This window comes from Paenibacillus typhae (assembly GCF_900099765.1).
GTDB classification, from domain to species: Bacteria; Bacillota; Bacilli; order Paenibacillales; family Paenibacillaceae; genus Paenibacillus_AQ; species Paenibacillus_AQ typhae.
Window position 1 is genome coordinate 56,652 of record NZ_FNDX01000011.1, and the last position, 115,343, is coordinate 171,994.

Below are 115,343 nucleotides of genomic sequence, written 5' to 3' on the forward strand. Positions count from 1 at the left end.
AGAGTTATTATTGACCGACAAGAAAAATACATATTTGAATCTCGATCTCATTTCGCAACAATATGAACTGATCCTTTCGAAAAATGCACATAATTTGGACTTGTTCCAGCAAAAGCAAACTCATCCCAGTCATCCAATCGAACTGTTAACTATTGCGGCTTTCGTCGATGTGATCAATGAAGAAATCGTCCGAGCGAATGAACAAATTCAGCAGCATAATACTTTTATAGAGAACCGAGTGGATGAAGGGAATAAATTGATAACCCAGATTTGGGATTTTATCTGGAGTGAGAATCAGCAAAATCATGAGAAATATGTTCGTATAGATTATAGAACAGGACGAGCAATCGACAACCTTTCTGTAACATTAGCCCAAAAGAAGAATGAAAGAGTCGCATTGGAATCCGAAATTCACAGGCTGGAGGCTCAGATTACGAGTGTAATCCCCTCTGTAAACGAAATGAATCGGTTACTGAGGGCCTATCATTTTACTAATTTCAAATTCGCTCATACACAAAGTCAAGGGAATTATCGGTTAATCCGCTCAAATGGTGAGGACGTTAATCAAACATTAAGTGAAGGCGAGAAAACGTTTGTTACCTTTCTTTATTTTATGCACTTATTAAACGGTAGCAATAACAGTGATTTAATTACTGAGAATAAAGTTGTTGTGATTGATGACCCAATTTCAAGCTTGGACAGTAACGTATTGTTTATCGTAAGCAATCTGATTTCCAAACTTATAGAAGATGTACGCAACGAAGAAAGTAATATCATTCAGTTGTTTCTTCTAACGCATAATGTCTATTTTCACAAGGAAATTACGTTTTCAAAAAAACGGCCCAAAAATGGCGCTAGGATGGCGGATGAGACATTTTGGATTATCCGAAAATGGAATGATGTAACCGAATCAACCCCGTATAACAGCAACCCGATTAAAAGCTCGTATGAGTTAATGTGGCAGGAATTAAAGTCAGCCAATCACAGCTCTTCCATCACCGTTCAGAATTTGATTCGTAGAATCATTGAAAATTATTTTAAAATCTATGGTAATTACAGCGATCAGGACATTATTGATAAATTCGAGGAGGATGAGAAGGTCATATGTAAATCCTTAATCTCCTGGGCCAATGATGGTTCTCACTTTGCAGGAGATGATTTGTATATCGAGCACCCGATGGATACAGTCAGTAAGTACTTACGGGTATTTGAAAAGATATTCGTGGTTACACATCATCATGCCCATTATAAAATGATGATGGGAATTGAAGAATCTCTGGGATCGGCTTTGGAACAAACACAGGTATCGTAATCGAAAACGTAATATCAATTAAACGACATATACGGGATTAGAAGACGAGGAGGAAGTAACTACTCGTCTTTTTATATACACCAAAGATATTGGAATATATTACAAAAACGTTACTATTGTTTCAGACAAAGAATGATATTGAGTGGTTATTATAAAGCAAAAATATGGAGAAACAATGAAGAAAGTATGTAGAAAATACGTTAATAGTTAAATTTTTAGAAGGATTGACAGGGGGGCCTACTATCTATTAAAGTGTTAATAGTTACAAAATATTAATAAGTTGCCGAATTTCAGCGTTGAAAACGGGGGAACCATTTTTTGGGTGAATTATTCTTGCATAAAAGGGAATATAGGGAACCTTTAACCGAATCCTCAGCTAACTCCGTAGGCATTGAAGGGAGAACAAGTTTCTGAAGAAAGTCATCGTATCCATGTTGGCAGCCTCATTTATATTTGCTTCTGCAGCACCAGGTACATATGCTAGCGAGGTAACCTTGGACAGTGTTGTGAATCGGGTCGTAGGAACCCCTTATCTTTATGGAGGAACCACAACTTCAGGCTTTGATTGTTCCGGATTTATTCTATATGTACTTAAGAAGTTCAATGTAGATGACCTTCCGCGCACTTCTCAATCGCAGGCTAAAACTGGCATTCCTGTAGCCAAAGATGATTTACGTGAGGGTGACCTCGTCTTTTTTAACACATTTGGTTCTGGAATTTCGCATGCGGGCATTTACGTAGGTGATAACAAGTTCGCTCACTCTTCCAGCAGTAAGGGCGTAAGAATCAGCAGCTTGTCAGAGGCGTATTATAAGGAGCGATATGTAACAGCTCGCCGTGTAGTCAGTGAAAACAGCTATTCTGAAATGGTGAGCCGTTAATTGAAAGTTTTCTGCATGTGGAGTAATGAAGATCGCCTCTAACTAGAGAGGCGATCTTTTTATTTGAATAGGCTATTCTTATTCCGTAAGCTTGTTTGAGGATTGTTCTTATTGAGAAGTAGGGTAAGGTACATGCGATGGATTCTCATGATAAGTATAGAAAGGGCTGTCTCAGCGTTGTTAACTAATAAATTTTTATTCCCTGTACTTAGTAGTGTCTTCTTTTACTAACCGTGAAAATGATTAGAATGAGTACGATACTTATTAAAATCAAAGCCACACTGAGATATTCCTTGCTGAGAATCAGCAATTGCTGAATAGAATAAGCCTCTATAATCAGAGCTGGCAGCTTTCCAAGCATAGTTGCTAATCCAAAAGTGACCCAGCTAACACGACTAACGGAACTCGATATATTAACCAATCCTGAAGGGATAAACGGGAGTATTCTTAAAGCAAGAATAAGAAAGAATGCTTCATAACCAGAAGTTTGTTGAAGTCTCTTCAAATATTTATTCTCATTTTTTATACCTCGTATTAAGGACAAGAACCCCCTGCGATAGAGAACAAAGCTAACAATTGCCCCAAGCACTTCTCCGAAAAAGGAAATCATCATTCCGTTGAGAAAACCGAAAAAGGTGATGTTAGCTCCTGTGAGAAATACACTAGGGATGAATGCAAAAATGCTTATTAATATATTTAAAACCAGACTTAAGATAATGGCGAAATAACCACTTTCACCTAACAATTCAACGATGTGCGTAGTCATACAAAATCCATTCCTTTTTTATTTGAGATAACCTGAGCTCATTATAACAGGTAAATAAAAAGCTAAACATAGATCTCTGATTCTACGTTTAGCCCAATATATGTGCTTATGGAATAGTTCGTTTTTTATTTAAGAAAGTTATAGGATCGCATCTATATCATCAGTTGAATTAGGCTTTACTTCAACAATCATTCGCAGAGGTAGGCAAATGATAGATTGTCTTGGTCTTGATATTAAACCAAAGCTAAAACAGATTTTTTGCGGGCAGTCCGATTCAATTACTTCGATCCCTCTATCATGAACTTTGAGTATATCGTATCCTCTTTTTGTTTGAATCTTGATAATTTGGGGCTCATCCGTGAGTTCTACCTCTTTATATAGTTTATTATCTATACGTATACTTGCATAAGTACCGGTATTGGGCTGGTCCTTTCTAAGCAACTCTACTCCTAAAAGAGTCAGGGCTATTAGCAAAATACATGTGATAAGAATTAAATCCGCTTTCTTAATGCCAATTTTCTTCATCATCTTGTTCATCTCCAGCTTAACAGATAGTCTCATAGTATCTGAAAATAGTGTGTAAACTATGTGGAGGTATTTAAAACAAGTAATTTTTCTGGAAATTAGTAAACCGCTTATACTGGAATGAGCTTCTGTCCCTGAATTATCACATTCGGGAAGAAAATAAAAAGAGAGGTAGCTATGAAAAGTACGTAATAATCCTTATCTGCTGAATTTAATTGATTTGCTCCAGGAGAATGAGGTTCGTATCAGTATAGATGAGCAGAATGCAGAGGTATAAAATGAACCCCAATAGAAAATACTGCAAAAAAACACCTGGTTCACTATGAACAACTAAACCATAGAAGTGTTGTTGACTGCATTATAAACAATACAGAAATGGAGGAGGAGAAAACGTATGTTATTTGAGATTACCAAAGAAATGAAGAAAAAGATAAAGGAATGGGATTCATGTAAAGCAATTGATGTGTCGGGAGCAAAGTTTTCCTATACATTTATTCCAACTAGTCTCGGTACGGTTATTCATGTCAATTGCGATATTTGTAAGAGAACTCTGGATCTTACTGATGATTGGGGTTAAACAAAATTATTCATTTCCTTTCAAAATCTATACTTGAATAACGGAAGAAAAATACTTTGTAAAATCCCCGCAACTAGTGTGCGGGGATTTTTGTGAGGTGAAAATTATTCCTAATAAATTGAACCCTAAGAATCCGTTAAATTGAGAAAGTAGTATAAAATATCCGAAAACGGATAAGATTAAACTATCAAGCTCAAAAAGTATGGGGGGATTTTATGAGAATGGATAATTATTTTATTGGCACTGCAAAAGTAACATCAAAGGGTATTTTATTCAGAGGTGAATATTACTCAAATTCACAAGCTATTAGAGAGAATTGGTTTGAAATAGCAAAGTGGTTAGGAAATTGGACAGTAGCAGTGATATTTAATTCGGAAGAAATGAAAAAAATATATCTGGTGAATGAAAAAAATAATAATCTGATTGAATGCAGATCAATCGGTCTGAAAAGTGAATTCGCCGAATATAAGGAGAAGCTAGAAAAGTACGTTCAGACAATTCAAAAACTTCAGAGAGATCGAAACTCAGGTAAAAAGAAGCATATAAATTTATCAAGGCGACAAAGAATAAAGAAATCTTTTGAACGAAGAAATGATGTGCAAATTTAGAATCACTTTAAGTCACTTTAAGTATCTATTGAGTAACCTTAAAGTTACTCAATAATTATTTCGATCTAACTAAGTTAAAATAACTATTTATTTAAAATATTTGCTAAAATTCTATTTAAGTTCGTAGTATTTTGTATTATTATATCTCGTATAAAAAGAAGAACTTGGCGAAATCTGTAAAATTGAGGAGGCGATGCACTAATGGTGAGCTCAACAATTCAAGATCAGATAAAGCGATGGGTGAAACAGGGGAAGGGTCAGGGTGAAGGAGAGAATTACATCCCATGGTTCACAGCTAAACAAGTATCATCTAGAGGTAACACTCACAGACCCAAGGGAATTAAAAATGGACGTGAACATTTGCTTTTATCTGATTGGGAGTACTTCTACTTCTTATTGTTAGACTGGTCCAGCTTGATCTACGATTTCAAGGAACAGTACCCGCTGCTTGATAAACAACTTGATGATATTGAAGAAACGATAGAAATTGCGAAAGAGCTCAATGTTAAGCATCCAATTAACCCTAAGACAAATGAGTTGAAAGTAATGACAACTGACTTTCTGCTCTATTTCCATGATGGATCTATCTTAGCTGTATCTATAAAACCGTTTAAATTAATCACTGCAAGAGAAATAGAGAAAATGGAGATTGAACGGATTTATTGGGAACGTAGAGGAGTTAAATGGGAATTGGTTACTGATAAAGACATTCCTGTACCCTATGTGAAAAACATAGAGTATGTCCATAGCGTATACGATCTTTCTAAATATCAAATCTCTGAGGCTATTGCTTCTAAAGTAAAGAAGCTAATGGAGCCTAATATCCTTAAGAGAACGCATATCTTAACGGATATTACAAATGAGACGGATGATAAACTAGGCCTCTTGCCGGGCAATAGTCTTACTATAGCTCGGCATCTTATTATCACTAAAAAATGGATTGTTGATATGGAGCAACCAATTGACCCTAATAAGCCTTTGTTGATTCTTGACATAGCTCAGCCTAGAAGGGAAGTGGTAAGAAAACATGCAAACTGATATTTACCCAAACAGTATTCTAGAATTTTGGCCCGATATCGAAGAAGAAGAGGTAGGTATTGAGGAAGTAACTTCAACACTGTTAAGAGTACTTTGGGTAAATCAAAAGGTTGTTGTTACGATCGATATCTTTAGTAAGACGGCCCAACCAGAGTTCCATGACCGAGAAATAATTGAAAATGAGATCATAGAAGGCAATATTCAATTTACTGAATATGTCATACCGAGAATGATGCTCCCGGATTCAAAGATTAATGAAAAGGATAGGTCCATACGTGATAAGGTATGGGGATATCTAGAGGAAGCAGTTACCGGAAAACATGCCTTGGATATCCTGAAAAAAAGATTGCGCGGAATTATTATTGAAGAAATTAGTGAGAAATACGGCGTTTCAAAAACATTAGTTAGAATGAATTTAAGAAAGTATTGGCAAAGGGGAATGAGGATCAACTCCCTGCTTCCGGATTTCTATAAATGTGGTGGCAAAGGAGTAGCACGTGATACACCTGGAGCAAAAGTGGGCACAAAAAACAAAGATTCGATATTAAATCCTGAAGTTGTCGGTATTAAAATTACTAAAGAAATTAAGCGAGACCATTTCCAAAAAGCGATAGATCGCTGGTATAAGAAAAGAGATAAGAGAACGTTGTACGAAGTGTATCTTCTAATGCTCGAGGCGTACTATAAAGCAGGTATTGATGCTGATGAAGGAATCATATTAGTTCCAACACATGAAAGGCCTACTTTTCGCCAGTTTTATTACTGGCATCAAAAAGAACGTGATTCTAAAGATGAGTATCAGAAACGATATGGACAAAGAAAATTTAATTTGAAGAATAGGGCCATTGAGGGGACCTTTGATGAAAAATCGTTTGGACCAGGTTCTTTGTATCAGATTGATGCAACAGTAGGAAATGTCTATTTAGTAAATCGAAAAAATAGAAATTGGTTTATTGGTAGACCCATAATTTATTTTGTTGTAGATGTTTTCAGTAGATTAATCGCAGGCCTGTATGTAGGACTGGAGGGGCCTAGTTGGATTGGAGCTGCCCTTGCTTTAGAAAATGCTGCTTCTGACAAAGTTGAATATTGTAAGAGGTTCGGTATTGATCTTTCTCCAGGAGAATGGCCGTCCTTTGGTTTACCTGAGCGGTTAACAACTGATCGTGGAGAGTATGTTGGTAACAAGCCCACTCATCTTATAAAGACATTAAACGTAAAGCCTGAACATCTACCCGCATACCGGCCGGACTGGAAACCCTTTGTTGAAAAAGCATTTGATGTGAGTAATCAACACATTGTGAGATGGATTCCAGGAGGTATTTTAGAGCGGATGCATGAACGTGGTGATCAAAAGCCAGCCATGACAAATTTGTTGGATATTCATGAATTTGAAACGATTCTTATCGAATACGTGAGATATCACAATAAACATTACATGCCTTCGTATAGAAGGAATGAAGCCATGATCGCTAAAGATGTCGTCCCAACACCGATTTCTTTATGGGATTGGGGGCGGAAAAATAGTTTGGGCTCCCTTCATTTTGCAAGCAAAGATGAATTACGTATGAACTTGCTGCCATCTCGGAAAAGCCGATTTACTGCCAGCGGCATAAAGTTCAATAACAATCTTTTTACATGTGAAACTGCGGAAAATGAAAATTGGCGTTTTCATGCAAGAAATAAAGAAAAAATAGTTGTTGAGTTTTCTTTTGATCCACGCGATACATCTAGATTGTTCTTAAGACATGAAGATGGAAAATTTGAAGAGTGTTATAAACTTAATGAGCAGAATGAGAAGTTTGTATCACGTAAACAACAGGTTAGGTGGGAAGAGGAGCTTGACATTATCGCTTATGAAGCAAGAATGGCTCGGAGAGGTAAAGATCAAAATGTCGATGATAGGGTTAACTATAATTATAAAGTTAAGGGCATAGTTAACACTTCCAAGGCTTCCAATAAGCCTTCAGGTAACAAACCGGTTCAAGTGAAAGATGTTAAAGAACATCGACGAGTTGCCAAGCAACAAGAAAGAGACGAAAGAAGTTGGAAGTTGGAAGGTGAAAATAATGAAAAAGTACAATCTGGTAATGTTATTGATTTTCCAATCAAGGAGGAGAATGTAAGTTATGTGCCATCCGAAGATAATACAGATCTGTTATGGCGTGCATTAGAAGAGGAGGAGTAATGTTGAAATATAAAAAGCCAATTCGAGGAAGAATAGAGTTTGCAGAGTATAAGGAAACGGGTGTTCCTTGTTATAATAATTATCCTATGATTGAAGCTCTCCCTGAAATTATGGATGCTTTTGAAGCTGCTAAGAAAATAAAAGTGTTTAAAGAATTCAACCCCGAAGAATTAAAGCTCTCTTCAAGCAAACGAAAACACTGCGTAGAACAACTCCTCACATACCTTATTCCTTTAAATAAGCATCTTGAAGTAGAAGCGAAATTTTCAATTTTCATTAGACGCGGGTATCTTTCGCGAAATATTACAAATAATGACCATACTCGTCGTATGAGGAATGCAATTCTCTCCCTAAAAAGGCCAGAAATTGCTGAATTAGAAAGGCAAGAAAACGATGTTCCTCTGCCAACATCATCTGCGCTAGGGATTATTGGAATATCGGGCGCCGGTAAGAGTACAGGAATAACGAGAATTCTTGATATCTATCCTCAAGTTATCATCCATGAGAAGTATGAAGAAAAACAATTAGTGTGGGTTAAAATAGACTGTCCAGTAACTGGGACAATTAAACAATTATGCCTTAGTTTTATTAAAGAAATAGGAGAGCTAATGGGAGGTATAGATTATAACGAATATAAAGATTACAAAACAGATGAGTTGATTAATGTGATGTCAGCTCTTGCATTGGAGCATCATCTTGGGGTCCTGGTCATAGATGAAATACAATATCTGCATGAGCATGCATCTGGTGGGGCTGCCATCATGCTCAATTTTTTTAACACGCTTATTAATACGATAGGAGTTCCGATAGTGTTGATAGGAACTCCTAAGGCTCGCCGTCTATTCACTAAGGAATTTCGAAACATTAAAAGACTTACAGCACAAGGAAGTGTCGAGTGGGATAGATTAATGGAAACTGATAATGACTGGAAAACATTAATTAGTCATTTGTGGAAACAGCAGTGGACGTTGAAAAAAGCGGAACTAACTCCAGAAATTGAGCATGCGTTATATTACGAATCTCAGGGTATTCCAGATCTTGTGGTAAAAATATTCAAAGAATCGCAAAAAAGAGTCATAGGTACAAGTGAATTACTTACCGCTTCTGTTATTCATTCTGTTGCTCAAGATCAATTTCGGATATTACAACCACCGTTGGACGCTCTTCGTAGTGGTGATAAAAAAGAAATGGAAAAGTATTTGGATATCTTTATGAGCTATGATCCAGCAACATTAATTACACCCGAAGAAAAACGAATGTACGAAGAGACTTATGAAATAAATCTGGAGGAAGCCTTATATGAACAAGAGCAAGATAACCAATTACAAGAAATCATTAATTGGCTAATGGATGCTGGTTTTTCAGCAGAGGTTGCGAGGTCAAGTACTAATAAAACTAAATTGGCCGACCTGAACCAATGGAAGCGAGCCGCATACCAAGCAGCACTTAATTATAAGCCCGAAGAGGAAGAACTGGTTGTTGAAAGAACTACTAAGTCATCAGCCAAAGATTCTAATATAAAAAAGAGCCAACGGAAGTATAAACCTAATAGCTTGTTCCCAGTATTATCAATGAAAGAGAAAGAAAAGAATGCAACACTCTATGAGTTGATTAGACGGGCAGGTTATATTCAAAATGTGAAATCAAGCCTAGGTTTGTGATAAGGGGGGGATTATTATGAGAGCGTACCCAAATGAACTTCTTCTTAGTGTTGTAGCTAGATACCATCATTTAAAGGGGCACAAAGGGATCAAACCTACAAGAAGAAAAATGTATGGACTTGAATATAAGAAAACTTCGGCAGATCTTCCCACAAATATTCTCCCCATTAGGAGCATTATCCAAGGTTCTATGGATGAGATTCTTCACAATAATACTCTTTATCCATTCTATAAACCATTTTTATCTGAGAAACAAGCCCGAAATATTAAGAGTCATATGCTTGATGGCCCTGGAGGTAGCATTCACTTTACCTCTGGAATAATGGCTAGTGTGGTTAAAAGAAATGGGGCACTCCGGTTATGTCCTATATGTCTTAAAGAAGATAATTTAAGTTATGGTGAGCCTTTTTGGCATCGAGAACATCAAATACCGGGTAACTTACTATGTCCTATTCATAGATGTGAATTGCTTACGCATTGTTCGGTTTGTAAGGAATTGTTTTCAGCTAACGATACGAAGAGTTTATCCATATGTCCTTTATTTTGCAGCCAAGGCCATAATCTGTCTTCTCAAGTTGTGATCAATACAGATGAAACCTTGCTCAAAGTGTCAAAAGGAATAACAGCATTGTTTAAGTTAGCACTAGATGAACAGGTCCCTTCAAATCTTCGGGATCTGTACATTAGTAAACTTATTCAGATGAAACTTTGTACGATCGGAGGACGAATTAATCAAAAAGAAGTTTGCAATAAATTCCAATCTGTGGTCCCATCAGAAACTCTTTCAAGGCTTGGTGTCCCTGTGCCTGCCGGGTCATACAATTGGTTGTCTACTCTAATAAGGAAGCCAAGACAATCATTCCATCCATTGTTACATGTATTGGTAATTGAGTTCCTATTAGGGGGACTGCATGAGATTACTTCCAATAAGACTAGTGGTCCATTTGGACTTGGTCCTTGGCCGTGCTTGAACAAAATCAGTAACCACTATAAAGAGCAAAAGATTTTTAATGTAAACATTTCACGTTGTGCAGATACGAAAAATCCAGTTGGTTCATTTAAATGTGAGCTATGTGGATTTCAGTACTCACGGCGAGGACCAGATCTTAAAGATGAGGATTTGTATTCGTATGGGCGTGTTAAAGACTTCGGTCATTATTGGAAGTCATTGGCTGATGATCTCCTTCAAAAAGGTGGTTCAATTCGATCTATCGCAAATATCTTAGCTGTAGACTCTAAGACCGTCACATTATATGTAAAGAAAAAACAAGCGTTATCAAAGCCGGAGTCTAATGGGGAAAGAGATATACGAAGAAATCGTCTTCTGCAGAGTATGGTTCACTGCACGAGTTATACCAGTTTTCGAAAAGAAAATGGAAGAGACTATAGTTGGTTATATAGACATGATAGAGAGTGGCTTCAGGTAAACTTGCCAAGCATGCCTAATAAAGTTCCTAGGAAATCAAGAGTGAATTGGACCCAAAGGGATTTGGCAATGGCTGATGAGATAAATATGGTCATTTTGAATCTTCGGTCAGAAAAAGGTAAGCCTCAACGAATAACCATCTCCAAAATCGGTCGTATAACTGGAAAACTTGCAATCTTAGAACGGAACCTTGAAAAACTGCCTCTGTGTCAGGGAATCTTAAAGATTAATCTAGAAACAGATGAACAGCACCAAATGAGGAAAATAGATTGGGCATTAAGTACAATCAAGCAAAATGGTGAAAGACCTTTAAAATGGCGAGTCCTGAGAGAGGCGGGTATTCGTATCCTAAAAACAGAGAACGTCGAAAAGTACCTTATAGTAAAACTGGCTGAATGTTACCCTGTTCTTCAGGATAAGATTTCAGCATAAAACTCAAGGGGGGGAGCGACATGCGTACAGGGAGCGAGATACTACACAAATTACTGTCTCCAAAATAGGTAGGATCAATGGAAAGAGAGGCATATTAGAAAAACACCAAAAAAGCTCCCTTTAGAAAATGTAGGAGATGTGTCAGATGCATAGAATTGATTGTTCCATAAATTCAGGAAAGTAGTAATCCTGTAATAAATTGGAGAGTATCATAAGAATCTGATATAAGGGGTATTCGTTCAAATGTTGAGAAGAATATTTGAATAAAAGGCTGATTCAAGAAGTTAATATTTAACAAGAGTTGTCTGGACGGAGTACTGGTATAAGGCGGTGTCCAATGAATATCAGCTTGTATTCGGATGAATCAATATATAGTATTTATGCAAGAATTGCTTTCTATAGTGGTAAATTTAAAATAAGAAAAGAAAATTTAAATTCAGTAATAGATTATCCATTTAAGTCTGTTGAAAATCCAGATGGAACTTCTCTTAGTCAAAAAATTGATGGCACATATCTCTTAGAAAGGCATAGTAGTTATCCTTACTACAGTCAATTCATGCTTAATAATGAAGAAAGAGAGCAAATGAAAAAAACTTTTCTAGAGGGGAACTCTTTAAAGATAGATCAATTGACTGGCCACTTTAAATCTAAATCTAACTTGCGACTATGTCCTCTATGTTTAGTGGACGATTCAAATAGGTACGGAGAGCCTTACTGGCATAGGGCTCATCAATTGCCCGGAAGTATCGTGTGCGATATCCACAATATATTGCTGTTGTCTGAATGTCCTAAATGTTCTGAACCTCTCACTCCCAGTTCCAAACATCTTCCCTTAATCACTCCGCAATTTTGTTCGGAAGGTCATTGTTTGAAGCATGTTATCCCTAATGAAGATGAAGACTTATTAACGTTAGCTACTAATAATAGGTCCTTGCTTGAGCCTGAGAAGAAAGTTGATCTTATTAAAATTCGCGAAAAAATGACTACTATATTTTTGGGTGAGGGAATTATCAACGAAAAATCGTACTACAGGTTTAAACTAAACCAAAAAGTTCACGAAAGATTTAATGACTCCTTTTTGAAAAGGTTGGGAATTTCCAAAGATGTTATGAGAATACACCTTTTCTGGAAAACAAGAAAAGAATTAGACCCTTTATTTTATATTCTGCTTATGATTTACTTTTCAGGATCAGTATTTCAATTTTTGGAACAGGAATTCGAATATGCTCCTTTTGGTAATGGCCCTTGGAAATGTTTAAACAGAGTTTGTAAGTACTATGAAAAACATGTAATTAAAAGTGTAGAAATCAGCTTTATAAAGGGAGGGCGCCCTTGGGCCCTATTTTGCTGTAACGAGTGCGGTTGTAAATACGAATGGCTTAATTATGATGATGTAGCGCTCATTATTGAGCCTGGTCCTGTATGGTTATCAGAATGTGAAAAACTCTTTCAGAATTGGGAAGTAACTTTTAATGAAATGTATATCTTATTTACTCGAGACTTTATGGACCAATGGAATAAATATCATCCTATAAGTCCGGAGCATTTTAAAAGTAAATGCTTTAGTAAGAGCATTAAAGAAGAATTCCCTCAATTGTTCAAATAGTAACTACAAATAGATATATTAAAATGCAACAATACAAGGAGGTTTTCGGACCTCTTTTTTGATGTGAAATATATAATTATGTAAGCAGAACTAGTTCAAAAAAACCTTGATGTGCTAACAGGCAAGAGAACAAACGTAAAAACACAGCTAGAAACTTTTTTTAAGATAACGGTTCTTCAATTTCTAAAGGATATTAACCAATGTACATAGTTACATAATTTATTTTTACAGAACACTTAACTTTTAATTTCTTTATTTAGATGCATGAAAAAAACGTTAATTTATCAGGGGGTTAAAGAACAACGGATTAATGTAAGTTGCAGAGAGGGACTTTCTTATAGTTTTTGTTCCAGAACAATACTTAAATGTAATTTTCAATTTGATTGATTTTAAAAAAAGTCTAGTATTATCAGTGGGTATGAGAACAATGATATAATGTAATAAATCAATGAATTCGTTCAATAAGTATGTAACTGAAAAATATAGTATGTAACTTTAGATTTGCTCTTCAGAAACAGTTCCGATGATTTTTCTTCATCGGGACTGTTTTGTTTTTTGTAAGTTAAAGTTTTTATTGCATTATGAGATGCCTAAGTACTGAAGCCGGGGGGCAAAATCGTATAGGTATCCGGGCTTCCCAATGCCAAATTCGCCACAGAAGATTAAATGAAGGCTTCTTTATATTATTCAGTATTTTCAAATGCTACCGTAAGTCGCGGCAAAGGGATGCCTGCCTTTTGTGCCTCTCTCACAACTTCAAGTACCGCAAAACCTGCTTTACTATTGTTGTATTCCACAAAGAGCCGCGGTAAGCTGCCTGTTGCATAAATAACCTTTTTAAAAAGTATACCGAGAAGTACCGGCGGAATTTTAGTCAGCAGGAGAGAAATGGCACCTGGCTTTGCCCCTCTTGCTTTAAGTACAGGGATGATTTCTCTCATGTTCTTACCAACATTTACGAATGAGTCCCTGTCATTCATGAGTGCTGGAAAACTTCCGCATCTCAACACCTCGGTCTCCATAGCTGCATTCATGGCAAAGTGATTCCATAGCCAGTTTTCCATATCCGTTACCCAACTAATTTTAAAATGGGCACTTTCAAAACATTCTTTGACCTTGTTGTTAATATGTTCAGTGCCTGCCCTTGGCTTTTCCAGAAATATCATTTTCAAAAAGCCGCCTCTGAGCCTATTATCCGCGATGCCGCCGCCTCCTGCCGGGAACCCAAAGACAACATTGTTCACAGGCAATGGTGAGATTGATGATTTCAAATCTTGCCAAACGTTATTGAATATTAGAACAGGGGTGGTTCCAGCAACAGTTGATAGTATTTGTGCTGCCCCTGGAAGCTGTTCCGTGTTGACACTCACTATAATAAGGTCGTAATTCGGGCTAAGCTCCTCATGCAGCTTGACGTTCCAGGTTTCCTTAATGAACTTTTTCCCTCTTCGTGCGTCCCACATTTCAAGCTCTATGTTGCTTCCAAAGGTTTCTTTTCTCCCTTTTCTGACGTAAAACTCAACGGTATGCCCTGCCTGTTCAAAGGCCCAAGCATATTGGGTCGATATTACACCTCTGCCGAAAAATAAAATTCTCATATTAGCCTCCCAAAAATAGATGTTCATATTTGTCGATGATCAAACAACGCGTTGTATGATAATATTGTATGTATTCACTATCCGGTCATCAACCATCAGATTTTTAGTATCTGTCGGATAATCGATTGAACAGAAAATGGAGGCCCGTCATGAAAAAGCAACCTGAAATTACGGAAAAAACAAGGCAAACATTTAAAAATGTTTTCTGTGATTTATATAGCCAAAAACCAATTGAAAAAATATCTATTCAAGAGATTGCTAACAAGTCAGGATATAACCGCAGTACATTTTACCAATACTTCACAGATATCTATGAGCTGTTGGACTATGTTGAAGAGGGTGTTATGAAATCCATTTACGAGGAAATGGCAAGCAGGGAACTTTCTACGCATTCGTTCCAAGATGCACTTCAATGCCTGGAAAATGCAGAAGAAATTTCAGTCTTTAAAGCCCTCTTGGGTGACTATGGTGCTATTCATTTTGTTGAACGCCTGAAAAGAGAAATTCCCTTTGAAAAATTGATTGCAGACCTCCCAACAAATGATACCTTAGCGCCGTACCTGATTGAGTTTTACATATCAACATTACTTTCTTTGTTTCGCCTTTGGATACGCAATGACAAAGATTTATCGTCGGAAGAATTGGTCAAGCTGATCGATAGCCTATTTGCAAATGGGATCAAATCGTATTATAGCTTTGGCGCAGTCAAAGAAGGGTAAACACGGATCAAAATGGATTTTTTGAGAGGATCTTATGACAAATAAATTAAATACTTTGCAAAAAGAGCTTGCAGCGCTCGTTGATCGTCATGCTAACAGAGAAGGGACTCTGTATACCGAAATTTCTAATCTTGCATTTTCCAGACATTCGATTCCTTATGGCTTCAACAGAACAGAGCCGCCATACAGGATCGACAAGCCTTCGATTTATATTATCGTTCAAGGAGTAAAGGATGTCCTATTTGGTGGAGAGCGCTTTAGATATGGTCCTCCGAATTACCTTGTTGCCTCAATGGATTTACCGATCATCGCAGAGGTACTTGAAGCTTCCTCTGAAGTCCCCAATTTGTCCTGTAAAATTGAGTTCACACGTAGCGATATTTTAGAGCTGTTAAGCAATGACACGCTAACGGGAAGCCACAGGGGGAAGTCAAGCCGCAGCTTGAACGTGGCGGAATTAGATGTATCTGTGCTGGATGCTGTCGTGAGACTGATTGGTCTGCTGGATAAGCCGATGGACATCCCGGTGCTTGCCCCGTTGTTTACAAAAGAAATTTTATACAGAGTGCTGCACGGCGAGCATGGTAGCTCGCTTAGACAAATTGTGACGGAGGGTACTCCTGCTATTCATATACAAAACGCAATTCAACACCTTCTGAATCATTTTCAAGAGTCTTTTCAAGTTGAAGACCTGGCAGATATCGCTAAGATGAGTGTCCCGTCGTTTCACCGGCATTTTAAGCAAATTACCGCGATGAGTCCGATTCAGTTTCAGAAGCAGCTGAGGCTTCAAGAGGCCAGGCAGCTTATAAAAATGGAGGAGTCAATGAATGTTGCAGATATAGCATTCCGGGTTGGTTACGAAAGTCCGACGCAATTCATCCGTGAATATTCGCGGATGTTTGGTATTTCTCCCAAAAAAGATAGACATCGCCTTAATAAGGCGGATGCGCAAGAAATAGATATATAAATTTCAATAGGTGATAGGATTAGGCAGTTTTTTGATTTGATTGTGTTACCGGCTGCTGCAGCATTGAATTTACAATTGGGATAGTAATTAAAACGATCTCTGGAGGTAAATTATGCGAAATATTAAGCTTGGTAAATCCGGTCTTGAAGTTTCACCCATCTGCATCGGCTGCATGGGCTTCGGAGACCCGGCAATTGGCTACCCTACCTGGTCAATCCGGGAGGAAGAGAGCCGCTCTGTAATTAAATATGCAATCGAGGCCGGAATCAACTTCTTTGATACCGCCAATATGTATTCTCAAGGGACTAGCGAGGAAATCATCGGCAGGGCGCTCAAGGATTTCGCTAAACGCGAAAATATCGTCATAGCTACAAAACTCGGCGCTCCAATGCGCTCTGGACCTAACTCGTTCGGTCTTTCGCGGAAGTCGATTATGACTGAAATTGATTATAGCTTGCGTCGCCTGGGAACGGATTACATTGATCTTTACCAAATTCATCGCGCTGATCCCTTTACTCCATGGGAAGAGACACTGGAAGCCCTTCATGATCTAGTGAAAATGGGCAAAGTGCGCTATTTAGGGGCTTCAACTATGAGGACTTGGCAGTTCGCTAAAGCTCTTCACATTCAGAAAGCGAATGGTTGGACACGCTTTATATCTATGCAACACAATTATAATTTGGTTGCCCGTGAGGAAGAAAACGAAATGCTTCCACTCTGCGCCGACGAGGGGATTCAGACCATTGTCTACAGCCCACTTGCGCGCGGGCTCCTGGCTCGCCCTTGGGGGGCAAACACGGTGCGAACGGAGGCCGAATCCGGAGCTGCCAAATTTTTTGAGGCAACTGCGGCAGCGATCAGAATATTGTGGAAGCGGTTGGTAAAGTTGCAGAGGACCATGGGGTCAGCCGTGCGGAAATCTCTCTTGCCTGGTTGTATCGTAATCCGGTTGTGGCTGCACCCATTGTGGGAGCGACCAAAACCAGCCACATTGATGCTGCAATTAAAGCGCTTGAGATCAAGCTAACAGACATAGAAGTTGACCGGTTGGAGGAAGCCTACACCCCTCGTTTTGATGTGAATGTTAAAAACTCCGATCCGGAAGCGATTGTCAAAATGGCAGCAACCGTTGGAAACAACATTGCTGTCCCAATTGCTTCTAAGTGATTTGAAAGGACTATGGGTTATCTACAGGTAGCTCAACAGTGAACACAATTTCGTTATCGTCAATGATCTGAGCGTAAATTCGCCCCTTATAGCGCTGCACTATGGAATGGGCAATGGATAGGCCCAGGCCACTGCCGTCACTTGCCGTATTCACCTGATAGAATCGTTCGAAGAGAAAAGGCAGATGAGCTTCAGTTATGCCTTCTGTGGTGTTCGAGATGCTTAAGGTATTGGAATAGTGACCGGCTTTAAGCATAACGGTGATTTCACCGTTGTGCGGAGTATACTTGGCGGCATTATCCAGCAAAAGATCGATTAGCTGGGAGATGTCGCTTTTATCAGCGGTCACATAGATGTGCTGATCAATATCCGGAGTTACCGTAATGTTACTGCTGAAGAACCGTTCTTCCATATACAGCAGTGAAGCTTCAAGCAGCTTGCTTAGCTGTACTTCCTGTAAGTTCAATTGAACGTCTAGCGACTCCATTCTCGCGATGGTCAACAGATCATTCACTATCGACGACATTTTATTCAGCTGTGAATGGATATAACCGATCCACTTGGACTGGTTCTTTATAGTCTCCTGTTCATGCATGGAGATGACAGCCAGATTCGTCGATATAACGGCAATGGGCGTCTTCAGATTATGGGAAATATCTGAGATGAATTTTTGCTCTCGTTCGAACATCTCCTCAATCGGACGGATCGACCTTTGCGAGATATAAAAGCTCACACCTAACAGAATGATAGAACTGAGGCCGCTAATAGTGATCAGGATGAGCAGGAGCGAATGCAGGCTTTTTTCGGCATAGGTAATGTCAGTGAAGAGTATTCTGAGCTTATGTTCCTCCGGCGGCATCCGGTGTTTAACAAACATGAAGGAATGAGAGTCTACAGTTATTGCTGCGGACTCTCTCTGCAATTTGACCGCTTTTGCCAATACTCTGTCGATCATCTGTTGCCCCAAGGCGCTGTCGACGATCAGCCAGTCCACTGCACTTGGATTGGTTTCATCAACAATTGCGGCAATCGCGACAGGGTGTTGCGGGTCCTTCTTCAGAAACTCAATCTCAGCCGACATGGAGATCGTCAGCTTGAAGTTAGCAGTCTTGTAGGCCTGCATCCGCGCACTGATATAAATCAGAAAGATAATGCAGATAAATACAAAGAACATCAGCAGGAAGTTAATCAGGATATACTTGTTTCTTAATTGTCTAATCATGACTCTGCTCCAGTTTATACCCTCTGCCCCTAAGGGTAGTAATCACCACATCCGGCGACAGATAGGCCAGCTTCTTCCGCAGAAACGATATATAAACCTCGATATTGTTGTACTCCGTATTGGACTCCAGACTCCACACCCTGCTGACTAACCGCTCCTTCCCAATTAGCCGCTCCGGGTTCAGCATGAAGTAATACATGATTTCGAATTCTTTTCGGGACAATTTTACACTTTCATGGCGGCATTCCATCCGGTAATTCGTAAGATCCAGGCTAATATCAGAGTAGTAGAGCTTCTTCTCAATCAATGTGTGTGATTTCCGGCGGATCAGCGCCCTGACTCTGGCCAGAAGCTCTCCGGGATCGAAGGGCTTTGCAAGATAATCATCTGCACCATGGTCGAGTCCGGCGATTATGTCTCTGGGCTCCTCTTTTGCTGTAAGCAGCAGGATTGGTGTGCTAATGTTTCTTTGCCTTGCTCTGGTCATCACGTCTAATCCGTTCATGAATGGAAGCGATATGTCCAGAATAATAACGTCGTATATGTTCGTTAGTACAAGGTGCAGACCATTTACACCATCATGGGCAGCGTCTACGTTGTATTTTGAGTGCATTAGAAGCTGCACCAGTGATTCGCATAATTGAATCTCGTCTTCAATCAGCAAGATTTTCATAGATGACTCTCCTTGGATGATGTCTTGAAAGCGCTTTGTCGAAATTTTATCATCCAACTCCTGAAAAGACTATAGAATATCCTGCGGTATAGCTGTAATTTCAAATCTATATAGTTAATTATTAATATTTAAAGGTTTTTTCAAGGTTAGATCCCTATAATTTAAAATGTAAGCGGATTCAAGATGGCTATGGAGGGACTGCTATGTACAATTTGTTACTGGTTGATGATGAACCGGATGTGCGGCAGAGATTGATGAACGGCATGAATTGGAGTGATCAAGGATTCAATGTTGTCGATACTGCCGAGAATGGACTGGAGGCCATAGAACGGATTGAGCGGTACCGGCCGGAACTGGTAATTACAGACATCAGCATGCCTTTTATGAACGGGCTTGAGCTGTCCGACTGGATAAGGGTTGAGTATCCAGCAACTCGAATTGTGCTCCTGACGGGCTATGATGAATTTGAATTTGCGAAGCGGGCCATCAAGCTAGACGTAGATGAGTTTATTTTAAAGCCATTCAGTATGGAGGAAATCGTACAGGCTCTTGTCAGAGTGAAACAGCGGATTGAGGCCGAGGAAAGACGGTTTGAAGATGTTAAGATGCTGCGTGAGCATTACCGCACCAGTCTGCCTGTCCTCCGCGAGACCTTCCTGGCTTCACTGCTTTCCCGGAAGATGTCCCATAGTCAAATAGTCGAGCAAGCGAGAACCTATGAAGTTGCTCTAGATGGGACAGGTTATGCCGTGTCGGTAATTAATCTCCAGCACTATGATGAGCAGCTTAAAGAAGGTAATAACCACGGTTTAAACAGTCAGAGCAGCTCTTTGCAGATATCCGGTGATTTGAATCTCCAGTTATTTGCAATCTTGAATATTGCGGGCGAACTATGGAGTAAACGGAAAATGGGTCGTGTGTTTCTGCACCAGGATCATATCGTGTTACTCTCAATATCACGGACTTCGGATCAGAGCAACAGTATCCTAAGGCATACCATTACACTTCTTCAGGAACTTCTGCTGCAGATAGATCGGCTACTGAAACTGAAGGTCACCATAGGCCTCGGCGATCCGATCTCCAGGCTTGATGAATTAAGAGAGGCCTATGACGGGGCGATGCAGGCCATCGAGTACAGGCTGCTAGAGGAGAGCAACCGGATTATTTATATCGGAGATGTAGAGATGCGGGCGTATAACCGCCTCCGATTCAATAAAATGAAAGAACAGGAGCTTGTGAGGTGCTTGAAACTGGGAGCAGTTGCTAAAGTGAAAGAGGTTGTCTATGAGCTGTTTAATGAACTGATTGAAGCGGAGGTCCCGTACAGAGACTATAAGATGTACATTGTTGAGATTCTGACCTCAGTATTAAAGGCTGCCAGAGAAACGGATGCCTATCTAGAGGATATACACGGAGCACTGGGCAACGTATTTCTGGAGATCGAGGCACAGGAGACCTTATCCGCTGCAAGGGACTGGTTGACTGCCATTTGTACGAATTTAACCGAGACCGTTATGTTAAACCGCAAGCAGTCGTTTGGCCAGTTTGTTCAGCAGGCGATGGAGTATGTCCATACCCATTTTGCCGACCGTGAGCTTTCGATCAATCAGGTGTGCAATTATCTCCATATCAGCGTAGGGTATTTCAGCAGCATCTTCAAGAAAGAAACCACGGTCACGTTTGTCACCTATCTAATTAATATACGTATGGAGGCTGCTAAGGAGCTGCTAAGCACGACTGATTTAAAGGCTTTTGAAATTGCCGAACGCGTCGCCTTTGCCGATCCCAACTATTTCAGCTTCACCTTCAAAAAACATATAGGCATCTCCCCAAAGGAGTACCGTAACCGCATCGCCAAAGAGTGGTCTACTGGTACATAGCAGCATCTGCAGCCATTGTTAATGGGTTGGGAGTTCAAGTTAATCGGGATTAACTCCCGATTTTTTTTATATCAAAAAGTATAAACTTCAAAGCCCGCTAAAGAAGGATTCAGCGGGATCTCCGATAGGAGTTTTATTAGGCATGCCAATACATGAGAATATCGAAGGTAACACCTTATGATTTTGTATTCTGCTCAGATGAGGATTGATTGATAATTGCTAATGACAACGCATTCATAGTTATAAGGAGGTTCAAGATGAAGAGAAAAAGAATAAAGAAAGCTCTGGCAGGAACGATGGTTATGGCGATGGTTGTCTCCGGTTCTGTAACAGGGTCGGGGGCGGCGCTTGCGGCGGAAACATCGCCGGTCTTCCCGCAAGTGTATACATCGAATTATATCGATGCAGGGCTGCAGGAGACAGAGGCATCGATTCAAGCGAAGGTCGAAGCTCTCATTAAGACGATGACTCAGGAGGAGAAATTTTCTTTTCTGGGCGGTAACGGAACAGGGACAGAAGGGAATGCCGGTTATCTGAAGGGTGTCCCAAGACTCGGCGTTCCTGAATCCAAAATGTATGATGGCCCGGCAGGCGTTCTGTATACGCAGGATACGACCAACCCGCCGATTGAGCAAATGGTTGCAGCGACCTGGGACAAAGAAAGTGCGTACGACTACGGTAAAATTCACGGATCGGAAAATAGGGCGCTCGGCGGAAATATACAGTTAGGCTCCCAGTTCGATATTACGCGTGCCCCTCAGTTCGGTCGCGCGAAGGATCAGTTCGGCGAAGACCCATACCTTTTATCAGATATGGCGGCAGAGGATACCAAGGGGATTCAGGATCAGGGCGTTATAGCCGTAGGCAAACATTTCGCCGCTTTTTCCCAGGCAGCCACACCAGCAACATCGACGAATATCGAAGTCTCTGAGCAGGCGCTGCATGAGATTCATCTGCCGGGCTTTGAAGCGGCTGTGACCAAGGGGGGGCTCCTGGGAATGATGTCCTCGTACAATCTGGTCAACGGTACCTTCGCCTCATCGAATACTTATCTGCAGCTTGATGTCCTGCGGGACATGTGGCAATACAAAGGGTTCACTGTCACCGACTGGGGAGGCAACGACGGCTTTACGCTGAATAAAGGCACGGATATTGAAATGCCATCATTATCCGCCAATAAGCAGAGCAAAGCAGAGGCCTTGATAGCAGACGGAACACTGACACAGAACGATATAGATGATGCGGTAAGACATGTTCTGACGGCTCTGGGCCAGGCTGGTTACCTGAACCTTGTAGAAATCGATGGTCAGGGATATGCCAAGGAGCAAACCGGACGTACCGAAGCGATTGATCTGGCAGCAGATTTGAATAAACTCGCCACCGCGCGTCAGACGAATTCAGAGATTTCACAGCAAATTGCTGAAAAAGGAGCAGTTCTCCTGAAAAATGAGGACGGGGCGCTCCCGCTGAAGAAAGAGAATACCACCGCCGTAATCGGGCTTAACGGGATGCACTTAATCTCCGGTGTTGATGGGGAACGGTCGTACGGCACTATAAGCGAGATGGTGAGCCCGTATGAAGCACTGACCGAAATATTGGGTGAGGAGCAGGTTGAAGGGCAGGTGGCCCTTGACCTTGTAGGGGAAGCCATTCCCGCAGAGAATCTGTATACCAATCCACATGAGGGTAGTAATGGGGTAACACGTTCCTACGGAACCGGTGCCAGTGAAGGAACCAGCGAGGATCAGCAGGGGCAGATTAAAACAGCAGGGTCCATTGCCGAGAAAAAAATGGGCGACCATCCCATTGGAACCTTCGCAACGGTTGACAACGATATTAACTTTACTACGGGTACTATCAACGGCAAGCCTAATAAAACGTATAAAAATTCCGCTGATGGTACCGCCTTCACTAAAGAGAGCGGTGCGGCATATACCTGGACTACTTATATCAAAGCTCCGGAGACCGGGCAATATTCGATCAAGCTTGAAGGAATCGGCGGACAAATCGCCGCTACTGTCCAAACTTCGACTTATGATCCGAATGCCAGTGACGCAGATGTGAAATCGGTAAGCCTGGGCATTGCCTCCATTAATCAGGGGACACAGTGGCCAAGCGACAGTATCATTCCCACAGAGACTGGAAAAAGCATTAGTTCTGCATCGGTTACCTTTGAAGCGGGCAAGTACTACAAGGTCATCGTTGCCGGAATTGCCTCGCTTGCAGAAAAGGACCTGCAGGTCCGTCTAGCCTGGATTACACCGAGTCAGGCACAAGCCAACTATGACAATGCTATAGAAGCGGCGAGAAACAACGATACTTCTGTAGTGTTTGCCTACCGTAAAACCACAGATACCGCAAGTACCCTTGCTGCGACTACAAACCGGCTGCCGGATGAGCAGGAGAAGTTAATTCTCGATGTAGCTGAAGCTGCCCACGAAGCCGGCCACAAAGTTGTAGTTGTTCTGAATAACTCCACAGCCGTCACCATGGAGAAATGGATCGATAAAGTTGACGGTCTGCTGGAAATGTATTTCCCGGGTCAGCGCGGCGGTGTTGCGACAGCAAGACTGCTGACAGGAGAAGTGAATCCAAGCGGCAAACTGGCATTTACTATACCTAAAAAGGATACAGACACGCTGATCACGTACTCTCAGGAATATTTCGACATGCAAAAAATCGAAGAGGATTCCGGAAAAGAAATTGACTACACCCAGTGGATTCCTATGCTTGGAAATACAGTGGAGGAAGTTAAGGCAAGGCAACAGGCGATGGGCATGAAGCCTGGAATAATAAATACTTCAATCTATTATGAAGGAATCATGACGGGTTACCGCTGGTATGATGCTTATGATGTTGAACCGCAATATGATTTTGGTTACGGGTTGTCTTATACCAGCTTTGAATATTCTGACTTGAGTGTAACGCCTAGCACTACTAACGGTGAGAAAGCCGGTTACAATGTTACATTTACGGTAACGAATACCGGAGATGTAGCAGGAACGGAAATTGCCCAGTTGTATCTTGGCGCCGCGGATCAAGCGGCTTTGGGCGAAGGCATCCAGACACCGGAATATCAGTTGGCCGGCTATGAGCGAGTGGAGAATCTCGGGGTTAATCAGAGTAAACGGGTAACCCTGCATGTAAATGAACGCTCACTGTCTTACTGGAATTCCAATCAGGAAGAAGTGACTGACAATGCTGACGGTACAAAAGGTAAATGGACAGTGGCAACAGGCCCGCGTACGATTTATGTCGGCCCGGCGTCGGATGAGCTTCTGCTTTCAAAGCAGATTACAGTTAGCGCCGGCGAAAGTTCTGATGTGGTTGCGGAGTTAAACGGGACGTCGAGCGTCTCGCCGGGATCTTCGTTTAGCCTTAACGTTACTCTGAGTAAGCTCAGTAAGGGTATTTACGCTGAGGATCTTGTTGTCAGCTATGATCCGCAACTGGTTGAATTTATCGAGGCGCAGTCACTTCTGTCCGGGGTGAAGGTGGTAGATTATGATTCAGATGAACCCGGACGCGTACGGATTCTAATGGCCAGCGAAGGAGAAAATAAGGCGATAAATGCGGATGGCGATATTCTGAAGCTTAACTGGAAAGCCAAATCCGTTACTGCCGCAAGTACCGCTGTGTTTAAAATCGTAAGCGCAGTCTTGTCCGACGGCGAAACCGAATTCACTGCTGATTCCACCAGTTCCCATAGTATCCAAATCACTGCCCGTTTGGAGGGCGACGTAAACGGCGACGGGAAAATCAGCGTTCTCGATCTGGCAAAGGTTGCGAAAAACTATGGTAAGACCTCTGCCAGCACCGACTGGGAGACTGTTAAGGCGATGGATATGAATAACGACAATGTGATTGATGTCGAGGATTTAGTGCAGATTGCCAAGAAAATTCTCGAGTAGCTGCCTGTTGCAAGAGGCTGTTGTGTAAAAGCAACAGCCTCTGTTGTTACGGTAAGGCGTACTTTTTCCATGCATGTACGAAAGGATGTATAACTGATGAGACAACGTTTCTTGATTCCGCTGCAACTGCTGGCAGTGATGGCTATACTTATTTTTCCTGGTACCGTGCTGGGTGCCGGAAGCCCCGCGTTCTCGTTATCGCTCAATAATGCGGGTCCGGCTGTAGACGGTACGGTTCAGGTAACTGTCAGCGGGTCCAATCTGAGCGATGTGTATGGTTATGAACTGAATCTGGAGTTCGATCCGGCCAAAATGGAGTACGTAACCTATAAGGATGACTCAAGCGGCTGGACATCAGTCCCTATGGCAGACGACGGAAAAGTGACACTGGTTCACACACTGACCGGTGAAAACCCGGGAAAAAACGGTGATTTGACACTTGCCGTGATAACCTTTAAAGCCAAAGCAAGCGGCGAGGCTGTCTTTACGCTCGGCAAGGTCAAACTGGTTGACTCTACATTGAAGAGTTCAGTAGTTACACCGGCAAAAACCGCTACAGCTTTCGTAGCCAGTGGATCAAGCGGTAATAATGACGGCGGGGGCGGAAGTACAGGCACATCTTCTACGGCTAATCCTGAAGAAACCCTTACAGCAACGATTGATAAAGTAACCAAGGATTCGGCTGGTAACTGGTCCATTATAGTGTCCAATAAGGTAACTGCCATAATACTGCCCACACAATTGGAGGGCTTGTTGCAGACCCCTTCTATAACAATTGGCAATGAGCAAGTTACACTAGTTATTCCTGCAGAAGTTCTGAAGCAAATCCGCAATCAGGCATCCGCAGAACAGTGGACTAAAGGACAGATCATCATCCATATGAATCCTGTATCGGCGGTACAGGCCGCTCAGCTTATAGAACAAGGGAAAGACGTGCTCGGCGCAAGTGTTTCGCAGGCCAGCGAAATGTATGACTTTGCCCTCTCATTCTCCGCTGGTACGGAAACGATGATAATTGATCATTTTGCGGAGCCGGTTACTGTCATGTTTTCAGTTCCCGATGCTGCAGATCCAGAACTGATATCCGTATTTCATATGACCGGGAACGGAATGTTTGAGCTAATCCGGGGTACCTACAGTAACAAGAAAATATCTGGTTCTCTACAGCATTTCAGCCTCTATGGCGTACTGGAAGTCCGGAAGCAGTTTACAGATGTACCTGCTACGCACTGGGCGTATGAGACCATTACCAAGCTGGCGGCGAAACAAATCGTGAATGGAACCAGTCCAACTGCCTTTGCACCGGCCCAGAGTGTCACCCGTGCCGAATTTACCGCTCTGCTGGTGCGAGCACTGGGATTAACAGCCGGGGGAACAGCATCATTTCAGGATGTGGCAGCTGAGGATTGGTTCTATCCGGAAGTTGCCGCTGCAGCTGAGGCAGGAATTGTGCAAGGAAAAAATAATAATGTGTTCGAGCCTGACTCCCTGATTACTCGGGAAGAGATGGTTGTAATGATGATGCGTGCTTACAGCCTGAAGTCAGGTGGTGTTTCAACAGTCCTGTCAGGCTCCTTCTCCGATGAATCGGAGATTGCCCTATGGGCGTTGGAATATGTTACAAAAGCAAAGGGACTGAACCTCGTGCAAGGCCGTTCTGCCGGCATGTTTGAACCTAAAGGGATTGCCAGCCGTGCAGAGGCGGCTCAATTAATCTATAATTTATTGAAGCAATTATAATGTCCTTTTTTAATTAAGAAGGATAAAGGAACAAGCCCCTTGAAGGCAGCCTGAAAGAATCATTCAGGCTGCCTTTTTTTGTTGTAAAATAGTGGTAAGCTGAACTAAGGGGGAGTGTAGATGAATAAACGAACCAATCATAATTGTAATCTGAATATCTGGCGGCACTTACCTGATGAGGTATGGGATAAAGTCTCTGAGTTATACAAAAGTATGCCTGGCTGGATAGGATACAAAGACGGGATTCCTTATTGGTTCGGGCAAGAGGAGGATGATGTTTATATTGCGGCCTCGGTTGAGCCGAGCGGATTATCATTTTTTGCACAGATGAACCAAAGGGATTGGGAAGTATGGATAACTACGTTTAAGTCACAAGCAACAAGAGTATTAGGATTTGAAGTAGGAGAACCCGAGGATGGATTTATCTGATCAAGAGAGGGAGAAGAGAATGAAGCCAATCATTGACCATATCCAAATTACTGTAAAAGATATTCGGGCCGCAGAAGCATTTTATGATACATTTCTGCCTCTGCTGGGTTACGATATCCGGAACAAAGCGAGTATAGCAATTCCGGAACACGACTTCATCGTCGTCGAATATCTGCATCCTTCACTGGCGTTTGCGATCACATCGCCCAGAGCTGCTTTTCAAAATGAGGATATACATCGCCGTAAGCCCGGATCATTACATCATCTCGCATTCAGAGCCGAATCAAGAAAAGAAGTGGACGATATACATTTGAGCTTAGTGGAGATAGGAGCAACCATAGTAGAACAGCCCAGGCTGTATCCGGAGTATGGCCCTGATTACTATGCAGTTTTCTTTAAGGATTTCGAAGGCATTAAATATGAAATCGTTTCCAGACAAATGATCTGATCAGGAAGATTGGAGATAACCAGCAATAATAAGGCCAGCAAGCCTCAGCAAAATTAATCAGATCAGAATAGCGGTAGCCCTGGATTTAGCTAAAAGGGATCTGGAACGATGAACAAAAAGAGTGGCACCTATGCGATACACAGAATACGTCTGTTTGAGAATAGACCAATACCAGTCTGCAGGCAATGCCTGGTTAGTGAAAAGTTGCACCGGGTAATATTGGAAATAGTACATAACTGCTGAATACAGGAGGGAGTCAAATGAGCGAGGAGGAAGTCCAAGCATCCGGCTGGGACGCCATTGATGAGCAGATGAACAGATTGTACGGGGAACAGGAGCCGAAGCATTACGGTACCCTTATTCCTTATGGTCTGGGAGGCAAGGACCCGCTGCGGGGGATTAGCGCTTATAAGGCGAAGGAGCCTTATCCGCATTGGCATTTTGTAACGTATGGGTTCTCGGAGCTATATGAAAAAGAGTCGAATGACCCTGATTATAGCGGCTACGGTTTTGAACTGACTTTCCGGCTAATCCGTAACGCTGATGAGGAAGAGCCTCCGGCCTGGGCACTGAATTTGCTGCAAAATATGGCGAGATATGTATTCTCCAGTGGTAACATTTTTGCGTCCGGTCATTATCTGGATGCGAACGGCCCGATCTGTCTGGAGGCTGACTCTAAGCTGACTGCGCTTGCTTTTACGGATGATCCGGAACTTCCGGCGATAGATACGCCTAATGGGCGGGTCGAGTTTCTGCAAATGGTAGGGATCACGGCTGATGAACTGGAGGCTATGACTACCTGGAATACGAATGCCTTTCTGCATGCGGCGCAGGAAGAGCTCCCGTACTATATCACCGATCTCTTGCGTGATTCGCTGCTGGAGGTTCCCGGTATACAAAATGCAGTACGTGAAGGGATAGAGCGCGACGGGTCGAGCACAGGCTTTTTTTATGTAGATCAGCTGGAATGGGAGCCGGGTAAAAGCCGCCTGTTCGGCAAAGCGCCGGCCATTCTGACGATGGGCGCCAAGCAGGCCGAGATGGTAGCCAGACTCCTTAGTGCCCGCCTGTTGAAGAGGAAGGAACTGGCTTTAATCAGTCAGAAGCTGCAGGTCATTCTGGAGCTGGCAGAGGAGACCGGCTTGAGCGAAGGCGATAAATTCGTCCGGATAAGCCTGAGCGAAGCTGCTGTAAGGGAACTCTCAGCGACCCTCCAGCCTATGGAGGGGGAATATAAGCTGTCCTCGGCCAAAGGGCTGATCGTGCGGGTAAACAAGACATATATTAAGGATCAGGATGGCCAGGTAGTGGATACTGTTGGTTGAGTTGTAGTCAAAAAGAGCTAAACTGGTATACCATCTAGCAGCATTGAATTCGGCCAAGGAACCAGGAGGACCTACCCTTGAACACCATTGTTTATCTTATCCGTCATGCAGAATCGCCTTATATAGCGGGAATGGAGCTGGAAAGAGGCCTATCGCTTAAAGGTCAGCAGGATGCGGAACGGGTAAGGCTAATGCTGCACAATAAGAAAATTGACCACTTCTACTCCAGTCCTTATGCACGGGCAATTCTGACGATTAAGCCGCTGGCAGAGGAGTGTGGCCAGGATATTCTGCCTTTGGATGACCTGAGGGAGAGGATAATTGGAGATATAGCCGGTACCGGTTTTTACGAAGCAAAACGTTTGGTCTATCAGGATTTCACGTTTTCTTTTCCCGAAGGAGAGTCTTCTGAAACCGCACAGAAGCGTGGTATCCGGATAGTAGAGGGGTTACTCAAACGGCATGCGGGACAATGCATTGCAATTGGAACGCATGGCGACATAATGACACTCCTTCTGAACAGGTATGATCGGCAATATGGTTTTGAATTCTGGCAGTCTACATCGATGCCGGATATTTATAAGGCTGAGTTCAACGGCCTGCTGTTAAAAAGGGTAACGAGGGAGTGGAGCGAACACAGTTAATAGAGTTAACAGTATGACTACGCCCAAAACCCGGCATATGTCCGATTTAAGCCTGATTAGAGTCCATTATGACTCAGTCAGGCTTTTTTGTTGCCGGCGTTCCCGTCAGCTCCCCGCCGCAATCCCTCCCTAAACTGACTGGGCGACTCCCCCGTCCACAGCTTAAACTGCTTGGAGAAGTACAAAGGATCAGTGAATCCGCAGGAGTTCCCCACCTGTTCCACACTTAAATTGGTGCGTAGCAGCTCCTTGGCCCGCTCGAGGCGGACCTGATTGATGTACTGCTTGGGGGACTGGCTGGTCAGCTGTTTGAACACTTTGGTGAAATGGGTCCGGTGATAGCCCAGAGAGGCGGCAAGCTTGTCAATGGACACCGGCAGCATGTATTGGGTCTGGAACCAGCGGATGGCCTGCTCCACTGCACGCTCGGAATCGGTTAAAGCCCCGGCTGAGGAGTAACGCAGCTTATGGACGTTGAGGCGTGCAAATTCGGCAAGAAGAATCCGGAACCAGCCGTCCGTAGCCAAGGTTGTTACAGTTTCGCCGGACTGTTGTTCCAGCACCCGCTCGATACTTTCAAATAGGCCTGCCAGATGTTCCGGATCCGCACCTCTTACGATGGGATCGGTAGTGGTGATGCCGGTCTTTTTCAGCATTTCGAGGGCATTCGGGCCTTGGATAGCAACCCAGCGGTAGCTCCAGGGCTCGGTGTGGTCAGCTTCGTAGCTGAACAATACGCCGGGAAAAATAACAAAGGTATCTCCCTGGCCAAGCCGGTAGCTTTTCCCCTGCCAGACAAAGGTGCCGCACCCGCTTTCTACGGTATGTATCAAAATGTATGGATGAACGGCGGGGCCGATTTTGTGAAGAGGCTCGGGCCTGGCAGCACCGGCAAAGATTATATTCAGATCGGCATTTAATAAGTAGGGGTTAATCTGTATCCTGTACTCATAATGCTCCGGGTTATCCATAGTGGCAGCTCCTGGTCTTTAGAATGAATGAAAATAAATGATACTACAAATCTCCATGCAGAGGTGGCAATGTTCCATGCCTATTCAGCTGCTGTGAATTTATAGTAAGGGATATAAACAACATTATCAACAGAGTGGTAATGAACAAAAGGAGCGTACTCATAATGAGCAAAATTGTATTTTTGGGAGCAGGAAGCACTGTTTTCGCTAAAAATGTTCTTGGTGACTGTCTGCTAACCCCAGCCCTGCAGGATTTTGAGATTGCCCTGTTTGATATTAATCCTGAGCGTTTGCGTGACTCTGAAATTATGCTTAACAATATCCGCAAGACCTCTGGAAGCAGATGCAACATAAAGGCATATACAGACCGTAAAGAGGCACTGCGCGGAGCGAAGTATGCGATCAATGCGATTCAGGTCGGCGGGTACGATCCTTGTACCATTACTGACTTTGAAATTCCCAAGAAATACGGCCTCCGCCAGACCATTGCCGACACGATCGGGATCGGCGGGATTTTCCGGAATCTGCGGACCATTCCTGTGCTGGACGAGTTCGCAGCGGATATCCGCGAGGTCTGCCCGGATGTGCTGTTCCTCAATTACACGAACCCGATGGCGGTGCTGACCAATTATATGAGCCGTTATGCCGGAGTGCAGACGGTGGGCTTGTGCCATAGTGTGCAGGTGTGTGTGCCGGAGCTTTTCAAATCGCTGGGGATGGATGCTCAGGGGGTTAAATCGCGGATTGCCGGCATTAATCACATGGCTTGGCTGCTGGAGGTTTCGCGTGACGGGGTCGATCTGTATCCTGAGATTAAGAGACGAGCCAAGGAGAAGCAGCAGGCAGGCAAACATTCCGACATGGTCCGGTTCGAGCTGATGAATAAATTCGGCTACTATGTAACAGAATCTTCTGAGCACAGTGCGGAGTATCATCCTTATTTTATCAAAAAAAATTATCCCGAGCTGATTGACCAGTTGAACATTCCGCTGGATGAATATCCGCGCCGCTGCCGCGAGCAGATCAGTAACTGGACGAAGATGAGAGATGAGCTGGTAGGGGATGTTAATCTGGAGCATCAGCGGTCACACGAATACGCATCCTATATCCTTGAAGCCATTGAAACGGATATCCCTTACACGATCGGCGGAAATGTGCTGAATACCGGATTAATCACGAATCTTCCGGATCAGGCCTGTGTCGAGGTTCCTTGTCTGGTGAACAGAAACGGGATCAGCCCCACCTATGTCGGAGACCTTCCGCCGCAGCTGGCGGCATTGAACAGAACGAATATCAACACCCAGCTGTTGACGATCGAAGCCGCCAGAACCGGTAAAAAAGAGCACATTTACCATGCAGCGATGCTTGATCCTCACACCGCAGCTGAGCTATCGCTGGATGATATTGTGGCGCTATGCGATGATCTGATCGAAGCCCACGGCAGCTGGCTGCCTGAATTTCGTTAAGGAGATTAAGATATGGGTATGAAAGACAAGCTTCACGACGTAAGTTTATATCTGCCCGGAGATGAAGAGCTGATGAAAGCACAGACGCTTTGTCTAGAGCAGCTCTATGACTTCAATCAGACCCGGCCAAGTGAATATGATAAAAGAAGGGCTATGCTGGGGGAGATGTTTGCGGAGATCGGTGAGAACTGCTACATTGAGCCGCCGTTTCATGCGAATTGGGGCGGTAAGCATGTCCATTTTGGCAAAAATATATATGCGAACTTCAATCTGACGATGGTGGATGACACCCATATTTACGTCGGGGATTACACGATGTTCGGCCCGAACGTGACTGTAGCCACAGCCGGACACCCTGTTCTCCCTGAGCTGCGGGAACAGGCGTATCAATATAACGCACCTGTTACGATCGGCAAAAACTGCTGGATCGGCGCAGGGGCCGTTATTCTCCCGGGCATAACAATTGGCGATAATACGGTAATTGGTGCAGGCAGCATCGTTACCAAGGACATTCCTGCTAATGTCGTGGCTGTCGGCAATCCGTGCAAGGTGCTGCGTGAGATTAACGAGCAGGATGAGCAGTTTTATTTTCAAGGCCGGCGGATTGTGAGGGAGGATTTGGTGTAGGATTTTGTTCATTTTGTTAAGCCTTAGCGGCCCCCTTTCTGTAATTATAGAGACCGGGGCCGTTACATGCTTATGCGGTCATAGTTCTCTGGCATAACTCGTAAATGTATTTAATGGATTTTAGTTTAAGTCATGCAAGAGGTGAAGTTTAATACAGAAAGGGATAATTTGGATGGTATAATTAATTAAATATATAATGAATATGATACAGGGTGCAGGAGTGAGGCAGGCTGACTGGATGCATCCCCAAACAGAAGAGCGAAGAGATTTAATCAGAAAACGTACACGGGAAGCGAAGGCACGCTTCTCACAAAGAAAGCGAAATCCTTTTTTGAGAAAAGCTATTGCGCAGGCGGTCCGGGAAAGAATTAATCCGAATGTGGAAATTATCGTGGGCCCCAGCCATATTGTTACCATACGAAATGGAGTTCAAATTCCATCCAATAAGATAGTGGTGCATCCAAAAATGTTAAAGAAATCCTGGCGGGTGCCTCTTATTGCGCAACATAAAACAAATTGAGCTGCCCGTTAATGACGTGTAGTAATCATGTGCATCATATAGAGCACATGGTTACTACACGTCTTTTCGTTACTTACAGAGAAGTATTTTACGAATAGATAATCTGCGTTATCCCTCAATTGACAGCCTCCCATCACATACCTATAATTTAAATCATTAATGAAAGCTGTTTCACATACCGATAGCCAACTTGCTATGTAAGATGGAACCCCTTAATTTAAGCGGGTTTCATTTTGTTTTTAAAAGATAAGAAAGTATATCCTTCACGCTATACTTTATCCTTATCTTTCTCGCAGAAACGGATGCCGTCCTTTTTAGGACGGCGTAGCCGTTTCAACTTGTCTTACTTTTGTCCGGAAAAGGAGAAGCCATGGATATAACGTTGTGCAAAATAGTAGTGGTGGATGATGAGATGCTGGTGCGGCAGGGGATTATCCATCTGCTGGACTGGGAAGGGGAAGGGTTTCAGATCGTCGGGGAGGCGTCCAACGGCCGTGAAGCGTTTGAGCTGATCGAGTCACAGCGGCCGCATATTATCCTGACGGATATTGTTATGCCGGTAATGGACGGGGAGGAGCTGATCCGGCTCGTCAAGGGCATGTATCCGGAGATTGAAGTGATTGTGCTGAGCAGCTTCAGCGAATTTGAATATGTGCGCTCGACATTCCAGAGCGGGGTGGCTGACTATATCCTGAAGCCAAGGCTGGAAGCTGCATCACTGCTGGCCGTGCTGAAGAAGACGGCGCAGCGTATTCCGGTGCTCCAGCAGGTGGACTGGAGAAACGACAAGCGGCAGTCGGCCGACTATATTCTGGATAAGCTCGTCTCCGGCTATCCGGTGGAGTATGAGGCTGAGGCGCTGCAGGATATTTTCCCGTTTCCGGGTTATGCGGTCATCGTAGCGGATATAGGCGATGAAGCGGCGGCCATCAGCCGTAAGGAGGAATGGCTGGAGAACAGTATCCGATCGTTGCTGCAGGCTGGGGGTAATCCGCAGTCTTTCCGGCTGCTGTCCACGCAGGACGGGCATGTCAGACTGCTGTTTAACCTGCCTGAAGACGGCAGGGAGGCGCTGATCAGGATGGCCGAGCAGGTATTTACCACCGGAATCCGGGCCAATATGTTTCTGAGCCTGGCCGTCAGCCGGACCTTTACGGAGCTGCAGGAGCTGCACACCGTCTACTCGCAGGAGCTGATGAAGCTGCTGGACCACCGGTTTTTCCTGCCGGAACGCTGTCTGCTGGTGGATCATGGCGGAGAGGTACAGCCGGGGCCAGTCTTTGACCAGGAGGCCTTCGCTGCAGAGCTGAACCGGCAGGAGTTCGACCAGGCCTTTGCACGGTTAAGCGCTTATGTAGCCTCGATGTCCGGCCGCCGGGATACGGGAGTGTCCGAGTTCAAGTCGTTCCTGTGCCACAGCATTTTTCAAATCATCGGCATGCTGCTGCAGTTCCATTATGAGGCCCGTGCCCTCGATGACAGCAAATATGAATACTTCCGCTCGATCCATGAAGCCCCGCATGTCGCGGAGACAGAGGCCAGACTGCTGCAGTTTTTGCAGGACGCGACCGAATGCGTTACGAAGAACCGCGGCGGAACACCGGCGATGCAGAAGATACTCCTGTACATCGACGAGCATTATTCACACCAGCTTACGCTGACGGAAGTCGCCAGGGAGTTTCATTTTAATCCGTCCTATTTGTCCAATTATTTTACCCTGCACAATAAGGAAGGCTTCAACGAATATTTAAACCGGGTGCGGATCGGCAAAGCCTGCCTGCTGCTGAAAGAAAACCCCGGCCTGTCGATTTCCGAGATCAGCAGCCTTGTCGGTTATTCAGACCACAGCTACTTTACCAGAGTGTTCCGCAAGCTGATGAACGTATCGCCAAGCCAATACCGTAAAGGATAATGCGGAAGCCAAGAAGGAGCCTGAAATGGGAGTAATCGAAAAGTGGCTCGGAAAGCTCAGAGACCAGAGCCTGTTCAGCAAAATATTCGTCGTTATGGTCATCAGCATTGTGCTCGTTACCGTACTGATTACTACAGTGACAGCACAAATGTCGCAGACGCTGTTTGTACAGACCTTCAGCATTACCAATTCAAAAATCATTGACCAGATTAAAAGCGCACTGGATAACTCGCACTATACTACCGTCAATACAGCGATAAATGTCGGGCAGAGCGGGGTAATCCGCAGCTTCATGACCGAAAAGGACGGCAGCTCGCTGGCCAATTTCCGGCGGTATTACAGCATGCGGGACCAGATGGACCGTATTCAGTCCGGCATCGGGGCCGCCAACATCGGCCTGTCCATTCTGGGAGGGAACGGCAGGAGCTATACCAGTGATGTCACCTACTGGTCGGGCTCTTCCGCGCAGCTGGAGGACAATCCGATTACAGCGGCTGCGCAGGAGCAGGGCGGCAAGCTGTTCTATAGCTTTATGGACGCAAGCCCGCTGAATTCAGCGGGCCGTTATGTGGTTGCAGCAAAGGCACTGACTGCACCCGGACTTACAGAACCATACGGCACGCTGTACATGTTCACACGTGAAAGTGATTTCCGTAAAAACTACGCCAGCTTTACGAGCAAAGGCAACGATGTCATGTTTCTGGATACGGCCGGGCGGATTGTGTCAAGCAACCGGACGGAGCAGATCGGAAGCCTTTCCCCCGACCTCCTGAGCAGCGCGAAGCAGATTGCCGAGGCGGGGCTTGCCAGCCAGGAGCTGACCATCGGCGGAAGGGAAGTCATCGTGCTGGCCGATTATCTGCCGTCCTATAACTTTTATATTGTGAATCTGATTGATAAAAAGGAGACCATCGGCACGCTGTTTGATAAAAAGATGCTCTTTCTGATCGGCGGGGCAATTGCTGCGGTTGCGGTGCTCCTGATTTATTTTCTGACCAAACGCCTGACGCTGTCCCTGCGCACGCTGGTCAAAAAAATGTCCAATGTGACCAAAAAGAATTTCCATAACTATATGTCTGTCACCGGCAGCTATGAAACGAGGCAGCTGAGCACCGCCTTCAACTATATGCTTAAAGAGCTCAATGACTATGTCGCCCAGCTGGTGGAAACACAAAAGGAGCAGCGGAATGCCGAGCTGGCCGCACTCCAGCAGCAGATTAATCCTCATTTCCTGTACAACACACTGGCATCGGTCAATATTCTGGTTCAGCGGGGAAGCAAGGAGCAGGCGACGGAGACGATCCATGCCCTCATCTCGCTGCTGCAGAATACGATCAGCAATGTGAAAGAGACCATTACGGTGGAGGATGAGCTGATTAACCTGAAGCATTATGTCTTTATTAATCAGGTGCGCAACGGCAGCCGGGTCAAGGTAGAGACGTTTGTCTCTCCGGACTGTATGGGGGCTAAGGTGCCGAAGCTAATCCTGCAGCCGTTTATTGAAAATGCCTTTTTCCACGCTTTCAATATCAAGACCTCGGGCTATATTTATGTCACCATCATGAAGGACAGGGATACGCTGCACTGTGAGGTGGTGGATACGGGAGACGGTATGGATCTGGACAACAAGGAGACGATTCCGGCATCCACAAGCAGCCGACAGCTATTCAGCGGCATCGGCATCCGTAATGTCCATGACCGTCTGCTGCTGCTGTATGGTGAGCCGTACGGCGTAACCATCACCAGTACACCTGGTCAGGGGACAAAAGTCTCTATCAGAATTCCTTGCTGAAAAAACGCATTGAACCGCTGCCTTTGCAGCATAATATAACAGCTACGCCGCGAGCCGGCGCCGCATCCCGGCGCCGGCTTCTTGCATCTGTGCGGCCTGTTTCACCTAAAAAAAGTGCGAAAGGAGAAAAATAATCCTAATCCATAGACCGTGGAAGCGGATACAAAAGACAATATTATCACTATTTTAACTAAAATCATTTCTAACGAAATGAGGTTCCAGAATGATATTCTGATTAAAGAAAGCACTTTCAAATACATGTTAGGGGGATATACATCATGAAGAAAAAAGCCACCGCGCTTCTGCTCGCCGGATTTACACTTCTGACCGCCTGCTCCAGCAACGCTAATACTAATAACGAGGCCAATACCGGAGCTGAAGGAAATGCAGCTGGCGGAAACCAGAAAATCACCGTCTGGGCATGGGACAAAAACTTTAATATTGCTGCAATGAACCTGGCTAAGGACGCTTATGTGGCCAAAAATCCGGATGCACAAATTGAAGTTGTTGAGTACGCACAGGATGACATTATCCAGAAGCTGAACACAGGCCTTAACTCAGGCTCCGCTTCCGGTCTGCCGAACATCGTGCTGATTGAAGATTACCGTGCACAAAGCTTCTTGCAAACGTATCCAGATGCCTTTCAGGAACTGGGCGATGCGATCAACACAGCTGATTTTGCAGAATATAAGCTCGGGCCAACCAGCTTTGACGGCAAGCAATACGGCGTACCGTTCGACTCCGGTGTTGTAGGCCTCTATGTCCGTACCGACTATCTGCAGGAAGCTGGTTATACTACTGACGATCTGCAGGATATCGACTGGCAGCAGTACATTGAGATCGGTAAAGCGATTAAAGAAAAGACAGGCAAAGATATGCTGACTCAGGACCCTAACGATCTGGGGCTGATCCGCATGATGATCCAGTCCGCCGGCTCCTGGTACCTGAAAGAAGACGGAACAACACCTAACCTGAAAGACAACGCAGTACTGAAAGAAGCATTTGAAAGCTACAAAGAGCTGATGAATGCCAATATCGTAAAAGTTAACTCCGACTGGAGCTCGTTCCTGGCCGGCTTCAACAGCGGTGACGTTGCTTCTATTCCTACCGGTAACTGGATTACCCCTTCTGTAAAAGCATCGGCTGACCAGTCCGGCAAATGGGCGGTAGTACCGTTCCCTAAACTTAAGAATGCCGCAAACTCCGTACACGCATCTAACCTCGGCGGCAGCTCCTGGTATGTGCTGAACAATGACGGTAAAGAAGCAGCAGTTAAATTCCTGGGTGAAACCCTCGGATCTGATGTTGATCTGTACCAGAAGCTTGTAACAGACGTAGGCGTTGTAGGTACTTACAAACCGGCTGCTGAAGGCGAAGCTTACGGTGCGGCTGATGAATTCTTCGGCGGACAAAAGGTTATCGCTGACTTTGCAAAATGGACGGCTGAAATCCCTAACGTAAACTACGGTCTGCACACTTATGCTATTGAGGACATCCTCAAGGTTGAAATGCAGAACTTCCTGAACGGAACTGCGGTTGATAAGGCGCTTAGTGATGCCCAGTCCCAGGCTGAATCCCAAATCCAGTAAAATTGCTGTTACACCTGATGGATCCGTTGTCCTCCTTACCTGCCGTCTAGAGCCAGGACGGAGGACAGCGGCTTCTCCTTTTAAAGATTTACGTCTGCATAGAGAAAGGAATGAGAGCTGTGAACCATACCATGCGCAACCGCGCTAAGCTTACCGGCTGGCTGTTTATCGCCGCAGCCGTCCTCATGATCTGTCTGTTTTACTTCTATCCGATGATTCAGGCGTTGCTGCTCTCGTTCAAGACGGGCGCAGGAGCTAACCTTCATTTTGACGGATTAACCAATTACAAGCGTCTGCTCAGCGACAAAACCTTTTTTACAGCGGTCAAGAACACCTTCCTGTTCCTGATTGTCCAGGTACCGATTATGATCGTGTTTGCGATGATGATCTCGGTGCTGCTGAATGACAGCAAGCTGCGCTTCAAAGGCTTTTTCCGTACTGCGATTTTCCTGCCTTGCGTAACCTCGCTTGTAGCTTACTCCGTTGTGTTCAAATATCTATTTGGCAATGACGGTCTGATCAACCTGGCTTTAATGAATATGCACATCCTGTCTGAACCGATCCAGTGGATCTCCGATCCCTTCTGGGCAAAAGTTACGATTATCATTGCTATTACCTGGCGCTGGACAGGATACAATATGATTTTCTTCCTCTCCTCGCTGCAAAACATCGACAGTTCCATTTATGAAGCTGCAAAAATTGACGGTGCTTCGGGGCCGAGACAATTTTTCTCGATTACCGTTCCGCTGCTCAAGCCGATCATTCTCTTTACGTCGATCACCTCGACGATTGGTACCCTGCAGCTGTTCGATGAAATTATGAATATAACCAAGGGAGGTCCCGGCAACGCGACGCTCTCCATTTCCCAATATATTTACAATCTGTCGTTCAAGTACACGCCTGACTTCGGATATGCCGCAACTGTGTCGTATTCCATTGTAGTCATGATTATTATTCTGTCCTTCCTTCAAATCAAACTGGCAGGTGATGATAAATAATGAGAAGCTTACGCCGTGCCCCCATTTATATTTTTCTGTCGATTGTAGCGTTTGTCTCGATTTTCCCGTTCCTGTGGATGATTATCAGCGCCACTAATCTTTCCGTGGACGTTACCCAGGGCAGAATGCTGCCCGGTACAGCTCTGTTCGACAATATCAGAAAGCTCACAGAGTCAATCAACCTGGTACCTGCGCTCTGGAATACGCTCAAAATCGCTCTGACCACAACCGTTCTGGCCCTGCTGGTTGCTTCCCTGGCTGGATACGGATTTGAAATTTACCGCAGCAAAGCGAAGGACATGGTCTTCAATCTGTTATTATTATCCATGATGATCCCTTTTGCCGCGCTGATGGTGCCGCTGTATCAGATGTTCTCCAAGCTGTCGGCTGCTGCTCCGCTTATCGGGGTTAATACAGTCGCTGCCGTGGTTCTTCCGACCTTTACGACGGCATTTCTGATCTTCTTCTTCCGCCAGAGCTCCAAGATGTTCCCGCGGGAGCTGCTTGAGGCCGGACGGATTGACGGATTATCGGAGCTGGGCCTGTTCTTCAAAATCTATATGCCGACGATGAAGACGACCTATTCCGCCGCCGCCATCATCACGTTCATGTCCAGCTGGAACAATTACCTCTGGCCGCTGATCGTGCTGCAGACTCCGGAAAAACGGACGATTCCGCTGCTGATCTCGAACCTGGGCTCCAGCTACTCCCCGGATTTCGGCGTTATTATGGCCGCAGTCGTTATCTCTACGCTTCCGACAGCACTTGTCTTCTTCCTGATGCAGAAGCAGTTCGTTGCCGGTATGGTGGGATCCGTGAAATAATGATTGAACGTTCACTTTCTATCTAAGGAGGAAATGAAATTGGCAGTTACCCCAAGCCTGAGCTGGCTGGAAGACCCGGGCACCTTTAAGGTGAACCGGGTGGAAGCTCATTCGGACCACCGGTATTATACAAACATGGCTGAGGCAGAGGCAGGAGCGCCGATGGATATGCGCTTCAGTCTGAACGGAAGCTGGAAATTCAGCTATGCGCCGAATCCGGCAAGCCGTGTAGAAGCTTTTTATAAGGAAGATTATAATTGCACCGGCTGGGACAGCATTCAGGTTCCCGGACATATTCAGCTGCAGGGCTACGGCCGTCCGCAATATGTCAACACGATGTACCCTTGGGATGGGCTAATTGATCTCCGTCCTCCGCATATTTCTCCGGACCATAATTCGGTCGGCAGCTATGTTAAGGAGTTCCGCCTGCCGGAAAATATGGAGAACGGGCCGCTGTTTATTTCGTTTCAGGGTGTAGAATCGGCGTTCTATGTGTGGCTGAACGGTGAGTTTGTCGGCTATGCCGAGGACAGCTTCACTCCTTCGGAATTTGACCTGACTCCGTTTATGCGGGCAGGCAAAAACAAGCTGGCTGTTGAGGTGTACCAGCGCAGCACCGGCGGCTGGCTGGAGGATCAGGATTTCTGGCGTTTCTCCGGCATTTTCCGTGAAGTGTACTTATATACGGTTCCTAAAGTTCATATCCGTGATCTCGAAGTACGGGCTGAGCTGGACGATACTTATACGCAAGGCAGCCTGAACGTAACGATGCGGCTGCTGGACGCACCCTGGGAAACAGTCAGCGCCAAGCTTGAGCTGAAGGACCGGGACGGGGAGGTCCGGCTTAGCAGCGATGGCGTGTTTGACGGCCAGGAGCTGACCCTGTCGGGAGAAGTTGCGGATGTTCTGACCTGGAGTGCAGAGAACCCTTATCTCTACACTGTTTGTATCTCGCTAACCGGAGCAGACGGAACGGTCGTGGAAGCCGTTGTGCAAAAAGCAGGCTTCCGCCGGTTTGAGATGAAGAACAAGCTGATGTGCATCAACGGCAAGCGGATTGTATTCAAAGGTGTTAACCGGCATGAATTCAACTGCCGCACAGGCCGCAACATTACCCGCGAGGATATGCTGTGGGATATTCAGACGCTGAAGAGAGCCAACATTAACGCTGTGCGTACCTCGCATTACCCGAACCAGACGTTGTGGTATGAGCTGTGCGATGAATACGGGGTTTATGTGATCGACGAGATGAATCTGGAAACTCACGGCTCCTGGCAGAAGATGGGTGCGGTTGAGCCGTCCTGGAATATTCCGCACAATGACCCGCAATGGCATGACATCGTGCTGGACCGTGCGATTAACATGGTGGAGCGGGACAAGAACCATCCGTCTATCCTGATCTGGTCCTGCGGGAACGAATCGTATGCAGGCCAAGTCATTCTGGACGTGGCGAACTGGTTCCGCAGCCGGGACAACAGCCGTCTTGTTCACTATGAAGGTGTGTTCTATGACCGCAATTATAATGATACAAGCGATATGGAGAGCCGGATGTACGCGAAGCCGGCCGACATCGAGGAATATCTGAACGCTAATCCGGACAAGCCGTATCTCAGCTGCGAATACATGCATGCGATGGGCAACTCCGTCGGCGGCATGCATAAATACACCGAGCTTGAGAACAAATACCCGATGTATCAGGGCGGCTTCATCTGGGATTATATCGACCAGTCGATCCTGAAGAAGGACCGCTATGGTAATGAATTCTTCGCTTACGGCGGTGATTTCGGCGACCGTCCGACGGATTACAGCTTCTGCGGGAACGGTATTGTCTTCGCTGACCGGAAATGGACACCGAAGATGCAGGAGGTTAAATTCCTGTATCAGAACTACAAGCTTGCGCCGGAGCAGACTGGCATCCGCGTAACTAATGAAAGCCTGTTCGCAGGAACCGATCATCTGGCACTGGAATACAGCCTGTACTGTGACGGCGAGCTGCTCGGCAAGTGGACAACAGCTGTTGATGCTGCTCCGCAAAGTGAAGTGCTGGTGCCGATTGACCTTCCGCAGACAGCAGGAACACCGGGCGAATACAGCATCCAGGCTTCCCTGGTACTGAAGGAAGCTGAGCTTTGGGCCGAAGCGGGATATGAAATTGCCTTTGGCGAGCATATTTTTAACGTGGAAGCCGGGCAGGCTGAACTGCCGGCGGGTGCACTGAATGTAGTAGAAGGGGATGTGCAGATCGGAGTAATCGGCGAAGGCTTCACTGTAATCTTCTCCAAGCAGGTCGGATCACTGGTGTCGCTGAACTATAACGGACATGAGATGATTGAGGCTCCGCCAGCTCCGCTGTTCTGGCGTGCGACTACCGACAACGACAAGGGAACCCAGCTCGGATACCATGGCGGAGCCTGGTACGCTGCCAGTCTGGCCCGCAAATGTGTAGAGGTAAGCCTTGAAAAGCAAGAGGGTGCAGTAACGGTAAGCTTTGATTACCGGTTCAGCATTCATGAAAAGCTTGAGTTTAAAACGGCTTATACCGTCTATGGTGACGGAACAGTAAGAGTTCGTACACGTTATACCGGCGCTGCCGGACTTCCGGATGTGCCGATCGTGGCCTTGTCCTTCAAGATGTCGGCTGACTATGAACAGTCAGAATGGTATGCGATGGGACCTGAGGAGAACTACATTGACCGTGCTTTCGGCGCCAGACTCGGCGTTTTCAGCCGGAAGGTGCAGGAACTGCCGTCTCGCTACCTTGTACCGCAGGAATCGGGCAACCGAACCGGCGTCCGCCGCGTGAGCATTACTGATAACGCAGGCATCGGGCTGCAGATTTCAGCTCCGGCAAGCGCACCTGTAGAGTGCACTTTGTCGCCTTACACTGCATTCGAGCTGGAGCATGCCGCTCATCCGTTTGAGCTTCCGCAGGTATACTACACTGTAGTGACTGTAGCCGGAAGACAAATGGGTGTCGGCGGTGACGACAGCTGGGGCGCACCGGTCCATCCGGAATACAGAATTCCTGCGGACCAGACGCTGGAATATGAATTCTTCCTGTCCGGAGCGGGCTTGGGAGAGCGGTAATTTAATATTGCAGAAGTGAAACCGGCCCCGGTCTGATGGGAATCAGACCGGGGCCGGTTTTTGTTTGTCTTATAGAGCCCCAGAACCGTTTACAGGTAGTTAATCCCATGATAAATTATTGGTGGGACAAGCGTCCTTCAGTACTACACTAAAAATCGGATAGCCGTACAGGCAGCCATGGGAGAGGCTTGTTCTGGCCGGTGTTACCATCCGAGAAGGGGAATTCGGGATGAGAAAAGTACTAAAAGCAATTGGCACAAGTCTGGTAGCGGGGGCCCTGCTGCTGTCGGGAGCGGCTGGAGGGGTGGCCGGTCCTGAGACGGTGTCGGCTGCAGCATCAAAGGTGCCTGCTGCTAAAGCGCCTACCGCAGATCAGGTAATCAGCAAAGTGACGGCAGCGTCGAAGACACTTAAGAATTTTCACATTGATGTGACCAAAAAACAGGATGTGCAGAGCGGCGGCGTGAAGATCAGCAATACCAATACGCTGAATCTGGATATCAACCGCCTGCCGGTTTTTGCTGCAGCAGGGAGTGTAAAGGTCAGTCTGCTGGAGACTTCTTATGAGCTGTACGCTAATGACAAGGAGTTCTACTATCTGGTGGACGGCAGTGAGCTTATCGCTGATTCCGAAGAAACTTACGAAGATAGTGAAGACGGCAGCAGCACTGATGCAGTAACGGACGGCGACGGAGAGCCGATTGATCCGGATGCGCAGTATTGGATTGACCTGGAGAAGGAGGAATGGGAAACCTTTTACTCCAAAGGCCAATATGATCCTGCAGCTATGCTCGATTCCGTCAAAGCCTACAAAAAAACGATGAAAGTAAGCACTGCAGGTGCACAGACTGTTATGCAGTTTACACTGACCGACCCGGCTGCAGCCAAGGCAATCATTACCTTATATGACCAGGAGAATCTCTGGGATGGTGAAACCCTGCAGCCCAAGAGTGTAACATGGAAGGTATTCGTCAACTCCAAGACATGGCAGACAGAGAAGCTGACTGTTGATCTGAATTATGTACTGGCTGCTGACGGGGCGAAGGATACATACACCACCAAGATTGAAGCCAAATACTCCAAGAACAATAAGACTGCACCGATTGTAAAGCCGGCTGAGCTGGAATAGGTCTTATCTGTATTGAACAGTCCCAGTGAGCACGTGCTCACCGGGACTGTGTTATTGCAGGGCAGTTTGACTCTGCAATAACAGTCTACTGCACAGCTGCATTAGCTGGAATGGTACCCGCGCTTTTCTTCACAGGTCTGCTCCAGTACTGCTCGTTTCCAGGCAGATCATCGAACCATTCGGCATCCTCGGGACAGTCCAGGATCATGAATTTTCCGTACTCCTGCTCCCGGGACTGATGGTATTTGAGATAGGCTTTGCCTTGCTCAATGGCCAGAATTTCAATTTTGCCGGAGGAGTGGCTCATGGAGAGCCGGACTCTTTTGCCGAGACCGGAGGTTCTGGCTTTGGCTTCCTCGACGATCCGGTACACCTGCTCAAGCGGCAGGACGAACTCGCGGTTACCGGCGATCGGCCGGTTAATAAAGAAATAGTAGGGTGTAATGCCTGCCCAGGACAGGCGATCCAGCAATTCGGCCAGCACAGCGGGGTCATCGTTGATTCCCTTGAGCACCGGAGTCTGGTTGACGATGATTGCACCGGCATCATGCAGGGCTCTGACAGCACGCTTGGCTTCAGGTGTAATCTCCCGCGGATGATTGATATGCGCCATGATGTAGATCCGTTTGTCTACAGTAGAGTGGGTGCGGATCAGCTCCAGCAGCTCGGGGTCCTGGGAGATACGCATCGGGTTAAATACCGGCAGCTTGGAGCCGAGGCGGATGATTTTAACATGCGGGATGGCCCTGAGGCTCTCAATAATGAAGCGCAGCTTGGTCGTGGAGAGAATCAGGCTGTCGCCTCCGGTCAGCAGAACGTTGTTGATCTCCGGATGGGCGGCGATGTATTCGATCCCTGCAGAGACATCGGAGGAGGCCTCCTTGACATCGTTGCGGAACAGCCGTTTGCGGAAGCAGTAGCGGCAGTAAGCCCCGCAGACTTCGGAAACAATCAGCAGGGCGGTAGTCCGGTACTTGTGCTGGCAGCCCGGCACCACATAGTTGGCCTCCTCATCAGAGGCATCCCACTGCCCATACTCCATAAGCTCACCCTCACCAGGAACAACCAGCCTGCGGATCGGATCATCCGGGTCCTCCCAGTCTATCAAAGACAGATAATAGTCGTTGGCCCGGAACACAAATTTATCCGTAACCTCCTTCAGCCGGGATTTCTCTGCTTCGGGCAGCATTTCCATTTTGCCTATGTCGGTTATGTATCGTACCTTTTGCACATGAACCTCTCCTTTGTTCTCATAATAGTGAGACAATAGGGAGCCTTGATGTCAAAAAGCCAAACTGGCAGCCAGCAGGGCCTCTAAAAAACACAAAAAGAGACCCTTAGCACAAGGGTCTCATGTTATAAACATAAAAAAGCAGACCCATCCACTACTGACGAGGTTAGCTGACGGACTCGGGTAAGATGGTACCCTACATTGTATAGCTCAATGATTCGCCCCAATTGACTGGTTCCCCCGCTTTCCAGCTGGAAATGCTGGAAATTAAGCGTAAATAAAGTATAACCTGCACCGTTTGCAGAAGTCAAAGCAATTGCCGGTCCGCGCAAGGTAATATGGTTACGGTAATTATAATTAAACTTTATTTGGCTTCCCGCCGGATACTGTTATACGATATCGGCATATCTTTTTACAACAAGGAGGGCCTTGATGAAGCTGGGCTATTTGATCATTGATATGCAGGAAATACATGTGCGGGATTCTGTCGATCAGAAGACGCTGGACCGCGGCTGCGAATATATTAATTATGTCGCGGACATGCTCCGGGAGCAGGGTCAGCTGGTCATTCATATTCAGGATATTGAAGGATTAGAGGAAGCTAACAAGGAGCGCTACAGTATCATTCCTGAAATTCAGGTGGCGGACGGTGATCTGAAGGTATCCAAGGAGTATTCGAACGCATTCTGGAAAACAGAGCTGGAGCAGCTTCTGAAAGATCAGGGGGTGGAGCTGCTGATTATTGCCGGTTTCTCGGTAGAGCACTGCGTGCAGTTCACCTACAACGGCGCGAGCGAGCGGGGCTTCCGTCCGGTTCTGCTGCAAAATGGTGTTTTGAGCGCACACAGCGACGTAATCACTGCAGCATACAGAGACCGTAATCTGATTTCTTATCCGGTGATTCCATATTTGATTAGCCAATAATATTAAGGATGAATGCACTCGCCTGTCTGCGATTTTTTACTGCGGAACAGACGGGTGTTTTTTTATCCTGGAGCAGCTATTATATAGAAACTTTTTCCAAATAGTCTCGTCCAATAATACAGAAGCTATTCTATTGTAGGGGAGAGTTACATAATGAAAAATGGGAAGCTGGCAGCCGGTATTCTGGCCGCGGCCATCGCTCTAAGTCCTGGAGCGGCATCTGCGGCTGCGGGCAGCGTGATTCAGCTGAATTACAAAGAGACTTCACTGGGAAGCAGCCAGGTAGTTACGGCAGGTACTACGCTTGTTCCGCTGCAGCAGCTGGCACAGACGATGGGTTACGCCCTCACCTGGAACCAAAGCACGAAGTCGGCTAAGCTGATCCGCCCCGGCCTTGAAGTTACTATGACTGCCGGAACTGTCAGTGCAGCTGTAAATGGCACCGCATCAATGCTGACCAAAGTGCCCCGTATCCTCAAAGGGAAAGTCTATGTACCGCTGGTATCTGCAGTCAGTCTGCTGGGCGGCAAAACGGTATATGACAAAGGCACGGGCAGCTTGAACATTGTGGATGAGCTGCGCTACTCCGTTGCTTCGGCTCAAGGCAGAACGTACTGGGTTTCACAAAAGAACGGCGATGTCTTCTACAGTGCTTCAGCCGCCGCCAAGCCGGTGCTGATCGGGGAGCTGCCGTTTGCTGATCTGGCCTATACCCACAACCTTGAGGTTAAGAATGTGGGTAAGGGTACAGAGCTTTTGCTGCTTACGGATAACCATTATGCCATGTTCAATGATTTCAGCAATAGCTATCAGGTACTGGTCAAAGACGGCAAAGTCATGAGGCAGATGGACTATCACTACACGATCAAGTCATATATAAAAGCACCGTTGCTGAAGACTAGCCAGCTCTATATGACCGATGGCGGGAGCGTACAATATATTAATGCGGACGGCAGCCTGGGCAAGCTTTTTGATCTGGAAGCCATCACAGGCACAGAAGGAAATTACACCATCGAATATGCGGCGGAAGATATTATTCTGGCTCGCTTAATGTCGAACACACAGCTGTATGCCATTCACACGGCAAGTGGAGCAGGCATCAATCTTAGTGAGCAGCTGATCAGTGCCGGGGACCGCAAAGAATGGGACCGGGCGGACGGATCGGATGAGTTTTATCTGACAAAAATGCTGGTGCTGAAGAAGCGGGAGGGCAACGTGATGACCTTCACCTATGCCACGCTGCCTGACGGTAAAGTGAAGACTGTGACGTACACAGTGGATTCGCAATAATCAGGCGGTGGTGAAGACGGTTAGTAATGAATGGTTAATTTGGAATGTTTAATTATAATCATTCCGGGTATTCTGGTGATCCATTAACGGCCCTACAATTAGAAATATCAAGCGTGCGGGGGGTTAGGGATTATGCCGGTAGTATTTAAAAATTATACGAGTACACCCGGGTTTACTCCGGAATATGAGCGGATTCACAGGTTTTTGCTCCGTTTGAATGATCTGGAGGTTGTTAATGAAGGTTTTCTTTGGGGGCGCTGGGAGTGGATGTTCTCCTTGCCGTATCTGGATACATCCTGCCTGCACACCATCGGAATCTGGGAGGATGCCGGAAAAATTGTGGCTGTGGCTACCTTTGAACAAAAGCCTGGAGATGTCTGGCTCTGCGTGGAACCGGAGTACGCTCATCTGAAACAGGAGATGCTGCAGTATGCGATGCAGTACCTGAGTGAAGAAGGCAAAGTACGCGTGCTGATTGCGGACAATGACCGCCAGCTTCAGCAGCTTGCTGCAGGGTTTGGTTTCCGGCCGACGCAGGAGCGTGAGTACAATGCGGTCATTCCAATCGGGGACTCTCTGCCCGAGTACACGCTGCCCGAAGGCTACCGAATTGTCAGTCTGGCAGAGGAGCTCGATTTAAGGCAGTATAACAGGGTACTATGGCGCGGGTTTAACCACGAGGGGGAGGCCCCGGAAGCTGAAGAAAAACTGGAGAGCCGCAGAAACGAGCTCTCGGGTCCGCATGGTGATCTGAATCTGAAGATTGCTGTAGCTGCTCCCAACGGTAATTTTGTGGCTTATTGCGGAATGTGGCATCTTCCGGGGAATGATTACGCGCTGGTTGAGCCTGTCGCAACTGATCCGGACTACAGGATGAAAGGTCTGGGTAAGGCCGCGGTGCTGGAAGGGGTGAGACGGTGCGGGGAGCGCGGGGCGAAGCAGGCTTTTGTCGGATCTTCCCAGCAGTTCTACTACAGCATCGGCTTCAGGCCATATTCGACCTGGACATGGTGGAAGTATTCCGGACATTAAGAGCAAAAATAAAAAAGATGCCCGGGCAGGCCGGGGGACGGCCTGCAGGGCATCTCTTTTTATGGACAAAGAATTAGTTCTTCGCAAGCTCCTGCCGTACAATCGGCGCAACCTTGGTGCCGAGCAGCTCGATTGCGCGCATAACCTCGCGGTGCGGCATCGTGCCGACGTTGACGTGGAGGAAGAAGCGGGTTACCCCGAGATTTTTGTGCAGCAGAATAATCTTCTCTGCCACATACTCGGAGTCTCCGACATACAGAGCCCCGCGCAGGCTGCGGGCATCGTCATAGGTGGCCCGGTTGTAGCTCTGGCCCCAGCCGCGTTCGCGGCCGATGACATTCATCTGCGCCTGAGTGGAAGGATAGAACAAGGCCGCTGCCTGTTCAGTGGTTTCGCCGACAAAGCCGTGGGAATGGGTCGCAATCTGCAGCTTGTCGGGATTATGTCCGGCCCGCGTCGCGGCTTCCTTATACAGCTTCACCAGCGGAGCGAAGCGTTCCGGCATCCCGCCGATGATGGCGAATGCAACCGGAAGGCCAAGCATACCGGCCCGGATGGCCGACTCGGGATTACCGCCTGTAGCGATCCACACCGGCAGCGGGTCCTGCACCGCACGTGGATACACAGGCAGATTGTCAATTGCCGGACGGTGGCCGCCGCGCCAGGTTACCTTCTCGGAGGCGCGGATTTTGAGCAGCAGCTCCAGCTTTTCATCGAATAATTCGTTATAATCGTCCAGACTGTAGCCGAACAGCGGGAAGGATTCGATAAAAGAGCCCCGGCCCGCCATGATCTCCGCCCGTCCGTTCGAAATGCCGTCAATTGTCGCGAATTGCTGATAGACCCGTACCGGGTCATCCGACGATAGTACGGATACGGCGCTGGTAAGCCGGATGTTCTTGGTCATTGCCGCTGCAGCCGCGAGGACAACCGCAGGTGCGCTTCCGGCATAGTCGGCGCGGTGATGCTCTCCGATTCCGTATACATCCAGTCCGACCTGATCGGCAAGGACGATTTCCTCAACAGCCTCACGCAGTCTTTCAGCATGGCTAATTACCTCACCGGTCACCGGATCGGGTGTCGTTTCCAAAAATGTGCTGATTCCTATTTCCATCTAAATCCGCCTCCCTCTTCTCATACAGATATATTACTATACTTTTTAATGTTTCTCAACTTTAGTAAGTGAAAATCAAGGATTTATTCCGCGATTCCATGCCGGGCCGTGTCATGCGCCAATTTAGATAACTTGGACCGTTAAGCCGTTACTGCCCTTCTCTGTGGGACATAGCTTATTGTATTACGGACGAAAGCGGTGATCAGGAGTGGGAGAAGAATTAGGGAATACGGCGAGCGGTTTCGCCGCTCTTGCCGAAGGATTGAACACGACTGCAAGCGGGGCGGCAGCTCATGCGAAGGGCTTTGCTACCCTTGCCAGCGGGGACAGCTCGCATGCAGAGGGCAGTAATACGGTTGCGAGTGCCAGCGCGTCCCATGCGGAGGGACATCTTACTCAGGCAACGAATGATACGGCCCATGCAGAAGGCACCTCCACAACGGCCGACGGCGTGGCTTCCCATGCAGAAGGATATCTGACCCATGCCCTTGGAGATGGCTCGCATGCCGAGGGCTCCATGACAATGGCAGCCGGGGCGGAGGCTCATGCGGAAGGCAATGCCACCCAGGCCTGGGGAGACTATTCGCATACGGAAGGCCTCAGCACATCGACTCAGGCCGGTGCAGCGAGTGCCCATGCCGAAGGGGAAGGGAACTCGGCAGCCGGAAGGGCGTCCCATGCCGAAGGCGGCGGCACTGATCCGCTGGGCAATCCTGCCCCCAACTTTGCCGGCGGGGCCGGTTCCCATGCCGAGGGGGTCGGAACCACTTCGCTGGGTTTTGCCTCGCATGCGGAGGGCGGAACTTTAGATATAACGGCTGCCGCAGGGCCAGTGGCGCTGGGCGATTTCGCGCATGCCGAAGGGCAGAGCACGACCGCCAGCGGGACAGCCAGTCATGCGGAGGGGCTGCAGACTAAGGCCAGCGGGCCGTCTGCCCATGCGGAAGGTGTCAGTACACTGGCCAGCGGCCTCTACGCTCATGCCGAAGGTGCGAATACTACAGCCGACGGGCAGGCCTCGCATGCAGAAGGCTTTATGACGCAGGCCTTCGGGGCGAATTCACATGCCGAAGGCGAGAGCACGACCGTCATGCCGGGTCACCCGGGCTCCCATATTATGGGCCAGAACGGGTCAACCCGGTTTGCCTACTCCTGGCATCTGGCGGGCGGGCTGGCAGTAGGGCCGAGTCTTAATTCGGCGGTAATCGAAGGGGCTACAGGGAATCTTTATCTGGACGGTACTGTTATTTCCCCGGCTGCAGCTGATTATGCGGAGATGTTCGAGACATCTGACGGCCAGGCGCTGGAGCCCGGATATTTTGTCACCTTTGACGGAGCCAGCGAGAAGATACGCAAAGCGAATGCCGAGGATGAATACATTCTGGGGGTAGTAAGCGGAAGACCTGCCATTCTGGCGGATGCCAGCGATTTGCGCTGGCACAAGCTATTCGTGATGGATGAGTGGGACCGGATCCAGTATCAGGAGGTTGAGGTACCGGAGGTCAGGGATACAGAGGGCAACGTGGTCCGCGCTGCCTCGTCCAAAACCGAGCCGGTTCTGAATCCGGACTGGAACGCCGCAGAGGAGTATATTCCGCGGCTGCAGCGTGACGAATGGGTAGCGGTAGGGGTCATCGGCAAGCTGCTTGTCCGCGATGACGGCACCTGCCGGCCGGGAGGCTATTGCATGCCGAATGATGAAGGCATTGCGACGTCAGCTGCCGCTGGATACCGGGTCATGAACCGGACCCGGGATGACCAGGTGCGAATTTTTGTGAGATAAGTTACCTTGAGCGCCCACTGCACACCAAAGCCGGGCAGCTCCCCGATCCTGCATCGGGAGCTGCCCGGCCTGTTGGCGTGAGGCTAGGATTTATCCTTCTTTACGGCAAGCTGTACGATCATAATGACAAGGGCAAGCAGGGCGATAAGCTGATCTGTACTCATGGTCCGATCCTCCAATCCATACTGCAGAATGGCTCTCGGACCGGCATCTCCCCTCCCCGGAAGCTGCTTTTGTTTCCCTAATGAAGCATATGAGATGCTGAATATCATTAGTACTTCATTTGCTAAATAATTAATGCCGCAAGTTAACGGGAGTCCGTAAATCTTTGTGCACCGCAGCGAAGCCTTTTCCAATTGCGGTATTCCGCTGCCGTTGATTCTTGAATTACCCACTTGATTATTCCTTATCCGCAGGATAGCATAGAGGGAAATGTCTATATTTCATAGGATTAATTTCATTTGGGGAGTGTTGAGGAGCATGATCGTCCGAAGCTGGCGGTGGGCTGGATTGTGGTTGTTCTAGCCAGTCTGATTTTTGTGGTTACCCTGTTTTTTGTCATTTGGCAGCCGCGCGGCCTGTCCATTGGCTGGTCGGCCTGCGGGGGCGCGCTGCTGGCGCTGATCGCCGGAGTAGTAAGCTTTACGGATGTGCGGGATGTAACGCTGATTGTCTGGAATGCGACGCTGGCGTTTGTGGCGATCATTCTGATCTCACTTATTCTGGACAGAATCGGCTTTTTTGAGTGGGCGGCACTGCATATGGCGGCGGCAGCCCGCGGCAATGGTACGCTGATGTTCATTTATGTCATTGTGCTGGGGGCGGTGGTTTCGGCCTTCTTTGCCAATGACGGGGCTGCGCTGATTCTGACCCCGATTGTGCTTGCGATGGTAAGGGCGCTGAATTTTGATGAAAAAAAAGTATTTCCGTTCATCATCGCAAGCGGATTTATCGCCGATACGACGTCGCTTCCGCTGATCGTCAGCAATCTGGTCAACATCGTGTCCGCCGATTTCTTCGGCATCACCTTTATGCAGTACGCCGGGCGCATGCTGCTGCCTACCCTGTTCTCGCTTGGGGCCAGCATCGGGGTGCTGTATTTGTATTTCCGCAAAAGCATACCGGGGCGCTACGACGCCTCCCAGGTCAGGGAACCGCGTGAAGCGATTAAGGACCTGCGGATGTTCCGGCTGTCCTGGGCGGTGCTGGCGATGCTGCTGGCCGGGTATTTTGTGAGCGAGTTCCTGAGTATTCCGGTTTCGCTGGTTGCCGGTGTGATTGCGCTTCTCTTCCTCTGGATGGCCAGCCGGAGTCCGAATATCAAGACCATGGAAGTGGTCAAGGGCGCACCGTGGGCGATCGTTTTTTTCTCAATCGGAATGTATGTCGTAGTGTACGGCCTTCGTAATGTTGGACTGACCGATGTACTGGCCGATATCATCAGCAGGCTGGCCGGGCACGGGCTGTTCACGGCAACGATGGGCATGGGCTTCCTTGCTGCAATTATATCTTCTATTATGAATAACCTGCCGACCGTGCTGATCGGTGCGCTGGCTGTGGATACAGCAAATGCCGCAGGACTCATCAAGGAAGCACTTATATATGCCAATGTCATTGGCTCCGATCTGGGACCGAAGATTACCCCGATCGGTTCTCTGGCTACGCTGCTGTGGCTGCATGTCCTGTCCTCCAAGGGAGTGAAAATTTCCTGGGGCACCTATTTCAAGACCGGGATTGTCCTTACTATACCGACCTTATTCCTTACTTTATTAGGACTGTATTTGACACTGAAGCTGTTCTAGCGGCTGCAGCACGCACATCTCCTTCAAATTCAAAAAAACGGCCCGGACAGGTGATGTCCGGGCCGCTATTTTTTGCCTTCAGTCGGTCCTTTTCTCGTATCCGAATCCCGGATACTTTACAACAGGCCATTTGACCTTGCGCAGAGCATCCATCAGCCCGGCTCCGATATGCAGGTTGCTGCTGACCAGCTCATGCGGGGTTAATGCCATCCACTGGTTCAGGGAAACATCGGCGAACCGGTCGCTCTTGAACATTTCTAGAAACCATAACGTCTCTGTTCCGGTGTTCTGAATATAATGGCCCATGGCGAACGGCACATAGCCGACATCCCCGGCCCTGTAATTGAAGGTGCGCGCTGCGCCGTTGCCGCCGAACACGGTCATCCGGCCCTGGCCGCTCAGGTAATACTGCCACTCGTCGTTGTTCGGATGCCAGTGCAGCTCGCGCATTGCACCGGGCTCGATCTCGACCAGCGCCGCAGCGATGTTCCGTGAAATGGGGAAATTGGACGAATCGACAATTCGCACACTGCCTCCCGGTGTTTTGAGCGGGGGCTGGGCCAGCAGCCGGTGCTTGAAGCTCAGCGGAATCTCACCGTACGGAGATTGTACCTTCTGCTGCTCAAGTGCCCCGGGCACCTGGTCCTGATAAATGTACACCTGTTCCTTCGGGATACAGTCAAAAGCCGACTCAGGCACCCCGAAGTTAGCCGACAGTACTTCCTTTGGCGTATGGGCGAACCAGTCAGAGATGGACAACGTGTTGAGGTCGGAGAAGCTGCCGTCATCGAAGACCAGCAGAAATTCGCAGCCCTGCTCGAGCCCCTGGATGGAGTGGGGGATACCCGGAGGAAAATACCACAGGTCGCCGGGGCCTACATCAGCGATGAAATTGCGCCCGTTCTGGTCAACTGCAGTAATCCGGGCGCTGCCCAGCAGCATATAGGACCATTCCGCCTGCTGATGCCAGTGCAGCTCCCGGACGCCGCCCGGCGTCAGGCTCATGTTTACTCCGGCGAGCGTTGTAGCAACAGGAAGCTCCCGGACTGTAACTTCCCGCGACCAGCCGCCGTAGTTAAGCTGCATGTGGGCATCCGAGAAGGAAAACTTCAGGTTGGGAATAAGTCCGTTATCGGTGACGGGTGGGACGAACATATCGGGATTCTCCCGGTCACGCAGCACATCGCGCGGACCCAGATCCACATTGCCGGCGCCGTCGTTTCTGATGGGCTGGGGGATTGGCGCGTTACCTTTAAAGGGGGATTGTTCAGAATTCATAACGGCTCCTTTCCGGATTACAGGGCTTAATGTTTACTCTATATGATCTGTGGCTGCCGATTATGATTGTGATTGATGTCCGGCAGGATGTATGATTGGGTGTAGGCAGCGGAATATGGTATATTTCGTTCATACAAACACAGTGCAGCAGAAGGCAGGCTGCAACAATAGCAGAGAGCAGGTTCAAAACGAGATGACAACAGGTGAACAACAGAGATACCGCTTCAGCGAGGCCCCGATCTGGGAGCTGCAGCGTTCTTATTATGAACAGCTTGGCATGAAGGCGTGGAACAATGATCAGGTGCCTCAGTATATAACCAGCAATCCTATGATCGGAACGGCGTATGCGGAGATGATTTTCGGATTTTTACAGGACCGGGCCGCCAAGGGTGATACAGCTGAACCGGTAATTATCCTGGAGCTGGGGGCAGGGGCAGGCCGGCTGGCCTTCCAGACCCTTCAAAAGCTAAGTGAACTGATTGAGTATGCCGGAATACCGCTTCCGCCGTTCAAATATGTGATGAGCGATCTTCCGCTTCTGAATATTACCGGCTGGCAGCAGCATCCGCGGCTGATCCCATTTGTGGAGCAGGGAATTCTGGACTTTGCCCGCTTCGATGCTGTGGCGGACACGGAATTGAAGCTGGTACACAGCGGAGCGGTCATCCGGCCGGGTGATCTTGCACAGCCGCTGCTCGTTATCGCGAATTACTTCTTTGACAGCATTCAGCAGGAGCTGCTGTATGTGGACGAAGGCAACATTTTCGACTGCGAGGTGTCCCTGAAGTATCCGGAGCAGGCGGAGACCATGACTACTTCCGAAGTGCTCAGGGATCTTGTGCCGGAATATCATTATGTCCGTGCTGCTGCCTATGAAGAACCGGACTATCCGTTCCAGCAGGTCATTTCCTTTTACCGGCAGCAGCTTGAGGACTCGCATATCCTGTTTCCGGCTGCGGCGCTTTCCTGTATGGAACGGCTGGACAAGCTGTCCCGGGCAGGCTTTGTCCTGCTGACAGCAGATAAAGGGGACCACCGGCTGGAGAACTGGGAGTTCCTTGAGCCGCCGAAGCTGATGCATCACGGCAGCATCTCACTGACGGCGAATTATCATGCCATGCAGTATTACTTTGAGCAGAAGGGTGCACAGACACTGACGACTCCGCATCATTACAAGAATCTGAACGTAGTCTGCATGCTGATGCTGAAGGACCCGGATGCCCATGTGCAGACCCGGCTGGCTTACCGGCGGAGTGTTGAACGGTTCGGACCGGATGATTTTTTCAGCATGAAGCTGTGGATTGACAATAATTATGATTCCATGGGAATGCAGCAGATGCTGGCCTTCTGGCGGCTGGGCGGCTATGATGCCGAGCTGTTCATCCAGAGCGCGGAGCGGATCTCCGCCCTGCTGCCGGATGCCAACGACGAGGAACTGCTCGACCTGCAGCTGGGGATTCAGAAGATGTGGGACGGATATTATCCGATGCCGCAAAAATACGATCTGGCCCTGGACACCGGACTGCTGCTGTTCGAAATGGACCAGTACGGCGAATCGCGCCGGTACCTGGAGCTGTCACTGGCCGAGGGCGATGAGGAGCCGGTTGTAACTGTGCTGTACTGTCTGGCGATCTGCTGCTACGAGCTGGAAGATGATGCGGGTGCGCTGGAATATACCCGGAAGGCGCTGGTTATCGAGCCTGATCATGAGGAAGCGCTGGATCTGCTGAATGCGCTAAGCCAGGGCTGACAGCCGCTTTACAGCAATGGATTGATTTGTTATCCTATAGCCAATAATGAAACGCGATGATGAGAAGAGTAGATACGTGCAGTCCTTCACAGAGAGCCCCGGACGGTGAAAAGGGGCAGGGATAGCCGTATTGAACCAAGCCTCTGAGTGGCGTATCGGAACCGGCAGCCGGGGATGGTACGACAGGAGCTCCTGTTATAGAGCTAGAGTATAAGCCTTGCATCCGCAGCTCTGCGGACAATGCCGTACTTGATGAGATTAATATGGCGACATATTAATGAACCTGGGGTGGTACCGCGAGAATCTCGTCCCCAAGACTAATCAGTCTTGGAGGTGAGGTTCTTTTTTGTTAACCAGCAAACTTTAATAAGCGGAGATTTTACCCATTCACAGGAGGTTATTCGAATGAGAGAGCTATCTGCAGAAACCGGCACAACGTTAGACGATACGGCAGCTGCCGGTGAACATTTTATGGAAAAGCTGATCAGGGAAGACGTGGAGAGCAGAGTGTTCAGCAGGGACATCTGTACCCGCTTTCCGCCCGAGCCCAACGGCTATCTTCATATCGGCAGTGCGTTTGCCATCCATACCAACTATGACCTGGCCCGTAAATTCGGCGGTCATTTTCATTTGCGTTTTGACGATACCAATCCTTTAAAAGAGGACATGGAATACGTGCACGCGATCATCGAGGATCTGGAGTGGCTGGGTGCAAGCCCGGAGGGGCATATCTATTACGGCTCCGACTATTCGGAACAGATCTATGAAAGTGCAGTAACCCTGATCCGAAAGGGAAAAGCCTATGTCTGCGGGCTTGCGCCGGAAGAAGTGACTGCCTACAGGGGCACATTGACGCAGCCGGGAAAAAACAGCCCGTACCGTGACCGTCCTCTGGAGGAGAATCTGGCTTTGTTCGCCGGAATGCGGCAGGGCGATTACCCCACAGGCTCCATGGTGCTCCGGGCCAAAATCGATATGGGCTCGCCCAACATCAATCTCCGGGACCCTATTCTATATAGAATTATTCACGCGCCGCATTACCGGACCGGGGATGAATGGTGCATCTACCCGATGTATGACTTTGCCCATCCAATCCAGGATGCGATTGAGGGAGTGACCCATTCCCTGTGCTCGCTGGAGTTCAAGGACCACCGGCCGCTGTATGAATGGGTGCTGAATGAGCTGGATATTCCCGAGCCGCCGCGGCAAAGGGAGTTCGGCAGAGTCAACCTGACCGGAGTCGTTACGAGCAAAAGATACCTCCGCCAGCTGGTGGCCGGCGGCCATGTGGACGGCTGGGATGATCCGCGGCTGCCTACCTTACGCGGGCTGCGCAGAAGGGGCTTTACCCCGGAGAGCATCAAGCGGTTTGTGACCGAGATCGGGATGGTCCGAAGCCATTCGATGGTGGACTTTTCGCTGCTGGAGCATGTGCTGAGACAGGATCTGAAGGCCAGTGTTCCTGCGGTAATGGCTGTGCTAGAACCGCTCAAGGTAGTGATCACCAACTATACCGGACCGGAGACAGAGCTGCTGAGTCTGGATAACAACAGTGAGAATCCGGAGCTGGGGACAAGAGAGGCTCCTTTCAGCAGCGTGCTCTACATTGAACGTGAGGACTTCATGGAGCATCCTGTGCCGGGCTTCCGGCGGCTGATCCCAGGCGGTGAAGTGCGCCTGAAGGGGGCGTATATTATCAAGTGCAATGAGGTGATCAAGGACCCGGTGACCGGGGAAATCAGCGAGCTGCGCTGCACCTATGATTCTGAGACGAAGAGCGGCAGCGCCATGAGCGGGCGGAAGGTCAAAGGGACGATCCACTGGGTATCCGCCAGCCATGCGGTGCCCGCTGAGGTGAATTTGTATGAGCAGCTGCTGAAGGTTGGCGAAGGGCCGAAGGAGGAGAGCGAAGCTTGGGAGGATGTCCTCAATCCCGATTCCATCCGGACTTTGAAGCACTGTCTGGTCGAGCCCTATGTGCTCGAAGCGCTGGCGCTGGAAAGATTCCAGTTCATCCGCCACGGCTATTTTACCTCGGACAACAAGCTGTGCAGCCCTGAGCATCTGGTGTTCAACCGGATCGTACCGCTGAAGGACGGGTGGAAGGGGAGGAAGTAGGGCGGGAAGAGTATTTATGAAGCCTTTAGATGAACATACAGCTACAGTAGCTGAAACCAGCCTGATAAGAAGTGTTAAGTAATATGCATCATGGGGGCGGATGACGATGCTGTTTTTTTGACAGAGCGGTACTCGTTGTAACTAAGTGGAAATTCGTCACTTAATTCTTGTACAAAGTCGGCAACAACATATTTTCTCCACAAATAGCCTCTATACTGGGAGTATCAACTGAAATCCTGAAGGAGGCACAACGATGAATTGGTCCTGGCTGGTAACGCTGGTTTGTCCGCTGATGATGATTCTGATGATGTTCGGTATGCCCGGTGGTCATGGTAACCATCGCGGTCACGGGGGCCATACGAAGCGTAAGCATGTGGAGGAGCTGGAACAGGAGCTCCGCTTGCTGAAGGCGCAGAATGAACAGCTGCGTGCAGAAATGCAGAGTAGTACGCTATAGCGGAGATTTACTGTGGAATTGTATTGTGTAAGCGAATAAAGGGAGGCAGGCGCTGAGCCTGTCTCCCTTTGTTATGGCCCAAACCTACATAGAACAGGCCGGCGCATGAGGGTACTAGGCTTGAAGCTCACGGTTCCAGGAGATTAGCAGCTGGCCCTTTTTGCCTCCGGCTTCATTGGTCCGGTGGGCTTCTGCCACACCTTCGGCAGTGAACGGGAAGAACTGGTCTACATGTACTTTAAGCTTATGCTCCTGTACGCTGCGGATGAGGGAGGACCAGCCGGCGGAATCGGGGACGGCCTGAACAAACAGATTTTCGATCCCGCGGACCACCGGATTGTGTCTGACAGCCGGAGATACGAGCGACAAATACTTTCCTCCGTCCTTTAGCACAGCGAAGCTTCTGCTCTCCGTAGCCCCGCCATCCCGGACCATATCAAGCACAAGATCGACCGGCTGCATAACCTCGGCAAAATCTTCAGCCAGATAGTCGATTACTTCATCGGCTCCCAGCCCGCGGACAAATTCCAGATTTCCGGTACGCGCTGTAGCCACAACATAAGCCCCGTGCTGTTTGGCTAGTTGCACCGCGAGATGTCCTACCGCTCCTGCACCGGCATGAATGAGGACCCGCTCTCCGGCCTGTATATTTCCGTAACGGAATAAGGCCTGCCATGCAGTCAGACCTACGCCGGACAATGACGTTGTCTCCCCGAAGGTAAGGGTGTCAGGAATTACGGCCAGTGAGTGCTCATTTACTGCAATATAGTCTGCATAAGCTCCGCCAGTAAAAGAAAAACCAATCACACGGTCGCCCGGCTTGACCCGGGATACCCTTTTTCCCGTTTCTTGGACTACGCCTCCGATCTCCACACCAAGAATATGCGGAAACCGTACCGGAAGTGCTTCCCTGAAGGCGCCGGAACGAATCAGCTGATCTCCGGAATTGACGGTGGTTACGTGCATTTCGACAAGAACCTCATGATCCTGTAAGGCTGGCCGGGCCACTTCCTGCTCCTGGAGGACGCTGGCATTTCCGTAATCTGACATGACTATAGCTTTCATAGTTCCTCCCTAAGTTTTAAAAGATATGAATTGCGCTTCACGGGAAATATAATAATAGACGGCAACGATTTGCCCAAGTGCAGAACTGCACTTGTGTAATTAGAGGATTGGGGGAAACGGTATGAGCGCAGATAAGGGTTTGCAGAAAAAATTGCTGAAAGCAGCACTTGGGGAAGTCGAATCGTTACGTCTAAAGCGCCAGCGTAAATATAGCCTGCAGCCCCATCCGGCCTTGAAAAGATTCACTCAGCAGGAATTGAACGATGAGGCCTGCCAGACCTATAAAAATCTGCTGGTCGGCCGCTCACAACGCTTACCGGACCGCGAAACGATGCTGCGTATAGCGGAATATCTTGAATGCACCTTCGATGAGCGGAATGAGCTGCTTGCAGCAGCCGGTTATCTGCCCGTTCAGCCCGATATGCACGGGGAACTGGTGGAACAGGAGCTGGGGATAGCGCGGCAGCTGCTGAATACACTCGGCATGCCGGCAATGCTTGTAGCTCCAACCCTGGAAATTAAGGGAGCCAATGAGCTGTTTACGGATCTGTTTGATTTATCCCCTGAAGCCATCTCCGCAAATGAGATCAATCTGATGGATTTTCATTTCAGCGCTGAGCTGCCTGTCCGCTCCCGTGCCACATTTAGTAAAGATGCATATGCGCAGTGGGAAGCACATGCGATCAACGGTCTGCATGCGTTCAGGAGGAATCATCTGCTGTCCCGGTATGATGACTGGTATCAGAAGCTGCTGCAGAGACTGCATCTGCACGGCGGGGAAAAGTATTGGGGCATAAGAAATGATGATACCAAGCCGGGAGAGCCTTTATATAGATCCGTTCTTGCCAGAGTAAAAGGTACAAATGATCTTGTGCCGATCCGGTACAAGCAGATTTATCTCTCGGCCGGCAGCGGCCGGTTTCCGGGAATTGGAGTATTCCTGCCGGCGGATGAAGCGGCGCGTCATGTATTTGCATCTATAGGCAGTTCTGCTGATTACAGCCGGCTCATCTGAGCCGGCTGATCTTGATTGTAACGCCCCGGATCGTGTTAATTGTATCTATGTATGCAGCCGGAAAGCGAACCATGAAAATTACATTTACTTTTTTCAATATGAGGCATATAATAAGTATAAAATTAAAGTTGCATGAGGGAAACTTTAGTGGGTGACCACAAATTTTCGGTGTACAGACAACATTTCACGTATGCAGACAACATTTCGTGTATATAGACAACTTGGGGCGTAAGGAGGAACTAATATGATCGAGCAGACAGCTATGGAAAGACGCAACATTTTAAAGGCTAAACAAGCTAAAGTTTCGGCACAGGCCGTATTAAACGGAGATGTAAAAGGACTGAAGCGGCTGCTGCCGTTCCTGGGCCCGGCCTTTATTGCTTCAGTAGCATACCTGGACCCGGGCAATTTTGCCACCAATATTACGGCCGGCTCGAAATACGGCTATCTGCTATTGTGGGTAATCGCCGCTTCAAATCTGATGGCTGTACTGATCCAGGCGTTATCCGCCAAGCTGGGTATCGCAACAGGCAAGAACCTGCCGGAGGTGGCGCGGGAGCAGTTTCCGAAGGGGGCAGCCATCTTTTTATGGATTCAAAGTGAGCTTGTCATCATCGCTACGGATCTGGCGGAGTTTATAGGAGCAGCACTCGGACTATATCTGCTGTTCGGCATTCCGATGCTGCCGGCTGCATTGATTACGGCTGCAGGATCATTCGCTATACTTGAGTTGCAGCGGCGCGGTTACCGCAGTCTCGAGGCAGGAATTGCCTCGATGGTCATGGTCGTCGTCCTGGCCTTTGCCTTCCAGGTCATTATGGCGAAGCCGGATGCCGGGGCCGTGGTGGCGGGAATCTTCACTCCGGCGTTTCAGGGAGTAGACAGCGTGCTGCTGGCCGCAGGTATTCTCGGCGCAACCGTTATGCCGCACGCGATTTATCTCCATTCCTCGCTGACCCAGAGCCGGGTAGTGGGGGTAGACGAGAAGCAGAAGAAGCAGATTTTTAAGTGGGAAATGATTGATATTGTCATTGCGATGGTAATCGCAGGGGCTGTAAATATGGCAATGGTGATTGTATCCGCAGCCTTATTCTTCAAAAACGGGCTGGTGGTCGAAGATCTGGATGTCGCGTTCGAGCAGTTCAGCCATCTGGCCGGACCGGTTACGGCAATTGCCTTTGGCCTGGGCCTGCTGATCGCCGGCTTATCCAGCTCCTCTGTCGGCACAATGGCAGGAGATGTTGTCATGCAGGGCTTCATCAACAAGCGAATCAACCTGTATCTGCGGCGGGCGATTACGATTATTCCGCCGCTGGCGATTATCGCCTTAGGAATCAACGCGACCAGCGCACTGGTCATGAGCCAGGTCGTGCTGTCGTTCGGGATTGCCTTTGCCCTCATTCCGCTGGTCATTTTCACCAGCAACCGCAAGATTATGCACGGGCTGGTTAACCGCAGAATTACGACTATACTCGGCTGGATGATCTCGGCGCTGGTAGTAGCATTGAACCTATTCCTAATCGTAGAAATGTTCGTTTAAATACAGCCTGCAACAAAAAGCACCTTCCATTCCGCCTAAACGGGATTGAAGGTGCTTTTACATAGCGCGAAATTATTGCTTCACAATATCCTGCACCGCTTTATCCAGCTTCTCCAGCAGCTGGCCGCGGTCGATCTGCTCGCCGAGGTATTCCTGCATCGCAGCACCGAAGCCCTGGGTTACGCCGTCAGGGAACATATCCCAGTTCCAGCCGAGTGCGGTAGCTGATTTCTCCTGTACGGCAACGGCAACCTGGCCGATGTCGGCAGCGTCAGCAGCAATGTTCGTTTCTGCCGGAATGAATTTGAATTCCTTGGTCAGATATTTCTGGCCGGTCTCCGAGGTAACAAGCCAGTTCAGGAAGGCTTTTGCTTCCTCCGGATGTGCCGATTTGCTGTTCACGATATAGTTATTCGGTACGCCGACGAGGATCGTGCCTTCTTCATCATTGATCGGCAGCGGGAGGAGGCCCAGGTTCAGCGCCGGATCGATTTTGTCGATGTCTCCCTGTGTCCAGTTGCCCTGCAGCATCATGGCTGCTTTGCCGGAGGCGAATTCGGCAACCTGTGTAGCATAGTCGGTCGTCATTTTGTTGTCCTGGGCGTTGTCGAAGATCACATCAACAAGATCCAGCCACTGCTCGAATACGGCATTGCCTTTGATCGTCTGCGTGCCTGCCTTGACATCCTCAATGAACTGCTTCGGATCAGGCTGGTGGGCCAGGCCTACGTTAACGAGGTGAATCCCCATTGACCACCATTCATTAGTCGCTTCAAACGGAGTGATGCCGGCGGCTTTAAGCTTGGCGGCAGCGTCCTTAAGCTGGGTCAGCGTTTTAGGCTCTTCTGTAATGCCGGCCTGTTCAAACAGATCCTTGTTATAAATAAGTCCGTAGCCTTCAACGTTCATCGGCATCCCGTACAGCTTGCCGTCGACGGTGGCAGGCGCTTTGGCGGTTGGAATCAGATTGGCCGCCCAAGGCTGGTCGGACAAGTCGGTGGCGCGGTCCATGTAAGGGACCAGAGCGGTATAGCCGCCGTTGTTAAAGATTTCAGGTTCAGAGCCGGAAGCGATTTCAGCCTTCAGCAGAGCGCCGTAATCTTCACCGCCGCCGTGTGTTTCCACTTCAACCTTCACGCCGGTTTCCTTCTCGTATTCTTCGGCCAGTGCATTCAGCTGCTCGGCGATTTCAACCTTGAACTGGAACATTTTGATCGTCACATCTTTGGCGGGAGCCGCTGTTGCTTCAGCCGCAGCTGTCTCTTTTGGAGCATTGGTTGCTGCTCCGCCATTGCCCTCATTATTGCTGCTGTTGTTGCCGCACCCCGCTGCAATCAGAGTGCAAACGGTTGCCATAATCAACGCAAGCTTTCTTTTCATAGAATAACCTCCCTGGTCTGTGGTTCCTGCAACTAGATCGTATAGCATCCGGATGTTCACTTACACTTAATATTTTGCTCGAAAAAGTGGATATTGTTGCAGCCTATGATTATGCATGCGGTTATCCCTTAACAGAGCCGGCGGTTACACCTTCCACAATATAACGCTGCAGCGACAGGAAGAACAGCAGAATCGGCGTAATCGCCATCACCAGTCCCGCAAGCGCAAGGTCCCACTTTTTCGTATATTGCCCGAAGAATTTCGTCACGGCCACCGGCAGGGTAGTCAGGTCCTTGTTGCCCCCGATCACCAGCACCGGCAGCAGATAATCGTTCCAGATCCATAACGTATTGAGAATGATGACAGTAACAATGATCGGCAGCAGGAGCGGAAACACAATCCGGAAAAATACGCCGTAAGGATTCGAGCCGTCAACCCGGGCAGCCTCCTCAAGCTCATAAGGCACGCTTTTGATAAAGCCGTGGAACAGGAAGACCGACAGCGGCATGCCGAAGCCGAGATAACAGGCCACAATGCCGTACAGCTCGCCGCGCAGCTCCAGTATACTGGTCACCCGGACCAGCTGCAGCATCAGGGACTGAAAGGGAATAATCATCGCCGACACCAGCAGCAGGAACACAAAGCTGTTGAACCGCGACGGTTTTCTGACAATCTGGTACGCTGCCATGGAGCTGAACATTACGATGAAGATGACGCTCAGCACCGTAATGGATAAGGAATTCCAGAACGCCTGCGGAAAATCAATCGCATCCCACACCTTGGCGTAATTGTCCCAGTGGTAAACGGCAGGGAAGGACGCGGCATCGAGCAGGATTTCCTTGAGGCTTTTGACAGAATTGCTCAGCACCAGATAGAACGGCGACAGGAAGACGAGGGCTAGAAGAATAGCCGCGATTTCCAGTACAAAATGCTTCGGACGGTATCTGCTGGTATCCATTACGCCGACACCTCTTTCCGTTTGGTCACCCATACCTGGGTAACGGTAATCAGCGATACAGCTACGAAGAACAGCAAGGCCTTGGCGGTGCCAAGCCCGTAACGGTTGTTAATCAGCGCCTCCGCATAAATGTTATAGGCCAGCGACTGTGTAGAGGTTCCCGGTCCGCCTTTGGTCAGCGACAGGTTGAGGTCGAACATTTTGAAGGCGTTGGAGGTAGTCAGGAACAGGCAGATGGTGATGGCCGGCATGATCAAAGGAACATAGACACTGCGGAACAGCTGCGGGGCGCGGGCGCCGTCGATCCGGGCTGCTTCGATCAGATCCTTCGGAATTCCAGCCAGGGCCGCGATATAAATGACCATCATATAGCCGGCGGTCTGCCAGACAAATACGATGACAAGTCCCCAGAAGCCGGTGCCCGGTGTGCCCAGCCAAGGAAGCTGAAAGAACGAAATACCGGTAATCTCCCCGATCGTGGCGAAGCCTTTGGTAAAAATAAACTGCCAGATGTAGCCAAGCAGAATACCACCGATTACGTTTGGCATGAAAAAGATCGTCCGCAGCACCTTCTTGGTCTTCAGCGTGGTCATCAGCAGAAAAGCCAGCAGCAGCGCCAGCGCATTGGCCGCCACAACGGATACAACCGTGAAGCGCAGGGTGAAGAGCAGGGATTCCCAGAACTTGTCGTCATTCAAAAAAATCCGTTTCCAGTTGGCTGCGCCGGTCCAGACCGCTTTGTCCAGATCGAGCCCGTTCCAGTCCGTGGAGGAGTAATAGAAGCCAAGGAAGAAAGGCGTGACCACAATGGTCAGGAAGAAGAGCAGGCACGGTCCGAGGAACACGATTTGCTGGCCCCAGCCTCTTTGAAGCCGCAGAGCTTTTCTCATATGGAGTCTCCTTTTGTATAGTTATTCTACAGGTTCACGACTTCATTATAGAAAGCCTCCGGCGGCTTCAACACTCAATTTGATGCTTAGAAAAGTGGATTATATTGCAGCGCGCACCCGCAGAGCCGGAAAAAATTCATAGTAGCGCTGCGCACGAAACTCGGTGTATGCTGTCGTTGCGAAGATTGTAGTAAGTGAAAATGATAGCGTTCACACATGATAAGCGGATGTCGAATTTTTTCAGGAGGCCCTTCATGTTCAAAAACAGTATCCGCACCCGGCTGATGGCGCTTGTGCTGCTGGCCTCCGTGATTCCATCGGGAATCTCGGTTACGTTCTCCTATCTCTATACCAAGCAGTCGGTGACGGAGCAGTCCGTCAAACAGAATACGAAGCTGCTCACCCTCGGGGAGGGCAATCTCAGAAGCTATTTCAGCGGGATGAACCAGCGGGCGATGTCGCTGTACAGCGGAATCAATGTGCCGAGCTCCTTTTATACGACGCTTCTAACGGCCAAGGCTCCGGAGGATCTGCCGGAAGGTACGGCTGCGCCGGATACGCGGGCGGTTATATCAACCCAGCTCTACAATCTGTTCCTCTCCGATCAGAATACATTCCAGATTCACCTGTATGTCCGGGCATCCCGGCAGTCCAATCTGCTCCTTGGCGGGCTGTTCCGCCGTGAGTCCGGCAAGTATGTGCCTTCGGCTGTTCCGGGCGGGACCTACCGGCCGTTTCTCGAGGTAACTCATATGGATCACCAGTACGGGATGAAGTCCGGCTTTCCGAATTTAAAATCAGGGACGGTGCCGGTGTTTACCGCCCACTTTCCGCTATACCGTGCGCCCAGCGCCAATGTGCTGGCCGACCTGTCGGTCGACTTCCGGCTGGACGAATTGGAGGGGATCGCGAGGTCCATGTATAATTCCGGTACGGAACGCCTGTATGTGCTGAATGATCAGGGGCAGGCACTGTATTCGTCTGATCCGGAATGGGTCGGAAAGCAGGTGACAGCGGGCTGGAGCCGGCTTCCGCAGGGCAGTGAAAGCGGCCATTTCAGCTGGAAAAAGGACGGGTTTGCCGGGATTGTAATGTACCGGCATATCGATGCACCCCTGTTCAAGGGGAGCATTATCAAGCTGGTGCCATACGGGGACTTGTACGCCGATGCACGGATCATTACCAGATTCACCACCGGTATTGGCGTATTGTTTCTGATTCTGGGCGGTATCGTCGCAGTTGTAATTTCCATCGGCTTCACAAGACCGATCAAGAAGCTGATTGCCTTCACCCAGAAGGTGCAGATCGGCCAGCTGGATGCGCATGTGGAAGCCGAGAGCGAGGATGAATTTGGTCTTTTGACCCGCAAAATCACCGGCATGACCCGCACCATCAATGATCTGATCGTCAAGGAGTATAAGCTGGAGCTGGCCAACAAAACCAATCAGCTGAAGGCGCTGCAGGCCCAGGTCAATCCCCACTTCCTGTACAATGCCCTGCAGTCGATTGCCAGCCTGTCCCTGCGTTACAATGCGCCGAAGGTGTATGATCTTATCTACTCACTCGGCAGCATGATGCGCTACTCGATGAACACGGAGCGGACGCAGGTGCCGCTGCGTGATGAGCTGGAGCATGTGCAGAACTATGTCATTCTGCAGACCGAACGCTTTGGCGAAGAGAATCTGCGGCTGGATATTGAAACGGACGAGGCTATTTTAGAGGTTATCGTACCGAAGATGATCCTGCAGCCGATCGTCGAAAATATCTTCAAGCACGGTTTTGCAGATGGAATCCGTGAGGCGCTCATCAGAATCTCCTGCACACTCGATAAGCAGGGCAGGCTGATTCTTGCCGTCAAGGATAACGGCAAGGGGATTCCTGAGGCGAGGCTGGCGGAGATCGCCGCGGGACTGGCGCATAGCGGCGGCAATGAGCATGAAGCGATCGGCCTGTCCAACGTACTGGCCCGGCTGCGCCTGCAGATGAGCGGCCGGGCAGAGCTCCAGCTGCACAGCGAAGAGGGACAAGGGTTGACGGTTACACTGCTGATTCCGCTGGAGAGCTGAACATCATATACACAAAGGAGCGGAAGACGATGAAGGTACTGATCGTAGATGATGAGAAGCATGTGCGGGAGGCGATCCGCTATTTTGTGCCCTGGGAGAAGCATCAGATTGACGGCATCTTTGAGGCGACGAACGGGCAGGAAGCGATGCAGATTATGCAGGAGCAGCAGCCGGCGGTTGTATTCACCGATATGCGGATGCCGCTGATGGACGGTGCGGAGCTGCTGGAATGGCTGCACGGGCATTATCCGGAGACCAAGACGATTGTGATCAGCGGCTATCAGGATTTCAACTATGTGAAGCCGGCAATCGTCTACGGCGGGACGGATTACCTGCTCAAGCCCCTGAACAGCAGGCAGCTGATCGACGCGGCAGAGCATGCCTTCAAGCTGTGGCGGGAGGAGGAGGCGGAGCGGCAGCAGACCCGCAGCCGGAATATACAGCTGAATGTGCTTCGGCCGCTCTACTGGGACAAAATGCTTTCGGATCTGGTGACCGGCCATGCATCCTTTAATGAGCTGAAGCCGGCGCTGCACGAAGAGCTGGGCATGCCGGAGCATGCAGCGGGCTGCCGGGCTGCCGTCATCTCGCTGCAGCACAGCGGCTGCCGGCTGCTTCAGCGGTTCCACGGCGATGTCGGGCTGACCTCCTTCGTGCTGGCCAATGTCTGCAACGAGGTTATCACTGCCGAGAGATGCGGGTTCGCCTTCCGCAGCTGGCAGGCGGGTGCAGAGATTGTGATGCTGTTCTGGGCCGGCGTGACAGAAGCGGAAGCGCGGCTCCAGCGCATCAATGAGTCGGTCAGACAGGCATACGGAGTACAAATCGATATCGGGCTTAGCCGGGTTTGCGCTTTTCCGGAAGGTCTGCAGTCTGCCTTCCGACAGGCGCGGGAAGGGCTGAATGAACGCAATCTGCTGCAGCGCGAAGGACGGATTCACCTGTACAGGGAGCAGCAGGGGGATAGTGGATCTGAAAAAGACTACGCCCCGGATACCCTGTCCGAGAAGCTCGGATTAGCTGTATTATCCGGTGATATGGAGCGGATGGAGCGGGTTATTGCCGAGTGGGGAGAACGGCTGGGAGGGCTGCCAATGCTGACAGAGAGCAGTCTCATGCGCCAGCAGGAAGCGCTGTGTGCAGTCCTGCAGCGCTGGCGGCCGGAAGCGGAAGTCCGGCTTGAAACCTGCTATGACGAGGAAGGGCTCTTCTCAATTATGAACTGGCAGAATCAGCTCAAAGCCCTGCTGCGGCGTCTGGCTCAGGGAGGGGCGTCTACCCCGGACAACCGGCTTGTTCAGGACATCCGCGAGTACCTGGAGCAGAATTATGCCAAGGATATGACCCTGCAGCATATTGCCGAGCGCTTCTTCATCAGCCGCGAGAATGTATCGCGCAAATTCAAGCAGATCAGCGGCGAGAACCTGTCGGATTATTTAACGAACCTGAGAATCAGCAAGGCCAAGACGCTGCTGCATAATACGGGCCTGCGGCTGTCGCAGATCTCCGAGCTGGTCGGCTATGAGGATGAGAAATATTTCAGCCGCGTATTCAAAAAAGCCACCGGCCTGACGCCGCGCGAATACCGCAAGCAGTAGGCTGCTTGCGGTATTGTCTTGCCGGTTTTATTTGAAATAATCGGCCAGCCCGTCGGCGATGGCCTTGGCGGCTTTTTTCTGATAGCTGGAGGTGCGGACGATCGCCTCGTCATAAGGATTGCTCAGGAATCCCAGCTCTACCAGGGCAGCGGGAAGCCTGTTCTCCCGCAGAATATGATAATTGCCGTAGGACAATCCGTTGCTCTTGAGGCCGATCCCCTGCCCCAGCCGGTTCTCGATCGCCCGGGCCAGCCGCAGGTCATCCGATTCCGAATAGAAGAAGGTCAGCGTTCCCGATACATTCTTCGGCGAAGAATTGTAATGGATGCTGACAAAAGCATCTGCACCCGCCGAATGGCCGATCTGCACCCTCCGGGCGAGTGTAGGCTTCTGGCTTGCGGTTGTCCGTGTCATCCGGACCTCAGCGCCCTTGGCCGTGAGGTAATCCCGCACGTAAAAGGCTGTCTGCAGCGTCAAATCCTTCTCCATTGTGTTATAAGTAGTACCCAGCATGCCGGGATCGCTGCCGCCGTGTCCGGCATCAATAACGATCAGCTTGCTGCCGATCCTGCTTGCTGACTTGGAGCTTGTGCTTGCGGCGGATGCAGTGGTCACTCCGCTGGATGAGCCCCCGGCGGAAAGGTACTGGCCCGATACCCAGCCGACTTCACCTGCGGATGTGCGGATGCGCGCCCAGCCGTCCTGGCGGGCCAGTATGGTTACTTTATCATTGGCCTTCAGCGAGCCTGTCACGGCGTAGCCGGTGCCCGGGCCTCCCCTGATCCGCAGCGAATCAGCGGTTACTATGGCAGTACCGCTGCCGGTGGAGGATTTGGCCTGTGAGACGGAGGAAGAGGCTGCTGATGAAGCTGAGCTGCCCTCCGTCTTCTTGAGATAATACCCGGCTACCCAGCCGGTGAGGGAACCGGACCGCACCTTCATCCAGCCGTGCTGCTCATCGGTTACCGTAACGGTTGCCCCGTTTTTCAAAGAGCCGACAGCTGAAGCCCCTGCGGCAGGCTCGCTCCGCACAGTAAGTGAACTGGCGTATACCTTTGCTGTATAAGACGCCAAAGCGTCCGCCTGGCTGCCCGTAAGGAGGGCACCAGTTGCGATGCCAGCCAGCAGTATTGCTTTATGTATGCTTTTGATCATATGAAGCCTCGTTTCCCCGGGTAATTAAAATCCTATTACCCGTTTCATCGGCAGAGGAACGAAATTTGTTTAAAAACTTAAGAAAATGAGGCTCTGTTCCTAGATGGAATGCAGATATATAATTATTACAGATCGGGAAAATAACAAAGGAGCGCATCCGTGACCAGACCAAAATGTTTCATTGGATCATCGAGAGAATCCATCCGTTATGCAAGGGCGATACATGAGCAGCTGAAGCGGGAGGCCCAGGTAACCCCCTGGTATGCCAATGCTTTCCGGGCAAATGAATATACGATGGAGGCGCTGGAGCGGCATCTGGACGAAAGCGATTATGCCGTCTTTGTCTTCTCGCCTGATGATGTGGCCCTGATCCGCGGCAAATATTATTATGTGACCCGGGATAACACCCAGTTTGAGATGGGGCTGTTCTGGGCCCGGCTGCGCCGCAGCCGTGTATTCTGTCTGCTGCCGGACCGGATCCAGCCGCGCAGCGATCTGATTCCCGGTACCAACGTGGAGGAATATCACCTCCTGTCGGACCTGGCCGGGCTTACGCCGCTGGAATACGAATGGCAGCATGAGAATCCGGTGGCGGCTGTCGATGTCAGCTGCGGGAAGATCATCGACAGCATTCATGAGCAGGGAGTATACAGTGACCCGCACAAGGAATTAGCGCAGCTGAAGCTTGAACTCAGGCGGAAAGAAAGTATCCTTCATTTCTTTTGGCAATATAATAGTAATGTGGCCGGACCTGATGCAGCAGAGAAATATCAGGCGCTTAGCGAGGCTGTCCGCAACTCCTTCGTGCCGCCGGAGCAGTGCCGGGTAATTGGCGCCGCCTTGTGGCGGGCCAGCGGGGAGGAAGGGCTGAAGCAGGTCGGCGGCAATGTAGGCCGCGGGCATGTCTATCCGTTTACGCCGGATGAAGAGAATCAGGAGAAACGGCCCGGGGTAATGGATGCCTTTTTGCGCCGGGAATGGACCTTTTTTCAGCGGACGGAAGTTGCGGAGGTCTATATCCTATGCTATCCTTTAGGTGACAAGCATGTCCTTTCTGTCCATTTTTCGGGCAATGACGGGCTGTCGGCCGAGGACTTGAAGGCAGCCGTCAGGTATAACCGCGATTTGTTCCGTACCGTCAATCATTTAGTGGGAGGGGACTAGAGCATGAAGAACATGAAGGGTGTAGTCAGTCTTTCTGGCGCTGTCCGCCGGTCCGCAGGCGGGAGCTCAGGCACAAGCCGCAGCAGAGGCAGGAAGAACGGCGGCCGTACCGCCAGACCTTTTGCAGCGTCCGATCACGTGTACCTCGCACCGTCCGTAAACGGCGGGGATGAGGAGTACAAGAAGCTGGTCAGCGGTAAGGTCGATAACAAGAAGCCATCATTCGCATAAATTCAGTCAGTTAAACCCTAATTGGCCAGTTCAGGCTCCCGGAGATCCGGGGGCCTTTTTTTGATTTGTGGGGGACTAGCCAGCCTCCCCTGGGCGGGCAGGAAGGAAAAGCCGAAATCGAAGGCACTTTTGCCTTTGAATCGGCCCGTCAGGCCGAAAAAGCCAAAATCAAAGGCCTTTTTGCCTTTGAATCGGCCCGTTAGGCCCGATTAGCCAAAATCAAAGGCATTTATGCCTTAGAATCGGCTCGGTAGGCCCGATTAGCCAAAACCAAAGGCCTTTTTGCCTTAGAATCGGCCCGTCAGGCCCGATTAGCCAAAATCAAAGGCACTTTTGCCTTTGAATCGGCCCGTCAGGCCGGAAGAGCCGAAATCAAAGGCATTTATGCCTTTGAATCGGCCCGTTAGGCCCGATTAGCCGAAATCAAAGGCACTTTTGCCTTTGAATCGGCCCAACCGCTGGAGCTACTCCGGACGTGCTGTGCCTAACTAAGCCGCCGTATAGCTTCATCGGCGGCAGTTTCCGGTGCTGCACCGGCTTTTTCCCTATTCCGGGTATGCAGATGCTTCTGACGCGCCACCAAGAGCAGTCCCGAGCCGGTCAGTGTAATGACCGCCAGCAGTCCGAACACAGGCCAGGCCGCCTGGAAGCCGAACCGCCCCAGCAGACCTCCCCCGACAAGCGGGCCGCTGATCGTCCCAAGCTTCACAATCTCCGTACAGCCGAAGTACAGGCCTTTATTTTCTGCAGAAGACAGCTCATCCACCAGGGCATCAAACCGTGCACCGATCAGCAGCTCACCCAGACTGAATACGAGAATGAATAACAGCAGCGGAAGGTAAGCGGCAGGAAAAAGAAAGAACAGAAAGCTGAGTCCGAGCAGCAGATTACTGAGCAGCACCACGTTGAACGGATTCCAGCCGGATATCAGGCGCAGCACAGCAAACTGGGCAGCGAGGATCACAATGGCGTTCGCCGACAGCAGGATGGAGTATAACCGGGTACCGTCCGCAAGCATAGCAGTGTTCGACAGATACTGGGAGACTGTTCCGTTCAGCTGCGAATAGCCGAAGTAGGAAAAGCTCATGCCCGCGACCAGCAGCAGGTAGACATAATCTTTGCGGATCACAGAGAGGGCCTGCAGGCTGCGGACGCTTTTGACCGGAACGTGAACCGGGGGATTAGCAGCAGAAGAAGCATTGCGGAAAAATAAAGTCGTGGAAGCCCCGTACAGAATATACATGCTGCCGAGGATAACGTAGGGGAACAGGGTCATTTTCATATTGAACAGCAGGCTGAGCAGAGGTCCGGCAAAGCAGCCGACATTAATCGCCGTGTACCGCAGATTGAATACAAGCAGACGGTGCTCCGGGAGGGATTCAGCGGACAGCACCTTTTTGCTGGCTGGTTCAAAGAGCGAGTAACACAGGCCGTTCAGGGCATTCAGCACCAGGAAGCTCCAGAAGCCGCCGGCAAAATAAAAAAGAATAAACACTGTTCCCCAGACGAGGGGCGTGTACAGGAGGATTCTGCGGAGCGGAAGTTTATCGGCGAGCGCGCCGCCCAGCCAGCTGAAGGCTACACCCGCCAGCGGATTCACTGCGAGGATCAGGCTGGTGGGCAGGAGCGGGATGTGCTTTTGACTCATCAGAAAAATCGACAGATAAGGAACGCTCATGAACAGGGCCGTTCTCGTAAAAAGAGTCCCCGCCAGAATATTCCACACCCTGCTGTTCAGCTGCCGTGCTATACGCAAATTCATCGTTACTTTCCCCCTGAAATGAGTATTTTCTTTGCGCCGAGTGTAGCATATAATGGAAATTATTCTTGAAAAATGTGCCGGATACTCACACGGGGCGGAGGGGACAAGCGATGTTTCTCGGCAAAACGATCGGGCAGATCCGCAGGTCAAAAGGAATTAACCAGGCCGTACTGGCCGGCGGCATCATGAGCCGCTCCAACCTTTCGCGCTTTGAAGGCGGGCATTATTACCCTGGCTACGACAAGCTGATTCTGCTGCTGGACAAGCTGGAGATGTCGCTGGAGGAGCTGCTGTTCCTGCATCAGGACAATGCCCCGCAGGTGAAGCGGACGCTACATCTGAGCCTGACTGAGGCGGGGAACCGCTACGATTTCGACCGGCTCAGGGCGGTCAGCCGCGAGTGCCGCTCCATGTATGAGTCTACACAGACTGAAGCCTACTATCACCTGTATCTGCTCGGGCAGGGTGTGCTGATCCAGCATCAGCAGGCCGACGAAATCAGCACACTGCCTGAAATTGCGGCGTACATCAAACCGTATTTGCTTGGCGTAGACAGATGGTACCTGTACGAGTTCAAGCTGCTGAACAATTTTTTGTTCACACTGAGCAGCAGTGATGCGGTTTTTTTCGGCCTCAGGGGAGCGAAGGAATTTGACAGATATCAATCTTTTCCTGAGAGCAGGACAGTCCAGCAGCATTTGCTGCAGAACCTCTCGATCCTGTGCCTGAAGGAGCGCAATTATGAGCAGAGCCTGCTGTTTCTTGAGCAAGCGCTGCCGTTGGCCGACAAAACCCATCTGCTGTACGATAAAATCATCACTTTGATCTATTACGAGCTTGCTTTGCTCTGTCTGAAACGGAAGGACAGCACGGCTGAAATGAAGGTCTATCTGAATATCCTCAGACAGCTTGAATTCGAAGACAGCTACGTGGCTATGCTCAAGGTGTGCCGCGGACATCTGGGGAAGGGTTGGAAGTGACCGGTGAACAATAATCTGCTCTATGCGATAAGAAAAGCTGCACCGTCCAGGGTGGTTGGACAGTACAGCTTTTTTGGTCTGTTATTGTGGGGGCTGGAGCGAAGAAGGGATGCTAGGCGATGAAGCTCAGCTGTTCTTTTTGGCGATCTCCCGGCGCACAACCGGAGCAACCTCTGTGGCAAGCAATTCAATGGCTGTAGCCACCTTGCTGTATGGAATACCGCCGATGTCGAGCTGGGTCATGAAGCGGTTATGGCCGAACAGCTCATGCTGGTACAGGATCTTCTCAATAATCTGCTGGGGGCTGCCGACAGCCAGCGTATTGACCGGGGAGACGAAGCGGCCAAAATCACTCCGGGACACCCGGTATTCCTGTCCAGGGTGCGGGCTGATGGCGTTGCGGTAGCTGTAATAGTAAGGGTAGTATTCATCGACCGCCTGCTGTGAGGTTTTGGCGATGTAGCCGTGGCTGGTGATGGCGATCTTCAGGTCTTCAGCTGCATGTCCGGCTTCAGTACCGCTTCGCCGGTAGGTGGCGGCAAGGTTCTGGAACGGCTCAGGGCTGCCGCTGAGAATAGCAATGGCCATCCCGATGCCCAGCCGTCCGGCCTGCTCGGCGCTTTCGGGAGAGCCGCCGATGCCGACCCAGAGCGGAAGCTTCGGCTGCAGTGGACGCGGGGCGATCTCCGCGTTCTTCAGCGGCGAGCGGAAAGAGCCGTTCCAGCTCACGACCTCATGCTTGTTCAGCTCCAGCAGCAGCTCCAGATTCTCGGCGAACAGCTTCTTGTAGTCCTCCAGATCATATCCGAACAGCGGGAAGGACTCCAGAAAAGCTCCCCGTCCGTTAATGATCTCCGCCCGTCCGCCTGACAGCAGATCCAGCGTGGCGAAATCCTCGAAGATCCGTACCGGATCAGCGGTGCTCAGCACCGTGGTTGCGCTGGTCAGCTTAATCCGCTTGGTCACCTGGGCAATGGCCGCAAGCACAACCGGCATGGAAGAGATGACAAAATCCAAGCGGTGATGCTCCCCAACACCAAAGACGTCAAGGCCGGCTTCATCCGCAAGCTTGCCTGCGGCAATAACCTCCTGCAGCCGCTGCTGCGGGCTGATCCGCTGCCCGGTGTGGCAATCGGCCACCAGGTCGCCCAGTGTATAGATGCCAAACTCGAATGCCGGAGCAGTGTCCGGCTGTACCTTGTTAATATTAGTCATAAATACAGACCCCTTATATCTTGGAATAGTTGTCACGCTTCCGTTATACATAACATACGGATTATTATAACATAACAACTTACAAAATGTAAGTTTATGAGTAAATGTTTCTCTTGTCTTTTTGACAAGCGTATTACCGGCAGCATTCTGCCCTGTTAAACCCTTTACTATTCAAATTAAATTATGTCTTTTTGTTGACAGACCTGCGGATAGGTGATATTTTAAATGCACAAATTCAAATTGTTTTACTTTGAATTACATTGGCCGACTGTACAAACAGAGGTGCCCGTGCTATCCAGCGCGAGGTCCCTCTGTTTTTTTATTGCAATAAAAATACCGGCTGAACGATAGGTCAGCCCACACACCTGAAGGAGGAACCGAGATGGGAGAGGTAATGCTGTCCATTGCACAGCTGAACAAAAGCTTTGATACCGCCGGAGGACAGGTAAAGGCGCTGCATGAGGTAAATCTCGACGTGCAGCAGGGGGAGTTCATCACCGTGATCGGCCCGAGCGGCTGCGGCAAAAGCACGCTGCTGCGCATCGTCGCCGGACTCGATACCGGCTATACCGGCAGTGTGACGCTGGAGGGGCAGACTATTGGCGGTCCCGGCATAGACAAAGGGTTTATTTTTCAGGAGCACCGGCTGTTTCCGTGGCTTACCGTTGAGAAGAACATTGCTTCGGATCTGCCGCTCAGCCGGCAGGATGTCCGGCAGAAGGTGGATGAGCTGATTGAGCTGGTGAAGCTGACCGGCTTCGAAAAAGCGTACCCCCGTGAGCTGTCCGGAGGAATGGCACAGCGGGTGGCGATTGCCAGGGCGCTGCTGCGGAATCCGAAAATCCTGCTGCTCGATGAGCCGTTTGGTGCACTTGATGCCTTTACCCGGGCGCATATGCAGGCGGTGCTGCTGGAGATCTGGCGGAAGAACCGGACAACGATGATTTTTGTAACGCATGATATTGATGAAGCCGTATTTCTTGGAAACAGAGTAGTTATTCTGGAGCCGCGGCCGGGCAAAATCCGCAAAATCGTGCCGGTTGACCTGCCGTATCCGCGTAAAAAGACAACCACCTCCTTTCAGGAGCTGCGCCTTAGGGTTCTGAATGTTTTTGAGAAGGTAGAGGAGCTGGAGTTAACGGACGGGGCGGGAATTTAGGGGGTTTCGGTGGCCTTGAAAATGGCTAAGCTGGGGAGTTCCACTGTCTTATATCCGACTTAATCTATGAGAATTATTAACTATAAGTATAAAGGGGGCGTTTAATATGAGCAACCAGGCTGTGGCCGCAGGCTCAGCCGGTAAACCCGGAAAAGCGGTTATTGCCGGACTCGGCCTGCTGCTGCCGGGAAGCCTGCTGATCTCGTGGCAGCTGCTGGGCCATTACGGGATTTTATCCGAAATGCTGTTTCCGACACCTTATACCATTGCCCAATCGTTTATTTCACTGGCTGCCAGCGGCGATCTGTGGAGCCATTTCCGGGTCAGCGCAGTAAGAGCCTTCTCCGGATTTCTGCTTGGCGGGGGGCTGGGGCTGCTGCTGGGCATTCTGGTCGGACTGTTCCGCAGGTCGGAGCGGCTGCTGGACCCGTCGCTCCAGATGATCCGGATGATTCCGAGCCTGGCCGTGGTACCGCTGTTCATCCTCTGGTTCGGAATCGGTGAGGAATCCAAAGTGCTGCTGATCGCAAAGGGTGCATTCTTTCCGGTGTATATCAACACCTTCATGGGCATCCGCGGCACGGACAACAAGCTGTTCGAGGTATCCAGGGTGCTCGGCTTCAGCCGTCTGCAGCAGGTGCTGCGGCTGGTGCTGCCGGCGGCGGTCCCGAACATTATGCTCGGTGTGCGCCTGTCGCTGGGATTGTCCTGGCTGGGGCTGGTGGTGGCAGAGCTTATCGCATCGACTTCGGGTATCGGCTATATGATGTCCGACGCCCGCCAGTTTGCCGATACGCCGGTTGTATTTGTCGGAATTATTGTGTTTGCCGCGGCAGGGCTGCTTAGCGATACGGTTGTCCGCCTGATTGAACGGCGGCTGCTGAGATGGAAAGACAGCTATCAAGGATAGGGGGAATGTACAGCATGAGCAACGGGGTAGAAATGGTTGTAAAGTCAGCAAAAACGGTAAGGGAGGCGCATGATTACACAGGAACTGCACCTTTTTCTGCTTCTAACAAGCAGAAAAGGGCATATTCTGTTCGGACTAAGACGCTTTTGTCCGACTGGGCAGCCGGGGCTGCCATACCGGTGGCGGTCATTGTGCTTTGGCAGCTCGGCGGGAGTGCAGGCTGGATCTCGCCGGAGTTTTTGCCGGCGCCGTGGTCCATTCTGTCGGCCTTTGCCGGACTTGCGGCCAGCGGCGAGCTGCTCCATCACCTCGGTGTCAGCATCGGCCGGGCCGGGCTCGGATATGTAATCGGCGGAGTCCTTGGCCTGCTGTTTGGTGTATTGACCGGCTTGTTCCGCAAAGCGGAGTATCTGCTTGACCCCAGTGTCCAGGTGCTGCGGCTTGTCCCGCATCTGGCGATTGCCCCGCTGATTATTCTCTGGTTCGGCTTCGGCGAGGTATCAAAGGTAGCAATTATTCTGAGCGGCGCCTTTTTCCCGCTATATATCAATACCTTTATGGGGATCCGGAGTGTGGACAACAAGCTGTTCGAGGTAGCCAGGGTGCTTGGTTTCGGTCCGCTGCAGAAGCTGCACCGGCTGATTCTGCCGGCTGCGCTGCCCGGCATTCTGCTGGGCCTGCGGCTCTCGATGGCGGTAGCGTGGATCGGCCTGGTCGTTGCCGAGCTGATCGGCTCTTCCTCCGGGGTAGGGTTCCTGATTAATGAGGCAAAGCAGAATTCCAATACAGAGGTCATCTTTGTGGGCATTATTATTTTCGCGATTGTCGGCAAGCTGATTGATTCCTTATTCCGCGTCATCGAACGCAAGCTCCTGCACTGGCGGGACAGCTATCAGGGCTAAATTAACCAAGGGGGCTGAAGGTAAATGAATCTTTCGATAGGACATACAGGAACATTGAATTTGCAGGCGGATGTACTGGTAATCGGCGGAGGTCCGGCAGGTACATGGGCTGCGCTTACGGCGGCAGCAAAAGGCGCCAAGGTTATTCTGGCCGATAAGGGCTACTGCGGCTCCAGCGGAGCTACTGCTCCGTCAGGCACCGGAGTGTGGTATGTGCAGCCGGATGACAAGCTGCGCGAGGAAGCCAAGGCCAGCCGTTACTCGATGGGCGGCAAGCTGGCCGAGCACCGCTGGATGGACCGGGTGCTGGACCGCACCTATGAGAATATGAACCGGCTGGGCGTTTCAGGTTACCCGTTCCCGCTGGATGAGCACGGCAACCAGTACCGCCGGAGCCTGCAGGGTCCGGAATATATGCGGCTGATGCGCAAGCTGGTCAAGAAGGCAGGCGTGAAGATCCTGGATCACAGTCCGGCGCTTGAGCTGCTGGCCGATGAGCACGGTGTTGCCGGAGCAACCGGTGTGCAGACCCAAAGCGGAGAGGGCTGGAGCGTACAGGCGGGAGCCGTGGTTATCGCGACCGGCGGCTGCGCCTTCCTGAGCAAGGCGCTGGGCTGCAACGTGCTGACCGGTGACGGCTATCTGTTCGCCGCCGAGGCCGGGGCCAGCCTGTCCGGCATGGAATTCTCCAATGCCTATGCGATCTGCCCGACTTTTTCCTCCGTTACCAAGACAGCCTATTACAGCTATGCAAGCTTCTATTATGAAAACGGCAGTGTGGTAGAGGGGGCAGGCTCCAAAAAGGGCCGCTCGGTCATTGCCCGTAATCTGCTGGCCGGCCGCCAGGTATATGCGAAGCTGGACGGTGCTTCAGAGGATCTGCAGCCGCTGCTGCGGGTTGCCCAGACGAACTTCTTTCTGCCGTTTGACCGCCGGGGTATTAATCCGTTCAAGGATGCTTTCCCGGTTACGCTGCGGCTGGAAGGCACGGTGCGCGGTACCGGCGGAATCCGCATAACGGATGAAGACTGCAGCACCGGCGTTCCGGGACTGTATGCCGCAGGCGATGCGGCAACCCGCGAGCTGATCTGCGGCGGCTTCACCGGCGGCGGCAGCCACAATGCTGCCTGGGCGATGTCCTCCGGCTCCTTTGCCGGAGAAGGCGCAGCCGCTTATGCCGCCGGACTGGGGCGGCATGCCGCTGACCGCAGGCCGCGCGGGCTGTCCTCCTCACCGCTGGTTGACCAGCAGGTGAAGCCGGGAACGGCGGCGCGCGCAGCGGAATTTGTCTCGGCTGTGCAGGACGAAGTCAAGCCGTACGACATCAACCTGTTCCGTACAGAGCAGGGGCTGACCTCCTCGCTCGGCCGCCTGGACGGCCTGTGGAAGGAGCAGCGCAGCCGGGAAATCCAGCGCACGCCGGAAGGGGTGAAAGCCCGCGAAGCGGAAGCCATGACAGCGACGGCCCGCTGGATGTACAGCTCGGCACTGGCACGTACGGAAACCAGAGGCATGCATAAACGCGAGGATTACAAGGAAACAGACAACAGCCAGCATCACCGGCTGATCAGCGGGGGACTGGATCAGGTATGGGTTAAGACAGAAGAAGTTGCGAAGGAGAGTGTACTACTGTGATTGAAGTCATCAGCGCTGCCAGGTGTGTAGAGTGCAACCAGTGTGTCTCCGTCTGCCCGACGAATGTTTTTGACCGGGCACCTGACGGAATTCCCGTCATCGCCCGGCAGAGCGATTGCCAGACCTGCTTCATGTGCGAGCTGTATTGCCCTGTTGATGCGCTGTACGTTGCCCCGGATTCTGAAGCTGTGACCGGTGTGACTGAACAGGCGCTGGAAGAGCAGGGGCTGCTCGGCGGATACAGGGAGAAGGTAGGCTGGGGCAGGGGCAGACAGCCGGTGGCAAGCCATGACTTTATGTATAAACTGGCGGCCAGAGCCGGGTTCTAGAAATGGCAATCATCTGACATCAGACCGAGGGGAGAACGACATTAATGAAATCGTACAGAGAGATTCAAGGCGGACGTAAAAAAGGGGCACGCGCGCTGCTGCTCGCAAGCCTGGTCATGATCATGCTGGTGCTGCAGGCCTGTGGCAATAATGCGGGCTCCGGCAACAGCGCATCTTCAGCAGCAGGCGGCGATAATACTGCGGAGGCCGCAGGAAGCGAAACAGCACCGGCTGTGCTGAATTTCGGCTATATCGGCTCCAACAAGCTGAACGTGCCGGGCGGCGCGGAGGGCTGGGGCTTTTACAAGGGGATCATTCAGGAGGAGCTGAAAAAATACGGCATCACCGAAGTGAAGCTGACCGGCTTCCCGAACGGCCCGGACCAGACGGAATCGCTGATCAGCGGCCGGCTTGATTTCGGCAGCCTCGGGGACACCCCTGCCATTATCGCCTATGCTTCCGGCGCCAAAACCCGGCTGATCTCGCAATCTTCGGCCCATACCGTAGGCTATCTGATCGGTAAAAAGGACGGCCCGAAGACGGTTAAAGACTTGCAGGGCAAGACCATTGCCATCCAGAAAGGCTCCTTCATGCACCGTTATGTGGTGGGACTGCTGCAGCAGGAGGGGGTAACCGACTATAAGCTGGTGCACATGCTGATTCCGGATGCTACCGCAGCGCTCGCCAGAGGGGATGTGGATGCTACGACAAATCTCGGGGTTCCGGCCTTGAAGCTGATTGATGAAGGCTATACGCATCTGGACGATGCCTCGAAGCACCCAGACCTGCTGGGCTCCAGCGCAACCGTAGTATCTGAGGAATACCTGGAGAAATTCCCGGACTTCCCTAAGGTATGGAACGAGGCGCGTGAAAAAGCGCTGGCTGATCTCAAGCAGCATGAAGACGAATACTACGAATTTCTGGCCGAAATCGGCGATACCACGCCGGAGCTGGCCAAACAGGTGAATCCGATCAGCGATATCAAGGATACGGCCTTCACGGAAGAAGGCACCAAGCTGCTGGAGGGCACGAAGAACTTCCTGGTCGAAGAAAAGCTGGCCAAAAAGGACTTCAACATCAGCGACTGGCAGCTGCAATAACGTTCAAGCGGAGGGGAGCTTCAGACACCTGAGCTGAAGGAAGCCTTGGCTTTGACGCTGGAGTTTCTGCAAGAGAAGCTCGGTTGAGGCGGGGCAGGTGTGAACTTAGTTGGATTTTCGCCACTTATTTCCTTTGTTTCTTGGAACTTTTGATCATTAGGTGGAAAAAAGGCAGTTAATCCGGGTAATCAAGCCCTTTTGGAACTCATTTAGCAAAATTAAGTGGCGTTTTTCCAACTAAGCTGCTCACACCGGGCAACTTGGGAGAATTAGATGGCGAAAATCCACTTAGTTGGATGTAACGGGCGTTTGCGAATCTTAGAACAAGCGAATCAGCGAACTACCGATGGGGCTAGAAGCGCCACACAGCGGGAGCTATCTCATTAATAAGGAGGAAGACAATGCCGCAGCAGCAGACAACAACAGATGTGCTTGTGCTGGGCGGAGGCCCGGCCGGGGCATGGGCAGCATGGCATGCGGCTTCGCAAGGCGCACAGGTCATTCTTGCCGACAAAGGATATCTTGGAACAAGCGGCGCGACAGCGCCGGGCGGGACTACCCTGCTGGTGATTCCGCCGGTGGCTGAGCTGCGTGATGCGGCGGTTCAGGCCAGGCTGCGGGCAGGAGGCTACCTGTCAGAGAACAGCTGGATTCACCGGGTGCTGGATCAGGTGGAGCAGAATTTGCGGCAGATTGAGGAGTGGGGCTACCCTTTTCCCAAGGATGAGAACGGCAATCCGCTCCGGACCCATCTGCATGGCCCGGAGTACATGAAGATTATGCGCCGGGTTGTGCGCAAGGCGGGTGTAAGAATCCTGGATCAGTCCCCGGCGCTGGAGCTGCTGCATGATAAGCACGGCGTCGGCGGAGCCCGCGGCATTAACCGCCTGACAGGGGAGACCTGGGAGGTGCGGGCCAATGCGGTGGTTATGGCTACAGGCGGCTGCGCTTTTCTGAGCAAGGGCCTGGGCTGCAACGTGCTTACCGGCGAAGGCCTGCTGATGTCGGCCGAGACGGGGGCTGAACTGTCGGGTATGGAATTCACGAGGCAGTACGCCCCGAGCTTTGCGGACGGCACGGTGACGCGCGGGCGCATGCTGGCCTGGGCGACGCTGTATGATGCGGCGGGTAATCCGCTGCACCGGGGGGAGCGTACCTTCGGCAGCATCCCGGAGCTGATGCTGAAAGGGCCGGTCTATGCTTCGCTGGACCTGGCCGACACGGAGGCGAAGCAGCAGTTTCTGCGGAACGCCCATCCGATCTTTTTCATGCCGCTGGAGCGGGCGGGCATTAATCCGTTCAAGGATAAATTCCCGCTCACGCTCCGCTATGAAGGCACGATGCGCGGCACGGGCGGCCTGCGCCTGACCGGCGCCGACTGCAGCACCACGGTGCCGGGCCTGTACGCCGCGGGAGACGCCGCCTCCCGCGAGAAGGTCACCGGCGCCATCTCCGGCGGCGGCGCCTACAACGCTTCCTGGGCCATCTGCAGCGGCAGCTGGGCTGGCCAGGGAGCCGCCCGGCACGCGCTGTCGCAGACGCGCCGGGCGGACAGCCGGCAGCTGCGCGCCGCCGGCCGTATGGGGCTTGCCGGCGGCGCCTCGGCAAGCGGGACGCTGGACCCGAAGCCGCTGATCGCGGCGGTCCAGCAGGAAATCCTGCCGCTGCGGATCAATTATTTCCGCAGCGAGCCCGGGGTAGCCGCCGCGCTGCAACGGCTGGATAGCCTGATGCCCTATATCACCGGCCGCCCGCCGGCCACGGTACAGGGCATCGTGCAGTCCCGCGAAGCGGCGGCCATGCTGCAGGCCGGCCGCTGGATCTACACCGCTGCGCTTGCCCGGAAAGAGACCCGGGGGCTGCAGCGGCTGGAGGAATATCCGGCGCTGGACCCGCGCCAGACCCACCGGCTGATTTTGTCAGGCATTGACCGGATCAGCATCAGCACCGAAAAGGTACCGCATGCCCGTGAGATGCAGGCACCGAGAAAGGAGCAGGCCATATGATCGAGCTGGTGAGCGCGGACCGCTGCATCGGCTGCAGACTGTGCGTCAAGGTCTGCCCGACCAATGTATTTGACATGTCGGGGAAGCTGGCTGTTATTGCCCGTCAGGAGGACTGCCAGACCTGCTTCATGTGTGAAGCCTATTGTCCCGTGGACGCGCTTTACGTAGCGCCACAAGGCGAGGTGTCCGTTCAGGTTGACGAACAGGAGCTGATTGCCTCCGGACTGCTCGGCAGCTGGCGGGCGGAGATCGGCTGGAATCCGGGGGCGGAGGATACGATGGCAGAGCGGGATACGACGCCTTTCTTTGAGGTATTCACTGAGGCTAACCGGGGCCAATAAGGGATTGGCGGGCATGCTTTTGCCGTAATGTCATGATTGTAAGCACCATTTAGCTTGCTCACTACAAATAGGGTGTTCCGTAAGCCGGTTTATTCTGCGGCTTGGGAACACCCTATTAGAGTTGTCTGTCTGTTATACAATTCCCTACAGCAATTCCTCTACAGCCGGCTCGATATCCAGCGGATCAACCGGAGACTCAAACCGCTTTACTACATTACCTTGGCGGTCAATCAGGAATTTGGTGAAGTTCCACTTTATTTCATCATCCGCAAGGGAAGCGGGGTCCCGTTCCTCCAGCATTTTCTGCAGCAGCCTGCTGCCGGAGTGATCCGGATCGAAGCCGGCAAAGCCTGCCTCAGTGGTCAGATAGCTGAATAACGGATGCTTGTCCCGTCCTTTGACATCAATTTTTTCAAACAGGGGAAAGCTAACCCCGTAGTTAATCTGGCAGAAAATATCCACCTCTTCATTGGAGCCGGGCTCTTCACCGAACTGGTTGCTGGGGAACCCGAGGATCTGGAAACCGCGGTCCTGGAACCTTTCATAAAGCTTCTGCAGGTCAGAGTATTGCGGGGTGAACCCGCATTTGCTGGCGGTATTGACAATCAGCAGGACCTTCCCCTTGTATTGCTCAAGACTAATTTCTTTCCCGCGGATGTTGCGGGCAGTGTATGTATAAATACTCATTGGCAGCTTCAGCCTCCCGGAATTGCATAAAAATGATTTTTGTTAATTTAATTGTAAGCAATTAAATTTCGTATGTCAAACGATTTATTGATTTTTTTATGTACGAAGCAGGCTGTTAAGCTTATACTAAGGTGAACGGACCGTTTCTTCAGCAGGCGGAGCGTCTCCCCGGTTATTTAAAAGAATATATTGCTGGAGGAAATTTGATGAGCACTACAGAACTTACTAGCCAACTTTCCAGTTTTACAGGAAGATTACTCAGAGAACGTTTCGGAAAAGGTCCTGAATCGATACATGCTTCCATCGGGCCGCAGTGCATCGCGCTGCATATCCGGAATTTTATCGGGCCTGTAGAGCGGTTTCTGCTGAACAAAGAAGAAGAGCAGGCCTTCCGTTATACACGGGAGCTTTTAATGAAATCCCTGCTTCCCGAGCTCTCGGCTTACCTGAAGGAAACGATGGCTATTGAGGTCAGTGAGATTTTTTATGATTGGGGTATACATAACGCTTCGGGGATGATAGTAGCCCTCCTCAAGAACGACGGAGTGGCCTGTGATCATTATGCCGGACGTGAAGAGGTGCATGCCCAGATCAATGAAGTAAGCCGAAAGGTGCAGAAGGAACCCGAGTTTACCGACTCCTGGTGGCTGGGAACCCGTATACTGATCATCAAGCGCGAAGGCATTCTGATTCCTCTGGAGAAGGAACTGATTGGCCTCGGCTATGAGAATACACTCAAAACGACCAAGCGCAAGATGGAAAAACGCTATCTGGAAGACACGACCACGATTGCGCCCATGCTGGGCAAGGAGCTGTCCGATATTTATGTGGATTGGGACTTTGATAAAGACACGAGTGTGATCGCATATACGTTTCACTAAACCATATATGGGGCGGAAATGAGTCGGACATGAGAATGAGCCGAACATGAGCCGAAGAAGGGGGATACGACCCTTTCTTCGGCTTTTTCTTTTTTAGAAATCAGTAATTATTGGGGGGGGATTCGGCAAATGGAGGAGTATCAGCAGAGCGTGCTGTATGTGGAAGATAATGAGCTGAACATGGAATTGATGCATCATATCTTCAAAAAACATCTGCCCTCCGTATTGCTGCTGAAAGCCGAAACGGCTGAGCATGGGCTGGAAATTGCAGCCTGTCAGCTGCCGGATCTGATTATAATGGATATCGGCTTACCCGGTATGAATGGCTATGAGGCCATGGAAAGGCTAAGGTCTAAGGAGAGTACGAGCAGGATACCCGTAATGGCCATCAGTGCTTTTGCGCGGCATTCGGATATTGAACAGGCCAGGACAACCGGCTTTGCTGCTTACCTCACGAAACCGTTTCAGGTTAAAGTCTTTACGCGTACCGTAAAAGAGCTGTTAACCGAAGGCCCTTATACTCCATAAGGACAGAAATTACGTAGTAATATCCAAGGTGTTGAGCTGGGGAGAGCTCTGTCTGAGGGCCGGTTTGTCAGTAAAAAGAAGGGATGCGCTGTTCAGCTGCTTTTTGCCGGGGGATGTGGTGATTTTTTCCTGCTGATAGCATTTGACTTTCGCCCGTAGATGCAAGATATTAATATTACAGATTTTAATAAACTGATTTTTTTATTACTCCACAAACGGGCGGTGGATCAGATGGTCAGACATCATCCAGAAGCGCTTTCCCACTTGGGGCAGGCGTATCAGGAGGGTACTGTTGGGGTAGCCTTTCTTTCTGTTGAGCAAAAATGGACAAGCATCAGTCCGGAAGTAACCTCACTGTTGGGGTTCGCAGAGGAACAGCTGCTGGGGCAAGATTTCAGGGAGCTTTTATTTAATGATTCTGTTGAGCTATATAGCAGTAAAATGGGGGCTCTGAAAACAAGCGGGGTTCCCTTTTTTGAAAGCGGAGTCGAGATGGTCCACGCGCTTGGACGGGTAATCCCGCTGTTTCTGCATATTATGCTCATCAGAGATCCGTCCAGCGGTGCTGCGCTATATTATATTGTTCATCTGACCGAGCGAAAAGAGGATACAGCTGTACCGGGCGGCTATGTTTCCGGGGATGAGCTGTACCGGCTGATTGCAGTCAATATGAGGGACATCGTCTACTACGCCACACTGGATCAGATCTGCCGGTATTGCTCGCCGTCGGTCCGGGAGGTGCTAGGTTATGAGCCTGCACAGCTGACCGGCCGCAATATAAGCAGTCTGATTCATCCGGATGATCTGGCACCGCTCAGCAGCCTCAGCAGTCCGCAAGCGGAGGAGATCGAGCGAATACAGCTGCGGGTTCTTCATGCTGACGGGCGCTACGTATGGATGGAATTTACGCTGCGCGCCCTGAAGGATCAGACCAGTCCGGGGATGCTCGCCTTAGGCCGGGACATCACGGAACGCAAAAACGTTGAACAAAAGCTTCAGGAATCGATTGAGCGCTATACCTCACTCAAAAAATATAATCATGATGCCATCATTTCACTGGATCTTTGCGGTAAAATCATCAACGGCAACGAGCAGGCTTGCCAGCTGACAGGCTACACCATCCCTGAACTGGCCGGCATGAGCGCAGCCAGAATTATCGGGGAGCAGCAGCTTGATGAAGTACTCAACTACAGCGGAGTCAATGGCGGCAGGGAGCAGGATATCGAGGTTGTCTGGCACAAGGACGGCCATTGCGTCGAAGTACTGACTTCTATTGCCCCTATTATTATCAATAAGGCAAGGGTAGGATTCTATATTATTGTTAAGGATATTACTGAACAGAAGAAGCTGCTGATTGCCAAGGAGACGGCGGAGAGCACGAACCGGGCCAAAAGTGAATTCCTGGCGATGATGAGCCACGAAATCCGTACCCCGATGAACGGGGTGATCGGGATGACAGATCTGCTGCTTGATATTAGTGAGCAGGGGTCTGTACAGCGGGAATATCTGGAGATCATCCGGCAGAGCGGGGACACTCTTCTGAATATCATTAACGATATTCTGGATTTCTCCAAGAATGAGGCAGGCAAAACGGAGCTTCATGAGCAGCCCTTTGTGCTCAAAGACTGCATAGATTCTGTGCTTGAGCTGTTACTCCGCAAAGCAGAGATTAAAGGGTTGGCCATGAGGGTCCATATTGACCCCGATGTACCCGGAACCGTGATCGGGGATAGTGACCGGCTCAAGCAGGTGCTGCTTAATCTGGTCGGCAATGCGGTGAAGTTTACTTACACCGGAGGAGTAACGGTTAAGGTCTCTCTGCTTGAACAGCAGGCGGGTCAGACCAGGCTGCAATTCAGCGTAGCCGATACCGGGATCGGTATCCCCGAGGATTTCCGGGACCAGCTGTTTGAGCCGTTTGTCCAGCTGGATCACTTTATGGGCCGGCGGCATGAAGGTACAGGACTGGGGCTGGCGATTGCCAAGCAGCTGGTCGAACTGATGGGTGGGTCCATCCGCTTGAATACCAGCGTGCGGCAGGGGACAGAATTTGAGTTTACGGTCAGGCTCCGTCTGCAAAACGGCCTGCCTGAAGAACAAGAGGGTGCATTGCCTGCTGCCTCAGGTCAGATCAGCCGGGTTCTGCGGATACTGGTGGCTGAGGATAATGAGATTAATCAGATTGTGCTCCGCAAAATCCTGGAGAAACGCGGCTTCGCTGTAGATGTTGTGACTGATGGTCTGGGAGTTGTACAGCTGGCAGGAACCACAGACTACGATCTGATCTTTATGGATGTGCAGATGCCGGGAATGAACGGGCTGGAGGCCACACGGGTCATCAGACAGTCGCTTTCCCCGGAGCGCCAGCCGGTAATCATTGCAGTTACGGCCAATGCGCTTAAAGGTGACCGCGAGCTCTGTCTGGAGGCGGGGATGGACGAGTATATCAGCAAACCGCTGCGCAGTGAAGCCGTTACTAACCTGGTCAGCAAATTTTTCAGTGACACAGGCGGTAAAATTTAGTTACTCTACGGGGCTGACAGCTGAAAAAGGCTTCAGTCCATTAAGTGATGTTGATTTATTGCGCTAAAGCTGCACAACGGTGCAATAAACTATTGCATCCTGTCAGCATTTTGATTAAGATAGCAGAAACTGGCGCGCATGCGCTGAATATGAGCTAATGACTATGACGAAGAGAGTAAGTTTTATATACGGATCTTAACAGGGAAGGTGTGCCGGAGACTGAGAGCACCCTCAGGAGACGTTTAAGACTGAAGTTCACTTCCGAGTCGGCCCCTGAAGTATCTGCTGCAGCATTTATGCGTAGGTGGGTCCGCGCCCCGCGTTAACGGGTGTAAGACAGAGTTGGTTCAGGTCTGAAGGACAGGCGTTTCATTTCTTCGGCCGTGTATTTGGGCCAGGCTCTAAATAAGGGTGGTACCACGGCTCCTCGTCCCTTGCGGCGGGGGGCCTTTTTGCGTTCATAAATTTAATTATTCAAGAGGGAGTGGAAGGTAAATGACTAACGTGGAATTGGATGAACTGAGAGCGCGTCTGGATGAGATTAACGGACAGCTGCTGGAGCTGATCTCGGAGCGTGCACAGGTTGTACAGGAAATTGGAGTTGTGAAAGAAAAGCAGGGCGTGCCGAAATTCGATCCGGAACGTGAAAAAGCGATGCTGGAGAAGCTGGTAGCGAGCAATAAAGGACCTTTCACCGCGGGAACGATCCGCAGCCTCTTCAAACAGATTTTCGCTGCTTCTCTGGATCTGCAGTCTGCTGAGCACAAGAAAAGCCTGCTGGTCAGCCGGAAAAGCCACAAGGAAGACACCGTGATTGTCCTTCCGGGGGACATTGCCATCGGCGGCCTGTCCTCGGTTATGGTTGCCGGACCTTGCTCCGTAGAGAGTGAGCAGCAGACCCGCACCGTAGCTGCGGCACTGCAAAAGGCCGGGATCAAAGTAATGCGCGGCGGCGCCTTCAAGCCCCGGACTTCACCTTATGACTTCCAGGGGCTTGGCATGGACGGACTGCGCATCCTCCGCGAAGCAGCTGATGAATACGGCCTGCTGACGATCAGTGAGATTGTTGATCCTGCCCATCTGGAACCTGCGCTGGACTATGTGGATATTATCCAGATCGGTGCACGCAACATGCAGAACTTCGAGCTGCTGAAGGCGGCCGGGGAGCTGAACAAGCCGGTGCTGCTGAAGCGGGGGCTTGCGGCGACAATGGAAGAATTCCTGCATGCAGCTGAATATATTATGTCACGCGGCAATACGCAGGTTATGCTGATTGAGCGCGGAATCCGCACCTATGAGAAATGGACGCGTAATACACTCGATATATCGGCAGTACCGATTCTCAAGCAGGAGAGCCATTTGCCGGTTCTGGTCGATGTTACACACTCCACCGGACGCAAGGATATCCTTATTCCTTGTGCCAAGGCTGCGCTTGCCGCCGGTGCTGACGGTATTATGGTAGAGGTTCATCCCGATCCGGCCACTGCGCTCTCCGATGCGGCGCAGCAGCTGAACATTGAGGAGTTCAACACCTTCTTCAGCGAGGTTAAGGCTTCCGGGCTGTTCCGCCAAAATTAAAACTGACCGGATTTACGAGGAAATAACAGTAATAGTGAGAAATGGTCTGAAACAACCGCTTACAAGTGCATGTGTAACTTTTGTGGGGATTAAGGGGTGTCGGGTACAATGAGGAACATTGGCGTTGCACCGGACCGGGACATCTTGGGGATGTGCCCATAACCTTAACAGACACAGGAGGAAACAGCATTTTGAAGCAAAATCAACTAAATAACGGCTGGTTATCCAACACCAGAAGTGATGTATTGTCGGGCATGACCGTGGCCATAGCGCTGATTCCGGAAGCAATCGCGTTCTCAATCCTGGCCGGAGTCAGCCCGATGGTCGGCTTGTACGCCTCCTTCTGCATTGCGGTAGTCACTGCACTCGCCGGCGGCCGGCCCGGCATGATTTCGGCAGCAACCGGAGCAATGGCCCTGCTCGTCGGCAGCCTTGTGCTGAATCACGGCATCGAGTACCTGTTCGCGGCGACGATTCTCTGCGGAATCTTTCAGATTCTGATGGGCACTCTGAAGCTGGGCAGGTTCATTACCTTCCTGCCCCAGCCGGTTATGACCGGCTTTGTCAACGCGCTGGCGATTCTGATTTTTATGGCCCAGCTTGTACATTTTGAGGGGCAGGGCTGGGTGATGTATGGCCTGGTGGCCCTGACACTGGTTATTATCTACACGGTTCCGCGTTTTACGAAGGCGGTGCCGTCAGCGCTTGTGGCTATCCTTATTGTATCGGTGCTCAGCATTGTGCTAGACCTTGATGTGAAACGGGTAGGGGATATGGGGGAGATCACCTCGGCCCTTCCGCTCTTCCATCTCCCGCAGCTGCCGCTTACGCTGGACATGCTGCTGACCATTCTGCCGTATTCCTTGTCGCTCGCCGTAGTCGGTCTGCTTGAATCGCTGATGACGGCCACACTGATCGACGATATTACAGGTACTCCAAGCGATAAGAACCGCGAGGCCAAAGGTCAGGGGCTGGCGAATATCGTCACCGGCTTTTTCGGCGGTATGGCAGGCTGTGCAATGATCGGCCAGTCTATGGTCAATATGAAATCGGGCGGACGGACCCGCCTGTCCACCTTTGTATCCGGGGTTTTCCTGCTGATTCTGCTTCTTGTGCTAGGGGATGTGGTTAAGCAGATCCCGATGGGTGCACTGGTCGGAGTCATGATCATGGTCTGCATCAGCACCTTTGAGTGGAGCTCCCTGACCTCACTGATCCGTGTTCCGCGCGCTGATGCTCTGGTGATGATCGTTACGGTAGTGACAGTGGTGGCTACAGACAATTTGTCGATCGGCGTATTGTTCGGTGTTCTGCTCAGCGCACTCTCCTTTGCCTGGAAAATCGCTTCAATCCGCCTGAACGCCCATGCGGCCGGAAATTCCGTTACTTATACAGTCACGGGACAACTGTTCTTTGGAACGACCAGTCATTTTGTCCAAGCGTTCAATTATGAGGCCGATCCGGAGCAGATTGTCATCGACTTTAGCCAATCCCATGTATGGGATCAGTCAGCCGCCGGAGCGATTGCCAAAACCATCAGCAGATATGGGGCTTTGGGCAAAAAAGTAAGCATTACCGGCTTAAACGAACAAAGCACACAGCTCATTGACCGCATCGGGCTTGGCTTGTCCGGCGGACATGCTTAACGGAATTAAATATAACAAGACAGACAGCTTTCTCTGCGGGAGAGAGCTGTTTTTTTGTTTATGGCAGCTTTGGATTTAAGCTCCGTTTCTTCCCGCGTACCGGCAACAATTTTATATAAAAGAGAGCCCTGCCCGCAAGTTGATTTCCGGGGCAAGGCTCCATAAACAGCCGCATCGGCAGGCTCGTCCGTCTGGCTGAATCAGTATTGATATAACATTGTAGGAATCTGCCAGCCGGCCCCTACAGACCAGAAGATAATATGATCCCCGCGCCGAATCCGTCCATCCTCCACCCCGCGCTGAAAAGCGATGAACGGGCTGCTGGTCGCTGTATAACCGAACTCGCCGCCAACATACATAAACCTTTCAGCCTCAGCTTCCAGGCCAAGTCCTTTTCGGATCAGCTCGATATTCTTCAGCGAAAACTGCGAAAGGCAGTACGCGGAGATATCTTCCGCAGTGAGACCGTTCCTGTCCAGCAGTTCCTTAATGTCATTAATAGCTGCTTCAACACATACCGAACCGTCAAAGGGATTCCAGCGGAGCTTGATATCATCAGGCGTTATCCCCTCCCGGTAAATGCCGGACAGCCCGCAGGCCGGAAAGGTAATGCTCTCCCAGATTGCGGAATCGGTATAGTATATTGAATCCTTGAAGCCCGGGGCTTCCGGGGTTCGCTCCAGAATAATAGCCGCGGCAGCATCCCCGAAATTGGGATATGTAATCTCATCGTCTGTCCTGCAGTTAATGGAGCTGTAGTCGCTGCCTACGATCAGCGTGTAGCGGATGCCGCGGTTAGCCTGCATATAACGGCTTGCCTGTTCGACAGCAGTCACCATTCCTGCGCAGTTGGCATTGGAATCGAGTGTAATAGCGCGGTGCTTGCCGCCAAGCCGGTGGTGCAGCAGCAGGGCATTGGTCGGGTACGTATATTCCGGTGTCTGTGAAGCGAATACGATCATATCAAGATCCTCACCCGCCAGCCCGGCACCGGCCAGAGCTTTTTGTGCTGCCTTATAGCCCATGGTTAAAGCATTCTCATGTTCGTCCTTAATAATATACCTGTGCTCACGGCCCATCATTTCCAGAAACCTCTTGATATCCTTGCCCAGGGCGGCGAAGTGCTCCAAGTAATAATCATTGTCTACCACATGCTGCGGATGATAATAAGCGGCATTGCAAATTCTGATATTGTCTCCGGTATGCTCCATGAGCTTCACCTACACTTCAATAATTTCGTAATTTTCAAGTTTGGTGCTGCGGGCGACCCGGCTGAGCTGCATTTTGAGAATCGGGCTTTTGGTGATGGTAAAGATCACTTTTTTGAAGCCGGACTGCTGATACAAAAGATAGCACTGCTCCAGCATAGGCAGCACATCAGCAGTGGAGACATTCAGCTTGGTGCAATCCAGCACAATGTCGTACCGGGAAGGATCGAACTGGCTCACAGTCTGATTGTATTCCTGGATAAAACGTCCGGCATCCTCCTCCGACATTGTTCCTTCCACTTGTACATTTAGAATAGCTTCTGCGGAATTTGTTGCAAAATTAAAGCTTCCCATCTGTCCAAACATCTCCTTATCACTAGATAAATGTTAAAAAATGTATTCATAATCACTCATTTATTATAACGATTGCAGCTGGTTTGATAAGGGATATTTTTCATAATTAACCTTTTTATTTTTTAAAATTAATAAATAGGATTTAGAATTTATGGCGTTGAGCTTCCTTGGAAGGATGCTGGTTGCCCTTTTGCTTTCCAAAGCAGGCCACTATTGGTATGATTACAAGGTGTGAGAACATCTACAACCATGGAGGAATTAACAATGAGTGAGAACACAATATCCAGAATCATAGATCATACGCTGCTCAAAGCGGATGCCCGCAAAGAAGATATCATCAAGCTGGCGGAAGAAGCCAAAACCTACAAATTTGCGTCTGTCTGCGTCAACCCGGCGTGGGTGGCGGTAGCCCATGAAGTGCTGAAGGATACTCCTGAAGTAAAAGTATGCACCGTAATCGGCTTCCCGCTGGGAGCTTCAACTCCGGAGACCAAAGCTTTTGAAACAACCAATGCCATTGCAAACGGTGCTGGCGAAGTAGATATGGTCATCAACATCGGCGCTTTGAAGGACGGGGACGACGAGCTGGTGCGGCGTGATATTGCGGCTGTTGTTGAGGCGGCACGCGGCAAAGCGCTGACCAAAGTCATTATCGAGACTTGCCTCCTGAGCGAAGAAGAAAAGGTTCGCGCCTGCAAGCTCGCTGTAGAAGCAGGTGCAGATTTCGTAAAAACCTCGACGGGCTTCTCCACAGGCGGAGCAACGAAGGAAGACATCGCGCTCATGCGTGCAACCGTAGGTCCTGACATCGGCGTAAAAGCTTCCGGCGGCGTTCGCAGCAGCGAAGACGCGCTGATCATGATCGGAGCGGGCGCAACCCGGATCGGAACAAGCGGCGGGGTAGCCATTGCCAAGGGTGAACAGAGCCAGAGCAGCTACTAATAAGCAGGTTTTTTAGCGGCAGGACAAGCAGGGGAGCAATATTCTTTATTGTTCTCCTGTTTTTTCATATCAGGTAGGTAAATTTGGCAGGTGGGGAGGAAGGCGGATGGCGGAAAAGTTTGTTTTTCCGGAGCTGGAAACGGAGAGGTTATACATAAGGGTGTTAAAAGAAAGCGACAGTGCAGCGGTGTTCCGGCATTTTGCGGATGAAGAGGTTACGCGGTACATGGACATTCCCCCCTGCAAGGATATGGCAGAGGCATCAGAGATTATCCGGTTTCACACCGAGGATTCCGGCTGCCGCTGGGGACTCTTTGATAAGGCAAGCGGGCAACTGGCAGGAACCTGCGGTTTTCACTGCTGGGTAACCGGTACGCAGGCCAGGGCGGAAATCGGATACGATCTGTCTGCAGCCTGGTGGGGCCGGGGGTTCATGACCGAGGCTGTCACACCGATCATCCGGGTGGGTTTTGAACAAATGGAGCTGGAGCTCATTGAAGCAACTGCCGATCCGGCAAATGAGCGCTCGGCCCGGCTTCTGGAGCGGCTGGGGTTTAAGCGCAGGGAGGAGCTAGTAGACGGTCTGGTGTATTATTCTTTGCCGAAGCCGCCGGCAGGAGCATAATTGGGAGTTTGTTTCGCAAATGGAGTGCTTGGAGGAAATAGGGCATAGTAGCACTGACGATTGTTAGATTTAACTGCAGTAATAAAATGTAAGCGTGTACTTTCGTGCGGATTTGGGCTAATCTGGAGGAAGAGCACCGTTAGAATGGATGTTTTTATAAATATAATAAAACGCACCGGATTAATGAGAATTTTTGCTTCCCAAATAACATCATTTGTGAGAGAATAGTTACAATTCTTAATTGTTAATGTTTGCCACCAATGATAACAGGGGAGGAAATACCAATGTCAGAAGACCGTAAGCTGTCGTTCGAAACTTTGGCTGTTCATGCCGGCCAGGAGATTGATCCCACTACACTATCGCGTGCAGTACCGCTTTATCAGACCACTTCCTATGGTTTCCGGGATGCCGAGCATGCTGCCAACCTGTTTGCACTGAAGGAATTCGGCAATATTTATACGCGTCTGATGAATCCGACTACGGATGTGTTCGAGCAGCGGATTGCTGCACTTGAAGGTGGGGCAGGCGCGCTCGCGACGGCTTCCGGCCAGGCGGCTATTTCCTTCTCAATATTGAATATTGCCGGTGCGGGCGATGAGGTTGTATCCTCAGCGAGCCTGTATGGCGGAACGTATAACCTGTTCTCAACCACTCTGCCTAAGCTGGGAATTAAGGTCAAGTTCGTGGATTCCGATAACCCGGAAAATTTCCGCGCTGCCATTACGGACAAGACCAAGGCGCTTTATGCCGAGACCATCGGTAATCCGCAAGGGAATGTGCTGGACATTGAAGCTGTCGCAGCAATTGCCCATGAGCATGGCATTCCGCTGATTGTTGACAATACCTTCCCGAGCCCGTACCTGCTGCGTCCGATTGAGCACGGGGCAGATATCGTGGTCCATTCGGCCACCAAATTTATCGGCGGACACGGCACTTCAATCGGCGGGATTATTGTTGACGGCGGCAAATTTGACTGGAAGGCAAGCGGCAAATTCCCGGGCCTGACCGAACCGGACCCTAGCTATCACGGGGTCGTGTACACGGAAGCGGTAGGACCGATTGCTTATATTATCAAAGCACGTGTCCAGCTGCTGCGTGATCTGGGAGCTGCAATTTCACCGTTTAACTCCTGGCTGCTGCTGCAGGGGCTTGAAACGCTGCATTTGAGACTGGAACGCCACAGCCAGAATGCACTCCAAGTGGCGCAGTACCTGGAAAACCATAAAGATGTAGAGTGGGTCAGCTATGCCGGCCTGCCGAGCCATCCTTCCTACGCGCTTGCGCAGAAATATCTGCCTAAGGGCCAGGGGGCCATCCTCACTTTTGGTATTAAAGGAGGCACTGCCGCCGGCGTCAAGCTGATTGAGAATGTGAAGCTGTTCTCCCACCTGGCTAATGTCGGCGATTCCAAGTCGCTGATCATTCATCCTGCGAGCACCACCCACCAGCAGTTGTCCGCTGAAGAGCAGACAGCTGCAGGCGTTAAACCAGAGCTTCTGCGCCTGTCGATCGGTACGGAAGCTATTGATGATATCCTGTATGATCTGGAGCAGGCAATCGCTGCAAGCCAGCAGTAAGAAACAATCAATTTGCGTTATTAGGCAGGGTCTCTACCGTGCTCGCCTTTGTTCAGCCTAAAGATTAGGGCTGAATGGAGGGAGGGCGGCAGAGACTTTTTTTGTTGTCTCCGGCTGTACGCAGCCAGGTGTTGCCAGAACATTCAGAGCACCCTTATACTCGCTGATTATCATTTTGCTCCGGGGAACATGCTGTTGTATGCCTGTTAATTGAGACCGTTTGCATATTTCCGGGGCTGCTTCAGTATTTATAAGATGTGGAAATGTTAAATGCCGGAAACAGCACGGATCTGCAGGACACATCCGGCAGAAATCCAAAGCCAAAAAAGGTGGGTGCGGTGATGAAGGGTGAACGACAGCAGGATCACAATCGCGATAATGGGGAGCGCCCGTTCAAGTATAGTGCTGCTGACCGGGCGCTAGGAGTGGAGATGAGCCAGGCTGCATCTGTAGCTTCCGCGGCCGCGGAGTTTATCACCGCAGAAAAGGGGGGCATAGGGGAGGAACCGTCCGGCCGTGCTTATCTGAGGAGGACCGGAGAGCGCCCTGTCTTCCTGGTATTGCGTGAGGGGCAAGGAGACCGGCCTTTGCTGCGGGATGAACCGGGCACCTTCCCGGCTGGTCCATGCCTGATCCGGAGTGAAGAATGGCTTCAAACGCCGGAGCTTGCCGGATTATATGAATCCTGGCTGTACAGCGAGGATGCGCTGCAGGCTGAGCGTACCCTGCAGCGCATATATTACCGGCTGCGGGCTGCATCCGCTGCCCTGCTGGAATCGGCGGACAGCATCTGGGCCGCCGTCACACTGTTGCACACGCCGGAGCTGGCAGTCCGGCCCGGCAAGCTGAAGGAGCTGCAGGACGTGCAGCTCGAAGCCCTGTTCGCCGCCGTGGCGGCGAACCAGCGGCTGGGCAGCGACAGCCGCATCGATCTGCTGGCGCCGTACCCCGCCAGCAGTGCCGAATTCGCGGTGCAGCGCGAATTCATCGAGGACGTGGCCGAGCAGACCCTCGGCCACGCTTACGCGGCGGCGTGCAGCATCGGGGCGCGTATCGCCCCCGGTATGCCGCCCGCCGCCGCGGGGGAAATCGCGCGCATCGCCGATTTCCTGGTGCTGGACGGCGCGGCGGAGCCTGCCGCGCCGGAGGAGCCCGCCGCCGCGGACTTCGTCCTGGCGGCGGAAGCCGTGCTTGCCGCCGTGCGGCGCGTGAAGCCGGCGGCTGTGGTGCTCGCCGCCGGGGCGCCGGCGGCGGGAGCGCTTGCCGATCTGTACCGGATCGGCATGAGCGGGATCTTCTGCAGCGCCGGCCAGCGGACGGAGGCGCTGCTGCGGGCGGCCTGCCTGACCTGGATGGCCCGGCAGGATAACACCGGCACAGCCACCGAAGGATGGCTGTAAGCTTGCATATCTGAATTATGCCTGTTCCTGCCTGCATACCGCCAGTGGGACTCCTGAACTCAGCCGGTAAAGCGCCAGAATACAGCTAGTGCAGCTCTCGAAATCTGCAGGTAGTACCACCTGTATACAGCTAATACAGCTCCTGAACTCAGCCGGTAAAGCGCCAGAATACAGCTAGTGCAGCTCTCGAAATCTGCCGGTAGTACCACCTGTATACAGCTAATACAGCTTCTGAACTCAGCCGGTATAGCGCCAGAATTCAGCTAATGCGGCTCCTGAAATCTGCAGGTAAACCGCTCTTATGGCAGCCCAAAGTTTCGTTGCGTTTTACCCTGAGCACTATACTCAGATACAGGCACAACATAAGAAACGTCTGCTTTATTCAATAGGTGCACCCAATAAATTATCCGGCTGCCTGCTCTGAAGGGAAGGGCTTCATCTTGATCTGCAGCTGCACTTTGTACAGCTGTTCATCTCATCCGGTTTAGCCCCAGCAAAGGGGAATAAGTGCACTTCAACAATTCATATACTTATCTTGGCGGTATCCTGCTCAAAAGCGGGGTGCCGCCTTTTTAAATTGCGAAGAATACAGCAAATGAGCGGAAGCCGCCGGGAAGCCGGAACAGGAGTGGAAGGAATGCGACTATGTTGTATTTGTTATTACTTGGCAATCCATCAATAGGGCTCGCTAATCGAACTAAGTGGAAAAACACTATCTATTTCCGGGCTAATTACGATAAAGAAGCTATTAGGTGGAAAAACGCCACTTAATTCTAAGGTTTTTACTCCAAATGGAGCTTACGGTCAAAAATAAGTGTTGTTTTTCCACCTAATGACCTGAAATGCCGAGAAACACTGAAATTAGTTGGAGAAAACCCACTTAGATGCAGGGGAGCCCTCGTCCACTTAATTCTCAATAAAAAGTGTCATTAATTCCCTCTATAATTCCAGCTACAACCTCCTCTACAACTCCCGCTGCTTTCTCTGCTCTTTGCTTACATTCAGCTATTCACCAACCAGCAGGGTAAAATCCGGTCATGAGAGAGCCTATATAAGGAAATATAGAGCCTCTGGTTATTAAAATCCGTATATCTGGCACATTCTTTCCGGCGTTCAGGGCAATCGCGGGGTTTACTTTAACGCATAAAGTGGTATAGTAAGAGTACGAGTTGCACTGAGGAAATATATTTGCAATAGTACAACAATGATTATCATTCTCATTTACCATGCTGTCCCGGCTGAGCCGGGGCAGCATGTGTCATTTTAGGGGCTGTAATAATGGCTCTCATTCTCAGTAAGGCTGAACAGGCACTTAACCAGTTAGCAGCCGGCAACCTGCCGGCCACACCCCGGGGTTCATCCCCAATACATTCAGGAAGGTGATTAACTATGCAAGCAACATCCAAACAACTCCCTAAATCAACAGCCCGACAGGGCACCGGGCAGCAGCCCCGGGCGCCTAAGCCGCGGAGATTTGATCCGTTAGCTATGCTCAGTAATCCGGAAATGCAGGCTGCGTTAGGCAGCGGCCTGCTGATGCTTATAGCCTGGGCAGCCAGCGGCTGGTCAGAAGTACTATCCGTAATACTCTATGTAATTTCATATACAGTAGGCGGCTGGATCAAAGCCAAGGAAGGTGTAGAGACACTGGTCAAAGAGCGTGACCTCGACGTCAATCTGCTGATGATTGCCGCTGCACTGGGGGCGGCAGCGATTGGCTACTGGAATGAGGGTGCGATGCTGATCTTTATTTTTGCCATGAGCGGAGCGCTGGAGAGCTATACAATGGAACGCAGTAAAAAGGATATTTCCGCGCTGATGGCGCTGAAGCCGGCAACGGCGATCCGCATTGAGCAGGGAGCGATGAGCGAAGTGCCGATTGACCAGCTGGCGGTAGGCGATCTGCTGCTGATCCGTCCGGGTGAGCTGATTCCGGCGGACGGCAAGGTATGCCGCGGGGAATCGTCCGTTAATCAGGCCTCCATCACCGGGGAATCGCTGCCGGTTGAGAAGGCTGAAGGCAGCGAAGTGTTTGCAGGCACGGTCAACGGGGAAGGTCCGTTGTATATCGAGGTTACCACTTCTGCTGAGAACACGCTTTTTGCCAAGATCATCCGAATGGTTGAAGAAGCAGAGACGGAAGTGCCGGATTCCCAGCGCTTCATTAAACGCCTGGAGTCTGTTTATGCCCGGGTTGTTGTTATCGCCACTGCCGCGCTGATTGTCCTGCCGCCGTTTGTGCTGGACTGGAGCTGGAGCAATACCTTCTATAAAGCGATGGTGTTCCTGGTGGTTGCATCTCCGTGCGCCCTCGTTTCATCGATCATGCCCGCCATGCTGTCGGCCATCTCCAAAAGCGCACGCAAAGGCATTTTGTTCAAAGGCGGCGTCCATCTGGAGAATATGGCAAAGGTGAAGGTGGTTGCTTTTGATAAGACGGGGACGTTGACTGAAGGGGTGCCGCAGGTCACCGATCTGATTGCCGGAGAAGGCTACAGCCGTGAAGAGCTGCTGGCCGTCAGTGCTTCCATTGAAAAGCTGTCCAGTCATCCGCTGGCAGAAGCCGTTGTCCGGCTGGCCGAGGAGGAGCAGGTGGAGCTGTACAGCACGGAGGAGAACAAGTCCGTAACCGGCTGGGGAATCGAAGGGCGCATTGACGGCAGGCTGTGGAGAATCGGCAGATCGGATATGCTCGATGAGCAGACACCGGCGGAGGCTGCCGGTCATGCACAGTGGACAGCGGTCCGGGAGCAGCTGGAGAGTGAAGGCAAGACCGTTTCGCTGATCCTGGAGGAGGAACGGATCGCCGGGATGATCGCTCTGCAGGATACGGTGCGTCCGCAGGCGGCAGCCGCCGTGCAGAAATTGCAGAGGCTGGGAGTCAAAGTGGCGATGCTGACAGGAGACCGGAAGGCTGCGGCAGGTGTAATGGCCGGCAAGACTGGAGTGGATCTGGTATTTGCCGATCTTTTGCCGGAGGATAAGGTTACCCGGATCAAGGAGCTGCGCGGGCAGTACGGACAGGTCGTGATGGTCGGCGACGGCGTTAATGATGCTCCTGCACTCGCAACGGCTACAGTAGGCATCGGTATGGGGATGAAAGGCAGCGGAGCTGCCCTGGAAATTGCCGATGTTGTATTGATGAATGACAATATCGAAGAGATTGCTTCGACGATTGAGCTGGCCCGCCGGACGCAGCGGATTGTGAAGCAGAATATGATTTTTGCGGTGACAGTGATTGCTACGCTGATGCTGAGTAACTTTTTGCAGGGGATTGCTCTTCCATTCGGCGTAGTGGGCCATGAAGGGAGTACCATCCTGGTCATACTGAACGGGCTGAGGCTGTTAAGATAATGAGGCTGTAAACAGCGATTATAAATCAGGAAACCGGCTGATCTGAAACATAACATTCATTAGTTCATTCTATTTAATCTTGGCAACGATTCTGCTTCTGAAAAATAAATTGTTTAAAATTGAATTGTTCACAAAAAAAGGTCCGTTCGTACGTGTCTGGCATATTGACATATTCCCTTGAGATGATCATAATAAATACTACATTATAATTATTTTAATTAAGGAATCGCAGATCCGGCGCTCAGCCGTCCATCTCAAGGAGGATATTCTTATGTACAAATCCATTATTGTTGGTACCGGACCGGCCGGACTGACTGCAGCTATTTATCTGGCCCGTGCCAACCTGAACCCGCTGGTTATTGAAGGCCCGCAGCCGGGTGGACAGCTTACCACTACAACTGAAATTGAGAATTTTCCGGGATTCCCTGAAGGGATTATGGGACCGGAACTTATGGATAATATGCGTCAGCAGGCTGAGCGCTTCGGTGCGAAGTTTATTACCGGCTGGGTGAACAGCGTGGAGCTGGGTGACCGCCCGTTCAAGCTGCATGTGGAAGGTATGGGTGAACTGGTAACAGATACCCTGATCATCTCCACCGGCGCAACAGCCAAGTACCTCGGCATTCCGGGTGAGCAGGACAATATCGGCCGCGGCGTCAGCACATGCGCTACCTGTGACGGATTCTTTTTCCGCGGTAAAGAGATTGTCGTTGTCGGCGGCGGAGATTCCGCGCTTGAGGAAGCAGGCTTCCTGACCCGTTTTGCATCCAAGGTTACCCTGGTACACCGCCGTGAAGAGCTGCGCGGCTCCAAGATTATGCAGGAGCGTGTACGCGACAACAACAAAGTAACCTGGGGCCTCAACCGCACTCCGCTGGAGGTAGTAGCCGGCGATAAAGGCGTAACCGGACTTAAGGTGCTGAATAATATAACCGGTCAAGAAGAACTGATTGAAGCAAGCGGTGTATTCGTAGCCATCGGGCATCATCCGAACACGTCTTTCCTGGGCGGACAGATCACCACCGATGCTAACGGCTATATCGTAACCAATCCGGGTACTTCCGAGACAAACATTCCAGGCGTCTTTGCTTGCGGCGACGTGCAGGATACCCGTTACAGACAGGCAATTACTGCAGCAGGCAGCGGATGTATGGCAGCAATGGATGCCGAGAAATATATCGAGAGCCTGGAGCACAGCGCTGTTATTCTATAATATTTCTTTTAGGAGGGAACAACCGATGGAAAATGTAATTGTGTACACATCCACCAATTGTCCGCACTGCCGTCAGGTCAAAAGCTTCCTTAGTGAAAAAGGCGTACCCTACGAGGAGCGCAACATCGAGCAGAACGATGATTTTGCCCAGCAGGTATGGGATATGGGAATGAGAGCAGTGCCTGTAACGGTGATCGGCGATTTCAAAATCGTGGGCATGAACAAGACCCAATTCGCCAAAGCGCTGGCAACAGTGTAATTACCGGTTATCCGTATAAAAAATAGACCGGCCGCTTCCATAAAGGGGGCGGTCTTTGCTGTCGTTAGTTTTGCTGCAGAAGGGGGGCAGTTTGTCTTGTTGATATGCTTAAGGGATTATTGGAACCAGGACGCGGTGATGGAGCTGCTTGCCCTGTGTATGGCTGATGGGAAAGAGGCTGCAGAGCAGGAGATGAACCGGTATTTTACCGGGGATTCCGGGGAGCTGTTCGGATGTTTTGTAAACGGTGAGCTTAGCGGTATTACCGGACTGCGGCGCGAAAGTGAGCATGCGGTGGAAATCAGGCATATTGCCGTAAAGCCGGAATGGCGGGGGAAAGGGATCGGCCGGGCGATGATTGAGGAGATCGGCCGAGCGGCCGGGGTGGAGACAATTAAAGCCGAAACCGATCATGAAGCTGCCGGATTCTACAGAAGCGCAGGTTTTGCCGTTACCAGCCTGGGTGAAAAATACCCCGGAGTGGAGCGCTTTGCCTGCGTATTGTCCGTAAATGCGCTGGCGCAGAGCAGAATGTGACCGTTCATATTTTTGTCAAAAAAAAAGGCCATGCCGCCCCTTCCGGGGCAGTATGGCCTTTTTTTCGTGAGACCCGCATGAAGATTCATCCGGTAATATACGTTAAGTAAACATGTGGGTGATAGACATGACAACCTGAAAAACGCCATAGACAGCGGCACCGCTGATAATCAGCATAATGCCTGACTTTTTCTTCGATTGAAACAGGCGCAGTACACCGAGGCTGACCAAAGGAGCGATAATGAGTAAAAGCAGCAGCACAGTGATGAACATCTGCGCCGAAATGTCAGATGTATCAACATAGGTCATAAACTCACTCTCCGTTCAGGAAAAAACCAGTGTGACATATATCACACTTATATGAGTTTAATTATAAAACATTCCTGCTGTTTTTGCTGCATCCAAGCTGCCCTAATTGCGGCGATTTTACGTCATTTATTTATAGAGTTACCCGGATATTGCCGAGAAAATGCATGACGGCCGAGAATCCGGCGCCGATCACAGTTCCGCGGCTTCCCAGGCGGGAGAAGGTAATCTCCAGCTGCTGCTTGTGATAGGGGAGCGTGCGCTCGGCTACGACCCGGCGCAGCGGCCCGCCCAGCCAGGGCTCAGCCTCCGATAACGCTCCGCCGATAACAATCAGCTCCGGATTGAAGCTGTTGATCAGATTGGTTACGCCGATCCCAAGATATTCCCCGATCGAGGCGAAGTGCTGCAGAACATCCGGCTGCCCGGATATGGCGTGACGGACAAGCTCGCCCGTTGTGCGTGCAGGCAGGGAGAGGCCCGGATTGTCATACGTTTTCTCCGAGGCGTACAGCTCCCAGCATCCGCGGCTGCCGCAGCTGCAGGGCTTGCCCTGTGCTTCAATCGTCATGTGGCCGGTCTCTCCGGCATAGCCGCGCGCGCCCTTGTACAGCTCTCCGCCGATAATAATCCCCGAGCCGATCCCTGATCCGGCACTGATGTACAGAAGGTGCCGCACATCGCGCGCCGCACCGAAATTCAGCTCGCCCTGCGCACCGGCATTCGCTTCATTGTCAATGGTAACAGGCACCTCGAAGCTGCTCTCCAGTATGCCCCGCAGATCGACCATTTCCCAGCCAAGGTTGGGGGCGAACAGCACGATTCCGTCATCCACCATGCCCGGAACACCTACGCCGATCCCTACAATGCCATAGGGGGAAGGTGGAGCCTGGGCGATTAGTCCGCTGATAATGCTCTTCATCTGCTCCAGCACATAAGGGAAATCATGTGCAGCCAGCGGGCAGTCCACTTCTTGCAGAACCCCTCCATCCAGATCGCATAGCACGGCTGTCAGTTGCTTCACCCGCAGCTCAATGCCGATGACGCTGCCTGCCGTGGCATTAAAATGCAGGATCAGCGGCTTGCGTCCGCCGCTGGACTCCCCGGGCCCGGCCTCGGTAACCAGCTCCTGGGCACACAGCTCGGCAACCAGATTGGAGACGGTGGCTTTATTAAGGCCGGTCATCTCGGATACCCTGGCCCGCGAGACGGGGGCGTGCATGCGGATTGTATGCAGAATAAGCGATTTATTGATCTTTTTGACCAGTGCCTGGTCGGCAGTAACCTTCACGCAGTACACTTCCTTTTTTGACAACGTTCTCATTAACATATGACCTTTAGTCTAGTGCGATGTCTGCTAAAAAGCAACAGGCTTTGGAGTGACAGCCCGGAAAAAAGGCTGCAGATAAGTAATGCAGGCTTACGCATACGTGCAGCCGCAGGCGGGTACTTTAGGGTCAGGCTCCGCCGTGAAAAAAAAGTTTTTAAAACTTTGTTTAACCAATATACAAAGTCGGAGAGATGTGTTAAGATGATGCTGTAAACGCTTGCGGGCGAAGCAGAATAGAGGAGGATTTTACTAATGGCTTATTTCGAAACAGTGGGCAAGATCTCTTACGAGGGCAGCCGTTCCACCAACCCTTACGCATTCAAATTCTACAATCCAAAAGAAATCGTAGCCGGCAAAACGATGGAAGAGCACCTGAAATTTGCAATGGCATACTGGCATACATTAACAGCAGGCGGTTCCGATCCGTTCGGCGCTGAAACAGCAGTCCGTTCCTGGGATAAGCTGAGCACACTGGACAAGGCTAAGGCACGTGCAGAAGCCGCTTTTGAATTCATGGAAAAGATGGACCTGCAATACTACTGCTTCCACGACGTAGACATCGCTCCGGAAGGCGCGTCCCTGCGTGAGTTCTACAGCAACATCGACACTATCGTTGACATCCTTGAACAGGGCATGAAGGCTTCCGGCAAAAAACTGCTGTGGAACACAGCCAACATGTTCACCAACCCGCGCTTCATGCACGGTGCAGGCTCCACCTGCAATGCTGATGTGTTCGCACACGCAGCAGCACAGGTGAAGAAGGGTCTGGAAGTTGGTAAACGTCTAGGCGCTGACAACTATGTATTCTGGGGCGGCCGTGAAGGCTACGAAACCCTGCTGAACACAGATATGTCTCTTGAGCAGGACAACATTGCCCGCCTGTTCAGCATGGCAGTAGACTACGCGAAGGAAATCGGCTTCGACGGCCAGTTCCTGATCGAGCCTAAGCCGAAAGAGCCTACCAAGCACCAATATGACTTTGACGCGGCAACCTGCATTGCTTTCCTGCAGAAATATAATCTCGAGAAGCACTTCAAGCTGAACCTTGAAGCCAACCATGCCACACTGGCAGGACACACCTTCGAGCACGAGCTGCGTGTAGCACGCATCAACGGCATGCTGGGATCGCTGGATGCGAACCAGGGCGATCCGCTGCTGGGCTGGGATACAGATGAATTCCCTGCAAGCATCTATGATGCTACCCTGACCCTGTATGAAGTGCTGAAGAACGACGGACTCGGCAAAGGCGGTATCAACTTCGACTCCAAGGTACGCCGTCCTTCCTTCGAGCCTGAGGATCTGTTCCTGGCGCATATCTCCGGTATGGACGTTTATGCCAAGGGTCTGAAAGTGGCTGCCAAGCTGATCGAAGACCGCGTATTTGATGACTTCATCGCTAAACGCTACAGCAGCTTCACTGAAGGCGTAGGCGCCGATATCGTATCCGGCAAAGCTACTCTGGCTTCCCTTGCCGACTACGCGCTGAACAACGAAAATCCGCGTCCGAACCAGTCCGGACGTCAAGAGCTGCTCAGAGCAACTCTGAACCAGTACATTCTTACTGTAGAGTAAGCAGAACTGCCGGGAACCAGCGGCTCTGCCGCCGGTTCCTCTATAACTAACGCAACGGGGGTTGCTGAAGAAAGCATTCTTCGGCAGCCCCTTTTCTTGTTTTAATAAATCAAATGTGCTACATATAATCAAAGAGAACGCTTACGAAGCTAGTTTTGTCCGGAGCAATTATCAGGAAGTATATACAAGCAAAACCAGGCTGATGCTTACGAAGCCAGTTTTGCCAGGAGTAATCACTAAGGAGCATATACAAGCAAAACCAGGCTTATGCTTACGAAGTCAGTTATATTGCGAAGATTAAACAGAGAAGATTATGCTTCATATAACTTTTAGGAGGCCAACTATGAAATATGTAATCGGTGTCGACCTGGGAACGAGCGCGGTTAAGACGGTACTCGTTGATCCGCAGGGAAAGGTAGCCTTTGAGCATTCGGAAGCTTATCCGCTTAGCAGACCGCAGCCGAACTGGAGCGAGCAGAATCCGGAGGATTGGGTGCAGGGAACGCTGGTCAGCCTGCGCAGGCTGATCGAAGCGTCGGGTGTTGATCCGTCGCAGGTAGACGGGCTCAGCTTCTCCGGCCAGATGCACGGGCTGGTGCTGGTGGACAGCGAGGGCAAGGTGCTGCGTCCGGCCATTCTCTGGAATGATACGCGCACTACGGCGCAGTGCCGCAAGATCGAGAAGACGCTCGGCTCGAAGCTGATCGACATCGCCAGAAACAAGGCGCTGGAAGGCTTCACACTGCCGAAGATTCTCTGGGTTCAGGAGAACGAGCCTGAAGTGCTGGAGCAGGCGCATCAGTTCCTGCTGCCTAAGGATTATGTGCGCTTCCGGCTGACCGGCGATTATGCAATGGATTACTCCGATGCAGCCGGAACACTGCTGCTGGACGTGGGTGCGAAGCAGTGGAGCCCGGAGATTGCCGAAGCCTTCTCCCTGCCGCTGTCCCTGTGCCCGAGACTGGTGGAATCGTTCGACCAGACCGGCACGCTGCTGCCTGAGATTGCGGAAGCATCCGGTCTGCTGACTTCGACGAAGGTATTCGCCGGCGGTGCCGACAATGCCTGCGGCGCGCTGGGTGCGGGAATCCTCGGCGAAGGCCGGACCATGTGCAGTATCGGCACCTCCGGTGTTGTGCTGTCCTATGAAACCAACAAGGATCTTAACCTCGAAGGCAAGGTTCATTTCTTCAACCACAGTGAGAAGGATGCCTTCTACATCATGGGCGTAACCCTGGCGGCAGGCCACAGTCTTACCTGGTTTAAGGAGACCTTTGCCGCAGAGAAGAGCTTTGATGAGCTTTTGTCCGGCGTTCCTTCCGTTCCGGCAGGAAGCGGCGGTCTGCTGTTCACCCCATACATCAGCGGTGAACGCACACCGCATCCGGATGCCAATATCCGCGGCAGCTTCATCGGCATGGATTCCGGCCATACACTGGCTCACTTTACACGTTCGGTGCTGGAAGGCATCACGTTCTCGCTGCGCGAGTCGATTGAGATCGTGCGTGAATCGGGTAAAGAGATTACGGAAATCATCGCCATCGGCGGCGGTGCCAAGAATGAAGCCTGGCTGCAGATGCAGGCCGATATTTTCAATGCTTCCATCATCAAGCTGGAAAGCGAGCAGGGTCCTGCAATGGGTGCGGCTATGCTGGCAGCGTACGGCAGCGGGTGGTTCGCATCGCTGGGTGAATGCGCCGAAGCGTTCATCCGGCCGGCAGAAGTATTCAAACCGAATGAGAAAGAGGTAGCGGTCTATGACGGACTGTTTGCTCTCTACCAGGAAGTATACGGACAGACCCGCGGTCTTAACGACAGGCTGGCGGCATACCGCCAATAACAGCTGAAGCTTAGCTGCGTTAAGCGTACGGACAGCTGATAATCACTTGAGGTTGCCATCAATAATCCTTAATATTTTTAGCAGAAACGGTTACTGCCTTCTCTGAAGGACGGCATAGCCGTTTCTGCTTGTTTCCGGATATGTGTTATAGGGGGCTGAGAGCTGATGATAAAAGTGCTGATTGTGGATGATGAGCCGAAGCTGAGGGAAGGACTGCGCAGCCTGATTCCATGGGAGGAGGAGGGCTATACCGTTGTAGCAACGGCAGCGAACGGATTCGAGGCGCTTGAGAAGTATAATACTTTTGCACCTAAGCTGGTTGTAGCCGATATCCGGATGCCTGGAATGGACGGCCTGGAGCTGATTACAGAGCTGCGCAGGCAGAACGCGAAATGCCATGTGCTCATTCTCAGCGGCTATGCCGATTTTGAATATGCCAAGCGGGCGATTTCAAACCGTATTGACGGGTACCTGCTCAAGCCGGTGGATGAAGACGAGCTGATCTCTTATCTGCGGGAGATGCGTGTGACAATCGGCCAGGAGGATATGCTGAGCGTCCTGCAGAATGTGGTGGAGGAGAACACCCGTGAGGTCTGGCTGCGCGGACTGCTCCAGCCCGGCCCCGGGGACATCAGTCCCACGGAAGCGGCTGACAAGCTTAAGCTGCAGGGCAGTAGTGAGGTTGTGCTGCTCAGGCTTCTGAATTCCGGCAAAGGGGAGGAAGGAAAGGAAGAGCGTGTCCGCAGTGAATTGGAGCGGCATTGGCAGCCGGAGGAGGCCGAGTTCTTCAGCCTGCCGCCCTATGCCGGCCTGCTGCTGAAGGCGCCGCTGAAGGATGCAGCCGCCCGCACAGCGCTGTGGCAGGAATTAAACCGGGTTATCTCCAGGGAGGGGCTGGACTTCTATGCCGCATCCGGGGGTGCTGCTGCAGGTCCGGAACGGATTGCCGGTTCGTTTGCAGCGGCCAAAGGGCTGCTGGAGCAGGCTTTTTTCGGCCGCAGGGAGATTCTGTCCGGCGGATTTATGGAGCATTGGGCGGAAGCTGCAGTGGAGCCTGCTGATGAGCAGGGGGAGACCGGTGAGCGTGATGAGGAAATGGAGCTGCTGCTGGCAGTCGAAACAGGAAGTACGGAAATCCTGCAGCCGCTGGTGAAGCAGATCATCGGCAAGCTGGTTGAGGCCCGGCATGACGAAGCCTACATCAAAGACAATCTGATCCGGATGATCAGCAGCACCATTGCCCGGCTGGAGGCGGCTAACCCCGAGGTGCGCGCTCTGATTAGCGGGAATGTCTCGCCGGCAAGTGAGGTATACAACAGCTTTTATCTGATGGATATTCATGAAATGGTTACAGATTATCTGGAGCACCTGGCGGGGCAGCTGAACAGCGGCGGGCGGGGCGATGAAATCAAGCGGATTACGGATCTGATCCAGCGCCGCTATAACGAGAACCTGAAGCTTGGGATGCTGGCGCAGATTTTTAATTATAACAGCGCATATCTGGGCAAAATGTTCAAGAATCAGATCGGCGAGCACTTCAATACGTACCTGGATAAAGTGAGAATTGAGAAGGCCAAGCAGTTCCTTGCCCAGGGCATGAAGGTGTATGAAGTGGCGGAACGGGTCGGTTATATGAATGCTGATTATTTTAACGCAAAATTCCGCAAATATGTCGGTGTTTCACCAAGCGCCTTCCGCAAGGAGCAGTAAGCTGCGCCTACGGGCTTGCCGAACGTGAAGCACAGGTTTATGATAGACGGGCTGTTCCCCATCCGCAGCGGATGAGCGGGGCAGCCTGTTTGACATATCCGGGGGAGGATGAAGATGAAGCAGCTTGTGAGCCTGATAAATAATATGAAGCTGAAGTATAAGCTGATGATGTTTTACGTGGTCGTGGTTATGATTCCGGTGTTGATTATCGGGATTACCCTGATCAGCTATTTCCGCAACGCCGCGCTTGAGAGAGCCATTGACCAGGCAAGCAATAACGTGGAGAAAATCAAAAGCCAGATGTCCAGCAAGCTACGCGTGCCCACGGATATCTCCAATCTGCTGTTTTTTGATGATACGCTTGAAGTGCTGGTAAATACGAAGTACCCGAACATTCTGGAGCTGACCAAAGCCTATATGGACTATACCGAGTTCAAGGAATATATGCTGCAGTACCGGGAGATTGCCAATATCCGCTTTTTTATCGATAATCCGACGCTTGTGAACAATCTGGCGATTACTCCGCTGACCCCCGAGACGGAAGAAAGACCCTGGTTCAAGAAGGTGATGGAGACCAAGGGGATCTACTGGCTCTATATTGATGATAAAGAAGAGTTTCTCAGCACAACCAAGGGGAGCATTAACAAGCTGAGCCTGATCCGGCAGGTGTCTTACCCCGAATACAACAGCACCGGTGTCATCATGGTTCAGGTTAATCAGAATGAGCTGAATAACATGCTGTCCCAGGAGCCGTTCGAGACGATCATTACAGACGAGCAGGGATATATTGTAGCGGCCAAAAACCCTCAGCTGGTCGGCACGACGCTTGCCTCATTTGATATCGGCGTCAATCTCGAGAGCCAGACGGAAAAGGTAATCCAGACTCAGGTCAAGGGCGAGGACTCCTATGTGATCCTGGATGAGATGAGTCCCGAGCTCAGCATCAGCAAGCTGAAAATCATATCCGTCTTTGAAACCAAGAGCATTCTCAGCGGTGCGAATAAGGTCAGTGTGCTCGGTCTGCTGATTATCAGCGGGGTTCTGCTCGTTGCCCTCGTGATGGTGTATATTATCTCCCTGCTTACGACGAACCGCCTGCTGCGGCTCAGCCGGCAATTGAACCAGGTGGCACTTGGTAATCTGAACATTGTATCCCACATCGACGGTACGGATGAAATCGGCCAGCTCTCGCGCCAGTTTAATTACATGGTATCCAGCATCAACCAGCTGATCAGCCAGGTGATTGAATCCAACGAGAAGAACAGCAGACTGGAGATTGCCCAGCGCGAGATCAAGCTGAAGATGATGGCCAGTCAGATCCATCCGCATTTTCTGTTTAATGCTCTGGAGTCGATCCGCATGAACGCCCATCTCAAGGGTGAGAAGGAAATTGCCAATATAGTCCGGCTGCTCGGCAAGCTGATGCGCAAAAATCTGGAGGTCGGGCGGGAACGGGCTCCGCTCAAGGAAGAAATTGAGATGATCCGCTCTTACCTGGAGATCCAGAAATTCCGTTATGAGGACCGGCTGATGTATGAGATTAACTTTGATGCCAAAGCAGCAGAGGTGCTGATTCCGCCGCTGATTATCCAGCCGCTGGTCGAGAATTCCGTCGTTCACGGGCTGGAGAATAAAGAGGGGACTGTACATGTATATGTCAGTGTGACGATGCAGGAGAATGAAATTCAGGTCAATGTCAGCGATGACGGGGTTGGAATGTCCAGTCAGCGCCTGGCCGAGATTATGGAAGTGATCACCAAGTCAGAGGAAGAGCAGCGGAGCCGGATCGGCATGCGCAATGTGCATCAGAGACTGGTGCTGTATTACGGGGAGCAGTATGGGCTTAAGATTGCCAGCGAGGAAGGACGGGGTACAGAAATATCTTTTTCCATCCCCAATGATAGCGATTACAAACAGTAGTTCCCCGGCTGCTGTTCAATGTCTAATTTGTATATGATTTTAGATAAAATATGTCGGGTATTCGCTTACATTTCGGTACGGTATGATATGAATATAAAAACGAAGGGGGAATAATGATCGTGAAAGCGCTCACTGAAAACGGTGTTACAGCAAATGAAAGCGTAACCCCCCACCCACCTGCGAAGCGGAAAAGAAGCGGATTTTGGAGTAGTGTACTGCAGCAAAAGTACTTGTATCTCATGTCTCTTCCATTCGTTATCTGGGTATTTATTTTCAGCTATGTGCCCGTATGGGGATGGTTGATGGCATTCCAAAAATATAAACCGGCCAAGTCCTTCAGTGAACAGGAATGGGTCGGACTGGCTAACTTCAAGGAGCTTTTCCAGGATGAGCGGTTCTATCTTGTACTGAGAAATACACTGGCAATGAGTATACTCGGACTGATTGTCGGATTCGTGGTTCCCATCCTGTTTGCCGTCCTGCTCAATGAGCTGCGCGGGAGCATCTTCAAGAGAACGGTACAGACCGTATCCTACCTGCCTCACTTTGTATCCTGGGTCGTTGTCGGCGGGATTGTCTATAAGACCCTTTCCATTGACGGAGGGATCGTGAACGATCTGCTGATCTGGATGAATGTTATTGATGAGCCGATCCAATTCATGGCCCAAGGGAAGTATTTCTGGGGAGTAGTCACCGCAGCTGATATTTGGAAAGAAACCGGCTGGAATGCGATCATCTATCTGGCAGCGATTACAGGTATTGATAAAGAGCTGTATGAAGCGGCAAAAGTGGATGGTGCAGGCAGAATCAAACAGATGTTCAATATTACGTTGCCTGGTATTCGTTCAACCATTATGGTGCTGCTAATTATGAACATCGGCCATCTGATCGGTATCGGCTTTGAGAAGCAGTTCCAGCTGCAGAACAACCTGGTTACCGATTATTCGGAAGTACTGGATTTGTATGCGCTTAAGTACGGTATTCAAATCTCACGGTTCTCTTATGGTACGGCAATCAGCATGTTCACCTCGGTAGTCAGTGTTATCCTGTTGTTCACTGCTAACGGTGTGATGAAGAAATTAACTAAAGAAAGCATCATGTAAGGAGGGGATCTCAGATGGCTGGCAAAGCTTTTCAAATGACAAAGTCTGAACGTGCATTCGATATATTCCTGTATGTTTTTCTAACCCTTGTAATGATCGTAACGTTGTATCCCTTCCTTAACGTGCTGGCGATTTCTTTAAATGAATCTACAGACACCGTCCGCGGCGGCATCTACATCTGGCCGAGAGCCTTCACGCTTGAGAACTACGAACGGATATTCAGCTATACCGGCCTGATTCAAGGCTTCAAGATTTCACTTCTGCGCACGATCTCAGGTACACTTCTCGGTCTGATCAGTGCTTCCATGCTGGCCTTTACGCTCAGCCGTCCTGAATTCAGAGCCAGAAAGTTTGTCTCGGTTTTCCTGGCCCTGACCATGTATTTCTCAGGCGGTATGGTTCCTATGTACATTCTGATGAGAGATATGAATCTGATCGGAACGTTCTGGATTTACATCCTTCCGGGTGCGGTTTCCGCCTTTAACGTGTTCATCATCCGTTCCTTTATGGACGGCCTGCCATTTGCTCTGCAGGAATCAGCGAAGCTGGACGGGGCAAATGACTTCAAGATTTTCTACAAAATCATCCTGCCGCTCTGTAAACCGGTGCTTGCAACCATCGCGCTGTTTCTGGCCGTAGGTCAATGGAATGAATGGTTCACAACGTATCTGTATAACGGTAATAAAGCCCACCTCACAACACTTCAGTATGAGCTGATGAAGGTGCTGGCGACTACCAATCAGGGCAGCGGCATGGTGAATGCCAACGATATGGCCCAGCAGATGGCACAGATTTCACCTGAATCCATCAAGATGGCAATCACGATTGTTGTAACTGTACCTATTCTGGTTGTGTATCCGTTCCTGCAGAAGTATTTTGTCGGCGGTATGACACTGGGAGCTGTAAAAGCCTAGATTCCGGTTCTGGCAGCCGGGGAGCGTACATGCTGAGCGGACACCTCCGCCGGATTACGCTCCCCCAAGCTTCACCGCTTGCAGGATTTATTATTATATTGATTTTGCAAGCGCTAACAAAGGTATACTCAGGTTAAGCCTGATATGCATAAAGGAACATACAAATTTTTAAGGGGGATTACAAATGAAAAGCAAAGGCATAAAAACGGCTTTTACACTCATGCTTTTGAGCTCTATGCTGATCGCAGGCTGTGGCGGCAACAATAATGCTGCCAACAATACTGCCGATAATACGCCGGCCAATACCGGTAACAACACAGAAACGAACCAGCCGGCAGACGATGCAATGGATACAAGCCCGTTCACGATCTCATTCTTTGGTGCGGATGCGAGTCCAAACTGGAATAATATGCAGGATGATGTGGGGAAAGCTATTACTGAGAAGACCGGTGTAACACTTGAGGCCGAATATGATGTCGGCAGCGGGGGCGGCGA

At 50.3% G+C, this 115,343-nt stretch carries 93 protein-coding genes, 1 pseudogene, 2 riboswitches and 1 other annotated feature (2 of these 97 cut by a window edge); of the genes and pseudogenes, 72 read left to right on the plus strand and 22 right to left on the minus strand.

The window, feature by feature from the left end:
* Together BLR64_RS12215 and BLR64_RS12220 are read left to right on the plus strand one after the other, a co-directional pair.
* Positions 1–1,312, plus strand: the 3' portion of a protein-coding gene (locus BLR64_RS12215) for an AAA family ATPase (RefSeq protein ID WP_090714455.1). It extends 914 nt beyond the left edge of the window; the window shows 1,312 of its 2,226 coding nt (coding positions 915–2,226); its start codon lies off the left edge, out of view; its stop codon occupies positions 1,310–1,312.
* 271 nt (positions 1,313–1,583) lie between these two features.
* A riboswitch (cyclic di-AMP (ydaO/yuaA leader) is annotated at positions 1,584–1,718 on the plus strand.
* A gap of 4 nt (positions 1,719–1,722) precedes the next feature.
* A complete protein-coding gene (locus BLR64_RS12220; RefSeq protein WP_054940739.1) occupies positions 1,723–2,193 on the plus strand; it encodes a C40 family peptidase in 471 nt (156 codons plus the stop codon).
* 208 nt (positions 2,194–2,401) lie between these two features.
* On the opposite strand, the gene BLR64_RS12225 is transcribed toward BLR64_RS12220, so the two are convergent.
* Positions 2,402–2,959 carry a TVP38/TMEM64 family protein gene (locus BLR64_RS12225; protein ID WP_090714456.1) on the minus strand — a complete coding sequence of 186 codons (558 nt, stop codon included), beginning with the start codon at positions 2,957–2,959 and terminating at the stop codon, positions 2,402–2,404.
* Between the two features lie 138 nt (positions 2,960–3,097).
* Positions 3,098–3,487: a NusG domain II-containing protein gene (locus tag BLR64_RS12230; protein ID WP_232380836.1), complete on the minus strand. Its 390-nt coding sequence runs from the start codon at positions 3,485–3,487 to the stop codon at positions 3,098–3,100.
* Between the two features lie 391 nt (positions 3,488–3,878).
* Between BLR64_RS12230 and BLR64_RS12235 the strand changes: the two genes are divergently transcribed.
* The 7 genes from BLR64_RS12235 to BLR64_RS12265 all read left to right on the plus strand — a co-directional run bounded on the left by BLR64_RS12235 (position 3,879) and on the right by BLR64_RS12265 (position 13,020).
* Complete coding sequence (locus BLR64_RS12235; RefSeq protein WP_090714458.1) at positions 3,879–4,061, plus strand: hypothetical protein; 183 nt, start codon at positions 3,879–3,881, stop codon at positions 4,059–4,061.
* Between the two features lie 215 nt (positions 4,062–4,276).
* Positions 4,277–4,669: a hypothetical protein gene (locus BLR64_RS12240; protein ID WP_090714459.1), complete on the plus strand. Its 393-nt coding sequence runs from the start codon at positions 4,277–4,279 to the stop codon at positions 4,667–4,669.
* A gap of 201 nt (positions 4,670–4,870) precedes the next feature.
* Positions 4,871–5,707 carry a TnsA endonuclease N-terminal domain-containing protein gene (locus BLR64_RS12245; RefSeq protein ID WP_090714461.1) on the plus strand — a complete coding sequence of 279 codons (837 nt, stop codon included), beginning with the start codon at positions 4,871–4,873 and terminating at the stop codon, positions 5,705–5,707.
* A complete protein-coding gene (locus BLR64_RS12250) occupies positions 5,697–7,895 on the plus strand; it encodes a Mu transposase C-terminal domain-containing protein (RefSeq protein ID WP_090714463.1) in 2,199 nt (732 codons plus the stop codon). Before BLR64_RS12245 ends, BLR64_RS12250 begins: the two co-directional genes overlap by 11 nt.
* On the plus strand, positions 7,895–9,556 hold the full coding sequence (locus BLR64_RS12255) for an ATP-binding protein (RefSeq protein WP_167360658.1): 1,662 nt from the start codon (positions 7,895–7,897) through the stop codon (positions 9,554–9,556). Before BLR64_RS12250 ends, BLR64_RS12255 begins: the two co-directional genes overlap by 1 nt.
* Before the next feature lie 16 nt (positions 9,557–9,572).
* A complete protein-coding gene (locus tag BLR64_RS12260; protein WP_090714467.1) occupies positions 9,573–11,414 on the plus strand; it encodes a TnsD family Tn7-like transposition protein in 1,842 nt (613 codons plus the stop codon).
* 337 nt (positions 11,415–11,751) lie between these two features.
* Positions 11,752–13,020 (plus strand): TnsD family Tn7-like transposition protein, encoded by a 1,269-nt coding sequence (locus tag BLR64_RS12265; RefSeq protein WP_090714469.1) that lies wholly within the window; start codon positions 11,752–11,754, stop codon positions 13,018–13,020.
* 683 nt (positions 13,021–13,703) lie between these two features.
* On the opposite strand, the gene BLR64_RS12270 is transcribed toward BLR64_RS12265, so the two are convergent.
* On the minus strand, positions 13,704–14,618 hold the full coding sequence (locus BLR64_RS12270; RefSeq protein WP_090714471.1) for a ketopantoate reductase family protein: 915 nt from the start codon (positions 14,616–14,618) through the stop codon (positions 13,704–13,706).
* Positions 14,619–14,767: 149 nt separating this feature from the next.
* Here BLR64_RS12270 and BLR64_RS12275 point away from each other — a divergent pair, with 149 nt between their 5' ends.
* The 3 genes and pseudogenes from BLR64_RS12275 to BLR64_RS12285 all read left to right on the plus strand — a co-directional run bounded on the left by BLR64_RS12275 (position 14,768) and on the right by BLR64_RS12285 (position 17,474).
* Positions 14,768–15,337: a TetR/AcrR family transcriptional regulator gene (locus tag BLR64_RS12275; RefSeq protein ID WP_090714472.1), complete on the plus strand. Its 570-nt coding sequence runs from the start codon at positions 14,768–14,770 to the stop codon at positions 15,335–15,337.
* A gap of 34 nt (positions 15,338–15,371) precedes the next feature.
* Positions 15,372–16,307 carry an AraC family transcriptional regulator gene (locus BLR64_RS12280; protein WP_090714473.1) on the plus strand — a complete coding sequence of 312 codons (936 nt, stop codon included), beginning with the start codon at positions 15,372–15,374 and terminating at the stop codon, positions 16,305–16,307.
* Positions 16,308–16,419: 112 nt separating this feature from the next.
* Positions 16,420–17,474 (plus strand): annotated as a pseudogene (locus tag BLR64_RS12285) (aldo/keto reductase).
* Between the two features lie 10 nt (positions 17,475–17,484).
* On the opposite strand, the gene BLR64_RS12290 reads toward BLR64_RS12285, so the two are convergent.
* Together BLR64_RS12290 and BLR64_RS12295 are read right to left on the minus strand one after the other, a co-directional pair.
* A complete protein-coding gene (locus BLR64_RS12290; RefSeq protein ID WP_090714475.1) occupies positions 17,485–18,696 on the minus strand; it encodes a sensor histidine kinase in 1,212 nt (403 codons plus the stop codon).
* Positions 18,689–19,369 carry a response regulator transcription factor gene (locus tag BLR64_RS12295; RefSeq protein WP_090714477.1) on the minus strand — a complete coding sequence of 227 codons (681 nt, stop codon included), beginning with the start codon at positions 19,367–19,369 and terminating at the stop codon, positions 18,689–18,691. The genes BLR64_RS12290 and BLR64_RS12295 overlap by 8 nt, the downstream gene beginning before the upstream one ends.
* Positions 19,370–19,572: 203 nt before the next feature.
* Between BLR64_RS12295 and BLR64_RS12300 the strand changes: the two genes are divergently transcribed.
* From BLR64_RS12300 to BLR64_RS12330, 7 genes are all read left to right on the plus strand, one after another.
* Positions 19,573–21,249: a response regulator gene (locus BLR64_RS12300; RefSeq protein ID WP_090714479.1), complete on the plus strand. Its 1,677-nt coding sequence runs from the start codon at positions 19,573–19,575 to the stop codon at positions 21,247–21,249.
* Positions 21,250–21,506: 257 nt separating this feature from the next.
* Positions 21,507–25,160 carry a glycoside hydrolase family 3 C-terminal domain-containing protein gene (locus BLR64_RS12305; protein ID WP_090714480.1) on the plus strand — a complete coding sequence of 1,218 codons (3,654 nt, stop codon included), beginning with the start codon at positions 21,507–21,509 and terminating at the stop codon, positions 25,158–25,160.
* Between the two features lie 96 nt (positions 25,161–25,256).
* Positions 25,257–26,900 carry an S-layer homology domain-containing protein gene (locus BLR64_RS12310; protein WP_090714482.1) on the plus strand — a complete coding sequence of 548 codons (1,644 nt, stop codon included), beginning with the start codon at positions 25,257–25,259 and terminating at the stop codon, positions 26,898–26,900.
* Positions 26,901–27,020: 120 nt separating this feature from the next.
* Positions 27,021–27,329 (plus strand): hypothetical protein, encoded by a 309-nt coding sequence (locus BLR64_RS12315; protein WP_090714484.1) that lies wholly within the window; start codon positions 27,021–27,023, stop codon positions 27,327–27,329.
* A complete protein-coding gene (locus BLR64_RS12320; protein ID WP_244157684.1) occupies positions 27,316–27,777 on the plus strand; it encodes a VOC family protein in 462 nt (153 codons plus the stop codon). Before BLR64_RS12315 ends, BLR64_RS12320 begins: the two co-directional genes overlap by 14 nt.
* Positions 27,778–28,037: 260 nt before the next feature.
* A complete protein-coding gene (locus BLR64_RS12325) occupies positions 28,038–29,102 on the plus strand; it encodes a suppressor of fused domain protein (RefSeq protein ID WP_090714486.1) in 1,065 nt (354 codons plus the stop codon).
* 77 nt (positions 29,103–29,179) lie between these two features.
* Positions 29,180–29,746: a histidine phosphatase family protein gene (locus BLR64_RS12330; protein WP_090714488.1), complete on the plus strand. Its 567-nt coding sequence runs from the start codon at positions 29,180–29,182 to the stop codon at positions 29,744–29,746.
* A 77-nt stretch (positions 29,747–29,823) separates the two neighbouring features.
* On the opposite strand, the gene BLR64_RS12335 is transcribed toward BLR64_RS12330, so the two are convergent.
* On the minus strand, positions 29,824–30,717 hold the full coding sequence (locus BLR64_RS12335; RefSeq protein ID WP_090714489.1) for an AraC family transcriptional regulator: 894 nt from the start codon (positions 30,715–30,717) through the stop codon (positions 29,824–29,826).
* A gap of 164 nt (positions 30,718–30,881) precedes the next feature.
* Between BLR64_RS12335 and melA the strand changes: the two genes are divergently transcribed.
* The 9 genes from melA (at position 30,882) to BLR64_RS12380 (ending at position 44,661) form a co-directional block, all read left to right on the plus strand.
* Complete coding sequence (gene melA, locus BLR64_RS12340; protein WP_090714491.1) at positions 30,882–32,183, plus strand: alpha-glucosidase/alpha-galactosidase; 1,302 nt, start codon at positions 30,882–30,884, stop codon at positions 32,181–32,183.
* Positions 32,184–32,195: 12 nt separating this feature from the next.
* Positions 32,196–32,810: a sugar O-acetyltransferase gene (locus tag BLR64_RS12345; RefSeq protein WP_090714492.1), complete on the plus strand. Its 615-nt coding sequence runs from the start codon at positions 32,196–32,198 to the stop codon at positions 32,808–32,810.
* Between the two features lie 890 nt (positions 32,811–33,700).
* A complete protein-coding gene (locus BLR64_RS12350; RefSeq protein ID WP_090714493.1) occupies positions 33,701–35,242 on the plus strand; it encodes a response regulator transcription factor in 1,542 nt (513 codons plus the stop codon).
* A 25-nt stretch (positions 35,243–35,267) separates the two neighbouring features.
* On the plus strand, positions 35,268–37,034 hold the full coding sequence (locus tag BLR64_RS12355) for a sensor histidine kinase (protein ID WP_090714495.1): 1,767 nt from the start codon (positions 35,268–35,270) through the stop codon (positions 37,032–37,034).
* Between the two features lie 278 nt (positions 37,035–37,312).
* The gene (locus BLR64_RS12360) at positions 37,313–38,623 is read left to right on the plus strand and encodes an ABC transporter substrate-binding protein (protein ID WP_090714496.1); all 1,311 of its coding nucleotides are present in this window, start codon (positions 37,313–37,315) and stop codon (positions 38,621–38,623) included.
* A 110-nt stretch (positions 38,624–38,733) separates the two neighbouring features.
* Positions 38,734–39,621, plus strand: a complete 888-nt coding sequence (locus BLR64_RS12365) for a carbohydrate ABC transporter permease (RefSeq protein ID WP_090714498.1) — start codon at positions 38,734–38,736, stop codon at positions 39,619–39,621.
* The gene (locus tag BLR64_RS12370; RefSeq protein ID WP_039877315.1) at positions 39,621–40,445 is read left to right on the plus strand and encodes a carbohydrate ABC transporter permease; all 825 of its coding nucleotides are present in this window, start codon (positions 39,621–39,623) and stop codon (positions 40,443–40,445) included. The genes BLR64_RS12365 and BLR64_RS12370 overlap by 1 nt, the downstream gene beginning before the upstream one ends.
* Positions 40,446–40,478: 33 nt before the next feature.
* Entirely contained in the window at positions 40,479–43,532 is a 3,054-nt protein-coding gene (gene lacZ / locus BLR64_RS12375) for a beta-galactosidase, LacZ type (RefSeq protein ID WP_090714500.1), read from the plus strand.
* A 229-nt stretch (positions 43,533–43,761) separates the two neighbouring features.
* Positions 43,762–44,661 carry a DUF6612 family protein gene (locus tag BLR64_RS12380; RefSeq protein ID WP_090714501.1) on the plus strand — a complete coding sequence of 300 codons (900 nt, stop codon included), beginning with the start codon at positions 43,762–43,764 and terminating at the stop codon, positions 44,659–44,661.
* Positions 44,662–44,746: 85 nt separating this feature from the next.
* Here the strand turns inward: BLR64_RS12380 and BLR64_RS12385 are convergent, their stop codons facing one another.
* The gene (locus tag BLR64_RS12385; protein ID WP_090714503.1) at positions 44,747–45,892 is read right to left on the minus strand and encodes a KamA family radical SAM protein; all 1,146 of its coding nucleotides are present in this window, start codon (positions 45,890–45,892) and stop codon (positions 44,747–44,749) included.
* 140 nt (positions 45,893–46,032) lie between these two features.
* A riboswitch (cyclic di-AMP (ydaO/yuaA leader) is annotated at positions 46,033–46,176 on the minus strand.
* A 148-nt stretch (positions 46,177–46,324) separates the two neighbouring features.
* Here BLR64_RS12385 and BLR64_RS12390 point away from each other — a divergent pair.
* The 3 genes from BLR64_RS12390 to BLR64_RS12400 all read left to right on the plus strand — a co-directional run bounded on the left by BLR64_RS12390 (position 46,325) and on the right by BLR64_RS12400 (position 49,138).
* The gene (locus BLR64_RS12390; protein ID WP_090714504.1) at positions 46,325–46,816 is read left to right on the plus strand and encodes an isochorismatase family protein; all 492 of its coding nucleotides are present in this window, start codon (positions 46,325–46,327) and stop codon (positions 46,814–46,816) included.
* A 153-nt stretch (positions 46,817–46,969) separates the two neighbouring features.
* Positions 46,970–48,106: a copper amine oxidase N-terminal domain-containing protein gene (locus tag BLR64_RS12395; protein WP_090714506.1), complete on the plus strand. Its 1,137-nt coding sequence runs from the start codon at positions 46,970–46,972 to the stop codon at positions 48,104–48,106.
* Positions 48,107–48,238: 132 nt separating this feature from the next.
* Complete coding sequence (locus BLR64_RS12400; RefSeq protein WP_090714508.1) at positions 48,239–49,138, plus strand: GNAT family N-acetyltransferase; 900 nt, start codon at positions 48,239–48,241, stop codon at positions 49,136–49,138.
* A 73-nt stretch (positions 49,139–49,211) separates the two neighbouring features.
* On the opposite strand, the gene BLR64_RS12405 is transcribed toward BLR64_RS12400, so the two are convergent.
* A complete protein-coding gene (locus tag BLR64_RS12405) occupies positions 49,212–50,252 on the minus strand; it encodes an LLM class flavin-dependent oxidoreductase (RefSeq protein ID WP_090714509.1) in 1,041 nt (346 codons plus the stop codon).
* A gap of 208 nt (positions 50,253–50,460) precedes the next feature.
* Here BLR64_RS12405 and BLR64_RS12410 point away from each other — a divergent pair, with 208 nt between their 5' ends.
* Positions 50,461–52,035, plus strand: a complete 1,575-nt coding sequence (locus tag BLR64_RS12410) for a peptidase G2 autoproteolytic cleavage domain-containing protein (protein ID WP_090714511.1) — start codon at positions 50,461–50,463, stop codon at positions 52,033–52,035.
* Positions 52,036–52,118: 83 nt separating this feature from the next.
* Here the strand turns inward: BLR64_RS12410 and BLR64_RS30005 are convergent, their stop codons facing one another.
* Positions 52,119–52,307 (minus strand): hypothetical protein, encoded by a 189-nt coding sequence (locus BLR64_RS30005; protein WP_139171961.1) that lies wholly within the window; start codon positions 52,305–52,307, stop codon positions 52,119–52,121.
* Between the two features lie 189 nt (positions 52,308–52,496).
* Between BLR64_RS30005 and BLR64_RS12415 the strand changes: the two genes are divergently transcribed.
* Positions 52,497–53,837, plus strand: coding sequence for an arsenic transporter (locus BLR64_RS12415; RefSeq protein WP_415841023.1), 1,341 nt, complete (start codon positions 52,497–52,499; stop codon positions 53,835–53,837).
* Positions 53,838–53,915: 78 nt separating this feature from the next.
* On the opposite strand, the gene BLR64_RS12420 is transcribed toward BLR64_RS12415, so the two are convergent.
* Positions 53,916–55,115, minus strand: a complete 1,200-nt coding sequence (locus BLR64_RS12420) for an oxalate decarboxylase family bicupin (RefSeq protein WP_090714512.1) — start codon at positions 55,113–55,115, stop codon at positions 53,916–53,918.
* Between the two features lie 193 nt (positions 55,116–55,308).
* Between BLR64_RS12420 and BLR64_RS12425 the strand changes: the two genes are divergently transcribed.
* From BLR64_RS12425 to BLR64_RS12435, 3 genes are all read left to right on the plus strand, one after another.
* On the plus strand, positions 55,309–56,865 hold the full coding sequence (locus BLR64_RS12425; protein ID WP_090714598.1) for a tetratricopeptide repeat protein: 1,557 nt from the start codon (positions 55,309–55,311) through the stop codon (positions 56,863–56,865).
* A gap of 47 nt (positions 56,866–56,912) precedes the next feature.
* Positions 56,913–57,181, plus strand: a binding site (T-box leader).
* An 89-nt stretch (positions 57,182–57,270) separates the two neighbouring features.
* Complete coding sequence (locus BLR64_RS12430) at positions 57,271–58,983, plus strand: glutamine--tRNA ligase/YqeY domain fusion protein (RefSeq protein WP_090714514.1); 1,713 nt, start codon at positions 57,271–57,273, stop codon at positions 58,981–58,983.
* A 253-nt stretch (positions 58,984–59,236) separates the two neighbouring features.
* Entirely contained in the window at positions 59,237–59,440 is a 204-nt protein-coding gene (locus BLR64_RS12435) for a DUF2933 domain-containing protein (RefSeq protein WP_090714516.1), read from the plus strand.
* Between the two features lie 114 nt (positions 59,441–59,554).
* On the opposite strand, the gene BLR64_RS12440 is transcribed toward BLR64_RS12435, so the two are convergent.
* Positions 59,555–60,505 (minus strand): NADP-dependent oxidoreductase, encoded by a 951-nt coding sequence (locus BLR64_RS12440; RefSeq protein WP_090714518.1) that lies wholly within the window; start codon positions 60,503–60,505, stop codon positions 59,555–59,557.
* 121 nt (positions 60,506–60,626) lie between these two features.
* Between BLR64_RS12440 and BLR64_RS12445 the strand changes: the two genes are divergently transcribed.
* Both BLR64_RS12445 and BLR64_RS12450 read left to right on the plus strand, forming a co-directional pair.
* Complete coding sequence (locus tag BLR64_RS12445) at positions 60,627–61,520, plus strand: MmyB family transcriptional regulator (RefSeq protein WP_090714519.1); 894 nt, start codon at positions 60,627–60,629, stop codon at positions 61,518–61,520.
* 262 nt (positions 61,521–61,782) lie between these two features.
* On the plus strand, positions 61,783–63,060 hold the full coding sequence (locus BLR64_RS12450; RefSeq protein WP_090714600.1) for an Nramp family divalent metal transporter: 1,278 nt from the start codon (positions 61,783–61,785) through the stop codon (positions 63,058–63,060).
* A gap of 72 nt (positions 63,061–63,132) precedes the next feature.
* Here the strand turns inward: BLR64_RS12450 and BLR64_RS12455 are convergent, their stop codons facing one another.
* The 3 genes from BLR64_RS12455 to BLR64_RS12465 all read right to left on the minus strand — a co-directional run bounded on the left by BLR64_RS12455 (position 63,133) and on the right by BLR64_RS12465 (position 66,288).
* Entirely contained in the window at positions 63,133–64,440 is a 1,308-nt protein-coding gene (locus tag BLR64_RS12455) for an ABC transporter substrate-binding protein (protein ID WP_090714521.1), read from the minus strand.
* Between the two features lie 121 nt (positions 64,441–64,561).
* Complete coding sequence (locus BLR64_RS12460) at positions 64,562–65,398, minus strand: carbohydrate ABC transporter permease (protein ID WP_090714523.1); 837 nt, start codon at positions 65,396–65,398, stop codon at positions 64,562–64,564.
* Positions 65,398–66,288, minus strand: a complete 891-nt coding sequence (locus BLR64_RS12465; protein WP_090714525.1) for a carbohydrate ABC transporter permease — start codon at positions 66,286–66,288, stop codon at positions 65,398–65,400. Before BLR64_RS12465 ends, BLR64_RS12460 begins: the two co-directional genes overlap by 1 nt.
* A gap of 254 nt (positions 66,289–66,542) precedes the next feature.
* Here BLR64_RS12465 and BLR64_RS12470 point away from each other — a divergent pair, with 254 nt between their 5' ends.
* The gene (locus BLR64_RS12470; protein ID WP_090714526.1) at positions 66,543–68,354 is read left to right on the plus strand and encodes a sensor histidine kinase; all 1,812 of its coding nucleotides are present in this window, start codon (positions 66,543–66,545) and stop codon (positions 68,352–68,354) included.
* 29 nt (positions 68,355–68,383) lie between these two features.
* Positions 68,384–69,952, plus strand: coding sequence for a response regulator (locus tag BLR64_RS12475; RefSeq protein WP_090714528.1), 1,569 nt, complete (start codon positions 68,384–68,386; stop codon positions 69,950–69,952).
* 27 nt (positions 69,953–69,979) lie between these two features.
* On the opposite strand, the gene BLR64_RS12480 is transcribed toward BLR64_RS12475, so the two are convergent.
* Entirely contained in the window at positions 69,980–71,107 is a 1,128-nt protein-coding gene (locus BLR64_RS12480) for an N-acetylmuramoyl-L-alanine amidase family protein (protein ID WP_090714531.1), read from the minus strand.
* A 159-nt stretch (positions 71,108–71,266) separates the two neighbouring features.
* On the opposite strand from BLR64_RS12480, the gene BLR64_RS12485 reads away from it, so the two are divergent.
* The 3 genes from BLR64_RS12485 (at position 71,267) to BLR64_RS30310 (ending at position 72,705) form a co-directional block, all read left to right on the plus strand.
* Positions 71,267–72,271 (plus strand): TIR domain-containing protein, encoded by a 1,005-nt coding sequence (locus tag BLR64_RS12485; RefSeq protein WP_090714533.1) that lies wholly within the window; start codon positions 71,267–71,269, stop codon positions 72,269–72,271.
* A 3-nt stretch (positions 72,272–72,274) separates the two neighbouring features.
* Entirely contained in the window at positions 72,275–72,502 is a 228-nt protein-coding gene (locus tag BLR64_RS12490) for a hypothetical protein (protein WP_090714534.1), read from the plus strand.
* A gap of 65 nt (positions 72,503–72,567) precedes the next feature.
* Positions 72,568–72,705, plus strand: a complete 138-nt coding sequence (locus BLR64_RS30310) for a hypothetical protein (RefSeq protein WP_167360659.1) — start codon at positions 72,568–72,570, stop codon at positions 72,703–72,705.
* 281 nt (positions 72,706–72,986) lie between these two features.
* On the opposite strand, the gene BLR64_RS12495 is transcribed toward BLR64_RS30310, so the two are convergent.
* Positions 72,987–74,264: an MFS transporter gene (locus BLR64_RS12495; protein WP_090714536.1), complete on the minus strand. Its 1,278-nt coding sequence runs from the start codon at positions 74,262–74,264 to the stop codon at positions 72,987–72,989.
* Between the two features lie 110 nt (positions 74,265–74,374).
* On the opposite strand from BLR64_RS12495, the gene BLR64_RS12500 reads away from it, so the two are divergent.
* Positions 74,375–75,244, plus strand: coding sequence for a helix-turn-helix domain-containing protein (locus tag BLR64_RS12500; protein WP_090714537.1), 870 nt, complete (start codon positions 74,375–74,377; stop codon positions 75,242–75,244).
* A 126-nt stretch (positions 75,245–75,370) separates the two neighbouring features.
* Here the strand turns inward: BLR64_RS12500 and BLR64_RS12505 are convergent, their stop codons facing one another.
* Positions 75,371–76,459 (minus strand): LLM class flavin-dependent oxidoreductase, encoded by a 1,089-nt coding sequence (locus BLR64_RS12505; RefSeq protein ID WP_090714539.1) that lies wholly within the window; start codon positions 76,457–76,459, stop codon positions 75,371–75,373.
* A gap of 382 nt (positions 76,460–76,841) precedes the next feature.
* On the opposite strand from BLR64_RS12505, the gene BLR64_RS12510 reads away from it, so the two are divergent.
* From BLR64_RS12510 to BLR64_RS12545, 8 genes are all read left to right on the plus strand, one after another.
* Positions 76,842–77,618 carry an ABC transporter ATP-binding protein gene (locus BLR64_RS12510; protein ID WP_090714540.1) on the plus strand — a complete coding sequence of 259 codons (777 nt, stop codon included), beginning with the start codon at positions 76,842–76,844 and terminating at the stop codon, positions 77,616–77,618.
* 106 nt (positions 77,619–77,724) lie between these two features.
* Positions 77,725–78,528 (plus strand): ABC transporter permease, encoded by an 804-nt coding sequence (locus BLR64_RS12515; RefSeq protein ID WP_090714542.1) that lies wholly within the window; start codon positions 77,725–77,727, stop codon positions 78,526–78,528.
* 32 nt (positions 78,529–78,560) lie between these two features.
* A complete protein-coding gene (locus tag BLR64_RS12520) occupies positions 78,561–79,430 on the plus strand; it encodes an ABC transporter permease (RefSeq protein ID WP_415841026.1) in 870 nt (289 codons plus the stop codon).
* A 24-nt stretch (positions 79,431–79,454) separates the two neighbouring features.
* Positions 79,455–81,065 (plus strand): FAD-dependent oxidoreductase, encoded by a 1,611-nt coding sequence (locus BLR64_RS12525; RefSeq protein WP_090714545.1) that lies wholly within the window; start codon positions 79,455–79,457, stop codon positions 81,063–81,065.
* On the plus strand, positions 81,062–81,394 hold the full coding sequence (locus BLR64_RS12530) for a 4Fe-4S dicluster domain-containing protein (RefSeq protein WP_090714548.1): 333 nt from the start codon (positions 81,062–81,064) through the stop codon (positions 81,392–81,394). The genes BLR64_RS12525 and BLR64_RS12530 overlap by 4 nt, the downstream gene beginning before the upstream one ends.
* Before the next feature lie 44 nt (positions 81,395–81,438).
* The gene (locus BLR64_RS12535; protein WP_090714549.1) at positions 81,439–82,494 is read left to right on the plus strand and encodes an ABC transporter substrate-binding protein; all 1,056 of its coding nucleotides are present in this window, start codon (positions 81,439–81,441) and stop codon (positions 82,492–82,494) included.
* Positions 82,495–82,895: 401 nt separating this feature from the next.
* Positions 82,896–84,500, plus strand: coding sequence for an FAD-binding protein (locus BLR64_RS12540; protein ID WP_090714552.1), 1,605 nt, complete (start codon positions 82,896–82,898; stop codon positions 84,498–84,500).
* A complete protein-coding gene (locus tag BLR64_RS12545; RefSeq protein WP_090714553.1) occupies positions 84,497–84,841 on the plus strand; it encodes a 4Fe-4S dicluster domain-containing protein in 345 nt (114 codons plus the stop codon). The genes BLR64_RS12540 and BLR64_RS12545 overlap by 4 nt, the downstream gene beginning before the upstream one ends.
* Before the next feature lie 144 nt (positions 84,842–84,985).
* Here BLR64_RS12545 and BLR64_RS12550 read toward each other — a convergent pair whose 3' ends face one another.
* Positions 84,986–85,528: a glutathione peroxidase gene (locus BLR64_RS12550; RefSeq protein WP_090714555.1), complete on the minus strand. Its 543-nt coding sequence runs from the start codon at positions 85,526–85,528 to the stop codon at positions 84,986–84,988.
* A 206-nt stretch (positions 85,529–85,734) separates the two neighbouring features.
* Here BLR64_RS12550 and BLR64_RS12555 point away from each other — a divergent pair, with 206 nt between their 5' ends.
* The 5 genes from BLR64_RS12555 to BLR64_RS12575 all read left to right on the plus strand — a co-directional run bounded on the left by BLR64_RS12555 (position 85,735) and on the right by BLR64_RS12575 (position 92,684).
* Positions 85,735–86,409, plus strand: coding sequence for a Na-translocating system protein MpsC family protein (locus BLR64_RS12555; RefSeq protein WP_090714556.1), 675 nt, complete (start codon positions 85,735–85,737; stop codon positions 86,407–86,409).
* 129 nt (positions 86,410–86,538) lie between these two features.
* A complete protein-coding gene (locus BLR64_RS12560) occupies positions 86,539–86,937 on the plus strand; it encodes a response regulator (RefSeq protein ID WP_090714558.1) in 399 nt (132 codons plus the stop codon).
* 231 nt (positions 86,938–87,168) lie between these two features.
* Positions 87,169–89,460 carry a PAS domain-containing hybrid sensor histidine kinase/response regulator gene (locus BLR64_RS12565; protein WP_167360660.1) on the plus strand — a complete coding sequence of 764 codons (2,292 nt, stop codon included), beginning with the start codon at positions 87,169–87,171 and terminating at the stop codon, positions 89,458–89,460.
* A 495-nt stretch (positions 89,461–89,955) separates the two neighbouring features.
* Positions 89,956–91,038, plus strand: coding sequence for a bifunctional 3-deoxy-7-phosphoheptulonate synthase/chorismate mutase (locus tag BLR64_RS12570; RefSeq protein ID WP_068729691.1), 1,083 nt, complete (start codon positions 89,956–89,958; stop codon positions 91,036–91,038).
* 191 nt (positions 91,039–91,229) lie between these two features.
* Positions 91,230–92,684 (plus strand): SulP family inorganic anion transporter, encoded by a 1,455-nt coding sequence (locus tag BLR64_RS12575; RefSeq protein WP_090714561.1) that lies wholly within the window; start codon positions 91,230–91,232, stop codon positions 92,682–92,684.
* A 200-nt stretch (positions 92,685–92,884) separates the two neighbouring features.
* On the opposite strand, the gene BLR64_RS12580 is transcribed toward BLR64_RS12575, so the two are convergent.
* Together BLR64_RS12580 and BLR64_RS12585 are read right to left on the minus strand one after the other, a co-directional pair.
* Positions 92,885–93,895 carry a ketoacyl-ACP synthase III gene (locus BLR64_RS12580; RefSeq protein ID WP_090714563.1) on the minus strand — a complete coding sequence of 337 codons (1,011 nt, stop codon included), beginning with the start codon at positions 93,893–93,895 and terminating at the stop codon, positions 92,885–92,887.
* 9 nt (positions 93,896–93,904) lie between these two features.
* Entirely contained in the window at positions 93,905–94,246 is a 342-nt protein-coding gene (locus BLR64_RS12585; RefSeq protein WP_090714564.1) for a hypothetical protein, read from the minus strand.
* 264 nt (positions 94,247–94,510) lie between these two features.
* On the opposite strand from BLR64_RS12585, the gene deoC reads away from it, so the two are divergent.
* From deoC to BLR64_RS12625, 8 genes are all read left to right on the plus strand, one after another.
* The gene (gene deoC, locus BLR64_RS12590; RefSeq protein WP_090714566.1) at positions 94,511–95,188 is read left to right on the plus strand and encodes a deoxyribose-phosphate aldolase; all 678 of its coding nucleotides are present in this window, start codon (positions 94,511–94,513) and stop codon (positions 95,186–95,188) included.
* A gap of 106 nt (positions 95,189–95,294) precedes the next feature.
* On the plus strand, positions 95,295–95,813 hold the full coding sequence (locus BLR64_RS12595) for a GNAT family N-acetyltransferase (RefSeq protein ID WP_090714568.1): 519 nt from the start codon (positions 95,295–95,297) through the stop codon (positions 95,811–95,813).
* A gap of 284 nt (positions 95,814–96,097) precedes the next feature.
* Positions 96,098–97,390 (plus strand): homocysteine synthase, encoded by a 1,293-nt coding sequence (locus BLR64_RS12600; RefSeq protein ID WP_090714569.1) that lies wholly within the window; start codon positions 96,098–96,100, stop codon positions 97,388–97,390.
* A 587-nt stretch (positions 97,391–97,977) separates the two neighbouring features.
* Positions 97,978–98,790 carry a hypothetical protein gene (locus BLR64_RS12605; protein ID WP_139171963.1) on the plus strand — a complete coding sequence of 271 codons (813 nt, stop codon included), beginning with the start codon at positions 97,978–97,980 and terminating at the stop codon, positions 98,788–98,790.
* Positions 98,791–100,179: 1,389 nt separating this feature from the next.
* A complete protein-coding gene (locus BLR64_RS12610) occupies positions 100,180–102,144 on the plus strand; it encodes a heavy metal translocating P-type ATPase (protein ID WP_090714572.1) in 1,965 nt (654 codons plus the stop codon).
* Positions 102,145–102,415: 271 nt separating this feature from the next.
* Positions 102,416–103,357, plus strand: a complete 942-nt coding sequence (trxB, locus tag BLR64_RS12615) for a thioredoxin-disulfide reductase (RefSeq protein WP_068729713.1) — start codon at positions 102,416–102,418, stop codon at positions 103,355–103,357.
* A gap of 25 nt (positions 103,358–103,382) precedes the next feature.
* Positions 103,383–103,616, plus strand: coding sequence for a glutaredoxin family protein (locus BLR64_RS12620; protein WP_068729715.1), 234 nt, complete (start codon positions 103,383–103,385; stop codon positions 103,614–103,616).
* 96 nt (positions 103,617–103,712) lie between these two features.
* Positions 103,713–104,153, plus strand: a complete 441-nt coding sequence (locus tag BLR64_RS12625) for a GNAT family N-acetyltransferase (protein WP_090714574.1) — start codon at positions 103,713–103,715, stop codon at positions 104,151–104,153.
* 102 nt (positions 104,154–104,255) lie between these two features.
* Here the strand turns inward: BLR64_RS12625 and BLR64_RS12630 are convergent, their stop codons facing one another.
* Together BLR64_RS12630 and BLR64_RS12635 are read right to left on the minus strand one after the other, a co-directional pair.
* The gene (locus BLR64_RS12630) at positions 104,256–104,462 is read right to left on the minus strand and encodes a hypothetical protein (protein ID WP_042180881.1); all 207 of its coding nucleotides are present in this window, start codon (positions 104,460–104,462) and stop codon (positions 104,256–104,258) included.
* A 130-nt stretch (positions 104,463–104,592) separates the two neighbouring features.
* Positions 104,593–105,750 (minus strand): ROK family transcriptional regulator, encoded by a 1,158-nt coding sequence (locus BLR64_RS12635; RefSeq protein ID WP_208607172.1) that lies wholly within the window; start codon positions 105,748–105,750, stop codon positions 104,593–104,595.
* A gap of 291 nt (positions 105,751–106,041) precedes the next feature.
* Here BLR64_RS12635 and xylA point away from each other — a divergent pair, with 291 nt between their 5' ends.
* The 7 genes from xylA to BLR64_RS12670 form a co-directional block, all read left to right on the plus strand.
* On the plus strand, positions 106,042–107,361 hold the full coding sequence (gene xylA, locus BLR64_RS12640) for a xylose isomerase (protein ID WP_068729723.1): 1,320 nt from the start codon (positions 106,042–106,044) through the stop codon (positions 107,359–107,361).
* Positions 107,362–107,704: 343 nt separating this feature from the next.
* The gene (gene xylB / locus BLR64_RS12645) at positions 107,705–109,201 is read left to right on the plus strand and encodes a xylulokinase (protein WP_090714577.1); all 1,497 of its coding nucleotides are present in this window, start codon (positions 107,705–107,707) and stop codon (positions 109,199–109,201) included.
* 165 nt (positions 109,202–109,366) lie between these two features.
* Positions 109,367–110,911 (plus strand): response regulator transcription factor, encoded by a 1,545-nt coding sequence (locus BLR64_RS12650; RefSeq protein WP_090714579.1) that lies wholly within the window; start codon positions 109,367–109,369, stop codon positions 110,909–110,911.
* Positions 110,912–111,025: 114 nt separating this feature from the next.
* The gene (locus BLR64_RS12655) at positions 111,026–112,831 is read left to right on the plus strand and encodes a sensor histidine kinase (RefSeq protein ID WP_415841025.1); all 1,806 of its coding nucleotides are present in this window, start codon (positions 111,026–111,028) and stop codon (positions 112,829–112,831) included.
* Between the two features lie 113 nt (positions 112,832–112,944).
* Positions 112,945–113,934, plus strand: a complete 990-nt coding sequence (locus BLR64_RS12660) for an ABC transporter permease (RefSeq protein WP_090714582.1) — start codon at positions 112,945–112,947, stop codon at positions 113,932–113,934.
* 14 nt (positions 113,935–113,948) lie between these two features.
* Complete coding sequence (locus BLR64_RS12665) at positions 113,949–114,848, plus strand: carbohydrate ABC transporter permease (RefSeq protein ID WP_090714584.1); 900 nt, start codon at positions 113,949–113,951, stop codon at positions 114,846–114,848.
* 184 nt (positions 114,849–115,032) lie between these two features.
* Positions 115,033–115,343, plus strand: the 5' portion of a protein-coding gene (locus tag BLR64_RS12670) for an ABC transporter substrate-binding protein (RefSeq protein ID WP_090714586.1). 1,435 nt of this gene lie beyond the right edge of the window; only the first 311 of its 1,746 coding nucleotides appear in the window; its start codon is at positions 115,033–115,035; its stop codon lies beyond the right edge, outside the window.

Excerpts from the sequence above, each read along its gene's own strand:
- BLR64_RS12225 (WP_090714456.1), bottom strand. The coding sequence starts at position 2,959 with ATGACTACGCACATCGTTGAATTGTTAGGTGAAAGTGGTTATTTCGCC.
- BLR64_RS12230 (WP_232380836.1), bottom strand. The coding sequence starts at position 3,487 with ATGATGAAGAAAATTGGCATTAAGAAAGCGGATTTAATTCTTATCACA.
- BLR64_RS12235 (WP_090714458.1), top strand. The coding sequence starts at position 3,879 with ATGTTATTTGAGATTACCAAAGAAATGAAGAAAAAGATAAAGGAATGG.
- BLR64_RS12240 (WP_090714459.1), top strand. The coding sequence starts at position 4,277 with ATGAGAATGGATAATTATTTTATTGGCACTGCAAAAGTAACATCAAAG.
- BLR64_RS12245 (WP_090714461.1), top strand. The coding sequence starts at position 4,871 with ATGGTGAGCTCAACAATTCAAGATCAGATAAAGCGATGGGTGAAACAG.
- BLR64_RS12250 (WP_090714463.1), top strand. The coding sequence starts at position 5,697 with ATGCAAACTGATATTTACCCAAACAGTATTCTAGAATTTTGGCCCGAT.
- BLR64_RS12255 (WP_167360658.1), top strand. The coding sequence starts at position 7,895 with ATGTTGAAATATAAAAAGCCAATTCGAGGAAGAATAGAGTTTGCAGAG.
- BLR64_RS12260 (WP_090714467.1), top strand. The coding sequence starts at position 9,573 with ATGAGAGCGTACCCAAATGAACTTCTTCTTAGTGTTGTAGCTAGATAC.
- BLR64_RS12265 (WP_090714469.1), top strand. The coding sequence starts at position 11,752 with ATGAATATCAGCTTGTATTCGGATGAATCAATATATAGTATTTATGCA.
- BLR64_RS12270 (WP_090714471.1), bottom strand. The coding sequence starts at position 14,618 with ATGAGAATTTTATTTTTCGGCAGAGGTGTAATATCGACCCAATATGCT.
- BLR64_RS12275 (WP_090714472.1), top strand. The coding sequence starts at position 14,768 with ATGAAAAAGCAACCTGAAATTACGGAAAAAACAAGGCAAACATTTAAA.
- BLR64_RS12280 (WP_090714473.1), top strand. The coding sequence starts at position 15,372 with ATGACAAATAAATTAAATACTTTGCAAAAAGAGCTTGCAGCGCTCGTT.
- BLR64_RS12290 (WP_090714475.1), bottom strand. The coding sequence starts at position 18,696 with ATGATTAGACAATTAAGAAACAAGTATATCCTGATTAACTTCCTGCTG.
- BLR64_RS12295 (WP_090714477.1), bottom strand. The coding sequence starts at position 19,369 with ATGAAAATCTTGCTGATTGAAGACGAGATTCAATTATGCGAATCACTG.
- BLR64_RS12300 (WP_090714479.1), top strand. The coding sequence starts at position 19,573 with ATGTACAATTTGTTACTGGTTGATGATGAACCGGATGTGCGGCAGAGA.
- BLR64_RS12305 (WP_090714480.1), top strand. The coding sequence starts at position 21,507 with ATGAAGAGAAAAAGAATAAAGAAAGCTCTGGCAGGAACGATGGTTATG.
- BLR64_RS12310 (WP_090714482.1), top strand. The coding sequence starts at position 25,257 with ATGAGACAACGTTTCTTGATTCCGCTGCAACTGCTGGCAGTGATGGCT.
- BLR64_RS12315 (WP_090714484.1), top strand. The coding sequence starts at position 27,021 with ATGAATAAACGAACCAATCATAATTGTAATCTGAATATCTGGCGGCAC.
- BLR64_RS12320 (WP_244157684.1), top strand. The coding sequence starts at position 27,316 with ATGGATTTATCTGATCAAGAGAGGGAGAAGAGAATGAAGCCAATCATT.
- BLR64_RS12325 (WP_090714486.1), top strand. The coding sequence starts at position 28,038 with ATGAGCGAGGAGGAAGTCCAAGCATCCGGCTGGGACGCCATTGATGAG.
- BLR64_RS12335 (WP_090714489.1), bottom strand. The coding sequence starts at position 30,717 with ATGGATAACCCGGAGCATTATGAGTACAGGATACAGATTAACCCCTAC.
- melA (WP_090714491.1), top strand. The coding sequence starts at position 30,882 with ATGAGCAAAATTGTATTTTTGGGAGCAGGAAGCACTGTTTTCGCTAAA.
- BLR64_RS12345 (WP_090714492.1), top strand. The coding sequence starts at position 32,196 with ATGGGTATGAAAGACAAGCTTCACGACGTAAGTTTATATCTGCCCGGA.
- BLR64_RS12350 (WP_090714493.1), top strand. The coding sequence starts at position 33,701 with ATGGATATAACGTTGTGCAAAATAGTAGTGGTGGATGATGAGATGCTG.
- BLR64_RS12355 (WP_090714495.1), top strand. The coding sequence starts at position 35,268 with ATGGGAGTAATCGAAAAGTGGCTCGGAAAGCTCAGAGACCAGAGCCTG.
- BLR64_RS12360 (WP_090714496.1), top strand. The coding sequence starts at position 37,313 with ATGAAGAAAAAAGCCACCGCGCTTCTGCTCGCCGGATTTACACTTCTG.
- BLR64_RS12365 (WP_090714498.1), top strand. The coding sequence starts at position 38,734 with ATGAGAGCTGTGAACCATACCATGCGCAACCGCGCTAAGCTTACCGGC.
- BLR64_RS12370 (WP_039877315.1), top strand. The coding sequence starts at position 39,621 with ATGAGAAGCTTACGCCGTGCCCCCATTTATATTTTTCTGTCGATTGTA.
- lacZ (WP_090714500.1), top strand. The coding sequence starts at position 40,479 with ATGAAATTGGCAGTTACCCCAAGCCTGAGCTGGCTGGAAGACCCGGGC.
- BLR64_RS12380 (WP_090714501.1), top strand. The coding sequence starts at position 43,762 with ATGAGAAAAGTACTAAAAGCAATTGGCACAAGTCTGGTAGCGGGGGCC.
- BLR64_RS12390 (WP_090714504.1), top strand. The coding sequence starts at position 46,325 with ATGAAGCTGGGCTATTTGATCATTGATATGCAGGAAATACATGTGCGG.
- BLR64_RS12395 (WP_090714506.1), top strand. The coding sequence starts at position 46,970 with ATGAAAAATGGGAAGCTGGCAGCCGGTATTCTGGCCGCGGCCATCGCT.
- BLR64_RS12400 (WP_090714508.1), top strand. The coding sequence starts at position 48,239 with ATGCCGGTAGTATTTAAAAATTATACGAGTACACCCGGGTTTACTCCG.
- BLR64_RS12405 (WP_090714509.1), bottom strand. The coding sequence starts at position 50,252 with ATGGAAATAGGAATCAGCACATTTTTGGAAACGACACCCGATCCGGTG.
- BLR64_RS30005 (WP_139171961.1), bottom strand. The coding sequence starts at position 52,307 with ATGATATTCAGCATCTCATATGCTTCATTAGGGAAACAAAAGCAGCTT.
- BLR64_RS12420 (WP_090714512.1), bottom strand. The coding sequence starts at position 55,115 with ATGAATTCTGAACAATCCCCCTTTAAAGGTAACGCGCCAATCCCCCAG.
- BLR64_RS12425 (WP_090714598.1), top strand. The coding sequence starts at position 55,309 with ATGACAACAGGTGAACAACAGAGATACCGCTTCAGCGAGGCCCCGATC.
- BLR64_RS12430 (WP_090714514.1), top strand. The coding sequence starts at position 57,271 with ATGAGAGAGCTATCTGCAGAAACCGGCACAACGTTAGACGATACGGCA.
- BLR64_RS12435 (WP_090714516.1), top strand. The coding sequence starts at position 59,237 with ATGAATTGGTCCTGGCTGGTAACGCTGGTTTGTCCGCTGATGATGATT.
- BLR64_RS12440 (WP_090714518.1), bottom strand. The coding sequence starts at position 60,505 with ATGAAAGCTATAGTCATGTCAGATTACGGAAATGCCAGCGTCCTCCAG.
- BLR64_RS12445 (WP_090714519.1), top strand. The coding sequence starts at position 60,627 with ATGAGCGCAGATAAGGGTTTGCAGAAAAAATTGCTGAAAGCAGCACTT.
- BLR64_RS12450 (WP_090714600.1), top strand. The coding sequence starts at position 61,783 with ATGGAAAGACGCAACATTTTAAAGGCTAAACAAGCTAAAGTTTCGGCA.
- BLR64_RS12455 (WP_090714521.1), bottom strand. The coding sequence starts at position 64,440 with ATGAAAAGAAAGCTTGCGTTGATTATGGCAACCGTTTGCACTCTGATT.
- BLR64_RS12460 (WP_090714523.1), bottom strand. The coding sequence starts at position 65,398 with ATGGATACCAGCAGATACCGTCCGAAGCATTTTGTACTGGAAATCGCG.
- BLR64_RS12465 (WP_090714525.1), bottom strand. The coding sequence starts at position 66,288 with ATGAGAAAAGCTCTGCGGCTTCAAAGAGGCTGGGGCCAGCAAATCGTG.
- BLR64_RS12470 (WP_090714526.1), top strand. The coding sequence starts at position 66,543 with ATGTTCAAAAACAGTATCCGCACCCGGCTGATGGCGCTTGTGCTGCTG.
- BLR64_RS12475 (WP_090714528.1), top strand. The coding sequence starts at position 68,384 with ATGAAGGTACTGATCGTAGATGATGAGAAGCATGTGCGGGAGGCGATC.
- BLR64_RS12480 (WP_090714531.1), bottom strand. The coding sequence starts at position 71,107 with ATGATCAAAAGCATACATAAAGCAATACTGCTGGCTGGCATCGCAACT.
- BLR64_RS12490 (WP_090714534.1), top strand. The coding sequence starts at position 72,275 with ATGAAGAACATGAAGGGTGTAGTCAGTCTTTCTGGCGCTGTCCGCCGG.
- BLR64_RS12495 (WP_090714536.1), bottom strand. The coding sequence starts at position 74,264 with ATGAATTTGCGTATAGCACGGCAGCTGAACAGCAGGGTGTGGAATATT.
- BLR64_RS12500 (WP_090714537.1), top strand. The coding sequence starts at position 74,375 with ATGTTTCTCGGCAAAACGATCGGGCAGATCCGCAGGTCAAAAGGAATT.
- BLR64_RS12505 (WP_090714539.1), bottom strand. The coding sequence starts at position 76,459 with ATGACTAATATTAACAAGGTACAGCCGGACACTGCTCCGGCATTCGAG.
- BLR64_RS12510 (WP_090714540.1), top strand. The coding sequence starts at position 76,842 with ATGGGAGAGGTAATGCTGTCCATTGCACAGCTGAACAAAAGCTTTGAT.
- BLR64_RS12515 (WP_090714542.1), top strand. The coding sequence starts at position 77,725 with ATGAGCAACCAGGCTGTGGCCGCAGGCTCAGCCGGTAAACCCGGAAAA.
- BLR64_RS12520 (WP_415841026.1), top strand. The coding sequence starts at position 78,561 with ATGGTTGTAAAGTCAGCAAAAACGGTAAGGGAGGCGCATGATTACACA.
- BLR64_RS12525 (WP_090714545.1), top strand. The coding sequence starts at position 79,455 with ATGAATCTTTCGATAGGACATACAGGAACATTGAATTTGCAGGCGGAT.
- BLR64_RS12535 (WP_090714549.1), top strand. The coding sequence starts at position 81,439 with ATGAAATCGTACAGAGAGATTCAAGGCGGACGTAAAAAAGGGGCACGC.
- BLR64_RS12540 (WP_090714552.1), top strand. The coding sequence starts at position 82,896 with ATGCCGCAGCAGCAGACAACAACAGATGTGCTTGTGCTGGGCGGAGGC.
- BLR64_RS12545 (WP_090714553.1), top strand. The coding sequence starts at position 84,497 with ATGATCGAGCTGGTGAGCGCGGACCGCTGCATCGGCTGCAGACTGTGC.
- BLR64_RS12550 (WP_090714555.1), bottom strand. The coding sequence starts at position 85,528 with ATGAGTATTTATACATACACTGCCCGCAACATCCGCGGGAAAGAAATT.
- BLR64_RS12555 (WP_090714556.1), top strand. The coding sequence starts at position 85,735 with ATGAGCACTACAGAACTTACTAGCCAACTTTCCAGTTTTACAGGAAGA.
- BLR64_RS12560 (WP_090714558.1), top strand. The coding sequence starts at position 86,539 with ATGGAGGAGTATCAGCAGAGCGTGCTGTATGTGGAAGATAATGAGCTG.
- BLR64_RS12565 (WP_167360660.1), top strand. The coding sequence starts at position 87,169 with ATGGTCAGACATCATCCAGAAGCGCTTTCCCACTTGGGGCAGGCGTAT.
- BLR64_RS12570 (WP_068729691.1), top strand. The coding sequence starts at position 89,956 with ATGACTAACGTGGAATTGGATGAACTGAGAGCGCGTCTGGATGAGATT.
- BLR64_RS12580 (WP_090714563.1), bottom strand. The coding sequence starts at position 93,895 with ATGGAGCATACCGGAGACAATATCAGAATTTGCAATGCCGCTTATTAT.
- BLR64_RS12585 (WP_090714564.1), bottom strand. The coding sequence starts at position 94,246 with ATGGGAAGCTTTAATTTTGCAACAAATTCCGCAGAAGCTATTCTAAAT.
- deoC (WP_090714566.1), top strand. The coding sequence starts at position 94,511 with ATGAGTGAGAACACAATATCCAGAATCATAGATCATACGCTGCTCAAA.
- BLR64_RS12595 (WP_090714568.1), top strand. The coding sequence starts at position 95,295 with ATGGCGGAAAAGTTTGTTTTTCCGGAGCTGGAAACGGAGAGGTTATAC.
- BLR64_RS12600 (WP_090714569.1), top strand. The coding sequence starts at position 96,098 with ATGTCAGAAGACCGTAAGCTGTCGTTCGAAACTTTGGCTGTTCATGCC.
- BLR64_RS12610 (WP_090714572.1), top strand. The coding sequence starts at position 100,180 with ATGCAAGCAACATCCAAACAACTCCCTAAATCAACAGCCCGACAGGGC.
- trxB (WP_068729713.1), top strand. The coding sequence starts at position 102,416 with ATGTACAAATCCATTATTGTTGGTACCGGACCGGCCGGACTGACTGCA.
- BLR64_RS12620 (WP_068729715.1), top strand. The coding sequence starts at position 103,383 with ATGGAAAATGTAATTGTGTACACATCCACCAATTGTCCGCACTGCCGT.
- BLR64_RS12630 (WP_042180881.1), bottom strand. The coding sequence starts at position 104,462 with ATGACCTATGTTGATACATCTGACATTTCGGCGCAGATGTTCATCACT.
- xylA (WP_068729723.1), top strand. The coding sequence starts at position 106,042 with ATGGCTTATTTCGAAACAGTGGGCAAGATCTCTTACGAGGGCAGCCGT.
- xylB (WP_090714577.1), top strand. The coding sequence starts at position 107,705 with ATGAAATATGTAATCGGTGTCGACCTGGGAACGAGCGCGGTTAAGACG.
- BLR64_RS12650 (WP_090714579.1), top strand. The coding sequence starts at position 109,367 with ATGATAAAAGTGCTGATTGTGGATGATGAGCCGAAGCTGAGGGAAGGA.
- BLR64_RS12655 (WP_415841025.1), top strand. The coding sequence starts at position 111,026 with ATGAAGCAGCTTGTGAGCCTGATAAATAATATGAAGCTGAAGTATAAG.
- BLR64_RS12660 (WP_090714582.1), top strand. The coding sequence starts at position 112,945 with ATGATCGTGAAAGCGCTCACTGAAAACGGTGTTACAGCAAATGAAAGC.
- BLR64_RS12665 (WP_090714584.1), top strand. The coding sequence starts at position 113,949 with ATGGCTGGCAAAGCTTTTCAAATGACAAAGTCTGAACGTGCATTCGAT.